Annotated in this window: 103 protein-coding genes, 5 tRNA genes and 1 other RNA gene (2 of these 109 only partly in view); 49 read left to right on the top strand and 60 right to left on the bottom strand. The window is 39.2% G+C overall.

Going from position 1 to position 115343, the window contains the following annotated elements; all coding sequences use genetic code 11:
* Nucleotides 1–823: the 3' portion of an AI-2E family transporter gene (locus tag I2F31_RS01345; RefSeq protein ID WP_195768109.1), read on the top strand. 203 nt of this gene lie to the left of the window's left edge; only the last 823 of its 1026 coding nucleotides appear in the window; its start codon lies beyond the left edge, outside the window; it ends in the stop codon at nt 821–823.
* A 58-nt stretch (nt 824–881) separates the two neighbouring features.
* Here I2F31_RS01345 and rapA read toward each other — a convergent pair whose 3' ends face one another.
* The 5 genes from rapA to I2F31_RS01320 all read right to left on the bottom strand — a co-directional run bounded on the left by rapA (nt 882) and on the right by I2F31_RS01320 (nt 7595).
* The gene (gene rapA, locus I2F31_RS01340; RefSeq protein ID WP_195768110.1) at nt 882–3719 is read right to left on the bottom strand and encodes an RNA polymerase-associated protein RapA; all 2838 of its coding nucleotides are present in this window, start codon (nt 3717–3719) and stop codon (nt 882–884) included.
* Between the two features lie 233 nt (nt 3720–3952).
* Nucleotides 3953–4597 carry an RluA family pseudouridine synthase gene (locus tag I2F31_RS01335; RefSeq protein WP_228285056.1) on the bottom strand — a complete coding sequence of 215 codons (645 nt, stop codon included), beginning with the start codon at nt 4595–4597 and terminating at the stop codon, nt 3953–3955.
* Nucleotides 4598–4728: 131 nt separating this feature from the next.
* The gene (hemL, locus tag I2F31_RS01330; protein WP_195768111.1) at nt 4729–6033 is read right to left on the bottom strand and encodes a glutamate-1-semialdehyde 2,1-aminomutase; all 1305 of its coding nucleotides are present in this window, start codon (nt 6031–6033) and stop codon (nt 4729–4731) included.
* An 8-nt stretch (nt 6034–6041) separates the two neighbouring features.
* Nucleotides 6042–6665 carry a thiamine phosphate synthase gene (gene thiE / locus I2F31_RS01325; protein WP_195768112.1) on the bottom strand — a complete coding sequence of 208 codons (624 nt, stop codon included), beginning with the start codon at nt 6663–6665 and terminating at the stop codon, nt 6042–6044.
* 171 nt (nt 6666–6836) lie between these two features.
* Nucleotides 6837–7595 (bottom strand): OmpW/AlkL family protein, encoded by a 759-nt coding sequence (locus I2F31_RS01320; protein WP_195768113.1) that lies wholly within the window; start codon nt 7593–7595, stop codon nt 6837–6839.
* 294 nt (nt 7596–7889) lie between these two features.
* On the opposite strand from I2F31_RS01320, the gene I2F31_RS01315 reads away from it, so the two are divergent.
* Nucleotides 7890–9266: a CYTH domain-containing protein gene (locus I2F31_RS01315; RefSeq protein WP_195773307.1), complete on the top strand. Its 1377-nt coding sequence runs from the start codon at nt 7890–7892 to the stop codon at nt 9264–9266.
* 48 nt (nt 9267–9314) lie between these two features.
* Here the strand turns inward: I2F31_RS01315 and I2F31_RS01310 are convergent, their stop codons facing one another.
* From I2F31_RS01310 to I2F31_RS01270, 9 genes are all read right to left on the bottom strand, one after another.
* Complete coding sequence (locus tag I2F31_RS01310) at nt 9315–9950, bottom strand: hypothetical protein (RefSeq protein ID WP_195768115.1); 636 nt, start codon at nt 9948–9950, stop codon at nt 9315–9317.
* Nucleotides 9951–10037: 87 nt separating this feature from the next.
* Entirely contained in the window at nt 10038–10727 is a 690-nt protein-coding gene (locus I2F31_RS01305; RefSeq protein WP_195768116.1) for a DUF421 domain-containing protein, read from the bottom strand.
* A 35-nt stretch (nt 10728–10762) separates the two neighbouring features.
* Entirely contained in the window at nt 10763–11353 is a 591-nt protein-coding gene (pnuC, locus tag I2F31_RS01300; protein WP_195768117.1) for a nicotinamide riboside transporter PnuC, read from the bottom strand.
* An 18-nt stretch (nt 11354–11371) separates the two neighbouring features.
* Complete coding sequence (locus tag I2F31_RS01295; protein WP_195768118.1) at nt 11372–12508, bottom strand: acyltransferase family protein; 1137 nt, start codon at nt 12506–12508, stop codon at nt 11372–11374.
* 97 nt (nt 12509–12605) lie between these two features.
* A complete protein-coding gene (gene pgaD / locus I2F31_RS01290) occupies nt 12606–13019 on the bottom strand; it encodes a poly-beta-1,6-N-acetyl-D-glucosamine biosynthesis protein PgaD (protein WP_195768119.1) in 414 nt (137 codons plus the stop codon).
* An 11-nt stretch (nt 13020–13030) separates the two neighbouring features.
* The gene (pgaC, locus tag I2F31_RS01285; protein WP_195768120.1) at nt 13031–14302 is read right to left on the bottom strand and encodes a poly-beta-1,6-N-acetyl-D-glucosamine synthase; all 1272 of its coding nucleotides are present in this window, start codon (nt 14300–14302) and stop codon (nt 13031–13033) included.
* Nucleotides 14303–14318: 16 nt separating this feature from the next.
* Nucleotides 14319–16319 carry a poly-beta-1,6-N-acetyl-D-glucosamine N-deacetylase PgaB gene (gene pgaB / locus I2F31_RS01280; RefSeq protein ID WP_195768121.1) on the bottom strand — a complete coding sequence of 667 codons (2001 nt, stop codon included), beginning with the start codon at nt 16317–16319 and terminating at the stop codon, nt 14319–14321.
* 414 nt (nt 16320–16733) lie between these two features.
* Entirely contained in the window at nt 16734–17252 is a 519-nt protein-coding gene (locus I2F31_RS01275) for an acyl-CoA thioesterase (protein WP_195768122.1), read from the bottom strand.
* A gap of 99 nt (nt 17253–17351) precedes the next feature.
* Nucleotides 17352–18296: a patatin-like phospholipase family protein gene (locus I2F31_RS01270; protein ID WP_407647853.1), complete on the bottom strand. Its 945-nt coding sequence runs from the start codon at nt 18294–18296 to the stop codon at nt 17352–17354.
* Nucleotides 18297–18580: 284 nt separating this feature from the next.
* Between I2F31_RS01270 and I2F31_RS01265 the strand changes: the two genes are divergently transcribed.
* Nucleotides 18581–19351: a DUF481 domain-containing protein gene (locus tag I2F31_RS01265; RefSeq protein WP_195768124.1), complete on the top strand. Its 771-nt coding sequence runs from the start codon at nt 18581–18583 to the stop codon at nt 19349–19351.
* A 48-nt stretch (nt 19352–19399) separates the two neighbouring features.
* Here I2F31_RS01265 and eat read toward each other — a convergent pair whose 3' ends face one another.
* Nucleotides 19400–20755, bottom strand: coding sequence for an ethanolamine permease (gene eat / locus I2F31_RS01260; RefSeq protein ID WP_195768125.1), 1356 nt, complete (start codon nt 20753–20755; stop codon nt 19400–19402).
* Nucleotides 20756–20950: 195 nt separating this feature from the next.
* Between eat and I2F31_RS01255 the strand changes: the two genes are divergently transcribed.
* Nucleotides 20951–21955, top strand: a complete 1005-nt coding sequence (locus tag I2F31_RS01255) for a phosphotransferase enzyme family protein (protein WP_195768126.1) — start codon at nt 20951–20953, stop codon at nt 21953–21955.
* 65 nt (nt 21956–22020) lie between these two features.
* The gene (gene qhpR / locus I2F31_RS01250) at nt 22021–23067 is read left to right on the top strand and encodes an AraC-like transcriptional regulator QhpR (protein ID WP_407647844.1); all 1047 of its coding nucleotides are present in this window, start codon (nt 22021–22023) and stop codon (nt 23065–23067) included.
* 131 nt (nt 23068–23198) lie between these two features.
* Here qhpR and I2F31_RS01245 read toward each other — a convergent pair whose 3' ends face one another.
* The 3 genes from I2F31_RS01245 to I2F31_RS01235 form a co-directional block, all read right to left on the bottom strand.
* On the bottom strand, nt 23199–23978 hold the full coding sequence (locus I2F31_RS01245; RefSeq protein WP_195768127.1) for an alpha/beta hydrolase: 780 nt from the start codon (nt 23976–23978) through the stop codon (nt 23199–23201).
* Nucleotides 23979–24054: 76 nt separating this feature from the next.
* Complete coding sequence (locus I2F31_RS01240; RefSeq protein ID WP_195768128.1) at nt 24055–24648, bottom strand: LysE family translocator; 594 nt, start codon at nt 24646–24648, stop codon at nt 24055–24057.
* Nucleotides 24649–24936: 288 nt separating this feature from the next.
* A complete protein-coding gene (locus I2F31_RS01235; protein WP_195768129.1) occupies nt 24937–26277 on the bottom strand; it encodes an aspartate aminotransferase family protein in 1341 nt (446 codons plus the stop codon).
* 147 nt (nt 26278–26424) lie between these two features.
* On the opposite strand from I2F31_RS01235, the gene I2F31_RS01230 reads away from it, so the two are divergent.
* Nucleotides 26425–27186: a DeoR/GlpR family DNA-binding transcription regulator gene (locus tag I2F31_RS01230; RefSeq protein WP_195768130.1), complete on the top strand. Its 762-nt coding sequence runs from the start codon at nt 26425–26427 to the stop codon at nt 27184–27186.
* A 52-nt stretch (nt 27187–27238) separates the two neighbouring features.
* Here the strand turns inward: I2F31_RS01230 and I2F31_RS01225 are convergent.
* The 4 genes from I2F31_RS01225 to coaD form a co-directional block, all read right to left on the bottom strand.
* Nucleotides 27239–27315, bottom strand: a tRNA-Met gene (locus I2F31_RS01225).
* A gap of 59 nt (nt 27316–27374) precedes the next feature.
* Nucleotides 27375–27732, bottom strand: an RNA gene (gene rnpB / locus I2F31_RS01220) — RNase P RNA component class A.
* 20 nt (nt 27733–27752) lie between these two features.
* Nucleotides 27753–28022, bottom strand: a complete 270-nt coding sequence (locus tag I2F31_RS01215) for a YfhL family 4Fe-4S dicluster ferredoxin (protein ID WP_195768131.1) — start codon at nt 28020–28022, stop codon at nt 27753–27755.
* A 1-nt stretch (nt 28023) separates the two neighbouring features.
* Entirely contained in the window at nt 28024–28515 is a 492-nt protein-coding gene (coaD, locus tag I2F31_RS01210) for a pantetheine-phosphate adenylyltransferase (protein ID WP_195768132.1), read from the bottom strand.
* A 153-nt stretch (nt 28516–28668) separates the two neighbouring features.
* On the opposite strand from coaD, the gene smpB reads away from it, so the two are divergent.
* The gene (smpB, locus tag I2F31_RS01205) at nt 28669–29145 is read left to right on the top strand and encodes an SsrA-binding protein SmpB (protein ID WP_195768133.1); all 477 of its coding nucleotides are present in this window, start codon (nt 28669–28671) and stop codon (nt 29143–29145) included.
* 53 nt (nt 29146–29198) lie between these two features.
* Here the strand turns inward: smpB and I2F31_RS01200 are convergent, their stop codons facing one another.
* The 4 genes from I2F31_RS01200 to rluD all read right to left on the bottom strand — a co-directional run bounded on the left by I2F31_RS01200 (nt 29199) and on the right by rluD (nt 35220).
* On the bottom strand, nt 29199–30548 hold the full coding sequence (locus I2F31_RS01200) for an McrC family protein (protein WP_195773306.1): 1350 nt from the start codon (nt 30546–30548) through the stop codon (nt 29199–29201).
* A gap of 91 nt (nt 30549–30639) precedes the next feature.
* A complete protein-coding gene (locus I2F31_RS13280) occupies nt 30640–33264 on the bottom strand; it encodes an AAA family ATPase (protein ID WP_228285883.1) in 2625 nt (874 codons plus the stop codon).
* Nucleotides 33265–33396: 132 nt separating this feature from the next.
* Nucleotides 33397–34134, bottom strand: coding sequence for a peptidoglycan editing factor PgeF (pgeF, locus tag I2F31_RS01190; protein WP_195768135.1), 738 nt, complete (start codon nt 34132–34134; stop codon nt 33397–33399).
* A gap of 33 nt (nt 34135–34167) precedes the next feature.
* Nucleotides 34168–35220, bottom strand: a complete 1053-nt coding sequence (gene rluD / locus I2F31_RS01185; RefSeq protein WP_195768136.1) for a 23S rRNA pseudouridine(1911/1915/1917) synthase RluD — start codon at nt 35218–35220, stop codon at nt 34168–34170.
* Between the two features lie 73 nt (nt 35221–35293).
* Here rluD and I2F31_RS01180 point away from each other — a divergent pair, with 73 nt between their 5' ends.
* Nucleotides 35294–36349 (top strand): outer membrane protein assembly factor BamD, encoded by a 1056-nt coding sequence (locus tag I2F31_RS01180; protein ID WP_195768137.1) that lies wholly within the window; start codon nt 35294–35296, stop codon nt 36347–36349.
* A gap of 100 nt (nt 36350–36449) precedes the next feature.
* A complete protein-coding gene (locus tag I2F31_RS01175) occupies nt 36450–38312 on the top strand; it encodes a DNA primase (protein WP_195768138.1) in 1863 nt (620 codons plus the stop codon).
* A 42-nt stretch (nt 38313–38354) separates the two neighbouring features.
* On the opposite strand, the gene I2F31_RS01170 is transcribed toward I2F31_RS01175, so the two are convergent.
* Both I2F31_RS01170 and hemA read right to left on the bottom strand, forming a co-directional pair.
* The gene (locus tag I2F31_RS01170) at nt 38355–38636 is read right to left on the bottom strand and encodes a hypothetical protein (RefSeq protein WP_195768139.1); all 282 of its coding nucleotides are present in this window, start codon (nt 38634–38636) and stop codon (nt 38355–38357) included.
* A 263-nt stretch (nt 38637–38899) separates the two neighbouring features.
* Nucleotides 38900–40189 (bottom strand): glutamyl-tRNA reductase, encoded by a 1290-nt coding sequence (gene hemA / locus I2F31_RS01165; protein WP_195768140.1) that lies wholly within the window; start codon nt 40187–40189, stop codon nt 38900–38902.
* A gap of 158 nt (nt 40190–40347) precedes the next feature.
* Here hemA and I2F31_RS01160 point away from each other — a divergent pair, with 158 nt between their 5' ends.
* The 10 genes from I2F31_RS01160 (at nt 40348) to pth (ending at nt 45852) form a co-directional block, all read left to right on the top strand.
* The gene (locus I2F31_RS01160) at nt 40348–41982 is read left to right on the top strand and encodes a tetratricopeptide repeat protein (protein ID WP_228285058.1); all 1635 of its coding nucleotides are present in this window, start codon (nt 40348–40350) and stop codon (nt 41980–41982) included.
* Nucleotides 41983–41993: 11 nt separating this feature from the next.
* Nucleotides 41994–42596, top strand: coding sequence for a lipoprotein insertase outer membrane protein LolB (gene lolB, locus I2F31_RS01155; protein ID WP_195768142.1), 603 nt, complete (start codon nt 41994–41996; stop codon nt 42594–42596).
* 2 nt (nt 42597–42598) lie between these two features.
* Nucleotides 42599–43432: a 4-(cytidine 5'-diphospho)-2-C-methyl-D-erythritol kinase gene (ispE, locus tag I2F31_RS01150; protein WP_195773305.1), complete on the top strand. Its 834-nt coding sequence runs from the start codon at nt 42599–42601 to the stop codon at nt 43430–43432.
* Nucleotides 43431–43505: transfer RNA gene (locus tag I2F31_RS01145), tRNA-Gln, on the top strand. The genes ispE and I2F31_RS01145 overlap by 2 nt, the downstream gene beginning before the upstream one ends.
* 25 nt (nt 43506–43530) lie before the next feature.
* Nucleotides 43531–43605: transfer RNA gene (locus I2F31_RS01140), tRNA-Gln, on the top strand.
* Nucleotides 43606–43625: 20 nt separating this feature from the next.
* A tRNA-Gln gene (locus I2F31_RS01135) sits at nt 43626–43700 on the top strand.
* A gap of 92 nt (nt 43701–43792) precedes the next feature.
* Nucleotides 43793–43867, top strand: a tRNA-Gln gene (locus I2F31_RS01130).
* A gap of 36 nt (nt 43868–43903) precedes the next feature.
* Complete coding sequence (locus I2F31_RS01125; protein ID WP_195773304.1) at nt 43904–44857, top strand: ribose-phosphate pyrophosphokinase; 954 nt, start codon at nt 43904–43906, stop codon at nt 44855–44857.
* A 99-nt stretch (nt 44858–44956) separates the two neighbouring features.
* A complete protein-coding gene (rplY, locus tag I2F31_RS01120; RefSeq protein WP_195769031.1) occupies nt 44957–45253 on the top strand; it encodes a 50S ribosomal protein L25 in 297 nt (98 codons plus the stop codon).
* 20 nt (nt 45254–45273) lie between these two features.
* Entirely contained in the window at nt 45274–45852 is a 579-nt protein-coding gene (gene pth, locus I2F31_RS01115; RefSeq protein WP_195769032.1) for an aminoacyl-tRNA hydrolase, read from the top strand.
* A gap of 1 nt (nt 45853) precedes the next feature.
* On the opposite strand, the gene I2F31_RS01110 is transcribed toward pth, so the two are convergent.
* Complete coding sequence (locus I2F31_RS01110) at nt 45854–46336, bottom strand: DUF1289 domain-containing protein (RefSeq protein ID WP_195769033.1); 483 nt, start codon at nt 46334–46336, stop codon at nt 45854–45856.
* A 118-nt stretch (nt 46337–46454) separates the two neighbouring features.
* Here I2F31_RS01110 and trhO point away from each other — a divergent pair, with 118 nt between their 5' ends.
* Complete coding sequence (trhO, locus tag I2F31_RS01105; RefSeq protein ID WP_195769034.1) at nt 46455–47387, top strand: oxygen-dependent tRNA uridine(34) hydroxylase TrhO; 933 nt, start codon at nt 46455–46457, stop codon at nt 47385–47387.
* Between the two features lie 207 nt (nt 47388–47594).
* Here the strand turns inward: trhO and I2F31_RS01100 are convergent, their stop codons facing one another.
* Both I2F31_RS01100 and I2F31_RS01095 read right to left on the bottom strand, forming a co-directional pair.
* Nucleotides 47595–48113: a YecA/YgfB family protein gene (locus I2F31_RS01100; protein WP_195769035.1), complete on the bottom strand. Its 519-nt coding sequence runs from the start codon at nt 48111–48113 to the stop codon at nt 47595–47597.
* Between the two features lie 59 nt (nt 48114–48172).
* Nucleotides 48173–48370 carry a PA3496 family putative envelope integrity protein gene (locus tag I2F31_RS01095; protein WP_195769036.1) on the bottom strand — a complete coding sequence of 66 codons (198 nt, stop codon included), beginning with the start codon at nt 48368–48370 and terminating at the stop codon, nt 48173–48175.
* Nucleotides 48371–48769: 399 nt separating this feature from the next.
* Between I2F31_RS01095 and rpoD the strand changes: the two genes are divergently transcribed.
* The 6 genes from rpoD (at nt 48770) to I2F31_RS01065 (ending at nt 55092) form a co-directional block, all read left to right on the top strand.
* Nucleotides 48770–50671, top strand: a complete 1902-nt coding sequence (rpoD, locus tag I2F31_RS01090) for an RNA polymerase sigma factor RpoD (protein WP_195769037.1) — start codon at nt 48770–48772, stop codon at nt 50669–50671.
* Nucleotides 50672–50748: 77 nt separating this feature from the next.
* On the top strand, nt 50749–51036 hold the full coding sequence (locus I2F31_RS01085; RefSeq protein ID WP_195769038.1) for a YbeD family protein: 288 nt from the start codon (nt 50749–50751) through the stop codon (nt 51034–51036).
* 42 nt (nt 51037–51078) lie between these two features.
* Nucleotides 51079–51741, top strand: a complete 663-nt coding sequence (gene lipB, locus I2F31_RS01080; RefSeq protein ID WP_323127543.1) for a lipoyl(octanoyl) transferase LipB — start codon at nt 51079–51081, stop codon at nt 51739–51741.
* An 18-nt stretch (nt 51742–51759) separates the two neighbouring features.
* Nucleotides 51760–52287 carry a hypothetical protein gene (locus I2F31_RS01075; RefSeq protein WP_195769040.1) on the top strand — a complete coding sequence of 176 codons (528 nt, stop codon included), beginning with the start codon at nt 51760–51762 and terminating at the stop codon, nt 52285–52287.
* A gap of 4 nt (nt 52288–52291) precedes the next feature.
* Nucleotides 52292–53473, top strand: coding sequence for an iron-containing alcohol dehydrogenase (locus I2F31_RS01070; protein ID WP_195769041.1), 1182 nt, complete (start codon nt 52292–52294; stop codon nt 53471–53473).
* A gap of 227 nt (nt 53474–53700) precedes the next feature.
* Nucleotides 53701–55092, top strand: coding sequence for an APC family permease (locus I2F31_RS01065; protein ID WP_323127542.1), 1392 nt, complete (start codon nt 53701–53703; stop codon nt 55090–55092).
* Between the two features lie 49 nt (nt 55093–55141).
* Here I2F31_RS01065 and I2F31_RS01060 read toward each other — a convergent pair whose 3' ends face one another.
* Nucleotides 55142–55696, bottom strand: a complete 555-nt coding sequence (locus tag I2F31_RS01060) for a flavodoxin family protein (RefSeq protein WP_195769043.1) — start codon at nt 55694–55696, stop codon at nt 55142–55144.
* Between the two features lie 89 nt (nt 55697–55785).
* On the opposite strand from I2F31_RS01060, the gene I2F31_RS01055 reads away from it, so the two are divergent.
* Nucleotides 55786–56160, top strand: a complete 375-nt coding sequence (locus I2F31_RS01055; RefSeq protein WP_195769044.1) for a winged helix-turn-helix transcriptional regulator — start codon at nt 55786–55788, stop codon at nt 56158–56160.
* On the opposite strand, the gene I2F31_RS01050 is transcribed toward I2F31_RS01055, so the two are convergent.
* The 7 genes from I2F31_RS01050 to rplU form a co-directional block, all read right to left on the bottom strand.
* A complete protein-coding gene (locus I2F31_RS01050; RefSeq protein WP_195769045.1) occupies nt 56152–56625 on the bottom strand; it encodes a tRNA (cytidine(34)-2'-O)-methyltransferase in 474 nt (157 codons plus the stop codon). The two genes, I2F31_RS01055 and I2F31_RS01050, sit on opposite strands and share 9 nt — an antisense overlap.
* Before the next feature lie 30 nt (nt 56626–56655).
* Nucleotides 56656–58029: a siroheme synthase CysG gene (cysG, locus tag I2F31_RS01045; RefSeq protein ID WP_195773303.1), complete on the bottom strand. Its 1374-nt coding sequence runs from the start codon at nt 58027–58029 to the stop codon at nt 56656–56658.
* A gap of 48 nt (nt 58030–58077) precedes the next feature.
* The gene (gene serS, locus I2F31_RS01040) at nt 58078–59349 is read right to left on the bottom strand and encodes a serine--tRNA ligase (RefSeq protein WP_195769047.1); all 1272 of its coding nucleotides are present in this window, start codon (nt 59347–59349) and stop codon (nt 58078–58080) included.
* 129 nt (nt 59350–59478) lie between these two features.
* The gene (locus I2F31_RS01035; protein WP_195769048.1) at nt 59479–60228 is read right to left on the bottom strand and encodes an RsiV family protein; all 750 of its coding nucleotides are present in this window, start codon (nt 60226–60228) and stop codon (nt 59479–59481) included.
* A 95-nt stretch (nt 60229–60323) separates the two neighbouring features.
* Complete coding sequence (gene lolA, locus I2F31_RS01030) at nt 60324–61010, bottom strand: outer membrane lipoprotein chaperone LolA (RefSeq protein WP_195769049.1); 687 nt, start codon at nt 61008–61010, stop codon at nt 60324–60326.
* 199 nt (nt 61011–61209) lie between these two features.
* Entirely contained in the window at nt 61210–61467 is a 258-nt protein-coding gene (gene rpmA / locus I2F31_RS01025) for a 50S ribosomal protein L27 (protein WP_195769050.1), read from the bottom strand.
* An 18-nt stretch (nt 61468–61485) separates the two neighbouring features.
* Nucleotides 61486–61797, bottom strand: a complete 312-nt coding sequence (gene rplU, locus I2F31_RS01020; RefSeq protein ID WP_195769051.1) for a 50S ribosomal protein L21 — start codon at nt 61795–61797, stop codon at nt 61486–61488.
* A gap of 468 nt (nt 61798–62265) precedes the next feature.
* Between rplU and sdsA the strand changes: the two genes are divergently transcribed.
* The 6 genes from sdsA (at nt 62266) to adeC (ending at nt 72004) form a co-directional block, all read left to right on the top strand.
* Nucleotides 62266–63243 (top strand): All-trans-nonaprenyl-diphosphate synthase, encoded by a 978-nt coding sequence (sdsA, locus tag I2F31_RS01015; protein ID WP_195769052.1) that lies wholly within the window; start codon nt 62266–62268, stop codon nt 63241–63243.
* A gap of 11 nt (nt 63244–63254) precedes the next feature.
* Complete coding sequence (locus I2F31_RS01010) at nt 63255–65318, top strand: site-specific recombinase (RefSeq protein WP_213014777.1); 2064 nt, start codon at nt 63255–63257, stop codon at nt 65316–65318.
* A gap of 303 nt (nt 65319–65621) precedes the next feature.
* Nucleotides 65622–66101 (top strand): phosphatase PAP2 family protein, encoded by a 480-nt coding sequence (locus I2F31_RS01005; RefSeq protein WP_195769053.1) that lies wholly within the window; start codon nt 65622–65624, stop codon nt 66099–66101.
* A complete protein-coding gene (locus I2F31_RS01000) occupies nt 66098–67357 on the top strand; it encodes an efflux RND transporter periplasmic adaptor subunit (protein ID WP_195769054.1) in 1260 nt (419 codons plus the stop codon). The genes I2F31_RS01005 and I2F31_RS01000 overlap by 4 nt, the downstream gene beginning before the upstream one ends.
* Before the next feature lie 13 nt (nt 67358–67370).
* Complete coding sequence (locus I2F31_RS00995) at nt 67371–70547, top strand: efflux RND transporter permease subunit (protein WP_195773302.1); 3177 nt, start codon at nt 67371–67373, stop codon at nt 70545–70547.
* Nucleotides 70547–72004, top strand: a complete 1458-nt coding sequence (gene adeC / locus I2F31_RS00990) for an AdeC/AdeK/OprM family multidrug efflux complex outer membrane factor (protein WP_195769056.1) — start codon at nt 70547–70549, stop codon at nt 72002–72004. The genes I2F31_RS00995 and adeC overlap by 1 nt, the downstream gene beginning before the upstream one ends.
* 119 nt (nt 72005–72123) lie before the next feature.
* Here the strand turns inward: adeC and I2F31_RS00985 are convergent, their stop codons facing one another.
* Nucleotides 72124–72669, bottom strand: a complete 546-nt coding sequence (locus tag I2F31_RS00985) for a hypothetical protein (RefSeq protein WP_195769057.1) — start codon at nt 72667–72669, stop codon at nt 72124–72126.
* A gap of 37 nt (nt 72670–72706) precedes the next feature.
* Nucleotides 72707–73387, bottom strand: a complete 681-nt coding sequence (locus tag I2F31_RS00980; protein WP_195769058.1) for a hypothetical protein — start codon at nt 73385–73387, stop codon at nt 72707–72709.
* 142 nt (nt 73388–73529) lie between these two features.
* On the opposite strand from I2F31_RS00980, the gene I2F31_RS00975 reads away from it, so the two are divergent.
* The gene (locus I2F31_RS00975; RefSeq protein WP_195773301.1) at nt 73530–76433 is read left to right on the top strand and encodes a valine--tRNA ligase; all 2904 of its coding nucleotides are present in this window, start codon (nt 73530–73532) and stop codon (nt 76431–76433) included.
* A gap of 53 nt (nt 76434–76486) precedes the next feature.
* Here the strand turns inward: I2F31_RS00975 and I2F31_RS00970 are convergent, their stop codons facing one another.
* The 3 genes from I2F31_RS00970 to I2F31_RS00960 form a co-directional block, all read right to left on the bottom strand.
* On the bottom strand, nt 76487–77839 hold the full coding sequence (locus I2F31_RS00970; protein WP_195773300.1) for an ATP-binding protein: 1353 nt from the start codon (nt 77837–77839) through the stop codon (nt 76487–76489).
* A 12-nt stretch (nt 77840–77851) separates the two neighbouring features.
* Nucleotides 77852–78535: a response regulator transcription factor gene (locus I2F31_RS00965; protein ID WP_195769061.1), complete on the bottom strand. Its 684-nt coding sequence runs from the start codon at nt 78533–78535 to the stop codon at nt 77852–77854.
* Nucleotides 78536–78936: 401 nt separating this feature from the next.
* Nucleotides 78937–80343, bottom strand: coding sequence for a DcaP family trimeric outer membrane transporter (locus tag I2F31_RS00960; RefSeq protein ID WP_407647852.1), 1407 nt, complete (start codon nt 80341–80343; stop codon nt 78937–78939).
* A gap of 830 nt (nt 80344–81173) precedes the next feature.
* Here I2F31_RS00960 and I2F31_RS00955 point away from each other — a divergent pair.
* The 3 genes from I2F31_RS00955 to I2F31_RS00945 all read left to right on the top strand — a co-directional run bounded on the left by I2F31_RS00955 (nt 81174) and on the right by I2F31_RS00945 (nt 83521).
* The gene (locus I2F31_RS00955; RefSeq protein ID WP_195769063.1) at nt 81174–82103 is read left to right on the top strand and encodes a patatin-like phospholipase family protein; all 930 of its coding nucleotides are present in this window, start codon (nt 81174–81176) and stop codon (nt 82101–82103) included.
* An 81-nt stretch (nt 82104–82184) separates the two neighbouring features.
* Nucleotides 82185–82649 carry an NfeD family protein gene (locus I2F31_RS00950; RefSeq protein ID WP_195769064.1) on the top strand — a complete coding sequence of 155 codons (465 nt, stop codon included), beginning with the start codon at nt 82185–82187 and terminating at the stop codon, nt 82647–82649.
* A gap of 17 nt (nt 82650–82666) precedes the next feature.
* Nucleotides 82667–83521 carry an SPFH domain-containing protein gene (locus tag I2F31_RS00945; RefSeq protein ID WP_195769065.1) on the top strand — a complete coding sequence of 285 codons (855 nt, stop codon included), beginning with the start codon at nt 82667–82669 and terminating at the stop codon, nt 83519–83521.
* Between the two features lies 1 nt (nt 83522).
* Here the strand turns inward: I2F31_RS00945 and I2F31_RS00940 are convergent, their stop codons facing one another.
* Both I2F31_RS00940 and I2F31_RS00935 read right to left on the bottom strand, forming a co-directional pair.
* Entirely contained in the window at nt 83523–84425 is a 903-nt protein-coding gene (locus I2F31_RS00940) for a polyprenyl synthetase family protein (protein ID WP_195769066.1), read from the bottom strand.
* 33 nt (nt 84426–84458) lie between these two features.
* Nucleotides 84459–84806 carry a zinc ribbon domain-containing protein YjdM gene (locus tag I2F31_RS00935; RefSeq protein WP_195769067.1) on the bottom strand — a complete coding sequence of 116 codons (348 nt, stop codon included), beginning with the start codon at nt 84804–84806 and terminating at the stop codon, nt 84459–84461.
* 168 nt (nt 84807–84974) lie between these two features.
* On the opposite strand from I2F31_RS00935, the gene I2F31_RS00930 reads away from it, so the two are divergent.
* Nucleotides 84975–86384, top strand: coding sequence for an amino acid permease (locus I2F31_RS00930; protein WP_195769068.1), 1410 nt, complete (start codon nt 84975–84977; stop codon nt 86382–86384).
* Nucleotides 86385–86427: 43 nt separating this feature from the next.
* On the opposite strand, the gene I2F31_RS00925 is transcribed toward I2F31_RS00930, so the two are convergent.
* Nucleotides 86428–87630 (bottom strand): sugar transporter, encoded by a 1203-nt coding sequence (locus tag I2F31_RS00925; RefSeq protein ID WP_195773299.1) that lies wholly within the window; start codon nt 87628–87630, stop codon nt 86428–86430.
* A gap of 377 nt (nt 87631–88007) precedes the next feature.
* Between I2F31_RS00925 and I2F31_RS00920 the strand changes: the two genes are divergently transcribed.
* The 3 genes from I2F31_RS00920 to I2F31_RS00910 all read left to right on the top strand — a co-directional run bounded on the left by I2F31_RS00920 (nt 88008) and on the right by I2F31_RS00910 (nt 91550).
* Nucleotides 88008–88745 (top strand): phosphoadenylyl-sulfate reductase, encoded by a 738-nt coding sequence (locus tag I2F31_RS00920; protein WP_195769070.1) that lies wholly within the window; start codon nt 88008–88010, stop codon nt 88743–88745.
* 101 nt (nt 88746–88846) lie between these two features.
* Entirely contained in the window at nt 88847–90196 is a 1350-nt protein-coding gene (locus I2F31_RS00915; RefSeq protein WP_195773298.1) for a WS/DGAT/MGAT family O-acyltransferase, read from the top strand.
* Nucleotides 90197–90230: 34 nt separating this feature from the next.
* Nucleotides 90231–91550, top strand: coding sequence for a flavin monoamine oxidase family protein (locus tag I2F31_RS00910; RefSeq protein WP_195769072.1), 1320 nt, complete (start codon nt 90231–90233; stop codon nt 91548–91550).
* 355 nt (nt 91551–91905) lie between these two features.
* Here the strand turns inward: I2F31_RS00910 and ftn are convergent, their stop codons facing one another.
* From ftn to smc, 4 genes are all read right to left on the bottom strand, one after another.
* Nucleotides 91906–92370 carry a heteropolymeric bacterioferritin subunit Ftn gene (gene ftn / locus I2F31_RS00905; protein WP_195769073.1) on the bottom strand — a complete coding sequence of 155 codons (465 nt, stop codon included), beginning with the start codon at nt 92368–92370 and terminating at the stop codon, nt 91906–91908.
* A 248-nt stretch (nt 92371–92618) separates the two neighbouring features.
* On the bottom strand, nt 92619–94664 hold the full coding sequence (gene ligA / locus I2F31_RS00900) for an NAD-dependent DNA ligase LigA (protein ID WP_195773297.1): 2046 nt from the start codon (nt 94662–94664) through the stop codon (nt 92619–92621).
* 75 nt (nt 94665–94739) lie between these two features.
* Nucleotides 94740–95630, bottom strand: a complete 891-nt coding sequence (locus tag I2F31_RS00895; protein WP_195769075.1) for a cell division protein ZipA C-terminal FtsZ-binding domain-containing protein — start codon at nt 95628–95630, stop codon at nt 94740–94742.
* Nucleotides 95631–95634: 4 nt separating this feature from the next.
* A complete protein-coding gene (smc, locus tag I2F31_RS00890; protein ID WP_195773296.1) occupies nt 95635–99072 on the bottom strand; it encodes a chromosome segregation protein SMC in 3438 nt (1145 codons plus the stop codon).
* A gap of 145 nt (nt 99073–99217) precedes the next feature.
* Here smc and I2F31_RS00885 point away from each other — a divergent pair, with 145 nt between their 5' ends.
* Nucleotides 99218–99835, top strand: coding sequence for an alpha/beta fold hydrolase (locus I2F31_RS00885; protein WP_195769077.1), 618 nt, complete (start codon nt 99218–99220; stop codon nt 99833–99835).
* Here the strand turns inward: I2F31_RS00885 and I2F31_RS00880 are convergent.
* On the bottom strand, nt 99804–100613 hold the full coding sequence (locus tag I2F31_RS00880; protein ID WP_195773295.1) for a sulfite exporter TauE/SafE family protein: 810 nt from the start codon (nt 100611–100613) through the stop codon (nt 99804–99806). The two genes, I2F31_RS00885 and I2F31_RS00880, sit on opposite strands and share 32 nt — an antisense overlap.
* Nucleotides 100614–100640: 27 nt before the next feature.
* Here I2F31_RS00880 and I2F31_RS00875 point away from each other — a divergent pair, with 27 nt between their 5' ends.
* The gene (locus I2F31_RS00875) at nt 100641–101402 is read left to right on the top strand and encodes a biotin--[acetyl-CoA-carboxylase] ligase (protein ID WP_195769079.1); all 762 of its coding nucleotides are present in this window, start codon (nt 100641–100643) and stop codon (nt 101400–101402) included.
* A 14-nt stretch (nt 101403–101416) separates the two neighbouring features.
* Entirely contained in the window at nt 101417–102166 is a 750-nt protein-coding gene (locus tag I2F31_RS00870; protein WP_195769080.1) for a type III pantothenate kinase, read from the top strand.
* On the opposite strand, the gene I2F31_RS13405 is transcribed toward I2F31_RS00870, so the two are convergent.
* Both I2F31_RS13405 and ffh read right to left on the bottom strand, forming a co-directional pair.
* Entirely contained in the window at nt 102145–103224 is a 1080-nt protein-coding gene (locus tag I2F31_RS13405) for a GGDEF domain-containing protein (protein WP_195773294.1), read from the bottom strand. The two genes, I2F31_RS00870 and I2F31_RS13405, sit on opposite strands and share 22 nt — an antisense overlap.
* A 312-nt stretch (nt 103225–103536) precedes the next feature.
* Nucleotides 103537–104943, bottom strand: coding sequence for a signal recognition particle protein (gene ffh / locus I2F31_RS00860; RefSeq protein WP_195769082.1), 1407 nt, complete (start codon nt 104941–104943; stop codon nt 103537–103539).
* Nucleotides 104944–105087: 144 nt separating this feature from the next.
* Between ffh and I2F31_RS00855 the strand changes: the two genes are divergently transcribed.
* Both I2F31_RS00855 and I2F31_RS00850 read left to right on the top strand, forming a co-directional pair.
* Nucleotides 105088–105894 (top strand): cytochrome C assembly family protein, encoded by an 807-nt coding sequence (locus I2F31_RS00855; RefSeq protein ID WP_195769083.1) that lies wholly within the window; start codon nt 105088–105090, stop codon nt 105892–105894.
* A gap of 68 nt (nt 105895–105962) precedes the next feature.
* Entirely contained in the window at nt 105963–106895 is a 933-nt protein-coding gene (locus I2F31_RS00850) for a tRNA dihydrouridine synthase (protein ID WP_195769084.1), read from the top strand.
* 11 nt (nt 106896–106906) lie between these two features.
* Here I2F31_RS00850 and I2F31_RS00845 read toward each other — a convergent pair whose 3' ends face one another.
* Together I2F31_RS00845 and I2F31_RS00840 are read right to left on the bottom strand one after the other, a co-directional pair.
* On the bottom strand, nt 106907–107602 hold the full coding sequence (locus I2F31_RS00845; RefSeq protein ID WP_195769085.1) for a M15 family metallopeptidase: 696 nt from the start codon (nt 107600–107602) through the stop codon (nt 106907–106909).
* Nucleotide 107603: 1 nt separating this feature from the next.
* Nucleotides 107604–108305, bottom strand: a complete 702-nt coding sequence (locus tag I2F31_RS00840) for an aspartate/glutamate racemase family protein (RefSeq protein WP_213014775.1) — start codon at nt 108303–108305, stop codon at nt 107604–107606.
* Between the two features lie 187 nt (nt 108306–108492).
* On the opposite strand from I2F31_RS00840, the gene I2F31_RS00835 reads away from it, so the two are divergent.
* Nucleotides 108493–109932, top strand: a complete 1440-nt coding sequence (locus I2F31_RS00835; protein ID WP_195769086.1) for an NCS1 family nucleobase:cation symporter-1 — start codon at nt 108493–108495, stop codon at nt 109930–109932.
* A gap of 88 nt (nt 109933–110020) precedes the next feature.
* On the opposite strand, the gene I2F31_RS00830 is transcribed toward I2F31_RS00835, so the two are convergent.
* Nucleotides 110021–110362 carry a YegP family protein gene (locus I2F31_RS00830; protein ID WP_195769087.1) on the bottom strand — a complete coding sequence of 114 codons (342 nt, stop codon included), beginning with the start codon at nt 110360–110362 and terminating at the stop codon, nt 110021–110023.
* Between the two features lie 237 nt (nt 110363–110599).
* Between I2F31_RS00830 and ygfZ the strand changes: the two genes are divergently transcribed.
* Both ygfZ and mdtD read left to right on the top strand, forming a co-directional pair.
* Nucleotides 110600–111328 carry a CAF17-like 4Fe-4S cluster assembly/insertion protein YgfZ gene (gene ygfZ / locus I2F31_RS00825; protein WP_195769088.1) on the top strand — a complete coding sequence of 243 codons (729 nt, stop codon included), beginning with the start codon at nt 110600–110602 and terminating at the stop codon, nt 111326–111328.
* A gap of 64 nt (nt 111329–111392) precedes the next feature.
* The gene (gene mdtD, locus I2F31_RS00820; RefSeq protein WP_195769089.1) at nt 111393–112787 is read left to right on the top strand and encodes a multidrug transporter subunit MdtD; all 1395 of its coding nucleotides are present in this window, start codon (nt 111393–111395) and stop codon (nt 112785–112787) included.
* Between the two features lie 154 nt (nt 112788–112941).
* Here mdtD and I2F31_RS00815 read toward each other — a convergent pair whose 3' ends face one another.
* The 3 genes from I2F31_RS00815 to I2F31_RS00805 all read right to left on the bottom strand — a co-directional run.
* A complete protein-coding gene (locus I2F31_RS00815; protein WP_195769090.1) occupies nt 112942–113505 on the bottom strand; it encodes a cupin domain-containing protein in 564 nt (187 codons plus the stop codon).
* A gap of 86 nt (nt 113506–113591) precedes the next feature.
* Nucleotides 113592–114296 (bottom strand): urea carboxylase-associated family protein, encoded by a 705-nt coding sequence (locus I2F31_RS00810; protein WP_323127540.1) that lies wholly within the window; start codon nt 114294–114296, stop codon nt 113592–113594.
* Nucleotides 114297–114307: 11 nt separating this feature from the next.
* Nucleotides 114308–115343, bottom strand: the 3' portion of a protein-coding gene (locus I2F31_RS00805) for a M20 family metallo-hydrolase (RefSeq protein WP_195769091.1). 206 nt of this gene lie beyond the right edge of the window; the window shows 1036 of its 1242 coding nt (coding positions 207–1242); its start codon lies beyond the right edge, outside the window; it ends in the stop codon at nt 114308–114310.

Raw genomic sequence — 115343 nt, 5'->3', positions numbered from 1 at the left:
CATTACCATTATTACTTTATTGGTGCTTGCGATTACCAGTTTAGTCAACTTCACCCTATCTGATTTACAAGGCCACCACGGACTAGATGGTTTCAATGCTCAAATTGATAAAACCCTCATGAGTGTACAACAAGAAATTGTCAAGTTTTTACCTAGCTATATTCCAAATAATATTAGTGACTTAAAAAGTAATTTTATGGAGATTATTAAGAACAATCTTCAAGCCTTACGAAGTGTAGGTACAGACTTCTTACATAATATTGCCACCACATTTATTGGCTTAATTATTGGTATTTTAGTGTCTGTTCAAACCACTAAAACAAAAAACACTGCACCACAGCCTGCGTTTAAAACAGCACTCACAGAGCGAATTACCCATTTAGGGGACGCTTTTAGAAATGTGGTATTTGCTCAAATTAAAATTTCTTTTATTAACACCGTCTTATTTATTATTTTCTCATTGGTCATATTGCCATTATTTCATGTGCATTTACCCTTTGAAAAAACGCTATGCCTCCTCACGTTTGTATTTGGTTTAATTCCAATTGCAGGAAACTTACTCTCTAACGCTTTAATTGTACTGGCAGGATTAACCATTTCCTTACCCGTTGCATCGGTATGTTTGGTGTATTTAATTCTGATACATAAGTTAGAATATTTTATTAATGCCCAAATTATTGGTACAAAAATTAAGGCCAAAGCATGGGAGGTTTTACTGGCTATGCTTATTTTTGAGGCAATTTTTGGTATTGGTGGTTTAATTGTTGCTCCTATTTTTTATGCCTACATTAAACAAGAACTAACCATACTCAAAATGATTTAATTTAGCAAAAGACCATTAAAAATGCCCGAATCACTTCGGGCATTTTTGATACTAGATATTAAGGTTTTACTGCCACCAATACTTGTATGGCTTCAGGAACAACAGACAAACGGCCTAGGCTTTGTAAGCCTTCTTGCTGTAGCTTTTTCAAACGCTCAATTTCATCTTCACGAATACTCGGGTTAAATTGCTTTAAATACACTAAACGATCAATTTCATACTGCCATTGCTTGCTGTAGTTGTCTTGACCTTGTGTTTGTAACTCAGGTAAATAACCTTTTGCTAACTCTAATGCTTGGTTATAGCGCTCTTCAATCACATTTCTACGTGCTTTGACAATTTGACGACTACTATTACCATCTAAATGATGCAGATGTGGTCTGAGTATGGTCGGGTCAATTTTCTTCGAGAGATCTTGACCATTTTCGCTCAACAACACTCGAATAAGCTGTGTCGGTAAACTCGCAAGTACATTCAAGGCTTTTGGTGCAATTGCCTCAACTTTAAACCACACTTCAACCAAAACAGTACCCGGTTTAATGGCATTTGATTTCAGCATCGCCACATTGGTACTACCAAATGATTGCGTGCGAATCATTTCCATCACACTTTCAATAAACGGATGCTCTAAAGTCAAATACTGAGCGTCTTCACGAATTTGTGCTTGATCACGATAATACGTTGCCGTCATGCCCTCTTCGTCAAGGCTTAGACCACTCACTTGCATTTGATCACTTGGCTTAATGATCACTGTACCATTACTTTGCTCATCAAAATCAATATTTGTTGAAGACATAAAACGCTTCATAAACATTGGCAATGTGGTGTTGTCATCATAGTCATCTAAAGCTTTCACAATATTTTGTGCAACCAACGGACGACATGAGTTGTATTCAAGCAAACGGTCACGGCCTTCTTGTAATTCACGCTCCAATGCTTGACGTTGCAAGGTCACTTCTTGCAGTAAGTCATCAAAATCTGAGCCTAAGTCAGTGAGCAAGTGTGACTTTAAGTCGGCAATAAAGTTTTCTTGTAAAGTTTGTGCTGTTGGTGATATTTGGTTAAAAATATTCAATGCTTCATTATACCAACGGAACATACGCTCTTGTGCAGTACCCATTAAATACGGCACATGAATTTGAATGCGATTTTCTTGCCCAATACGGTCAAGACGACCAATACGCTGTTCAAGCACATCTGGGTTAGATGGCAAGTCAAATAAAATCAGGTCACTGGCAAACTGGAAATTACGCCCTTCTGAACCAATTTCCGAACACAGTAAAATTTGAGCCCCGTTCACTTCTTCAGCAAAGTACGCCGCCGCCTGATCTCGCTCAAGCAAAGTCATGGCTTCATGGAACATCGCTGTGCGAATACCTGCATGCAGGCGTAAAACATTTTCTAACGCTTCAACGACAGGCCCGCTACGAGCAATCAACAATACTTTATTATGTTTCAGGTCTTTGCGTAAGATCTCCATTAACCACATCACACGTGGGTCAGTTTGCATCCAAGCCCCATCAATCTGTGCTTCTTCAGGCCACATTTGCTCACGCAATTTACCTGTCATAGACCATGTTTGTGGTGCAGGCAACGCAGCAGGGCGACAGTCACGACCAGGGAAACCTTGAATCGCTTCACGGGTGTTACGGAATAAAATACGCCCTGTACCATGACGGTCTAACAGCTCATGAATGGCTTGATAACGTTGTTCAGGTTGGTCTTCAATACTATGACCTAACAGCTTTTCTAGGGCATCACGGTGGGCTTGTGTCAAAGGCTCATCTGACATGAGGACTTCAGCAATTTTCGCCGTGTGATGATACTTTTCTTCTTCATCTAAAAAGCGATCTAAAGCACTAAAACGCTGTGGGTCTAGCAGGCGTAAGCGAGCAAAATGACTTTCTACGCCCAATTGCTCTGGTGTTGCTGTCAGTAAAAGCACACCCGCAATTTTTTCTGCTAACTCTTCAACGAGATCGTAACGGTCATTACCGCCTTCTTCATCATTCCACATTAAATGATGTGCTTCATCGACCACTAATAAATCAAAGCCTGCTTCGAGTGCTTGCTCGCGTAAGTCTTCATGGTCAACCATTAAGTCAACGCTCGCAATAATGCATTGCTCTGTACTAAATGGATTCAGCTCTGGGTCATGCTCACGAATCGCTGCAGTACGTGTGAGATCAAAAATTGCAAAATTCAAATTGAAACGGCGACGCATTTCAATCATCCACTGATACTGCAATGAATCAGGCACTAAAATTAAAATACGCTCGGCACGAGCAGTTTTAAGCTGCTGATGAATAATCAAGCCTGCTTCAATGGTTTTACCCAAGCCCACTTCATCGGCCAATAAAACACGCGGTGCAAAACGCTTACCCACTTCATGAGCAATATATAATTGGTGTGGAATTAAACCCACACGAGCACCAAGCACACCTTTTAGCGGATTGTTATTCATGTTAGCTTGCATTTGTAATGCTTCTACACGCAAGTCATACCATGCTTTAATGTCGACTTGACTGGCAAGTAAACGATCTAGTGGTTTAGACAGCTGAATTTGTGCCCCAATACGGGTTTCATTCAGTGTTTTTTGTTCTTTTTCACCATTACTTAAAGTGCGTACAACATGGTATTTGAGCACACCAAAACGCTCTTCAAATGACTCTACTGTCCAAGCAACACCTTCTTGGTCATGTAGTTCATCTTTCACGTTAAATACAATACGTGACAAAGGTGCATTGCTTTTGGCATAGACCCGTGTTTCATCGCTTTTAGGGAACAAAATGCTGACAGAACGCTCGTCTACATCAATGACTACCCCTAGACCAAGTTCCGTTTCTGTATCGGATAACCAACGTTGACCAATAGCAAACTGTTGCAATTTTTTCACCTTTCATTCATTTAAGTCTAGACTAAATCAATCTATGAAATAGACCATTTAGTTTAAGTTCAGTTTTAATATTCTCGCATAAAGCCCACATGAAGTGAGCAAAAAATATGCTTCAATATGTCAATCTATTGCATGTCTGTTAACAATTTTAATATGTTTAGACAATACAATTTTTTAAATAGCTTAGGCCTGCCACAATATTTGTCATGACACGAACAAAGTATTCTTTTAAATTAAAATGGTACAGGACATTCAAAATGTTCTGTTTGTGCTGTTTTGGGGTTAGTAAAAGAGATTTTGTATGCATGTAGGCATAAACGGTTTTTGAGCTGTTGCTGTGCAAGGCTTGCGTATAATGTGTCACCAACAATAGGATGACCCAAGTGCTGTAAATGCACCCGTAATTGGTGTGCACGCCCTGTAATAGGTACAAGTTCAACACGTGTTACTGCCTGACCATCGATTTCAAAATGCTCTAAAGCAGTCCAATGGGTAATGGCTGGTTTGTGGTGATTGGCATCTACAATATGTAATGGCGGACGACTTGGATCATAAATGACGGGGATATCAATACACCCATGCCCTTCTAAATGACCTGCAACAAGTGCTTGATAGACTTTATGCGTTTGGCGTTCTTGAAACTGTCTAGAAATGCTATTTTGACCAAGACGTGTCAAAGCAAAGATTAATAAACCTGAAGTATCTCGATCTAAACGATGAATGAGTAGAGTTTTCGGCTCTTCTTGTACCAAGCGAGTGAGTACACTATCATGCAGTGCTTCACCTTTTCCCGGCACACTAAGTAGACCTGCTGGCTTATGAATGACCATAAAATCTTCATCTTTATGAATGAGATGATTGGTTAAAAAATCAGGCAAAGCAATCTTCCATCTGTGTGATACAAATCAGGCGTGCCATAATAAAAACCTTATGCACGAAATACAATACATGAAAGATGGCAAAACAGCTTTATTTCTTATATTTTGCCATCTTTATCACAAAAATTAGCTTAGTGTTGCTGTGCTTTCATGTAGCGAAATACTGTTTTTGCCGCTTGTACAGTTTGTTCAATGTCTTCATCTGTATGAGCTGCTGAAATAAAACCTGCCTCAAACGCAGAGGGTGCTAAATTAACACCTTGCTCCAACATACCATGAAAGAATGCTTTAAACGCTTCTACATCACATTTCAAAATATCATCAAAACTTTCAATAGACGTTTGCGTAGTAAAATACAAACCAAACATCGCACCTGCTTGCTCAGTATGTAAAGCAATCCCCTCTTCACCAGCAACAGCTTTTAAACCTGCCAATAAAGTACTGAGTTTTTCAGTTAAGTTCTGATAAAAATTTGGGGCACGTAAATATTTAAACATGGTAATCCCTGCACGCATAGCCAGTGGATTCCCTGACAATGTACCTGCCTGATATACCCCACCAAGCGGTGCAATGCATGACATAATTTCTCGTTTACCACCAAACGCACCAACAGGTAAGCCCGCACCGATAATTTTACCCAATGTTGTAAGGTCAGGTATAACATTATAATGTGCTTGAGCTCCACCTAAAGCAACACGAAAACCTGTCATCACTTCATCAATAATAAATACAGATTTGTATTGGTCACATACTTCACGAATACGCTCTAAGAAACCTGCAATCGGTTTCACCAAATTCATGTTACCTGCCACAGGTTCAACAATTACCCCTGCAATCTCATGGCCGTACTTTTCAAAACAAGCATCTAGAGCAGCAATATCATTATATGGAATGGTTAACGTATGTTTAGCAAAATCGGCAGGTACCCCTTTAGAGGTTGGCTCACCAAGTGTTAACAGCCCCGACCCTGCTTTAACCAACAATGAATCTGAATGACCATGATAACACCCTTCGAATTTTAAAATTTTGTCACGCCCTGTATAACCACGTGCCAAACGAATCGCCGACATGGTCGCTTCAGTGCCTGAATTGGTCATACGTACCATTTCTATAGATGGCATGATTTCACAAATGAGATCTGCAAGTGTAGTTTCGTGTACTGTGGGTGCACCAAAGCTTAAACCATCTTGTGCTGCCTCTTGTACTGACTTTACAATATCTGGGTGTGCATGACCTAAAATCATCGGTCCCCATGAACCAATGTAGTCAATATAACGTTTTCCATCAACGTCCCACAAGTAAGCACCTTGTGCTTTTTCGATAAAAACAGGCGTACCACCCACACTATTAAATGCACGCACTGGCGAATTTACACCACCTGGAATATGTTTGTTTGCTTGTTCAAAAAGCTGTACTTGTTTTGCTGAAAGAGCCATGTGAAATCCTATTTTATTGCTGTCTTAAACTGGTCTGCCCACGCATTTACTCGTGTTGCAATCTGTTTTGTATCTAGTGCCAAAATATCAGTAATGACGGCACATAAGTCCGCACCTGCATCTATTACATCTTGACTATTTTCTACACTCAAGCCACCAATGGCACAAATAGGTAAGGTAAAACGTTGGCGCGCTTGTTTTAAAACATCTACACCAATACACCCTGCTTCAGGCTTAGTTAGCGTGGAGTAAATTGCACCAAATGCCACATAGCTTGCACCATCTTGTACTGCTTTCTCAGCAAAATCGAGTGAACTTGAACAGGTTTTGCCAATAATCACACCTTGTGGTAACAAAGCTTTCGCATCTTTAATTTCGCCATCACTTTGACCAAGGTGTACACCTAAACCAAACTGGGCTGCCAACTGAATATTGTCATTAATTACAAAGGGAACGACGTAGCGGTCGCATAATTCTTTGATACGGGCAACTTCTTGGGGTTGCTCAGTCAGTGGAGTGTGCTTTCTGCGATATTGTAAGATTTGAATATGACCTGTTGCCAATGCTGCATCGAGTTTCAAAAGTAATTCTTCGATCGGATCATTATTAGTAATAAGATATAATCCTCGCATGCCTAGCCTCAGTGTTTAATCAGTAGTTCATTGATTTTACGCTGTTCAAACAATAATGAATAGTCATTTAATGGCTGTAGGTTGATTGGTTTATCGCATATCAATCAGTGAAAATATAAATAAAAATGGCTTGTATCATCATACAAGCCATTTTTGCAACATCAAAGTCGTTTAGAAGCGGTAACCAAAACCAAGGTAAGTCACAATTGGGTCAACTTGAATACGTGTTGAACCTTTCACCACAGTTGCACCTGTTGCTTTGTTATTAATGTCTAAACTCGCACGTGTATTTAAGTGTACATAACTTACAGATGCTGTTAAGAACAAATCTTTAGTCAAATTGTAATCTGCACCAATAAATGCAACAGGTGCTACAGCATCTTTTACTTTAACATTGGTAATTGCCATGCCTTTTTTAGTTACATCATTTGAAACAGCACCATCAAGCTGGAAATCAGAAAAATGGGCATACATAACGCCTGCACCTGCATATGGACGGAACACATTACTTACCGAACCAAAGTGGTATTTACCTATCAGTACAGGGCTATACGCTTTAATCGTGCCTACTTTACTAAAGTTATCTAGATTTAGAGCACCTGCAAGTAACTTGCCTTCACCTTTAATATCAAACTTTGGTGGCACACCAACAACTAAACCAAGACTTACGTTGTCATTGACTAAATAATCTACTTTAAATTCAGCAGTATCTGTTTTTTCAAGATCAAATCCAGACGCAGCATTAAAGTTATTACGTTGATATTGCGTGTAAAACTCATTAACACCTTGTTTTTCACCTTGTGGCATGATGTGTGCCCAACCAGCGGATACTGCAATGGTTTTACCATCTGTTGTTTCTGCATGGGCAGCCATTGCACACAACGTAGTTAAAGCAACTGCTGGAACGAAATTTTGAACAAATTTTTTCATTTGCATACCTAAAAGAGATAATGAGGCGAAGTAAGCCATAAATTTTCATGAATTATTAGAATATTTACTTTAATTTTCAATATCTATTTTCTACTTTTTTTATACAAAAAACTATAAACAAGTAAAATAATATGCTTTATTAGTGCTTTAGCTCTAAAAAATATTTTCATCAAAAACGACCAAAAGGTTAAAAAACACACAAAGTTTTTATTTTATTTTGGCTGGGTCATTAAAACCTCTCCAATTCGGCATAAAATAAACCATCATCAAATATCATTTTATTGAGTAGTAGCTATGAGTGAAATTGAATTAAAACTACAAATTCCAAAGCAAAAAAAGTCGCAACTCGTGAAAGCCGTTCAAGCTTTAGAGCCTGAACTTATGCCACTACATGCACAATATTTTGATACAAACACGTTTGAACTGGCACAAAAACATACTGCGATTCGGCTGAGAAAAGAAGGAAAAAACTGGATACAAACGCTCAAGGGTTCAAGTGGCGATGCAATACAACGCTATGAACTTGAAATAAACCGTGGTGACACCGAAAAAGCACCTAAACTACTCCTCAAGCCCTATAAAAAAGACAAGCAAGCAAACGTTTTACTTGATGGTGTCATTGAAGACCCCGACCGCCTGTTGATGCAATTTGAAACTGTGGTTGAACGTCAATTTAAGGTCGTTACATATAATGCATCTGAAATTGAAATTTGTCTTGACCTTGGTCGTGTAGGCCAAAATGAACAATTTGAGGACATCTGTGAAATTGAGTTTGAGCTCAAATCGGGCCATATCGCAGACTTAATTATGTTTACCCAGCAATGGGTAGAGCAATATGGCATTTGGCTTGATGTACGCAGTAAGGCGGAACGAGGCAATTTAATTGCTCGCTCAGAAAAAGTAAGCCCTGCTCCTCGAGTGGGTCATCTACACCTGACTAAAAAAATGCTAAAGAAACCAATCTTAGCAAAAATGATTACACATTACACACAACCTCTTTTACCTTGTGTTGCTGCCATTGCCGACCAAGTTGCAGAGGTATCACACTATCAATGTGCAGAAGCCTCTTTAAGCCATTTAATACAAATGATTGGTTTACTTCAACCAACAACTGCATTACATGCGAAGCTTGAACAACTCATAGCCTTAAGACAACAATTAACAGATTACCTTGTATTATTCGAGCTAGAAGAAAATATACAACCATATACTCTAGATACATTTAAAGGGCTTTCACAGTCACTTTCACGAGCACGTGCAACACTCGCCCACAGCATGACGTCTAAAGAAACCACACTTGTATTACTTGATTTACTGAACATAGCACAACAAGAGCGCGAAATTTCAGACATCACGGCAACAGCATTTTTAGATCAACTACAGCAAAAATATAAAGCTACCGTTGAAACAAATGACGCTATGCTGACAGACAAAAAACAAATGCAACACCATGACTTTGAGTTTTACATCCATTATTTAGAAATAAAAAAAGATGCTATGAGTAAATATATTGATGCATGTATCGCTCTACAGCAAACCCAGCATGCACAGTCGTTAATCAGCACGCTAAAAATGTTAAAAACAGAACAGTCTTTTTTTATGGGTTGGCTCGCAAAACAACATACGTTACAACAACAGCGTTACCAAAAATGTATCGCTAAAATAAAATAACCCTCATGCTCTGAATTGTCATCTTGTCGTCGTGCAAGATGACATGCTTTATCTGTATTTACCAAAAACTTTCCAAGTACCATTGTCTGCCAAAGGATCTTGGTAACTGTCACTCCGTTGTTTTCTTGGCTTATCTCTTGCATCAACAAGTTTAAAATCTGGCTCTACCCCAAGTACAATACCATTCACATAAAAACGGGTACGGGTATATTCGCTTTGACCATGCTGAAAAATATAGGTTCTTAAATCAATAAACTCTCGATGAGCCACCAAAGCCGCAGTATCATCATGATCAATCCATGCTTTCATGGCATAAAATTCAGAATCATCAAACTGTCCACACTTATCAAGTAAAGTGATTGTATTACGAAAAGTCTTTGACTCTTTGGCACGTGTCTTATTAATGCGTATGCGATCTACTGAAAAGAAAAATAATGGTAAATTTAGATGACTCGGTAAGTGAATTGCATCAAGTACTTCATCTTGTAAAAATGGTTGGCACAAGGCTTGAGCTCGCTCAATAATCGGTCGCCATTGTTGGTAATATGCGTCAACCTCTGTTTGTTCAGCATAGTAAATGGGTAATCCTTCTACAGCAGCAAGTGTTTTCGGTGGCCAAGCTTCTTGTCTGAGTAGTTGAATTTCTTGTTTTAAGTTTTGTATTTGAATAGCGTCGGCGGTCATATTATTTTACCTTAAATTTACTTAGGCTATTTAATGTAAAAGTACCTACTCTGTCAACTTCATTTAATAGACCTTTATGTTGTATGGCTATGAGTCTTCTGCCTCAGACAAGTGTAGTCCAATCGTTTTTGTACTTTGATCATGACAAGTCACATATAGTTTTTCGCCATAATATTCAGCAAGAAATATATTTTTAAGCTCGACTTTATGGCTACCAAGCAGCTGTTCTAATTGCTCTTTATTTAAATTATAGTCTTCAATGACACGATCTAAAATAACCCCCCGATGAATAAAAATTTCTGAGGGTGCTGTAGCAGCATCTTTAATTGCAGCAATCAAACCATCTGTTTGAATTTCTGCATAATAGACATCTTTAAAAGAATGAAAACCCATGCAGTGCAACTGGGATAGAACACGAAAAATGTCTATTTTTCTTTTTTTTCGCTCTATTTCATTAAGCAAAAATCGGCCATTTCTAATAATAACGATAGGATCACCTACAGTCACTTTTCTAAAAAGAATAAAACGTCGTGATAAATAATTTAAAAACCACATAAACAAGACGCTGAGCAGCAACAATAAAACAAATTGGGTCAATGGCAACGTCATATTATAAATTGAACCACCAACCACAGCACCGAATACAAAGTTACCAATAAAATCTATCGCATTAAATTGTGTGATCTGTGTTTTACCAATAAAACTCATATAAGAAATGAGTATAGAAAAAGAGATGACCAACTTAATTAAAACAATGAGATATAAATCACTGAACATAGCCACCTCTAAATTTAGAATTGTATTTTTCTACATTATATTAACAAGCCATGGTCTTTTATCTGTTGTTGTCTTGTTTTGGCCTGTTGCCACATATACCAACCATATACTGCCATAGCAACAAAAGCACCGTACAAACCTGCGGTGAGAAATAGACCTTTATAAATAAACACTGCCACATAAATGGTATCAACTACAACCCATAATGGCCATGTTGCAATATGTTTTTTACTGGTCCAATACGTTGCCAACAAGCTAAAAGAAGCCAACTGAGCATCTAAAATAGGCAGTGCCGCATTGGTAAACTGATGCAATACCCAGCCAAAAACAATACCAAAAATTGCAGCAAAAATAAGCTGTAATAGTAGTCGCTTTAAAGGCAGTGGCTCAACTGTAATATCATGGTCATGTTGTTTTGTTTTCCACCAAACCCTTAAGCCATATACACTCATGAGTACAAAAATAACCTGCAACAGCACTTCACCGTATAAACGATACTCAAAGAACAAATCGCCATATAGTAAACTGGCCGCAATATTAAAGTACCAACACCACGTACTACGCAAAATGGTGAGTGCTACAGCAATAAGACTCACGATGACTGCAATTATTTCTAAATTAGACATATGATTAACCAGTGATTTTTAATCAGATCGCTCCTTTTTCATGAGCCAACCTGCAAGAGTATTACTACATTTTACCGCAAAGTCATCTACATAATGGCTATAAATATGAGCAACCCCGAGTAGGACCATTAGGCAAATCAGACTTGAAATTGCAACTGATGCATCATAAATCCAACCTAAATGCATTAATAGGTTAAATAAAGGAATGCATACCAAGTAGATCAGTACCATATGTAGTAAATAAATAGAAAAAGACAGTTTACCTAAAGCCACGAGTATTGGTCGGTCTAATACATCACTAATTTTAGTGGTCAGCAAAACACTATATACAATTAAAATACCCGCAATAAAATTGCCGTACTCATACGTACGCCAACCTAAAATTTTATATAGCCAATGATAAGCATGACTACTATTATGAGCTCCTGCAAGATACAAACCCAATACCAGCATGCCTACACCCACCACTGTCGGTAGTTGTTTGGCATATAAGTAAATATAACACCCAATCACAAAACTAAGCATGCCTAAAAAGAAGTTTTCTTCAGCAAAATATAAAAATGGCAAGAGTAACAGGACAGATGCCAATACAAACATTGGCGGTTTATAATGATAAATAAATAATAAAGCAAATAAAAACAATGAGCCTAAAAACTCAATTTGCATGGTCCATAGCACCCAATTGGTTGCACTTTGTGCAAATAAAAATGCACCAATGCTTCCCTCATAAATGGCTTGGGTAAACCCGATATCTTCTTGAGCATAAGCTTGCAGCCAACCACTAACAAGATGACTGTCGACATTTGTAAATAAGAATGCAAGCCATACAATCACGCAAGACAAAAAGGCTGGAATAGCCAATCTTGGATAACGCTTTAACGCCATTTCTATAATTTTTTTCGGCCGATTCGGATTCTTAAGCACCACATAACTTAAGATATAGCCACTTAACACAAAAAATACAAACACCGCAGCCGTACCCGAATACAAAAAGGCAAACGGTGAATGATGTAAAGTATAATTCCAAGTACCATGCATGCGTTCTTTCGATGCAAAATGGTGTAAATAAGGATAAAAACTTAAACTAAGGTGCGAAAGTACGACCGCCAAGCAGGCTAAGCCACGAATACTTTCTGCGGCATTGAGTTTTGCCATAACAGTATTTCATCAGGTCTAAAACGCTTGCAAGCATCTATCTGAGTCTGTGTGCTTGCAAGCAAAACCACAATTCAGCACAATTTAAATCAAGAAACTAATCAAGGCGAATAATTTGACCTTGTTCATTGTGGTGAACGGTTGTAATTTTTTGGCCACGGCATGTAACAATTTCTTGCTCAGGCAATGCAAAATGGCGTGCATAGTCTGTGGTTGTTTTACGCTTCAATTGTTTCACAGTGTGTGATGGAATCAGTTTGCACCATAGGCACAATACCGCTGCACATAGCAGTAGCAAGATCATGTCGATTTGCAAACCAAACCAAAAAGCATTCCAAAACTTATGTACGCCATAAGGTTTGCTATATAAAACAACCGTTAAAAGCAATACAATTGGACGCCACAACAAAAACCAAACACCCCACAGTAAAGCAGTCGTGGTCGTTGACGCATAACGTCTGTGCCAAGGTAATTGTTGATGCAAGTCAATAATTAGTGATTGTGTACTCATACGAAAAACCTTTAATCTTGTGATTTTGAGCGTATACCACGGTCTGGGCTTACCCACCGTGCTCGCTTACCACCTCGTCTTGCCAGTACTTTCGGAAAAGCTATAATACTTGCAGTGACGGTAATGAGCCAAAATATAAATGGATACCAAATCATCCAGTAGTAGTTCTTAAACAGCCTCGGCTCGTAACGGCTATCCATCCACTTACTAATGACAAACTGGAATAGGCATGTTGCACCAATTAAAATACCAATTCCGTCAGGGAAAAATGGAGATCCCATTGCTGGCAATACATGATTTGGCATAAATAGGTTAAATAGCCAAATCATAGACATAATAAGCAGTAAATATGACCAAATGAGTGTCAAACACAACTCAATCATTAAAGGCCATAAAAAATTTAAACTTGGCCTGAACATCACGTCAAAGTTTTTGATTAAGACCTGTGCTCCACCCATGGCCCAGCGTAGTCGCTGTTTGTATAAACCTTTGAGCGTTTCAGGCATTAAAATCCAAACTAATGCATTCGGTTCAAACTGCACATCCCAACCTGCTCTTTGCAATTTCCACGTAATATCAATATCTTCTGTGAGCATGTCTGGCGACCAATAACCTACCTCATGCACAGCACTTTTACGAAATGCTGTAATGACACCAGAAACTGTAAATAAACGACCAAATACTCGCTGTGCTCGCTTAATCATGCCAACAATTGATGAAAATTCACCAACCTGTATTCGACCTAACAGAGTAGATCGCGTACGAATTCTAGGATTACCCGTCACAGCGGCAACGGTTGGATCTGCGAGAAAGTGACGCATCATCCATGTTGCTGCATGTGGATCAAGTAGTGCATCACCATCTATACCTAGCAAAAACTCTGCATCGGTTACTAAACTACCTGCTTGTAGGGCCATGGCCTTACCTTGGTTTTGTGCAAGGTGTACAACTCTTAGTTTAGCGTATTTCAACGCCAGTGCATCTAATACTTCAGCAGTATTGTCTGAACTGCCATCGTTAATTGCAATCACCTCAAAGTCTGGATATTGCAAGCCAAGTGCGTGACTAATGGTTTCTTCAGCATTGTCACTTTCGTTAAAACACGGTACGAGTACCGCAACTTTAGGGTACTCAGCTAATGGTTTGGGCTGTGTATATGGTGGATCTTTTCGCTCTTTCAAGTAAAAAATGATCGCACCAATCATCCACAGGTAAGACATAAATAATGGATAGTAAAAAACAAACTGCAACGCAGACTGCCAAAAATGCTGTAATGCTGACATATATTGTCTACGCCTCCTAAGGCTCTCGGCTCACTTTAGTATCAAATGCTTTACGCATTAAAGTGGTGTCTGGAAGCCCTTTAATCGGATCATCTGGATAGTATCCCACATGCATGACACCTTGTTTGTACAAAGACTTTATCGTATTTGCTAATTCTTGTGATGGAATTGGCTTACTATTTTTTCTCCAGTCTACAGCTTGTAACTCAATCACTGTTTTATTCAAACCATTTGGATATTGTTTTACACGATTCACAATATCTGCATAAAATTTGTCCTTATCTTTGGCTTGTTCCATGTATGGCATGGCCATAATAGCAGTAAAATCATAACGGTTTAATGACTGCTCTAAAGATTGCGAGTACCAAGTTTCTGCATTTGGGTTCAGCACCACCTGTGCATACATATTACGTGCTGTATGTAATGCAGGTTGATACTGTCTTGCTTCTGCTGCTAATTGTAATGCAAAGTTGTCTATATATTTAGTTTTAAAGGCAGTCCACTTTTGTAAACTTTGCTCATTGTTTCTTACTGCTTCTAAGTCTGTTGAAAGTCCAGCTTTCGCATAGGCTTGCAACGCTTGTGGGCTTGCATCTTCATAATCCGACAACGTGGCATCATCATGGAATAAAATACCATCAAAGGTCGCTGACTTACCTAAATCTTGATAAATGCCTTCAATAACTTTACGTGCAGGTGCCGAAAACGGCGTTAAACGAATGTAACCCATATTTAAATGGTCACTTTTTTTAGGCTGTTGAGTTACCACTAAATCCTTAGATACTGGGTTACTTTTTGGCAATTCCCATGCCAATAGTGGCATCCATGCGTACACTCGCTGTACTTGTGTACGTGATGCGATTTGCCATGCAACACGGTTAAATAAATCTTGGCGTACAGGAATATAGCGGTTTGGGAAATACACCACATCTGCTGAACCATTCGCATCTGGATCAGAAAAAGCCTGTAAGTAAACCGTATTCACATTCATTTTTTGAATACGATCTAACAGATTACCCAAGTTACGCTCTTCTTGTGCTTCATCTTTGTCGTAGATATAGTCTAGGTCTACATGCATAATTTTTTGTGGATATGCATTATCTCCTAGATTTTTTTCTCGGTTTTCAATTTCTCGACCCAAGTCATCTAAACTCATGTCGTGTTCCACTAAAATACGATTTAAAGCACCCAAAGACTTTTTCAAATAGGCAGGGCCATCATCTAAAGTGATGGTAATTGGCATACCTAACTGTTTTGCAATACGCACAGTCTCTAAATTATAACGCCCATATGGCCAAACCATAACACGTGGCGAAGGTATACCATTGGCTTTAATCAGGTCGTTATTTTTTTTCAGGTCATCATAAATACGTTTATTGTATGCCCCATCACCTTCATACTTTTTGGTTTTTGGATCATATAGACGCGTGGTTGCTGCAGGCTCTGAGTTACCTTGCGGATTACCCAAAATACCATGGTGCAAATTAAAACTGTGGTTTGCAATTTCAACGTAGCCACTGTCACTCATTTCTTTGATTTGTGACCAAGTTAAAATTTTATTACGGGCAATTTTATCATCACCAAATTGTACTTCTTTAGTCGGTGGTACATTAACCCAAGACCCAACGATTGCCAGTACAATTGGAATTTTATTTTCTTTTACAAATGGATAGATATTGGTATAAAAAGACTCATAACCATCGTCTACCGTCAACAATACAGGTTTTTCAGGCAGAACTTCTTTGCCGTCATGCGCTCTTAAAAGCTGCGTAACAGAAATAAAATGAAAGCCGTTTTTTTGTAACCATTTGACTTGAGATTCAAAATTTTGTGTTGTCACTGCATAAAATGGAATCAGTGCATCGTTTGCTTGGTTAGTGACTTCATGGTACCCAATCACAGTTAAAGTTGTGGGTTTAATATGAGGCTTTCCTGCCGCATACACAGACGAGGTCATAGCAATACTTGTAAGACTCAGACAGCTTACAAGTACTGAACCTAGAAAACGATTAAACATATTTTTTCCGCTTATAAATTTTACATGATTGGCTGACAACACTCACAACTGACTTTTCACTGCTGATATAATCACTTGTATCGGTGTGATGCTTGACTCACTTTTGATAAATATATTCTCAAAAGTTAAACTGAATTTCAGCTTAAAAGATGCCTTAACCAGCCAAGCCATCATCTGATCAGTTGTAGGTTTAAGGTTAATTTTTGGTAAAAGTCACTTTAAATGTAAAATTAAAGCCTAATCAACCATTTAATTAAAATATAAATATATTATAAAAAGATTAACACCACCTTTCAGCATAGCGATATTTTCTCATAGTATTCTATAATATCAAAGACAACATTTGTATAAAATAAAGTGAACAATTAATCACGAATTCCTGCCGTTTTAGGCAAGTGATAGTGGCTTAAATGACTATTGTTTTTCTTTATATACACGACATGATAGCTTTTCGTGTTGTTGTAAACGGAACTTTTTTCTTTGCTCTGCCGCTTCAAAATGGCAACGTTTCCACTCGGTATCTAAGGTCAACTTTGGTACAGCTTGGGGTTTACCCTGCTCATCTACTGCGACCATAGTAAAATAACAACTATTGGTATGACGTTGTGTACGCTTACGAATGTCTTGTGCTTCTACCCTTACACCCACTTCCATTGAAGTACGCCCAACATGGTTAATTGATGCATAAAATGTCACCAGCTCACCCACATGTATAGGTTCTTTAAAGGTGACCTGATCAACTGACAACGTCACAACATAGCTACCCGAATAACGGCTTGCACATGCATATGCGACTTGGTCTAAAAGCTTTAAAATTGTACCGCCATGTACATTGCCTGAAAAATTAGCCATATCTGGGGTCATTAACACTGTCATCGTTAATTCAGACTGTTCGTCTGACGGTTTTACAGCAAGTTGATCTGAAGCAAGCATAGTAAAATCCAACACAAAACATTATTTACTACGAAATTATATACGATTTTACGCACAGAATTGATACTGCATTTGTAGATAATTGCTAATGCTGAATTATTATTGGGCAAATCCTGTAGGTATATTCTCTAGTATTAAATGTGACGGTGATAAAGGCTGATGCATTTTAGTCTCAATAACATGTTCAATAGTCGCCATTTGTGTTTGCGTAGCAATAAAACCCGCTTGTAACGTTGCCTCTCGTTCTTTGACATCAAAAATATGGGCTTTTTCTCTAATATCTGGCCGAATAACAACATCTGCAGATTTTAACTCTACTTGCGATAATCGCTGTTGCATAATATTAATATTTTGATTGAACAACCCCCACATATTGGTCGTTTGTGTATATTGTGGGGGCTGTAATATATCTACAGCAATGACAACATCTGCACCCAATTGTCGTGCGACATCTACAGGTACGGGGCTGACTAACCCACCATCCACATACTCATGGCCTGCTATTTTTACAGGGATAAACATACTTGGAATAGCCGTCGATGCCTGAATAGCCTGCCCTGTATTGCCATAATTAAAGACTTTCTTCTGTCCTGTTTGCAACTCTGTTGCCACCACAAAAAGTGGGATTTTCATGTCTTGCAATGTTCTGTTTTCAATATTTTTATTAACAAAATCTGCAACTTTCTCACCATCTAAAAACCCTTTACGCGTTAAGGTAATTTCACGTACATCATTCACTTTCATATTTAAAGCAATTTGAGTAATTTGCGTGGCTGTTTTACCGCTTGCATATAAAGCACCAACAACACTCCCTGCACTGGTACCCACAATGAGATCTGGTTTTAAACCTTGCTGTTCTAAAGCTTTCAAAACACCTATATGGGCATAGCCCCGAGCACCACCACTACCCAATACCAAAGCAACAATTGGCCGTTTCAGTTGTTGTTTTAATTGTTGGAACTGATTTAAATTTAATTTTTCTTGTGCATTTGCAACAACAAGTGGAACTTCTTGTGCCTGTACCTGTGAAAAATATGCGCACATAATTGGTATTAAAATTAAAAATAGTGTTTTCATAAACAGTAGCAAGTGCGTTGGTTACAATGTGCGTCATAGTGTACGTCTTTGTAAAATATTTTTACTGTTTTATTTCATAAAATATTCAGCAACATGATGATAAAAATACAACCAATCCATTAAAAAAACACTACACTATTAACAAAAATGTATTTCTTATGTGTACTTTTACACTTCTAAAGATAACAGCGTTATATCTTATGTGTGCTATGTAACATTATTAGATTTTCACAATCATAAGAGAGCACACCATGCATAAAATAATCACACTAGGCCTGCTAACCGCAATTACAGGAAGCACTTTTGCTGCTGACTTAGGCCCAACTCGAACAAGCTTAGGATCAATTAAAGTTGATGAAAATAAACCCTTTCGTTTAGAAGGTGATGTAGGCTATTTACTGAATAACACAAAATCTACAGATGGTACAAAATCAAAAAAATCTAACCTGACTGGCCGTATCTTATTTCAACGTCAATCAGGCATTTGGGGACAAGAAGTTTTAGCAACGGCTTTAAGCACCAATGATAATAACTCATCAAATAATATTGAGCGCTACCTTTTATCTGGAAAAGTATCTCATAGCAGTTCAAGCACGGTTTATCAGTTTGGTAAATTGACTGCTGAAAAAGACTTAAGCAGTGCTTTTGATTACCAACTCAGTGCAACTGGTGGTGTGGGTATTAATATTTTAAAAGATGAAAGACAATCTTTATCTGCTGAGGCAGGTTTAGGCTACCGCTTTAGTAAAGAGAAAGTCGCACCAAAGGATAGTACCAATGAACTGATTGGTACATTGGCTGCTTTTTATGAATACAAAATCACACCAACCGTACGTTTTAACCAAGACTTAGGTTATGACTATGGCCAAGACTCTAAAACATTCCGCTCTAGAACAGCCCTCACGACTGACCTAACGACCCATTTTTCGGCTTTTGCAAGCTACAACATTAAAGACATTCAAGCAGACCTCGGCAACAGCCGTGATTCACTTTTGTCTTTAGGTGTAACTTACAAATACTAAAAAAGATATAAAAAAAGCGGTGTAATTCATTTACACCGCTTTTTTGTTTTAGACGCTTGTACGCTCCAAGCTATTTGCACGTTGACGATGTGTCAACAAGAAATAAATATAGCCCAGTACCAAAAAGCCAATAAACACTGCCCCAATGGTCGGATTAAAATAAAACATAGAGACAAAACAAATCACCGCAATCGCTAAAGCAATCGCAGGTACAACAGGATACCCTGGTGCCATAAAAGAACGCTCTAAATCTGGTGCACTACGGCGTAATTTAAACAGGCTAAGCATGCTCATAATATACATCAGCAATGCACCAAAACACGCCATCGTCACAATAGCAGCCGTCAAACTCATGCCCTGAATTTCAATCACACTGTCACTAAAAATGGCAAGTATACCTACAACACCACCAGCAATAATAGCACGGTGTGGCGTTTGAAAGCGAGAGAGTTTAGCCAAACTTGCAGGTAAGAAACCCGCACGACCTAAAGCAAAGATTTGACGTGAGTAGCCTAAAATAATGCCATGAAAACTTGCAACCAAACCAAACAACCCAATCCAAACAAGCATGTGCATCCATGCTGAATTATGTCCAACGACTGTTTTCATCGCTTGTGGTAATGGGTCATTAATATTAGACAGTTTCGTCCAATCACCTACACCACCTGCAAACAACATCACTAAAAAGGCTAAAACCACCAAGGTTAAAATACCGCCAATATAAGCCCTTGGAATGGTTTTTTTCGGGTCTTTGGCTTCTTCTGCCGCCATTGCAGCTCCCTCAATGGCCAAGAAAAACCAAATTGCAAATGGTATAGCAGCAAAAATACCAGAAAATGCAGGTAAGCCGAAATGATCTGACCCAGCCCAGCCATTGAGTGCAAAGTTAGAAAAGCTAAAGCTTGGTTGTACTACACCAACAAATACTAACAGCTCTATGACTGCCAAAATTGTGACAACCAGCTCAAAAGTTGCTGCAATTTTTACCCCAACAATATTCAGTCCCATAAATATGATATATGCACCAACTGCTGCATACTTAGGGTTAAGGTCTGGAAACTGAACATTTAAATATGCACCAATGGCCATTGCAATAGCAGGCGGGGCAAAAACAAACTCAATGAGTGTTGCAATGCCTGCAATAAAACCACCTGTATCACCAAAGGCTTTACGACTATAAGAAAATGGCCCGCCTGCATGTGGTATGGCCGTGGTCAATTCAGTAAAACTAAAAATAAAACAGGTATACATGGTGGCAATAATTAAGGTCGTGATTAAAAAACCTAACGTACCTGCCACACCCCAACCATAACTCCAACCAAAATACTCACCCGAGATTACAAGACCAACCGCAATCCCCCATAAATGAAATACACCCAATGTAGGTTTTAATTTTTCTGTCATTGCACGCTCCTTTATTTAGCGGAAATACATGATTTTTTTAACATCAGATACTGTATAAAATTTATCATGCACTGCGTGCTGTAGAAAAACTTGACTTTAAAACGCAACATAAAGTGAGCTAGTGTCAAGTCAAGCAAATTTCATTTGGTATAGGCTTTATTTAAAGATTAATCTCATGCAGTCGAGAATACCAACATGTCACACGTCGAACAAAATGAATACCTCAGCATAGATGAACTGCAACGCATTGCCTTAGATGCATCAAAACACTATTCACAAACAAAAAATGCACAGGTAAAACTTTTATGCCAATCTGAAAATGCAACATTTATGGTCTCTACAGCGCAAGAAAAGTTTGCTCTGCGCATCCATCGCCCAAACTATCATAGTAAACAAGATATCCTTAGCGAGTTACATTGGCTACAAGCACTACAAGAAGATGGCATGTCTGTGCCTGAAGCTGTACGTAGTACCAACCATGAATATGTACTGACCCTACCAAGTACAGACGGGAGTGTACGCTATGCCGTATTGTTCAAATGGATTAATGGGGACATGCCAACCACAAGTGTTGACCCTATTGCCTTTAAGCAACTCGGAGAAATCACTGCAACCTTACATAAACACAGTAAAAAATGGCAAAAACCTGCAAATTTTCAAAGAATTATTTGGAATCATGACACGATGGTCTGTGCCAACAGCCATTGGGGAGATTGGCGTGATGCGCCTTATTTAAAAGACAGTGATCATCTCATTATTGATGAAGCCATGAGCCAAGTAAAACATTCAATGCAACAATTAGGGCAAAGTAAAGAATATTACGGCCTCATTCACGCAGACCTACGCTTAACCAATCTACTTTTGCAAGAGGGTAAAATTGGTGTGATTGATTTTGATGATTGCGGCATGGGGTGGTTCATGCATGATCTTGCAGCTGCCATTAGCTTTAATGAACACCACCAACCTGCCGAGCAATGGGTAGAACAATGGGTCAATGGCTACGAAAAAAATGCGCATATTAGCAATGAAGAGTATACCCTTATTCCAGCATTTATTATGCAACGGCGTATACAAATGCTCGCTTGGATTGGTTCACACGCCACCACAGAGATGGCTCAAAGCTTAGGAACAGATTGGACACACCACACAGTTAAACTGTGTAAAAAATATCTCAACAACCAACTCCCTGTAGGCATTTAAGTACAGATATTGCATTCAAATTGGTACACATCTTGCTTCATTTATAAAAAACAGATGAAGCATTGATGATGATGGATACACCACACCTTCGCCAAACCGCTCAGCTATTTCAACCTACGGGCAACCAAGGTGTTCTGTCTGCGGCAGCCACAGGTTTGAGTGACTTTATTTTGGAAAAAGGTGCAGATGTTGCACATGTATTTCACGTGAGTGGCATCAATACCCAACTCCTTGAAAGCCCCACATTAAGCTTACAACTCCCAAACTACTGCCAAGTTTTAGAACAAGCCGCAACACTATCTGGTTGTGATAACTTTGGGCTGTATTATGGGCAACAATTTAAGCCCAAAGCACTCGGCTTAATTGGCTATATTGCACTGTGCTCGCCAACACTTGAACATGCACTAAAAAACATGACCAGTCATTTTCACTTGCACCAAAAAGACACCCTGACTCGGTTAGTCAAACAACCTGATCACTGGCGTTTAGACTACCAAGTACAGCACGGTGCAATTTTGTCACGTCGCCAAGACGCCGAACTCACCATGGGTATGTTTATTAATGTGATTCGCAGTGTTTTAGGTCAACACTATGCCCCTAGAGCCATTCATTTTGAACATACTCGCCCCGCAGACTGCCAAGAGCACAGTAGATTATTCAATGCACCCGTGTATTTTGATCAACCTTACAATTCTATTTTAATCAGTAAAACAGATACACATATATGCATGCCGGAAAGTGATCCTATTTTACTCACGGTCATACAAGACACGCTTCGCCTGCTCAATAGCCAACCATCACAGCAGCATCTCACAGATCAAGTTCGCTCATTCATTCACCTATCCTTAAGCCAAGGCGAACCACAACTAGAGCGCACTGCACATGAGCTAAATATGTCAAGCACTTGCCTTACACGTAAACTTAAGAGCTATGGCACCACTTTTTCTGCATTGGTTGACCATGTTCGCTCTGAAGTGGCTGAACACTATATGAAACAAAACCACATGTCTATTTCTGAAATGGCATTTTTACTGGGCTACTCTGAAGTCAGTGCGTTTTCTAGAGCATTTAAGCGCTGGTTTGGTATTACACCTCGCCAATGGCGACATTAAGTTTTAAATAAACCAAAACAGTATAAATAAAATGCTTACCTTTAGCGTGAGTGATTTATAACGTCAAAAGCTTCACGCATCATGTAAACCATACACTCAAAATAAACCGTTAAAAAAAGGTATATACTAGTTCAAAACGAATGCTTTTTAATCCAGTCAAGCATATGTTGTACTGTTTGCGGTAAGTACCTTCCCATAGCATAACTGTGGTCTGCGCCTTGCATTAAAATATAACTTGAGTTCTTATAACGGTTAGCCGTTGCCTTTGCAATATTAGACACCACCACTTTATCTTCTGTACCACTGACCACCAAAACAGGGGCATCAAAATTTTGAGTATACACTTTAGATGTACGCCGAGGGTCTAAAAACCAAAAGACCATTTCTGCATATGCTCGCCCAGAATCTGCGACTAAACTTGCATAAACCTCATTTTGAATCTCTGTACTTTGTTCATTCATACAGTATTTTTTTAATACATTCTTATTGGGTAATACCGGTTTTTTCCAAAAACCCCATTGTAAAAAGTGTTTATAAAATGACAAAAACATGCTTGGGTATAATGAAAAAATCCCAGCCATAGGTGCAGGACCTAAAAGAATCAGACCTTTACAATAGCTCGGGTTTTGCGTTGCCACCAGCTGTGCAATTAAACCACCCAATGAGTGCCCCACAAGCCATACTGGTTGCTTAATTTCTACAAGTAACTGTTTAATATCTGCAACATAGTCTGCCAAACTTAAACGAGCAACAGCATTTAGCCCCTCTTGAAGGGGTAAATCATGATAACGTAAGTTTGGACAGTACACCTCAAAACCAGCATCTTTAAGTAAAGGTACACACGCCGACCAACTTTGGCTAGAAGCCCATGTACCATGAACCAATACAATGATGTCTTTATTTTCTATCATGCCCACCACCTAGTATCATTTTTTATTATTTTAAAACAAAAAACCATAAACACTAGATTTATGGTTTTAGAAACGCTTAGATTGATGTGATTGCAGAATAGCTCAGTGGTAATGAAAAGCTCATTAATACAATAGATGCCGTACGCTGTAAATTACACTGGTTTAACCAAGATACACGGTTAGACACGAGTACAGAACCAATAGAAATCCAAAAACATGCAATTGGTACAATTAAAGACAGAAATACCGAAATATGTAATGCATATGCAGATAAGCTACTCCACGCTTCATGTGGGAAAATTGCAGAAGCAAAAAGTAAACCTTTCGGGTTTAACAAGGTTGCAGCAAAAAGTGCTTTGGCTGTAATTGCAGGCTGATTTAAGTCAGTTGCAACATTTGATGTTCTCCATAGCTTAACAGCTAGGTAAAAAATATAGCTTGCACTCATGAGTTTTAATATTGCAGGTAACCAAGGTACACTGCTTGATACTGACTCAATGATCATGCCCCAAATAGAAATAGATAAAAAATAGCCAATCGCTTCAGCAGGAACAAGCTGTACCGATTTTCTAAAACCGCTATGAATACCTGCAGATGCCAACAGTGTATTGGTTGGGCCAGGTGTTAATAAAATGGTGATTACTAAACCAATAAATAACCATGTCATCATCATCACCTACTATATTAAGAATAGGCTTATTAATCACCGAGAGCCCAATGTTTGTCGAGTAAACAAATGTAAGCAAATATATATACAAACTCACACAAACCAGCAAATCAAAAAAAATATGATTTAAAAACAACATTTTAAACAAAACAAAATACAACGTTAAAAATCTTTAAAAATATTACTTCACACCTAAAACAAAGTACAAAAAACACACTAAAAATCAAACATTGCAGTGAAAATAAGTTCAAATAGAGAAACTTTGCAAGTATCTAAACAACGCCAAGACCATCACTTTAACTTTGTTAATGTTTGATCCAATGCACCAACCAACCAGTCTATATCTTGGTACTGAAATGCCAATGGTGGACGCAGTTTTAATACATTGCCATGAGGCCCTGCTACCGACGTTAAAACACGGTGTGTATTTCTCAACTCTTCAATCACATCGAGGGCAAGTGCTTGGTTTGGTGCTTTGCTCTCTCGGTCTTTGACCAACTCAAAGCCAATAAATAACCCTGCACCACGCACATCACCAATACATTCATGTTTGTGCATCAATTGAGTTAGTTCATGTTTTAGTGCAGCTCCAACTTTTTGGCTATGTAACTGTAACTCTTCTTCTTGAATCACTTTTAATACCGCTTGTGCTGCCGCCATAGATACAGGGTTACCACCAAAAGTATTAAAGTAAGGAATTTGGTCACTAAAAGCTGCTAATACATCATGCTTTGCCAACAAGCCCGATACAGGAATACCATTTCCCATCGGTTTACCTGTAGTCACAATATCAGGCACAACACCATGGCGAGCAAAGCCCCAAAATGCATCACCAGTTCGTGCAAAACCAGGCTGCACTTCATCTGCAATAAAAATACCACCATTTTTATGTACAACATCAACTGCTTTTTTCAAAAAGCCCACAGGGTTTGGCATCACACCATCAGATGAAAAAATAGAATCTGCTAAAAATCCGGCAAACTGAATACCATTGGCTTGCATATCATCAATTTGCTGTTGTATTTGAGTAGCAAACCAATCACCGACATCTTCACCACCTAAACGATAAGCGTCTGGTGCAGGCACAAGTCGAGTCGTGCTTGCCAACGGTTGGCCTGAACCTAAAGCAGGTGAACAACCTGAGGTCAGCTCACTTGTGCCATGGTATGCCTCTTGCGACACAATAATACCTGTTCCACCAGTGTACTCACGGGCAACACGTATGGCTAAATCATTCGCTTCAGAGCCTGTACACATGTACATGGCACGATTAACTTCAGAAGGCAGTGTTTTTAATAGCTCGTCGGTATAATTTAAAATATTTTCATGCAAGTAGCGGGTGTGTGTATTTAAACTTTGCATTTGCTCATGCACAGCTGCCACCACAGCAGGGTGGCAATGCCCAATACTCGCGACATTATTGTAAACATCTAAATACTTTTGCCCTGAAGCATCCCATAAGTACTGCCCTTGCCCTTTGACTAAATGCACAGGGTTTCGGTAAAACAAACGGTATGACTCACCCAAGACTTCACTACGCTTGTCAGTTAAACGACGTGTGTCTTGATCTAGTTGTGCAGCATGTTCTGCTCTAAAGCTGTTGGTGTCCATGATTGTAGATTTTGTCACCATAATATTCCCCTCAACACATGCGTTTTATGTTCATTTGATTAAAGCACAAATACAATAAAATACACAAATACTTTTTTATACACAAATCACTCGATAAAATGCGCAAACCAAACTATGCTTATGCATAGAGATTGAGGGATATTTAGAATGCTGCAACAAGAACGCTTACACCGCATACACACACTACTATTACAAGTACAACAGCTCAGCACTGAACGTATTATGCAAGAGCTTGCTATTTCTAGAGAAACTGCTCGACGCGACATGATTACGCTAGAACATACAGGTCATGCCAAACGTGTGCACGGTGGTATTATCTGTACTCAAGCTGTTGCGGAAGCACCGCTCAATGTACGTCACGGTCAAATGATTAAAGAAAAAAGAGCAATTGCCAAAGTTGCAGTACAACAACTCAGTGCAGGTCAAACTATTTTTATAGATGCTGGCAGTACCACCGCAATTTTAGCCGAAGAGTTACGAACACTTTCAGGCCTGACCATTATTACCAACGGACTACAAGTGGCCTTAAACTTAAATGCAGGCGAAGGCTCAAAGCACGAGTTAATTCTACTTGGTGGTGAAATAACAACCCAGCCACAAACACAAGGCGAACAAACCATCAGTGAAATTCAACGCTACCATGCAGATATTGCACTACTCTCACCTGCAGGTATTGACCCACATGCTGGAGCAACAAGCTACCAACCTGCTGAGGCAAATATTGCTAAGGCCATGATTCAAAATAGTCGACAGACCTTTATTTTGGCAGATGAACGAAAACTCAACCAAGTCAGCCGTATTCAGTATGCCAAAACATCTGATATAGACTTGCTTATTAGCAATCAAAATAAAGAATTTCAACTCACTGCAGAAATAGAACGCCAATTCAAACATGTGATTTGGGCTTAAAGCCAAATTTTAGACAAAAAAAGACCATGCAAAGGGTGCATGGTCTATAAAATGGTGGCTATGACGGGACTCGAACCTGTGACCCCAGCATTATGAGTGCTGTGCTCTAACCAACTGAGCTACATAGCCGAAAACGGTTTGCGCATATTATGCAATAAACCATAATCTGTCAATATTTTTTTTGAATCATTTGAAGTGAGCCTGTAAGCCGGGTTCTGTAAAAAACGATCATTCCTCTAGGCATACAATCACTCATATGCTCAAGCGACCTACCCGAGTCCAGTATGGGTCATACCTATGTGGACTCCTATTTGGTCTTGCTTCAGGTGGGGTTTACCTTGCCATGAACTGTTACCAGCCATGCGGTGCGCTCTTACCGCACCCTTTCACCCTTACCACTTTGCAGTGGCGGTCTTCTCTCTGCTGCACTTGCCGTCGGCTCACGCCGCCCAGGCGTTACCTGGCACCTTACCCGATGAAGCCCGGACTTTCCTCCCCTATTTCAGTCACGAAGACCTCCATAGCAGCGACCGTCCAGCTCACTTCGGCGCATATCCTAACAAATCTTATGCTGAATTGCTCGTGTTTTTTTCAGCAATTATTTTTTCGTACTTCGCATGCAGTTGATCATGCGTTTCTTCATGGTTTGGGTCTTTAGGAATGCAATCAACAGGACAAAATAGCTGGCATTGAGGCTGATCATAATGTCCGATACACTCTGTGCATAAATCGGGATCAATTTCATAGATCAACTCGCCCAAATAAATTGCTTCATTCGGACATACTGGCTCACACACATCGCAGTTAATACATTCATCTGTAATATAAAGTGACACGTTACCAACCCTGTTGATGTTTACGTTGAAAAGCATCGACAACCGCTTGCGGTACAAACTTAGAGACATCTCCATGTAAACGGGCAATCTCTCGTACCATAGTAGATGAAATAAATGAATATTGCTCTGACGGCGTTAAAAATACTGTTTCAAAATGTGGGTCAAGCGTTCTGTTCATATTGGCCAACTGAAACTCATACTCAAAGTCTGAAATTGCACGTAGTCCACGTAATACTGCTGTTGCATGTTGCTCTTTCACAAAATTGACCAACAGGCCATCGAATGTTACAAACTCAACCTGTGGTAAATGCGGTAAACATTGTTTTGCCAATTCAACACGCTCATCTAACGAAAAAATTGGCTTTTTATGATGCCCAGCAGCAATAGCGATCACCACCTCATCAAACATTTTAGATGCTCTGACCACTAAATCAATATGCCCATTGGTCATCGGATCAAATGTGCCTGGGTAAATAAGACGTGTTTTGGACATATTTGCCTGCTCATTGTCATTTTGTATTGGCTTATTCTAGCAAAAACTTGTTTTTTATAAAATCGGCACCATTTTTACCACATCGCACACGCAAAGACTTCACCTCACCTAAACTTTACGGCACAATAGGTGCAGATTTGGAATGAATAAATTATGGCGAAAGTAAACGTAGTTAAAAAAAATAATGGCGGCACGATTGCACAGAACAAACGTGCCCGTCATGATTATTTTATTGAAGAAAAATTTGAAGCAGGTCTTGCTTTACAGGGTTGGGAAGTCAAATCCTTACGTGCAGGTCGTATGAGCTTGGTTGAAAGCTACATCATCTTTAGAAATAATGAAGCGTTTTTATTTGGTGCTCAAATTCAGCAACTGCTTTCAGCATCTACCCATGTTGTGCCAGAAACGACTCGTACTCGCAAGCTATTACTTTCTCGCCGTCAAATTGAATTATTGATGGGTGCAGTCAATCAAAAAGGCTACTCTTGTGTACCACTTGCCTGCTACTGGAAGGGTCATTTAGTCAAACTTGAAATTGCCCTCGTAAAAGGTAAGCAATTACACGATAAGCGTAACAGCGAAAAAGACCGAGATTGGCAACGAGACAAAGCACGTTTGTTTCATAAGTAAGATTAAAAAGGGCTGATATATCAGTCCTTTTTAATATAAAGCCAATATTTACTTTAACTATTTATAAGGTATTTAAGCCCAGTTAGCGTAGTATCACAGTCTAGTAAAAGCATGCCTTTTTCTAAATCAAAAGGAATCACCCATACTTTAGGACATACCATCTTGCTAAAAGATTCATGCATATTATAGTGAAATGGTTTGAGAGCTTTATTGAAATTTAAATGTTTTGGGTAAATCAAAACAATATCTGACTGATGCCCTTGATACATATGATTATATGCAAACATCTGATAAAAATCACTCTGCGCTAAATCAAAACTCCCACCTTTCTCTTCATCAATCAGTTTCCACTTCGCATCTAGAATAAGACAATGCTGCGTAGCTTGACTATCAAAAGAATACGTCAAGGCAAGATCAGGTTTTAACTTAAAAATTTGATGTTTCACATCATTATGTGTGTAATGCGCTAAAGAGTATGTTTTAAGCTGTGAGCTAAGTATCGCTGTAGGCTCTTTATGCTGATAAATTTGTATTTCCACATATTTTTCAAACAACTTTTCCATAGGAAATAATAAACTTTTTCCGTATTGACCACCTTTTACAGCAAACGGAACTTGCTCACCTAAAATCAGCTGACACCAGTATTTTATTTTTTTGTAATGCGATGCAAGTCGATCCTCTCTCCAGTGTTTAAAATCTTGTATAACATTGGCTGAAGGTGGAATCTCTTTAAATAGTAAATGAAATCTATGAGCATCTTGCCAAACATGAGGCTGTTGAGCTTGTTTACAAATTAAATCAATGCAACGTCGAATCAATCGGTTTTCGGAACGATTTAAAGAAAAAATATCATGCCGAATACTAAACTCATGCTGTTTAGAAAGTGGCTTTCTCATTTGCACTACAGTATTAAGTTGACCTTTTAAAAAATACTGTTCCTCTTCAATACGTAGGTAATCTGAGCGTAGACCAATCCGATACAATTGATTTATTTCAAATAAGAATTGCTCAAAGATCCAGTCACTCAAAGAGACTTTAAATGTACTAATAGACGCTGTACCCACATCTCTTTGTGGTAATTTAAGTACCTGCGTCAGCATACGAATTAAAATTTTTCGAGCATCTTCTGCACGAGTAACACAATTTTCGTGTTTAGGTAAAATTTCAATTTCTGTACCACACTGTGTTTGAATAACACCTACAAAATTCTGAATACAAAGCTCTGTCGGTGTTTTTCCCAGCTGTAAAAATGACTGGCCCTGCATAGACAGTGAATTATTTAATTGGTACAAATATTCAAAAACATCTTTTGATATTTCTGCTTTATCTATCGTGTTATTAGATGCTGTTGGCTGATCAACAGCAATCAAGCGAGCATACTCGCGAACGGTAATACTTTTCATACTATAAATACTGCTTTAGCACATCAAATAGAAAATGAAAGTAGAAAAGACTGATTACTTTCGCAAAATCTTTATCAAATTTTTACAAACATTACATATCTTGGTATATCTCAATATATTGGTTTGCTTGCCCCAAGGCATCTTTATTAATTTGCCATACCTCACGTGCGACATCTATATCACGATGACGGAATAATTTTGAGACTTGATCAGCATCATATTTTTTTTCTACCATTTGATTATGATTTAAAACGACTACAATTTTTTGCCAATCATCAAAGAAATACTCCTGCAATAGAGGAAGAATTTTTTGTAGGAATATTTCTCCTAATACAGACATATATGGTTTTTCTTCCAACGGCATAAAATATGCCTGACCAATACAGTGCTGTAAATCGAGTAAAATTTCTATGCGCTGATTTAATCGCTCTAACAACGTTTTAATATTTATACCCTCAACATAGACACCCTCCAAAGGGGTCAAGTCAGGTTTCATTTCTATAAAGTTAAAGCGACGGCGTAATGCTAAATCTAAGCCTGTTAATGAATGATCTGAGCTATTCATTGTACCTAAAATATATAAGTTATTTGGCACACTCAAAGGCTCTTTTGAATAAGGTAAAATTGTACTGAGTGCTTCTGTATTATCTTGTCCTGAACGTTTTGATTCATCAATTAAAGTAATTAACTCACCAAAAATTCGAGAGATATTTCCACGGTTAATCTCATCAATGATCATGACATAGCGTGATGGTAGTACAATCTTTTTCTCTGGCTGTTGTATGTGAATGCCATATACATCTGGGCGTAAAAACTGTGCTATTGCCCACTGATAGCTTGTTCCATCATTAATTGTTTCAATATTTAATGATTTTAAATAATCTTTGATATATTTCTTTGATAAAGGTACAGATGTTTCCCTTGATGTCAATGCCTCTAAGTTGCCTTTTAAATTAGCACGTACACCAAATGATTTACCTGTCTTCGTCTTAAGCTCAATCTCTTGTTCTTGTGCTTTTTTGACAAAAGCATCAATCACCCGATCTATTTTTTTATCCAAATCAGACTCATCACTCAATGAAACTGCATGACCATCATCAATTGCATCACGTATATATTTTGCAATCGTCCATGTATACGTATCTTGATAAGTCATATGATCAGATGGATTATTGACATAGTTTTTTATGGCATTTTTTGTAATAATTTTTGTATTACCCTGTGAATTTCTCACTTCTAATTGATCATTTCCATCACCATTAATAAAAATAGCCACTCCAGTTTTGCTGTTCAGCTTAACCTCTTCAATCTGTGATTTTTCAATCAACTCATCAATCGCTTGATCTATTTTTTCATCCCTTGAAATAGACGAGCCTAAAGAGGATAAATGTTCAACTGCTCTACAATCATGATTTTCACTTGCTGTTTGACAAAGCCGTTTAAATACGCCTGACTCGACTTCATAGTGAATTTGACCATCTTTTGTTGATGCACGAATTCCTTCAATAAAGTCCTCATAACTAAAACTTTGGTGAAATGTAACAAATTTGATCTGACCATTGTCTACATAGCCATCAAATGCTTGCTTTAATGCAACACGATTATCTTGGTTTAACCTGTAAAATTCAGGGTCAACAATCTCTACAGCATGATTGACTGTATGATAGGTTTTTCCTGTTCCTGCAGGGCCAAATAAAATTTGATTTAATGGTGTTGTATTTGTCATGTATGTTTCTAAACCTGCAATATCGTCATAAGCCTGTAAAGGAGAGTCCAAATAATCTATTGGATATCTACCACTGCCCTCTAAATTCATTTCATACTGCAAGGCATATTGTTTTAATTTAGATAGCCAATCAGTAACTTCCTGTCCCGTAACAACACTCGGTATAAGCGTCAGAGAAAAATTGGCATCATAATGACCAATATATTCAGCTAGAGCAGAGATCACTCCTAATTTAAACGTTAACTTATTATTTTCATGATTTCCTAAATGACTAACCAATAAAAAATCTTGCACTCTACTCGTTATTGTTTTTTTTCGACCAAAGCCTAAATAACCATATTTACCACTACCTGCATGATAAATATCAATTTTAGGGAATACCGTACGTATACTTTGTATAACCTGATAAAAAGACTCTACTTGAGCATAATCTAAGTGTTTTAGAAAAAGTTGAATACGATCTATATTAAACTGGTTCTTTAAATCACTGTCTAGTTCTAATAAATGAGCCATATACTCATTAGTTAGGTGACCCTCTGTATTTAGATCAATACTAGCCTTGATGCAATCGGCTTCAATAATAGGCTTTAAGTAACCTAAACATACATCTATATTTTTTTCATCCAGAAATACATCGCCATCACCATTAAATGTAAATAAATGGTCAATATCGACTGTATCTTGGCTCAGGTAACCTAAAAGACGTTGTTTAGAAATATTTACTTTAATAAAATTTTCATCAGTATCATTATAAGTATCGAAAAAAAACTGCGTGGCTTGTTGATCTGTGAGCTTTTTTATACCTACTCGAATATACCTAATACTGCTTTGGCTATCTTTAGAAAAAAGCGATGTATAAATATCTAGATATGGAAAAGCTTTTTTTATTTTAAAAAGCATATTCCAATTACTTTCAGCATCACGCTCTAAACGTGTATATTTCCCATCAAAACTTGCTTTAAACCTTTCAAAATCTTGCGTATTTATCATAAGTATTATTCATCTGTTAATGGCTTGATATAAATATTATCGACGTTATAAATAAGATATCATAGTTAAAATGCAACTTCGATCTGATCTATTCCAATTATTTCAAATACTTACATATGTATGTCTTTATTTTTAGCCCAAAAAAGCAAACGTTGCCATACGCCCTGTCTTGGCATCACGGCGGTAAGAAAAGTAATCTTTAGACTGACTATAAGTACATGCATCACCACCCGAAACATGCAGCACACCATATTGTGCCAAAATAAATCGAGCAATCGCATATAAATCGGCCAAATACTTACCTGCTTTATCAGACGCTTGAAATGCAAACTCTACAGCATAGCGTTCACAAAAAGTGGCTTTAACTTCTGCCCCTACTTCAAAACACGGTTGGCTAATACATGCACCCAACCAAGCCCAACTTGGCTTGGTATGCATACTCGTAATGGTTTGCTCAATCATACCACTGGCTAGACCACGCCAACCTGCATGTAAAGTGGCCACTTCAGAGCCAAGCTCATCGCCCAATACAATCGGCAAACAATCGGCCGTCATCATCATCAGTGCATGGCCTTTTTGCTGAGTAACTAAACCATCACCATTCAAAGGTGAAAAATACACTTCATTTTCAATACGATGACAAATTGTACTATGCGTTTGCGCCAACCAACTGAGTTTATATACACCATAGTGTTTTAACTCATTGAGCAATGTCATACGGTGCGTATGTACACGCTGTGGATCATCGCCCACATGTAATGCTAGATTAAAACCATTTAAACTTGGTTGATCTGTTGCTAGAGTTGCCGAATGCATAACATTCGTCTGTCCAACATATACCCCTTTCGGTAATCCTGTGACAAAATGCATTCGGCAATCCTCTATATTATTCAACAACAACCATTAATAGGCTTTATTTTCTTCGCGTAAAACATCAACAAGTGTTTTAAAGTCATCCGCCCACGGTGCTTCAAACAACATTTCTTCTCGTGTTCTTGGGTGAATTAGACCCAATTTAGCCGCATGCAGTGCTTGACGGCGAAAACCTCGCAAAGTCTCTGCTAAACGCTCAGATGCACCTGCTGGCACACGCACACGATTCATATACACAGGGTCACCGAGCAGTCCAAAACCAATGTAGCTAAAGTGAACACGAATTTGGTGCGTACGTCCCGTTTCTAACTGTGCTTGTACACGTGTAAAATGTTGAAAACGCTCTTTCACATTATAATGCGTCACTGCATCACGCCCACCGGGCAACACAGTCATTTTAATACGGTCTACAGGGTGGCGTTTAATGGGTTCATCAATCGTACCACCTGCAATGACATTGCCATACACGATCAGATCATAGACACGATACACTGTCTTTTTAGCCAGCTGTTGTGACAATGAAAATTGTGCTTCAAGCGTTTTTGCAACCACCAACAGACCTGAAGTATCTTTATCAATACGGTGTACAAGCCCTGCACGAGATAACTCCACAGACTTAGGCACATGATGCAAAATTGCATTAACCAACGTGCCTGTTGGATTACCTGCACCTGGGTGAACCACCATACCTACAGGCTTATCAATCACTAAAATATCATCATCTTCATAAATAATATTTAAAGGAATATTTTCAGGCTGACAATAGGTTTGTGGCTCTAAATCAACCTCTAAGGTTAATTTTTCTGTACCTTCACAGCGGGTTTTAGGCTTTACTTTGTTGCCATTCAGTAACAGATAACCATCATTCATCCATTGTTTCAGCTTCTCTCGTGAGAAGTCTGCCCAAATGGTTGCTGCAACTTGGTCTACACGTAGACCTGCATACTGTTCGTCCAACTGAACCTGCAACGATAAATGTGTTGCAGTGGTCGCAGAAGTATGATTATCTGCTGCGTCAGTCTCTTCAAGTAAGTTAAAATCTGTTTCTGTCAGATTAGAATGAGAATATTTTGTCAAAGTCATTTGGCTCATTAGAACAATTAATGGTTTAATAGTGCCATTGTAGCTCATTGCCCGTATTAACTGAGGAATTTTTATGTCGCTACCACGTTATAAAGTTACGATGCTTGCGCTTTCTTTAGGCGTTGCTTGTACATTTGTGGGCTGTAGCAGTAATCCATCAAAAAAAGAAACTGCCGATCTTGGACCAAAAGCAACCGAAGAAACCTACTTCAGTGCTGCTCAAACTGCTTTAGATAAAGGTCAATACAACGAGGCGGCAAAAAATCTGCAATCGATTGATACTTACTATCCTACAGGCCAACGCATTGCACAAACTCAGCTTGAACTGATTTATGTCAAGTTTCAACAAAAAGATTTTCCTGCCGTCATTACTGCAGCAGATCGTTTTATTCGTTCAAACCCTGAAAGCCCTAACCTAGACTATGCATACTATGCAAAAGGTGTGGCTAACATGGAAGAGAACTACGACGGTATTATTCGCTATACCTCGTTAAAACAATCTCACCGTGATGTCGGTTACTTAAAAGTGGCTTACCAAAACTTCGTAGAGTTCATTCAACGCTACCCTTCAAGCCAATATGCAGTTGATGCAGCTGAGCGTATGAAGTTTATTGGGCAAGAAATTGCTGAACACGAAATGGAAGCTGCCCGCTTTAATATTAAACGTCAAGCATGGGTTGCAGCGATTGAACGTGGTCAGTGGGTCGTAGAACACTTCCCTGAAACACCACAAGTACCAGAAGCATTAGCCACAATTGCTTACGGCTATACAGCACTTGGCGATAAAGCGACTGCTCAACAATATATTGATGTGCTCAAGCTTAACTATCCAAACCTTGTACAAGCCAATGGTACTGTAAACTTAAAAGCAGCACGCCATGAAGGCAGTTTCTTCAACCGTGCCACACTTGGTATTTTTGGTCGTGGTGAGCAAAATACGCAAACCAAGTCACAGCAAAATACTGAATCACGTAGCTTAACCAATAAACTCAGCTTTGGTTTATTAGACCGTCCGCATGTTGAAGCACCAACGGTACAACCTCAACCAAAAGTACAAGATAAACCAGCAGAATCACGCAGTTGGTTAAACCGCTTGTCATTTGGTATGCTCGACAAAGACCACTCATAAAATTGTAAGATAAAATGAAGGCGGGCAATGCTCGCCTTTTTTTATTCTATTTACTTTTGCTACACTGTAACCACACATCCACCTTTTGAGTACATGATTCATGGCCATTCCACAACAGACCATCGACCATATTTTAGACAGAGTCGACCTTGTCGAGTTGATTGGCCAACGTGTGAAACTCAAAAAAACAGGGCGAACGTATTCAGGGTGTTGCCCTTTTCACCAAGAAAAAAGCCCCTCTTTTCACGTTTATCAAGACAAACAGTACTATCACTGCTTTGGTTGCCAAGCCAATGGTAATGCGATTCGTTTTTTAATGGACATCGACAGTCGTAACTTTATTGATGTCATGAAAGACTTATCCAACCAAACAGGCATAGAACTCCCCAAAGACAATACAGACCAGAAAAAACTCAGCTATAAGAAAACCAATACACCAGCACAGGTCGTACCAGACAGTACCAAACCCACAGAAGAACATGTTACTTTTCAGCCAGAGCATGACCCGTTTGCCATGTTCTCAGAACAATACGACTTTGACCACTCAGAGCCATTTATAGCACCAGATATTGTCGAAGAAGGTAACTTATACGACCTACTCGAAAATGTGGCACAGTTTTATCAACAACAACTCAAACACAGCACGACAGCACAGCAATACTTTAAGCAACGTGGTTTAAGCCAAAGTACGATAGATGATTGGCGTTTGGGCTATGCACCTGAAGACTGGCAACACCTAGACAAAGCCTTTGCAGCAGACATTGAAGGCTTAAAAAAAGTTGGGCTGATTCGTACCAGTGACAATGGTCGAGATTTCAACCTACTGCGTGAACGTGTCATTTTTCCTATTCGAGATGTCAAAGGCCGTATTGTCGGTTTTGGTGGTCGAGCACTCAACAATGACATCAAGCCTAAATATATCAACTCGCCAGACTCAGAGATTTTTCATAAGAACCAACTACTGTATGGCCTATACGAAGGCTCAAAAAACAAAGCCAAAGACTGGCTTATGGTCGAAGGCTATATGGATGTTATTTCACTGAGTCAAGCAGGCATTCATGGTGGCGTAGCAACACTCGGTACAGCAAGTAACACAGAACATTTAAATATTTTATTTAAGCGTAACCCTCGATTAACCATTGCCTTTGATGGTGACCAAGCAGGGCAAAAAGCCGCCCGTAGAACACTAGAAATTGCTTTACCACTTTTAGAAGATGGTAGAGAGTTAAAATTCTTTATTCTACCCAATGACCATGACCCAGACTCACTCATACAACGAGAAGGTGTAGAGCATTTTAAGTCGCTGTGGCAAACTGCCCCATTACTGTCAGATTTCTTATTTGTACTACTTACACAGGGTGAAAATATTACCCACCCAGAGGGGAAAAGCCATGTCATGGGAGAGCTTAAAAACCTCACCAACATGCTACCTCCCAAGGGCTCGTATCGTTACCTACTCGCTCAAGCTTTTCGAGAAAAGTTAGGCTTAGGACGACGCTTTACCCCAAATAACAATAACGATGCGTCTCTGTCTTTTAATATTCAGACCAAAGATAAAGACTTTGCCATTGCACTACTGATTAGTCAGCCATTTTTATATAAAGAGTTTGAGCAACTACGCGCCTATATACCGCAAGAAGACCTGCTCGGTTATATACTCAACACACTAGACAAGGTGTTTGACCACTTACCTGAAGATCCAGATGCCGCTGTATACTACTTACTCGGAGCAACCACAGCGGTATCACATGAAGTTACGACAATCTTAAAAACAACCAATATCTTTAATTTAATTGAATCACCTGAAAAGGCTTTAAACTTGGCTAAAGAATATTCGCTTAGCCTACAAGAAGACTACTTAAAGCAGAAAATGAAACGACCGAACTCACTTGCAGAGTCACAGCACTTACGCTTAAAGCTCAATGAGCTGACCAAACAAATTAGCCTCAAACTCATTCAATAAAAATGGGCAGCCTAAGCTGCCCATCACATACATCATTAAAACTTAGTGAAAGAAACGGTTACATTGACTACGTACAAACTGCTGTACGTGTACACGTTTCTCATGCAAAGACTCTTTTTGTTTTTGTTGTAACTCTTCGAACTCACCATCAAACACACCAATAGATGGAAGGTGAATCTTCATATTTTCAGGAAAATTTTGCTTAAATGTCCCCGCTTTTTCATTGAGCTTAATCAAAGCCAAACGCTGATAAGCACGGCCATGACGAACCCACGGTGCATGAGACACTTGTTGTAATAGCTGACTTAACTCTTTATTTTTCATTGTCATCACCTCAACTCAATCGCAACTTTAGTAGCCCTAAGCAGTTTCATTTACACCCATATGTAACCTGCTTATTGGCGAGTAATTCATCTACAAAGATATTACAACCAAATGTTGTTTTTCGCCAAGAGGATTAAGTCTAAAAAATTCTAAAAATAAACAACAAAACAATAAATATCAAAAACTTATATTCAAAACAATAAATGACCAATGAGTTCAAAATAAAATATTGACTTCTAAGAATGTTATATTTTGCCTAAAAGCTAATTTGAGTGCTTATTTGAACGACCATCACGCAATATTTGTTGCAAGTGTGTTTTTAACCACTCAAAGTATTCAGGCTCATCTTCTTTAACCGCTTCACGCAACAAAATAGACGTAGGGTGCATCAACTTATTGGTTAATCGATGTGCAAAGTTTTGCATTACCTCTGTCACATCCTCACCAGATTCAATCTGTTGTAATGCCAGTGCCAATTCTTTTTGTTGAATATGATGCCCCGCATCACGATATGCACCAATAACACCACCTGCATGTCTCAATTTTTGATGCGATACCAATTGCATCGCCAACTGATTGACCATGACTTCGGCTTCCACAGCAGCCTGACGACGCTGTGCTAAATTTTCATCAATGACTGTTTGTAAGTCATCAACACCATATAAATAAACACCATCTAACACATCGACTTTAGGGTCAATATCTCGTGGCACGGCCAAATCAACCAACAACATTTGCTGGTAACGGCGTCGTTTTAAAGCAGCTTTTACTGCATTAAACTCAATCACTTGATGCAAACTTCCTGTACAGCTTGAAATCACATCTGCACGGTGTAAATTTTTTTCTAAATCTGAAAACGGAATAATCTCTACATCTACTGATGACTCTAACTCTGCGGCTAACAGTTGTGCACGCTCAACACCTCGGTTACAAATCAAAATTTTTGCAACCCCCATATCTGCCATATGCTTTGCAACTAAGCTGTTCATTTCACCCGCAGCCATCATTAACACCACTAGCTTTTCAGGGTGACTAAATACTTGGTGTGCAAGCTGTGCCACAGCATAGCCCATAGACACTGCATGACTACCCACGGCTGTTTCAGAACGAACACGCTTGGCTGCATAAAACGCATAGTCAAAAATGCGATTTAAACTTGAAGACACTGTTCCTTGAGTTTTAGCCAACGATAACGCACTTTTTACTTGGCCTAAAATTTGTGGCTCACCCAACATTAAAGAATCCAAGCCACTGGCCACTCGCATTAAATGCGACACAGCCTGAATATCTTCATGACAATACACATGGTTAGACAGCTCAGACACCGCCACACCATTGGTATTTGCTAACCATTCAAGCAAAACCTGTGCTGAATCTGCATTGGCATACACTTCTGTACGATTACAGGTAGACACCACAACCAAGTCGCTTAATACATCTTGTTTTGATTGTACAAGCAATAGCTCAGACAAACGAGTTGCATTAAAAGCAATTCGCTCACGTAATTCAACAGTTGCTGTATGATGGTTGACACCAAGGGCAAAAAACGTCATCTAGTCACATCATCATTTAACAAAAATTATGCATGTGTTATTGTGCATCATATGTATGGTCATCAGAAAAATTGGATAACAACTTGCAATACCTCTCTCGCAAGCATTCAGGAATACTGATTCGGCGCTATTCTAACACAATCTTATTCGTAAGTAGCATGGCCTTGTTTACGTCAGGGAGAATATCTGCACAGAATCATACAACGACACATTACAACACACTCCCCCTCAAACAAAGCATGATTGCCGAATTTGCCTTACAGTACGGTGACACCAAACTTGCACTACAAAACTATACCAATTTAGCAATACACAGCGACTCAACCATTGCCAAACAACGGGCATTAGACATCGCACTTGATGAAAACGACTTAAACGCCGCACTGACAATTGCCATGCATTGGGTAAAACAAGACCCATCAGATGTGCCGGCACTGTTTTATCTCACGCACATCTCGCTTAAAGCACACAAATATGAGCTCACAGCCAATACACTCGATAAAATTTTAAGCATCGATTCAGATGCAGACCTCGCAGAAATACTCGCAGGGATCTCACCAGACAATGCATCTGACCGTAATGCTCTCTTAGAAACCTTACGAAAAAGTCGTGCAAGACACAACCCATCAATTATTGTACTGATTGCCAGCCTAGAAGCACAAAATAATGAGTTTGCTCAAGCCATTAAAGACGTCGAACATGCACTGCAAAAACGGCCACATATCACCAGCTTTATTTTGCTCAAAGCAAGCTTACTTGAACTCAATGACAATCAGCAAGCCACAGAAGCATGGTACCAGCATTCAAGCATGTACCATCGCCACAATTACGAAGTCAGACTTGCAGAAGTCAAATACCTCACGAGAATTGGTAAACCCAACACTGCACTGAAAAAGTTACAATCTATCATTCAAATGTGGCCTCAAGCAGATGAAGCACTTTTCATTGCAGGACTAACCAGCATTGACTTAAAGCAATATGACCTTGCAGAGCATTATTTACTTCAACTTGGCCACTCTAACCGCTATCAAAATGAAGCCAACTACTATCTTGCAATTAATGCAGAACGTAAACAGCATTACGAAACAGCGATTGTCTATTATAGACGTGTTGATGGAAGCTTATATACCGTTTCTCGCAGAGCTTTAATGAATATTTTTGATAAAACAGATCGGTTATCAGAAGGATTACGCTTTTTAACCCAAGAACGTGTCAACTATCCACAACACGCCAGTTTCTTGTACCAGCTACAAGCCAATATTCTAAAAAAACAAAATAATAAACAAGCAGCGATTGAACTACTTAATGAGGCCGTACAAAACTTACCAGATGACCCTGACCTCATTTACGCACAAGTTTTACTGCTTGACCCTTTTCAAGACCGAGCACTTTTAGAGCAAGACTTAAACCGCTTACTCACATTAGAACCCAATAGCCCAACATATCTCAATGCATACGCTTATACCCTTGCTGTACAAAACCGCAGATTAAACGATGCACGCACATATGTTGAAAAAGCCCTTGATCAAGCACCAGACCAAGCCTCTATTTTAGATACCTATGGCTATATCGCATTTTTACAAAATGATTTTAAAACAGCCATTCCAGTACTTGAAAAAGCTTATCTCGCCAACCACAATCCCAAAACAGGTGCTCGCCTTGCAACAGCACTTTATTTAACTGGTGATAGTAAACAATTTACTACGCTCACCAAACAACTACAGCAAGACTTCCCTAAACATGCTGAAGTCATGCAACTTAATACGCTATTACGTTCGCAACCATCGCTATAGAGTACAGCCGTATGTCACTTCAAACCAATACTTCCCAGACATTACTACTTAGTGTCGTCATTTTTCTGACAGGCTGTCAGCAGTATCAACGTACCGAAGTCACGCCAAAACCTATAATTACTGCTCCGACTGAAAACACAGTTCAGCCAAGCAACCAATTTTCTATTCAAGGAAAAATTGGTATAAAAACACCTGCTCAATCAGGTAGTGCATTTTTTACATGGCAACAAGACCAAGATACGTTCAACATTGAACTTGCAGGCGCTCTTGGCATTGGAAAAACCAATATTCAAGGCAATTCACATCACGCGACACTCATGAATGCTAAAACTGGCACCATAGAATCTGAATCACCAGAGCAATTACTCAAGCAAGCCACAGGTTGGAATGCACCGATTGGTCATTTAGTGGCATGGATACAAGGTCAAGCAGCAACACCTCAAGCACAAATACAACGTGACCCACAAAACCGTATTAGTAAGCTTGATGAAGACCAATGGCAAGTCGATTTTAGCTACAACACCACGCAGCCACTACCTTATAAAATTATTTTAAAACAGCCACTTGAAAACAATCAAGAAAATCGAATTACACTTGTTATAGAAAACAGATAACCATGCAAATCAAAGCACCAGCACCCGCCAAACTCAATCTATTTCTACACATTACAGGTCGTAGAGAAAATGGCTACCACGAGCTACAAACCATCTTTCAACTGATAGACCTCTATGACTGGCTCACGTTCACACCAATAGACACACCAGAAATCCAAATTGATGGTGTCTCAGACATACAGCCCACGGACAACTTAATCTATAAAGCAGCGCTTTGCCTAAAAGAAAGTGCCAAAAACACCTGCGGTATACACATCCAACTTGAAAAAAATATCCCTATAGGTGCAGGTTTAGGTGGGGGCTCTTCCGACGCCGCAACCACACTCATCGCCTTGAATAAATTATGGAATTGTGGAAAAAGCAACCAAGAGCTTGCAGATATGGCAAGCACACTTGGTGCTGACATTCCGCTATTTATACATGGCCAAAATGCATGGGCGGAAGGCATTGGAGACTTGATTACACCTATCCAATTGCCTAAAAAGCAATTTATTGTGCTAAAACCTGACTGTTTTATAAGCACTCAACTACTTTTTTCACAAAAAACATTGACAAGAGACGCTAAGCCCTCTAAATTTTGCGCCTATCAACAACGACCATCTATTTTTGGAAACTGTTTTGAGCCATTGGCAAAGAAACTTTACCCAAAAGTAAATGAAGCCTTGCTTTATTTAAGCCAATTTGGTGAAGCAAAGCTGACAGGAACAGGTGCTTGTGTTTTTGTTGAAGTGAACAATAACATGTCTACGCATGACATTTTAAACGGTTCACCATGTAAATCTTACTTGGTTAATAGTTTAGAGCAGTCACCCGTACATGCTATTTTTCAGGATTAGGGGTATCGCCAAGTGGTAAGGCAGCGGGTTTTGATCTCGCCATCCGTTGGTTCGAATCCAGCTACCCCTGCCATTAAAACATCTGAAAAACATATATTAGGGGTATCGCCAAGTGGTAAGGCAGCGGGTTTTGATCTCGCCATCCGTTGGTTCGAATCCAGCTACCCCTGCCATATATGTGTCAAACTTTTGTAGGGGTATCGCCAAGTGGTAAGGCAGCGGGTTTTGATCTCGCCATCCGTTGGTTCGAATCCAGCTACCCCTGCCATTTGACAAACCAAATACAGCATGTTTTTTTATCAAAAAATTGTCTTTTATTGACAATAGACACAAAAAACATTAAAGTGCTGTGCAAATACTAGGGGTATAGCCAAGTGGTAAGGCAGCGGGTTTTGATCTCGCCATCCGTTGGTTCGAATCCAGCTACCCCTGCCAAATTCTTATCATCCTGCCAACCGCCAAGGCTGCTTCATGCCCAATCTTGTCGTTTTTAGTGGAAATGCACATCCACAATTCGCTCAAAAAGTTGTAAGCCATTTACATGTTCCTCTAGGCTCAGCTTCCGTTACCCAATTTTCAGATGGTGAAATCGCTGTCGAAATCACTGAAAATGTTCGTGGTAAAGATGTATTCATTGTTCAGCCAACATGCGCACCGACCAATGATAATCTTATGGAAATCTTGGTGATGGCAGATGCCCTACGCCGAGCAAGTGCAGGACGTATTACTGCAGTTATTCCATACTTCGGATATGCTCGCCAAGATCGTCGTCCTCGCTCAGCACGTGTGCCTATTACTGCAAAAGTTGTTGCAGATATGCTCACCACTGTAGGAATTGACCGTGTAGTCATGATTGACTTACATGCGGACCAGATTCAAGGCTTCTTCGATATTCCTGTAGACAACATCTACGGTACCCCTGCACTACTTGCAGACTTGCGTCAACAACAACATGACAACCTCATGGTTGTATCACCAGATGTTGGTGGTGTTGTTCGTGCACGTGCTGTCGCGAAGTTGCTTGGTGACATTGATCTTGCAATCATTGATAAACGTCGTCAAAAAGCCAATGTATCTCAAGTCATGCATTTGATTGGTGATGTAAAAGATCGTGATTGTGTGATTGTCGATGATATGGTCGATACCGCAGGTACGCTATGTAAAGCAGCAGATGCTCTTAAGCAGTTTGGTGCACGCCATGTTGTTGCTTATGCAACACACCCTGTTTTATCTGGCAAAGCCATTGAAAATTTACGTAATTCTGTGATTGATGAGTTGGTTGTTACAGACACCATTCCATTATCACAAGAAGCACTAGAGCTTGGTAAAATTCGCCAAGTTTCTGTTTCAAGCATGGTTGCTGAAACGATTCGTCGTATTAATAACGAAGAATCTATCAGTGCTATGTTCGATAGCTACTTATAAGTATTTATCAAAAATAAAGACCTTAATGTATATTAGGGTCTTTTTTATCGCTAGATTGGTCGCAAATCTAGCACTCAACTCACTCAATGAGGACATCTCATGTCAAACTTTGTATTAAATGCTCAAGAACGCACAAATGACCAACAAGGGAAAGGTTCGAGCCGCCGCCTTCGTCATGCTGCACAAGTTCCAGCAATCATCTACGGTGGCGATGCTGCTCCTGTAACTGTTACTTTAGAACTTCGTCAATTAGTACGTTTTCTTCAAGAAGATGCGTTCTTTACTGAAGTCATCGAAATTCAAATTGGTGACAAAACTGAAAGCGTTAAAATCCAAGCTTTACAGCGTCACCCATCAAAAGAAACACCTATGCACGCTGACTTTAAACGTGCTTAAGCAAAGATAAGTATTCACTTGTGAATCATATTTCGCTTATTGTCGGTTTGGGCAACCCTGGTAGCCAGTATGCCCAAACTAGACATAATGCAGGCTTTTGGTTTGTTGAGCGCCTTGCTGAACAATACAACATTAGCTTAAAAAATGATGCAAAATTCTTTGCATTATCTGGTCGTGGGCAAATTGAAGGCCACGATGTCAGATTACTGCTACCAACAACATTTATGAACAAATCTGGTCAAAGTGTTGTGCCTTTCAGTAAGTTTTATCAAATCCCTCCTGAATCTATACTTATTGCACATGATGAACTAGACATGAACCCCGGTATCATTCGCCTAAAAACAGGTGGTGGGCATGGTGGTCATAACGGTTTAAGAGACATTGTGCCGCATATTGGTGCTAATTTTCATCGCCTACGCATCGGTATTGGACATCCTGGGAGTAAAGAGCGTGTTGCAGGTCATGTGCTGACTAAAGCACCACGTAGCGAACAAGATTTAATGGATGATGCCATTCATCATGCCTTATCATATACTCGCCCACTCATACAAGGTGACATTCAAAAAGCCATGAATGGCATTAATGCATATAAGCCTTAGTTTATTCCTCAACCATTTCTATTAAGTTTTTACCAAAGCTATTTGCTCTAACCCACGCAAACTCATAGCTCGCTTCAGCAAGTTGTAATACCCTCGCCTCAAAAGTATCCCATGTTTCACGTACAACCAATGATTTAAGGCCTAAGCCACTTTCATCAGCCAATCTATTATTTTTTTCACATAGCTTTAAAGCATGGTACAGCTTACGTCCCCAAGTCGCATTTGGCAGTAATCGTACTTTTTTTCGATCTAAAAACTGTTCAACTTGTAATACATTGGCGTGTACTAGCATGGGTACTAAAATACGATCAAGTTGCTCGTCTAAACGCTTCCATACAGCCAACTGTTGCTCAGGCGTATAATTATTCCAACGTATCACTTCATGGTTAAAACGCCTACAACCACGACAAACCTGATCACCAAATACTGTTGAGCAACGCCCCGCACATGGGGTTAATGCTTTTAACTGATGATCTTTACTCAAAACTTTCTCCAGACCGTTTATAAAAACCATAATTTTTTTATGGTTTTCTCGCTTATTTACTTATTTCACGCTAAAATACGCACTCAATTTTTTCAAGATTTTCACAATTGGAGTCTCCATGAACGCTACTGTAGAACAGCTTGCACCTGTAGAACAGCAAGCGAGCACAAGTTGGATTGTTGCCGCACTATATCAATTTAAAGAAGTAAACAATGCTGCTGATTTACAGCAACGTCTTCTAGATTTGGTGAAAACAATGAACTTGTGTGGAACTCTCATTGTTGCCGACGAGGGCATTAATGGTACTGTAGCAGGTGACCAAAATGCAATTGATCGCTTACAGCAATTCCTGCTGAGCGAGGGCTTTAATGACATGGAGTATAAAGAATCTTTCAGTCAAGACAAGCCTTTTAGAAAGATGAAAATTAAACTTAAAAAAGAAATCGTGACTTTAGGTGTAGAGGTTAAACCGCGTAACCTTGTTGGGCATTATCTTAATCCAAAAGAGTGGAATGAACTGATTGCACAAGATGATGTCATTTTGATTGATACGCGTAATGATTATGAATATAAAGCGGGTACATTTAAAAATGCCGTTGACCCACAAACGGAAAGTTTCCGTGAGTTCCCCGAATATGTAAAAACCCAATTGGCTGAACACAAAAACAAAAAAATTGCGATGTTCTGTACTGGTGGTATTCGCTGTGAAAAATCAACCTCTTTGCTCTTACAAGAAGGTTTTGAAGAAGTATATCACCTCAAAGGTGGCGTACTAAAATACCTAGAAGAAACACCTGCCGAAGAGAGTCTTTGGGAAGGTGAATGTTTTGTGTTTGATGGCCGCACTACGGTGAAACACGGCATGGAAGAAGGTTCTAACATTAAATGTCATGCATGTGGCTGGCCACTCAATGAAACCGAAGCAACTCTACCAAGTTATGAACATGGTGTTTCATGTGTATATTGTATTGACAAAACTTCTGAAAAACAAAAAGAAGGTTTTCGTATGCGTCAGTCACAAATTGTCGCAGCAAAACGTAAACGTCTATAAGATAGTGATTTAAAACAAAGGCAGGCACTTAAATGCCTGCCTTTGTTATTTGAGTTAAAATATCTCTTAAACCTTGCAATAAGCTTTAATACTCAAAATATGCACCTGTATAGCATAAGCTTACCAACATGATTTCACCCAAATTTTTAAATAATGTGCTTTGTTAATCGCATAAAAAAACACCTTAAAAAGGTGTTTTTAAAATACTTATGGCGTGTGATACATTAAATAAAGTTCATTTAAATTATCTGGAATTTCCTCCGCCAGCTCATCCATTAACTGCCCATTACGACGGAATGACTCCATTTGTGGATCTTCATCATCAATACCACTAAACACCATAATTGGTAAAGTGAGATCGACCAACTGCTCTTCAAACTCAGGAGCAAACCATGCCTCTTCATTCAAAAACATAGCATCTACAAAACCAACAGCCCAATCACCTAGACTTGACTCAGTATCAGCCTCTTCCACTTCAAATGGGAAACTTATGCCATCTTCATTGGCTAAATCTTGGCGAATATCATCTAACCACAATTTTACTTGGGTAACGACTTCTTTAGGCACTGTATTTTGTTTACCATCAAATAATTCAGCCAACCAACGGTCAAAACTTGGACCAACAGCAATCGCACTCAAAAAGCCATGTGTTGCTGCGAAATCTAGCCCGTGTTCATTGGTCTCACCATCTAAATATTCGGCAAGCAAGTCTAAATCTAAGCTCATTGTATTTCCTCTATGATAATGCTTAACAAGTTATTTAATATAGAACGACCATACAACTGTTATTCATCATCAAAATCATCGTCGTCAAAATCATAATCGAACTCTTTAAGCTCACGCTCTAAACGGCGTTGTGCCAATAGCTCATCAATTAAACGACGTTTTTCTAATGACTCTTTTGCAGTCACTTTACTCGATGAATCATCAAAACTTGAATCATCATCATAATTATCATCTAATTCAAAATCTGTAGAAGACACTCAACTACACCTCAATAAAAATTGATCTCTTTAGGCGGTGTATATCTTTATTAAAATATTTTGTCAAGGCTTATGTTTTTGGATTTGTTTTTCCAATCATAAAACCCAAGTTTACGACTCACTTGGATACACAATAAACAATATCAATACCATTTCAAGCATATAGCAAGACCTTGGATCAATATTATTGTATTGCAATATTAAAGCTTAGATATGAAGCTATTTTTACTTGAAAATAAAATACATGCCCCCATGATTATAAAAGTGACAATACACGAGCATGCGATATCAGTTGAACGCCTAGATGCAGTAAATAGGAAAATCTTCAAAACAATATGACAAAGCATGATATTATATATGGTTTTACTGCCACTGATCTAACTAAAGGGTAAGCATAAGATGAGCAATATCAATTCTCCTACTTCTCAAGTAGCGGCTCTGATTAGCCGAGGAAAAGAACAAGGCTATTTAACTTACGCTGAAGTTAATGATCACCTACCAGATTCAATTACTGAAAGCGAACAAATTGAAGACATTATTCAGATGCTGAATGATGTTGGTATCCCTGTACACGAACGTGCACCAGAAAATGACGACACCGTATTTGGTGAGTCAAATGACTCAGGCGATGAAGTTGCTGAAGAAGAAGCTGCAGCTGTACTTGCCTCTGTAGAAAGTGAACCTGGTCGTACGACTGACCCTGTACGTATGTATATGCGTGAGATGGGTACGGTTGAGCTATTAACACGTGAAGGCGAAATTAGCATTGCAAAACGTATTGAAGAAGGTATTCGTGACGTTTTACATTCTATCGCATACTGGCCCAATGCTGTTGAAGTTGTATTGAAAGAATATGAAGAATACAACCAAGGCGAACGCCGTTTAGCCGATATTCTATCAGGTTACCTAGACCCTGAAACAGATGAAGACATTCCTGAAGTGATTGAAGATGATTCATCTTTAGATGACGAAGAAACCAGTAGCTCAAAATCAAGTGATAAGAAAACAAAAGACGTTAAACTTGATGACGATGACGAAGATGAAGATGAATCAAGCGATGCTGATGACTCTGAAGGTGAATCAGGACCTGATCCTGAAATTGCCAAAGTACGTTTTGATGAGCTATCTCAAGCATGGGAAGTGACTAAAGCAACCATTAAGAAACATGGTCGTAATTCAAGTGAGATAGATGCTGCACTGCAACATCTTGCCACTGTATTTATGATGTTTAAGTTTACGCCTCGACTGTTTGATCTGATTTCAAATATGATCCGTGGTACACATGAGCAAATTCGTCAATCTGAACGTGAAATTATGCGTTATGCCCTACGCCGTGGCCGTATGGATCGTAACTTGTTTAGAACGACGTTCCCAGGTCAAGAATCTAACCCAGCATGGATAGATCAACAGCTTGAGAAAACGCCCGCAGAAACCAAGGGACACCTTGAAAAAGTACGCCCTGACGTTTTAGCATTCCAACAAAAAATTGCAGACATTGAAACTGAGCTTGGCTTACGTGTAGTAGAAATTAAAGATATTTCTAAGCGTATGGCCGTGGGCGAAGCAAAAGCCCGTCGTGCGAAAAAGGAAATGGTAGAAGCCAACTTACGTTTGGTGATTTCTATTGCGAAAAAATATACCAACCGTGGTTTGCAATTCCTTGACCTCATTCAAGAAGGTAACATTGGCCTGATGAAAGCGGTAGACAAGTTTGAATACCGCCGTGGTTATAAATTCTCGACCTATGCAACATGGTGGATCCGTCAGGCCATTACTCGTTCAATTGCCGACCAAGCACGTACTATTCGTATTCCGGTACATATGATTGAAACGATTAACAAAATTAATCGTGTATCACGTCAGTTACTGCAAGAAATGGGCCGTGAGCCAACACCTGAAGAACTCGGTGAACGCTTAGAAATGGATGAAGTGAAGGTTCGTAAGGTACTTAAAATTGCCAAAGAGCCAATTTCAATGGAAACACCAATTGGTGATGATGAAGATTCTCACCTAGGTGATTTCATTGAGGACTCAAACATTACTTCGCCTGTAGATGCAGCAACTTCTGAAGGACTAAAAGAAGCAACACGCGATGTACTAGAGAACCTTACAGAACGTGAAGCAAAAGTACTGAAAATGCGCTTTGGTATTGATATGCCAACTGACCATACATTAGAAGAAGTGGGCAAACAATTTGATGTCACACGTGAACGTATTCGTCAGATTGAAGCCAAAGCGTTACGTAAGTTACGCCACCCTTCTCGCTCAGAGCATTTACGTTCGTTCTTAGAAAACGACTAATCTACACACCAAGTCTCCCATAATCTACATTTAAAACGCCTGCTTCTTGCAGGCGTTCATTACTAAAAGAGGTCAATATGTTAGATCGCACGCCTTCAAGAGAATTACGTGAAGACCTTTGGGTCTTTCCGATGGACTACCCCATTAAACTGATTGGTGAAGCAGGCCAGCCACTCAAAACCGCAGTGGTTGATATTCTTGTCAAACACTTTCCTGAATTTGATGAGCAAACATTAGCCATTCAGCCTTCACGCACAGGGAAATACCACTCGATTACAGCACAGCTTCGTTTTGATGAACTAGAGCAAGTCCATGCACTCTATGCAGATCTAGCCGCTTGCCCTTTAATTAAAACAGCACTATAAGCACGTACTCTTTTCGTCAACTTCTCTACACTACGGCCTGAGATGATGTCTAGCTCTGAACATAAACCCACCTTAATTATTCGTTGCTTTCAAACATTACAAGATTATCGTGTGATGTTTGAAGCCATGAAGAAATTCACCCATGAGCGTGATGACACCATGGCCGATGAGATTTGGTTACTCCAACATCATGCTGTGCTTACACAAGGGCAAGCAGGAAAGCCTGAGCATATTTTAATAGATCGTGGCATACCCGTTGTACAAAGTGATCGTGGTGGTCAAGTGACTTGGCATGGGCCAGGTCAGTTGGTGGGTTATTTACTTTTTGACTTAAATCGCTTAGCTTGGAATGTCAGAACATTGGTCAGTTTTACAGAACAACTGATGATTGATCTACTCAAACCACATCAAATTACTGCGTACGCAAAGCCAGATGCACCTGGTGTTTATGTTGAACAGCAAAAAATTGGCTCTTTAGGCTTCAAAATTAGACGTGGGCGTAGTTATCACGGCTTTGCCTTAAATATTGATTGTGATTTTGATGGCTTTGAAAGCATAAACCCTTGTGGATATGCCAATTTACACATGACCAAGATGAATCAACTCAGTACAACACCAACAAACATTCAAACTGTGCAACATGAGCTTGTACAGTACATGCACAATGCACAGCTTTATAGACATATTGATGTTGTGTTTCAATAACGAAGGTGAAATATTGCGATGCCTCTACATCATCTAAAACCCACTATGCAAACTGCATATGTCAAAACAATGATGCAAATCGTTGGGCGTGGTTTAGTCACTGCAAATGAAGTGGATACAGAAATTCGAAGTGAATTTTCGACTTTACCTATTGGTTTTATATTCACAATGAATGTGTTTTCACAAGGCCCTTCGTTTACCATTCAAATTCAAGACAACCATCGCCTTAAACTCCTCTCTAAAGTTGAACAAAAGCCTGACTTAACCATTACTTTCAAACATTTAAGCTATGCTTATATGGTACTGTCGTTTCAAGAAAGTACAGCTCAAGCATTTGCCAATGACCGTATGATTGCAGATGGTGACCTTTCATATGCGGTACGTTTAGTCAGATGCTTAAATAAAATGGAAGCCATTATTTTGCCTAAAGCTGTGGCAAGTTTGGCAGTAAAGGAATATCCAACTCATTTGGTATTAAAAGAAAAAGTAAATCATGCCAGTAAAATCTACCTCAAAATTGCTCAGTCCTTTTTAAAGCGGAGTTAGTTAAATGAACGCCTACTACGAGTTTTTCTGCCCTGTAAAAATTATTGCAGGCCATGCCGCACTTGAAAATATTCCGTTTGAGCTCAGCGTACTTGGCGTAAAACGCCCAATGGTGATTACAGATCAAGGCGTACGTCACAACAAACTACTACAACCCATCGAAAGTGTGTTTAGTGTTGCCAACACCGAAATTACAGCTATTTTTGACAATGTACCGCCTGACTCTAGCCTAGATACGGTCAAACAAGCCGCTCAACTGTATCGCAACAACCAATGTGATGCCATTTTAGCTGTTGGTGGAGGCTCAGTCATAGACACCGCCAAAGCGGTGAATATTTTAGTCAGTGAAGGTGGTGATGATTTATTACAATATGCAGGTGCACACCATCTCAAAAAACCACTCAAACCCTTATTTGTGATTCCAACCACTTCAGGTACTGGCTCAGAAGCGACGATGGTCGCAGTGATTTCAGACCATAAAAGCCAAACAAAAGTGGCTTTTGCATCGCATTATCTACTGCCAAATGCAGCAGTTTTAGACCCTCGCATGACCTTTACTTTACCAACCAATATTACTGCTATGACCGCCATGGATGCACTGACACATGCCATTGAAGCCTATACAGGTTTGGGAGCAAATCCAATCAGTGATGCCTATGCCACGGCGGCCATGCAAAAAATCACCCAAAATTTAATTGGTGTTTTAGAGTCGCCATTAGACCCACAAAAAAGATTGGAAATTGCCCAAGCGTCTACCATGGCTGGCATTGCTTTTTCTAACTCTATGGTTGGATTGGTACACTCACTTGGTCATGCTCTTGGTGCAGTTGCAAAATTACCGCATGGTATTTGCATGAACCTCTTTTTACCTTATGTTTTAGAATACAACCTGTCAGTCAACCATAACAAAGTGGCAGAGTTACTCTTGCATATTGCAGGTGCTGAAACCTATGCACTCACCCCTCCTGAACAACGTGCAGAAAAAACCATTCGTACTCTGTTAGATTTACGAGATCAGCTGTTTGAACTGACCCACTTGCCACGTACACTCAGAGAAACACGCCAAGTGTCAGAGTCACAATTCGATGAAATTGTAGAAAAAGCCATTAATGATGGTTCTATTATTTACAACCCGAAAGAATCAAGCCGACAAGATCTAAAAAATATTTTAGAAAAAGCGTGGTAAAGATTTTAAAATGACTAAAGCCTGATATATTAATGATCGGGCTTTTTTATGCGCTATGGCATCACGCAGATTCATAAAATTGTTAACAACAGGCGTTTTTCCTTACATAAGTAAACAAGTTGCTATAAAATTGCCCGCTTAAATTAAAAGGGGGGATCGTTCGTCCTACACGATCCTTAAAATATTGAACTGGTCTGTTATTTGATCACACTATGAGGATACCGCCGTTGACTAATACATCTGGGACTCAACCGGCAGCGTCACTGCAAAAAACTCTTCTGCTTGGGCATATTATTATTATTGGGTTAGCATACATCCAACCCATGACCTTGTTTGACACCTTTGGTATGGTGTCTGAAGCAAGTTTTCAGCATGTGCCTACATCTTACTTCTTTGCACTTTTGGCAGTACTCTTTACCGCTTTAAGTTATGGCAACATGATTAGACGCTATCCGTCATCAGGTTCTGCATATACTTACGTGCAACGCTCAATCCACCCCAATGCTGGCTTTATGGTCGGTTGGTCATCATTGCTAGACTATATTTTAAGCCCTATGGTCAATATTTTATTGGCTGTCATCTACCTAACCGATATGTTCCCAAGTGTGAACCATTGGGTTTGGGTGATTGGTCTCACAGGCTTTATGACTTGGGTGAACCTAAAAGGCATTAAATTTGTTGCAAACTTTAATGGGTTAATTGTATTTTTCCAACTGATTGTTATTACCGTATTTACGATTTTAATTATCAAACACTTATCTATTGGTGATACAGCACTTAACGCGTTAGGCATGAGCCAAACTCACGATGCAACGTTGTGGTCAACCAAGCCATTGTTTAGTGATGAAGTCAAAGTTGGAGCACTCATTACTGGTGCAACCATTTTATGTTTCTCATTTACAGGTTTTGATGCACTCAGCTCTTTGGCAGAAGAAACCAAAGACACAGACAAAGTATTACCACGTGCAATCTTTTTAACAGCACTAATTTCTGGGATCATCTTTATTGTTGCCACTTACTTCATGCAACTCTATTTCCCTGGAAACCCAAGCAAGTATTTTTCTGATGTGAATGCAACACAACCAGATATCTTAAAAATTGTCGGTGGTGAGCTGTTTAAATCTATTGTGCTCGGCTTTGCAATTATTACAGTGATGGCCTCTGGTATTTCTGCACATGCAGGGGTATCTCGCCTAATGTACGTGATGGGTCGTGACGGCGTATTTAATAAAAAATACTTTGGCCATATTAGTGAAAAAAATGCTGTACCTAGGTTTAATATTATCTTAGTCGGTATTATTGCACTTTCAGCAGGTTTCACTGACTTAGATCATGTAGTATCACTCATTAGCTTTGGTGCACTCACAGCCTTTAGTTTTGTCAACCTATCTGTGATTTCACAATATGCATTACGTGAAGGCCGTACAAAAACACCAAAAGATGTTTTCAATTTTGTTGTGATTCCTATGCTTGGCTTTATTGCCGTAGGTGCATTGTGGTTGCAAATCGACCATGTTGCCTTAAAATGGGGAATCGTATGGGCTAGTGCTGGTGTTCTATTCTTAGGTTATAAAACCAAAGGCTTCAAAATTCCACCACCGCAATACAAAAACGACTAAACAAAAAAAAACCAGCGATTTATCGCTGGTTTTTTTACTGATTTACTCTTTATCCAACGATCTTCTGAGTAATCTCTTTTACTCTTTTAGCAAATACTTTCGTCGTATCTAGGTCTCCTTGCGGGATCTCACTAGTATTTGCATCTGATGGCGTTTGTACAAGTAACCCAATAGAACCACCTAGATTATTAATATCTTCACGTGTTGAATTTTTTGTATTTGCAGGTGGTAATCCTAAACTCACCCAGATTCCACCGTGCTGTGATGCTAGTGTTTGAAACTGAAGGAGGGTATTTTGTTTGTCACCATTTAAACTTGCACTATTGGTAAAGCCAGCAAAAACTTTATCTTGCCATCCACGTACAAACCAAACTTTAGACGATGCATCTGCAAATTTTTTGAACTGCCAAGGCGCCGCACCCATATATGTTGGTGCACCAAAAACGATAGCATTGGCTTGGTCTAGAACACTCCAGTGCTCTTGACTAATTTCTCCCTCTTGATTAATTTCAACCAATACCGCATCTGATGATTGAGCAAATGTTTCTGCTATAACTTTTGTATGCCCATATCCTGAAAAATATACAACAGCAATTTTAGTCATCACTTAATCTCTATATTTTATGTCATACTAATAATATACTTTAGATACTAGCTGTCAATAAGTTACCTAGATGTAACTAGAGGAGAAAAATGGATTCATTAAAACGTTATAATGTTCACAGCTTAGAGTGTCCTGCCCGATTATTTTTTGAAACCTTAGCAGATAAATGGGTTTTGCTCATTATTACAACGCTTGAAAAGCATACTCAACATTTTAATTTATTAAAGAAAAATATAGAGGGAATCTCACCTAAAGTACTCTCTCAAAAGCTAAAACATCTCGAAAGAGACGGTTTTATAAAACGAACCGTTTTAGATACATCTCCTGTACGAGTCGAGTATGCACTAACAGCATTTGGAAAGGAATTTGCACATACAGCCTATCAAATGAAGCACTGGGCAGAAAACAATATCCACAAAGTGATCACTGCACAACAAGAATATGATACAAACCTATTAAATTAAAGCTTTAAACCCTTGTTGTCGCCATGCTTCATACACAATCACCGCAGTTGCATTAGATAAGTTTAAACTGCGAGAGTTTTCTGCCATAGGCAGTTTGATCCACTGCTCGGCTGGAAACATCAAGCGTACCTGCTCAGGTAAACCTCTCGTTTCAGGTCCCATCAATAATGCTACAGGTCGATTTAAATCAACCGTATGTGGCGTTGCACTGCCTTTGGTTGTGAGTGGAAAGACATGCTCAACACCCTGTTGTTTTAAAAATGTCAAACACTCATCAATATGATCCCACAACTTCATACGTGCATATTCATGATAGTCTAGGCCTGCTCGTTTGAGCTTTTTATCATCTAATTCAAACCCTAATGGTCGAATTAAATGGAGTTGTGCACCTGTATTGGCACACAAACGAATAATATTTCCTGTATTACTTGGAATTTCAGGCTCAAATAAAACAACATGTATCACGTAAAATTCCTTCGCTGATTTTTAATCATATTATTGCCACTGAAGTTGCTCTCTTAATTGAACAACATCACCAATAATGGTTAAAGTCGGTGCTTGAATGTCGTGTTCTTGTACCTTAGATACAATACTACTGAGCGTACCAACCACCACTTTTTGCTCTGGCGTTGTGCCTTTAGACACCAGTGCAACAGGCATATCTTCACGCTGACCGTGAGACATGAGTTTATTACAAATGGTTTCAAGCCCAACCAGCCCCATATAAATGACAAGCGTCTGCTTTTCATAGACCAACTCTTGCCAAGGTAGCTCAGGCGAGCCTTCTTTTAAATGACCCGTTAAAAAACGTACGCTTTGTGCATAATCTCTATGAGTTAATGGAATACCCGCGTAAGCTGCACAACCTGAAGCTGCCGTAATACCTGGTACCACTTGGAACGAAATATTTTCTCTAAACAGCTCTTGAATTTCTTCACCACCACGACCAAAAATAAACGGATCGCCACCTTTTAAACGGCATACACGCTTACCTTCTTTAGCATACTGTACCAAAAGATCATTAATGCCATGTTGTGGTACGCTATGGTTTGAACGTGACTTGCCCACATAAATTTTATCGGCATCACGGCGACACAACTCTAAAATCGGCTCAGACACTAAACGGTCGTAAATGACTACATCAGATTGCTGCATCAAACGCAGGGCTTTTAGGGTCAGTAATTCAGGGTCACCGGGCCCTGCCCCCACCAAATACACTTCCCCTTTTGGCGTCTGCCACGTATCTAAAGCATCATGCATAATGGCTTGTGCTTTTTCTAGCTGATCGTTAAACACATGCTCTTTGAGTGAACCTGCGTATAGGTTTTCCCAAAAGATACGACGTTCTTCAGGGCTGGAAATTTTGGCTTTCACACGGGCACGCCAGTCGCCAGAAAATTCAGCCAACTTGCCCATACCATGTGGAATCATGGTTTCAAGTTGTGTTCTAATTTGTCTGGATAACACAGGCGATGTACCGTTTGATGCAATTGAAATCACTAACGGTGAGCGGTCTACAATTGCAGGCACCATAAAGCGACAGTGTGGAATATCATCTACACTGTTCACCAATAAATTACGGGCTTCGCAATACTCAAATACAGATTGGTTCACCGCAGCATTGTCGGTTGCTGCAATGACCAGTTTATAAGGAAAATCGAGATCTGTTTCAGCAAAGTAACGCTTAAAAATTTGCCCTTTGCCGTCTAGCACCATTGCCTCTAAGTCTGCGGATATTTCAGGTGCAACAATATGTATAATCGCACCTGCTTTATTCAATAAAAATGCTTTTCGGTAAGCAATACTACCACCGCCAACAATCAAACAAATTTGTTGTTTCAGCTTTAATGAAATGGGAAAAATATCCACATCAACCTCTTAGATCTGGCAACTGGCTAGACAATAACACACGACAAATTAGTCAATGAAAGACGTACCGCCCATATACGGACGCAATACTTCAGGCACTTCAATTGAGCCATCTGCACGTTGATAATTTTCCATAATTGCCAATAACGTACGACCGACTGCAAGCCCTGAGCCATTGAGCGTATGTACAAACTCAGTTTTTTTCTGTTCGGTACGGTATCGTGCTTTCATACGACGTGCTTGGAAATCACCGGTATTTGAACAGCTTGAAATTTCACGATACGTATTTTGGCTTGGTACCCATACTTCTAGGTCATAGGTTTTCAGTGCGCTAAAGCCAATATCACCACCACAAAGTAAGACCTTACGGTATGGTAAACCTAGGGCTTGTAAAATACCTTCTGCATGTGAAGTTAAATCTTCTAAAGCTTGCATAGAATCTTCAGCTTTTACAATCTGAATCATTTCTACTTTGTCAAACTGATGCTGACGAATAAGACCACGGGTATCACGACCATAAGACCCTGCTTCACTACGGAAACACGGCGTATGTGCTGCATATTTTAACGGTAAACGCTGTGCATCTATAATTTCATCACGCACAAAGTTAGTAATTGGTACTTCTGCGGTAGGAATCAAATAATATTCTTTATCGCCTTGTAGTTTAAATAAGTCTTCTTCAAACTTAGGCAATTGACCTGTACCACGCAAACTGTCTGCATTGACCATATATGGTACATACGCTTCAGTGTAACCATTTTTTAAGGTATGCGTGTCTAACATGAACTGTGTAAGCGCACGTTGTAATCTTGCCAATGGTCCTTTAAGCACACTAAAACGTGAACCTGTCAGTTTGGTTGCAGTTTCAAACTCCAAACCACCCATCATCTCACCAAGGTCAGTATGGTCTTTTACTTCAAAGTCAAAATGACGTGGTGTACCCCAACGAGCAATCTCTAAATTATCCGCTTCATCTTTACCTTCAGGCACAGATGCATCTGGTAAATTTGGAATTGCCAACAGCTTCTGCTCTAAAGTGGTCTGTAACTCAGACAACTGAACTTCAGCGGCCTTAATTTCATCAGCAATGGCTTGCATACGAGTCATAATTTCAGACGCATCGCCACCAGACTTTTTAATTTGCCCAACTTGTTTGGCACCACTATTACGCTCAGCTTGTAGACTTTCAGTCTTTGACTGCAATTCTTTGCGCTGAGACTCTAGCTCCGCCCACTCGTCTACATTCAGTTGAATACCACGTTTTGCGAGTGCTAAATTTACAGCCTCAATATTATTTCTAAGTTGCTTTGGGTCAATCATAATTAGTCTGATTACATGAAAAAAACTTCTTATAGTGTAAGCGTTTCCCTGCCAAAAATACAATCAGATTATACAACTTCATAAATCAGTCACTGTATTTCGCTTAATCATCACCCCAAAGCAAAAAAATTACGGTAAATATTGAGAATGTAGCAACGTTTTAGCATCTGTATATGGCAAGGTCAGCTCGGTCATCCCTTCTGCATAAGAAGCCAGCTCGTATAACGGATAAACAAACACAATACCATTTTGGCCATAATAGAAGTTATCAGTTGGCTCTAACTTTCCTGCTTCAATACCATGCTCTTTTAACCAAGGCTCATTGGCCTGATACAACGCTGCATACACTTTACTTTGTTGCTCAGGCGCATATAAATCCGCCATAGTGACACGCTTTTTGGTGTTAAGATCAAACACTACATATTCTCTATGATACATACCATGTGCTGCACCTGCCGCATAGCTGTCGCTTTCAAGCACAAACGTGAGCAAATGATAGTTTTGAGATAAAAAACTTACACTATAATTGCTCTTACTTACATCACGTTCATCTAAGTCTTTTGCTGCCACATGTGGAGATTGAGCAAATGCTAGTGGCGCATCTTTTTTAAGACGCTGCAAGAAATACTCATCTATCCACGGCTGATTGGTTTGTACAGTCTGTATGGTATATGCAGTGCATTCATCAGATTCGCAATATATTTTTTGTGGTAACTGAACATCCACAGTTTTTGCAGATACTGCTGGCAATACTGTAGTAGCCACCGATGCTGTTTTACTGCTCTCTTGTTCTGAATTTTGTTTTTGACAACCTGACATGAATACAAGGCCACACACTAAGCCTGCGACCACACTACGTTTATAGTTAGAAAGTTGCATATAAAATCACCTAAATACATTTCTAAATACTATACAAAGGGATGCTCCCATCTGCACATAGTAAAAATGTATCTTGGTGACATATTTAAGCGCACTTATTGGTCGATAATATCTGTACCTTTTGGAGGCACAAAATTAAAGGTAGATGCCGTTATTTTTGCATTTTTCACTACACGGCTAAAATTAATCGTCGTTGTTTGACCAAGTGAATCATTCAATACCATCATGTTCGGTGTACCATCTTTTGCAAAGCCGATACTTAAATCTTGAAAGCTACCTTCGCTATTTTTAGGAACCAAGGTGTAATAGTTTTTACTTAAATCAGGCTGAGATACCGTGTAAGACTGCATGATTTGTGCAGTATTACCCGACAGTAACAATGCTGGTGTATTTGCCACCTGATCACTCACTGCCTGACGTACCACTTGTTGCAAATCTGGGTCATAAATCCAAATGGTTTTACCACTGGTTACAATCACCTGCTTAGACGGAGCAGTTGTTTCCCAATAAAATTTCCCTGGACGCTCAACCTTCATTACCCCATTAAATTTTTGGTTCAAATGCTGTGCAACCACTGTTTTTTTCGGGGCATTGTTTTTAATATTGGCTTTCGTAGTCTGTTCAAAGTCAGCAGTGAAACTGCGTAAGCCTGTTAACTGACGGACCAACGATTGTGTTGCTTGCTGACTATTTACACTCGGTGTCGCTGCCATAAGTAGTGGGCTGGCCACTGTAGATAATGCAACTGCTACACTCATTACAATTGTTTTAACGCTCATCATGACATCTCATTTTTGTATAAAGCTATTGTAAGGATAATCTATACAATCCTGTAGTTTAAAATGTATTGAAAATACAATATTTTGTGTTGTTATATATTTAAATTGTGCTTTTTAGCACATTTATGAATATTGCATGAAAAGAAAAATTTATACATAAAAAAAGCACGCATAAGCGTGCTTTTTCGTGTCAGAGAAGCAATTAAGCAACTTCAACTTTCACATAACGGCGTCCGAACTGACCTTTCACTTCAAACTTCACTACACCATCAGTTGTAGCAAATAAAGTGTGATCACGGCCCATGCCTACGTTTGCACCAGCGTGGAATTCTGTACCACGTTGACGAACGATAATTGTACCTGCAGTGATTGTTTGACCACCGTAAGCTTTAACACCTAACATTTTTGGGTTTGAATCACGACCATTTCGTGTCGAACCACCAGCTTTTTTATGAGCCATGTCTATTACTCCTCGTAATTAGCCTGAAATAGCAGTAATTTTCAACTCAGTGAACCATTGACGGTGACCTTGTTGTTTACGATAGTGCTTACGACGACGCATTTTTACAATACGGATTTTGTCGTGACGACCATGGCCAACCACTTCTGCAGTTACTTTAGCGCCAGCTACAACTGGAGCACCAATTTGAATGTTGTCGCCATTTACAAGCATTAACACATCGTCAAATGCAATTGTAGAACCAGTTTCAACTTTTAAAAGCTCAACTTTAAGTGTTTCGCCTTCAACCACACGGTGCTGTTTACCACCGCTTTGGATTACTGCGTACATAGTGTACTCCAACTTGCCCGTGTCGTCGTGCCGATAAAGGAATATATCGAACTTAAAACGCCCGCCACTGGGGATACATAAAGGTTGGCTATTGTATGAAAAATTCCCCAAAACAACAAGAGCCGATGTCTCTTTTTTCAGCTATTTTAACTGCAATACTGATGATATATTACAAAAGCACAATCTCACGTGATTTATACAGAGATGACTGCACATCATTAAAATCTTTCTGCGGTATTGCATTCTTTTGCCAAGTAGATCTCACAATATAGCTTTTGCTGTTGCTTACATTTAGGTAAAATTATTTTGGTAGTTACCTTAATGCAAGTATTCGCATATCGGTGACACATTTTTATGGTATAACATGCCTAAAATGACACATCACCGAATATGTTTGGGTTTTCATTGGGTACTTTGTCCAATAGAACATCCATCATCGTCATCAACACACAAAGGTTTTTTATTAGTATGACCATCGACTTCCAGCAAGATATTCTCTCGCCAGTTGCCACAGATTTTGCTGCAATGGATCAGTTTATTAATGAGGGAATCAGCTCAAAAGTAGCCCTCGTGATGTCCGTCAGCAAGCATGTTGTCGAAGCCGGTGGTAAACGCATGCGTCCAATCATGTGTTTACTGGCTGCTCAAGCATGTGGTCAAACCGATTTAAGCCAGACACAAAAACTCGCAGCCGTCATTGAAATGCTACATACAGCAACACTGGTACATGATGATGTGGTTGATGAATCTAACTTACGCCGTGGAAGACCTACAGCCAATGCGACATGGAACAATCAAACTGCGGTTTTAGTCGGTGACTTTCTGATTGCACGCTCATTTGATTTATTGGTTGATTTAAATGACATGCAACTTTTGAAAGAGTTTTCAACAGGCACATGTGAAATTGCAGAAGGTGAAGTTTTACAATTACAAGCACAGCATCAGCCTGAAACAACAGAAGAGATTTATTTAGATATTATTTACGGAAAAACCTCACGTTTATTTCAATTGGCAACAGAAGGCGCTGCCATGTTGGCAGGTAAACCTGAATACCGTCATGCCCTAAAACAATATGCAGGCCACTTTGGCAATGCTTTTCAAATTATTGATGATATTTTGGACTACACCTCAGACAAAGAAACGCTAGGTAAAAATATTGGTGATGACCTCATGGAAGGAAAACCAACCCTTCCACTCATTACTGCCTTAAAGAATACGCAAGGCACAGCACATGAGATGATCTATAAAAGTATTGCTACAGGTGGTTTAGATGACCTAGAACAAGTCATTCAAGTCGTACAAGATAGCGGTGCTTTAGATTATTGTCGTAAGCGTGCCCATGAAGAAACACAAGCAGCAATTGATGCATTAAATATCTTACCAGACACCCCAGCACGCCAAGCACTGTTTAACTTAGCTCATCTTGCTTTAAACCGTATTCAATAAGAAATGTGCCTATGAAAAAGATTAAAAAGTCATTAAACCAAGTTTTTAGTAGCATAAGACTACAACTTGAGCAACCCAACACACTGAATGAACAAGCACTCATTCAGCTCATTGATATTGTTCGTCCTAAAGCACCTAAAAACACTCAAGAAGTGAAAAAAAATATTCTAGGTTTAATTCACTTTTTATCTACAGATGCGCAGCGTCCTCTTCTTTTTCGTAGCTATTTACTGAAACTGATCTCTAAATATAAGCAAACCAATTTATATGCAGACAGTGGCATTTTGTCTTTAGATGGCTTTTGGGATCAGCTTGGGCAACGCATGATGTCACATGTATTGCCCCCTGTGTCTGACCCAAGCGAGCTCAAATATTTAATTGGTCAGGTTTTTTATCTTAAAACAGATGTCTATTGGCTTGAACTCATCGAACTCAGTGATTGGCAAACGCTCTTGCACATGCTGGATGCACACGAAGAGCCAACGACAACGACCAGCACACACATTGAAGAAAGCATTTTAAAAGCCATGAATGTTCTGAGTTACCGTGTGAGTGGCATTGGCTTATTCCCTGAACTGATTTATGCCGACCCAAAACTCAATGAACATGAGTCGCCTTTTTTAGCACAAAATCGAGAAATTATTGATTTTATTGAACAATTTAGATGTTGCATTGAGCATAGGGATCACGTAGGTGTTTGCACACCGCTTGACTCTGCACAAGTATTTGTCATGCTTGAACAGTGCCAAGGGGTTGTCAGTAATATTCGTCGTGCCACCAAGCGTATTGGTGTCAGTCTAAATCTGACTTACCTATTGACCGTTCTTGAGCAAAGTTTAGAACGTATTGAGTATCTCATTCGTATTCTAGATGAAAAAGCAAATGTTCGGCATATTGCTATTCGTGATTTACTGTATGATTTGGTCAAAGCCAACCATAACGAAAAACGTGTCGGCGCATTACTTTCAGCAAATAGCGAACTACTTGCTCTACAGGTCACTGAAAATGCCAGTAAAACAGGTGAAAACTATGTAAGTACAGACAAAAAAGGCTTTTTTTCGATGTACCGTGCGGCGGCAGGTGCAGGTTCGATTATTGCAATCATGTCTGTGATTAAAATTTTAACCGCAAGACTCACCCTTGCCCCTTTATTTCATGCCATTTCGTATAGCTTAAATTATAGCTTGGGTTTTGTACTGATTCATGTACTCCATTTTACCGTTGCAACCAAACAACCTGCCATGACAGCAGCGGCACTGGCCTCTACTGTACAACAAAGAAAACGTTCTAAAACCGCACAGTTGGCTGAGCTTGCGAACCTGATTGTAAATATTATTCGTACGCAGTTTATTGCTATTTTAGGCAATATTTCGATTGCTATGCCTGTGGCGGGCTTAATTACTTACCTTTGGCCAATGATATTTGATGAAAAACTATTAAGTAATACCAAAGCCACTTACCTATTACATGCATTAGATCCATTTACCTCTTTGGCTGTACCTCATGCTGCCATTGCAGGTGTTTGTTTGTTTCTATCTGGGTTAATTGCGGGTTACTTTGACAACATGGCCATTTATAGACGAATTGGGCCACGTTTAAAACATCACAAAGGACTCAATAAGCTTTTAGGTCAAGACCGCCAAGACCGTTTTGCCAATTATATTGAGCGTAATTTAGGAGCAATTTCAGGTAACTTTATTTTTGGTTTTATGCTCGGCAGCATGGGGACCATTGGCTTTATTTTAGGACTTCCTTTAGATATTCGCCATATTGCTTTTGCTTCAGCAAACCTCATTCAAGGGCTCATGAGTATTGATGGTACACCTGATATTGGTTTAATTTTGGTATCGATTTTAGGCGTGATCCTGATTGGTATGACCAACTTATTTGTCAGTTTCACACTCACAATTATTGTTGCACTGAGATCTAGACGTGTACGCTTTGAACAATGGAAACCACTGGCCAAATTAGTCATTACCCACTTTATTAACCGACCGAGTGATTTTTTCTGGCCACCCAAAGATCAAAATATGGCTAAAAATGACGTAAATCAAACACAAAACAAAGAACATTGATTTTATTTTGGGTTATATTTTAACAGGTAAGACTTTTAACAATAAATGCAACAATCTTACAACTTGAAAAAAAGTGTACTCACGAGTACACTTTAAAACAATCATATTACAAACAACAGATAATAGGTGTAATACATGGTGTATTACGTATTACTTTTAGGGTGCTTATGTTTATTTTGTGGCATATATATGCTCCACAATATAAACCTACATGCCCTAGATAATCATATACTTATCCTTGTATCACAATATCGCTCCCTATCATTAGATCATTTCAGTATTTTATTATCTAAGCTCGGTGGCATGCCCGCCTTTATTGTTGTATTGTTCATCTATTGTATTTTTTTTGCACGTCAGAAGAAAAATACCGAAACCATATTTTTACTCCTCAGCAGTCTTGGTTCTATCGGTATTGGGTGGTCACTAAAGTACATTGTAGATCGTGATCGGCCTCAAGTTGTAGAACATCTTGTTCAAAGCTACGGTGCATCTTTTCCAAGTGCACACAGTTTATATGCTGCTGTCCTTGCAAGCTTTACAGCATTATTTGTCTGTCAGAACTTATCGTATAAATACAGAAATGTATTGTTTTGTTTCATTTTCTCTTGGCCACTGGCTATGGGAATTTCACGCGTTTACTTAGGGGTACATTATTTATCAGATGTACTTGCAGGTTTGGGTATCGGTTTTATTTGGGTAGGTTTGCTTTACTTATGTTATCAAAAAAAGTTTATGCCCTATTGTCACGAAAAATCAAAGTTAAAAATAGAGGTGAAATCATGAGGTCAGCTAAAGTTTTAGCACCAACACTCAGCATGTGTGCTTTAGCACTCAGCCTAACACTTGTGGGTTGTAGTAAAAATGAATCTGCTCAAGGGACAGCTACAGGTGGTGGTGAGCAACATGCACCAACACCTGAAGTTGGTGTAATTACAGCACAAGCTCAAGGTGTTGCACAATCTATTGAGCTTTCAGGCCGTACAACAGCATATCAAGTTGCTGATATTATACCGCAGACCAGTGGTATCATTTTACGTCGCTTGTTTACCGAAGGTAGTTTTGTCCGCCAAGGCCAAGCCATGTATGAGCTTGACTCACGTAGTAACCGTGCCACAGTAGAAAGTGCCAAAGCCTCTTTACTACAACAAAAAGCCAATTTGAGTGCTTTAGAAACAAAATTACGTCGTTACCAACAACTTCTTGCAAGCAATGCTGTTGCAAAACAAGATTTTGACGACCTTACAGGTCAGGTCAATGTTGCCAAAGCACAAGTAGCCGCTTCTCAAGCTCAAGTCAGCAATAGTGAAATTGCTTTAGGCTATTCAACCATTCGCGCCCCAATCTCTGGTCAATCTAGTCAGTCAAATGTCACTGTTGGTGCTTTAGTTGTCGCCAATCAGTCCACCGCATTGACCACCATTCGTCAACTTGACCCCATTTATGTAGACATTAACCAGTCAAGTACTGATCTATTACGTTTACGTCAAAACTTAAGTCAAGGCACAATTGATCGTAGCAACAATACCAAAGTTCGCCTAAAACTTGAAGATGGTACCTATTACCAAACGGAAGGCAATCTTGCCTTTTCAGATGCTAGCGTAAATGAACAAACAGGTACTGTCACTTTACGTGCAGTTTTCCCAAACCCTAAACATCTATTACTGCCGGGCATGTACGCTCAAGCAGAAATTGTGCAGGGTGTTGTACCAAACGCTTTCCTTATTCCTCAAATCGCTGTCTCTCGCCTACCTTCAGGTCAAGCAGCCGCTTTAGTGGTCAATCAAAAAGGCGTGGTTGAATCACGTATTGTACAAACGAGTGGTACACAAGGGCAAAACTGGATTATCACTAAAGGTTTAAATAATGGTGATCGAGTTATTGTCGATGGTGTTGCGAAAGTTAAAGAGGGCATGCAAGTCAATACCAAGCCGTATCAAAGTAATGCTCAAGCACCTACAACAACGGCTAAACCAGATACTGCAGCAAAAACCAGTACAGCGAGCGAGCCAAGTACTCAACAAAAACATTCAACAGTTTAAAGGATAGGATACAATGGCTCGATTCTTTATTCATCGCCCCATTTTTGCATGGGTGATTGCACTAGTCATTATGCTTGCAGGGATTATTTCTTTGCTCAAAATGCCTATCTCGCAATATCCAACCATTGCACCACCAAAGATTTCCATTAGTGCAGTCTATCCTGGTGCATCTGCAGAAACCATTGAAAATACGGTCACCCAAGTCATTGAGCAACAAATGAATGGCTTAGATGGTCTACGCTATATTAGCTCAACCAGTTCTGCCACAGGTGCTGTGAGCATTGAAGTGAACTTTAAACAAGGTATTGACCCAGATATTGCCCAAGTTCAAGTACAGAACAAACTGCAAACGGCAACATCTTCACTACCTGATGTGGTACAAAGACAAGGCATTACCGTTAAAAAATCTGGTGCTAGCTTTTTACAAGTCCTATCTTTTTACTCTCCAGACAACTCACTTGATGGACCATTTATTAAAGACTATGTCAACAGTCATATCTTTGATACTCTAAGCCGTGTGAGTGGTGTGGGTGAAGTACAAGTCTTCGGTGGCTCTTATGCCATGCGTATTTGGTTAGACCCTGCAAAACTCAACAGTTATCAACTGACACCAAGTGATGTATCTGCTGCGATTCAAGCACAAAACTCACAAGTGGGTGTTGGTCAAATTGGTGGTGCACCTTCTGTTCCTGGCCAAGTCATTAATGCAACAGTGAACTCACAAAGCTTATTACAAACCCCGGAGCAATTTAGAAATATTATTTTAAAAAATAATGCAGGTGCCATTGTTCATTTAAGTGATGTGGCTAAAGTTGAGTTAGGCTCATCTGATTACGCATTTGATTCGAAGTTTAATGGCAAGCCTGCAGCAGGTATAGCGATTCGCTTATCTACAGGTGCGAATGCGTTAGATACTTCAAAAAATATTGAAAAAGCACTCGAACAATTACGCCCGAACTACCCTGCTGGGCTAAAAGACGATATTGCTTTTGACAGTACACCATTTATTAAAATCTCGATTGAAAACGTGGCACACACACTCATTGAAGCTGTTGTTTTAGTGTTTATTGTCATGTTTTTATTCTTACAAAACTGGCGTGCAACCATCATTCCAACACTTGCTGTACCCGTCGTTGTACTCGGTACATTTGCGGTGATTGGTGCATTCGGCTTCTCAATTAACACCCTGACCATGTTTGCAATGGTACTCGCGATTGGTCTATTGGTCGATGATGCGATTGTGGTAGTAGAGAACGTAGAACGGATTATGGCTGAAGAGCATGTTGATCCTGTCACTGCAACCGAAAACTCTATGGGCCAAATTTCAGGGGCATTGGTCGGTATTACCACCGTGTTAACTGCTGTATTTGTACCGATGGCATTTTTTACAGGCACAACAGGGGTTATTTACCGCCAGTTTTCCATTACGCTTGTGACTGCCATGATTTTATCATTAACAGTTGCACTCACATTTACCCCTGCTTTATGTGCCACCATTTTAAAGCAGCATGAAAAAGATAAACCTGAAAGCCAATCTATTGTTGCGAAGTTTTTCAGATGGTTTAATCATAGCTTTGAACGTGTTGCAGGAAAATACCAAAACGGTGTAAACCGCATGACACACAACCGTGTGATCTCAGGTATCTTCTATATTGCGATTATTGTTGTTTTAGGTCTACTCATCAAAATGTTGCCAAGCTCATTCTTACCCGATGAAGATCAAGGCGTAATTATGACATTGGTGCAACTACCACCAAATGCCAGCTTAGAACGTACAGATAAAGCCTTAGACCAAATTGAAAAGTACTTTACACAACAGGAAAAAGCTGCTGTTCAATCTGTATTTACAGTATCTGGCTTTTCATTTACAGGGCAAGGTCAAAACCAAGGTTTAGCTTTTGTAAAATTAAAAGACTGGAAAGACCGTACCACACCACAAACTCAAATTGGTGCGATTACAGGTCGTGCAATGGCTTTAAATGGTATGGTGAAAGATGCATCTTTAATTTTCCCATTACAACTGCCTGCAATGCCTGAACTGGGTACAAGTGCTGGTTTTGACTTTATGCTTAAAGATGTTGGTGGTAATGGTCATGCCAAACTACTTGCAGCTCGTAATACCATTTTGGGTCTTGCATCACAAGACAAACGTATTGCTAATGTTCGACCAAATGGCATGGAAGACACCGCACAGTATCAAGTCAATATTGATCAAGCCAAAGCAGGAAGCCTAGGTGTAAGCATTGCAGACATTAACAGTGCCATGAGCGTTGCTTGGGGTGGTAGTTATGTAAATGACTTCCTAGACCAAGGGCGTATCAAAAAAGTTTATTTACAAGGTGAAGCATCTTCTCGTATGCAACCTGAAGATTTAAACAAGTGGTATGTACGTAATAGTGCAGGTAACATGGTACCCTTCTCTGCCTTTACTACAGGTTATTGGACATATGGTTCACCAAGTTTAATTCGCTATAACAGCTCACCTGCAATGGGTCTACAAGGTGCTCCTGCACCAGGTGTCAGCTCTGGTGAAGCAATGCAAGCGATGCAAGAAATCATGCAAAAACTGCCATCTATGGGCATGACAGGTTTTTCTTATGAGTGGACAGGTCTATCTTTAGAAGAAAAAGATTCAAGTGGTCAGGGCGTTTATGTCTATGCTTTATCACTGCTCATCATCTTCTTATGCTTAGCTGCACTGTACGAAAGCTGGTCTATTCCATTTTCTGTATTACTGGTGATTCCAATTGGTATTATTGGTGCAGTCTCTTTAACCTTCTTTGGATTCTATGTATTAAAGAACCCGAACTTAGTAAATAACATTTACTTCCAAGTCGGTATTATTTCGGTGATTGGTCTATCTGCCAAAAATGCCATCTTAATTGTAGAATTTGCCAAAGAACTACAAGAGAAAGGTGAAGAACTATTTGATGCAACACTACATGCTGCTAAAATGCGTTTACGTCCGATTATTATGACTACCTTAGCATTTGGTTTCGGTATTTTACCTTTAGCCATCTCTAACGGTGCAGGTGCAGGAAGTCAACATTCTGTTGGTTACGGCGTACTTGGTGGTGTGATTAGTTCATGCTTACTTGGTATTTTCTTTATTCCTGTATTCTTTGTCTGGATTCGCAGTATTTTTAAATATAAACCAAAAACAATATCTAATCAGGAGCATAATTCGTAATGCAAAATATATGGTCTATCACAGGTCGTAGTCTTGCAGTATCTACGCTCGCAATTGCTTTGGCAGCCTGCCAAAGCATGCGTGGGCCAGAGCCTGCTGTAAAAGCGGACATTCCTGTAAACTATGCTTCTACACAGCCAACACAAGGTAAATCTATTGCAGAACAAGGCTATAAAGACTTCTTTTCAGATGCTCGTCTTGTTCAAGTCATTGACCTTGCACTCAACAATAACCGTGACTTGCGTACAGCTGTGCTCAATATTGAAAAAGCTCAAGCGCAATATAAAATCACAGAAAACAACCGTCTCCCTAGCCTAGATGGTAGTACAAGCTTCAACCGCTTAAAAAGCTCAGATACAGGCTACAAAGCTATCAGTGTTTACTCTGTAGGTTTGGCTGTAACCTCTTACGAGTTAGATTTTTGGGGCCGTCTCAAAAACCTGAAAGATGCTGCTTTAGACAACTACTTAGCACTGCAAAGTACCAAAGATGCCACGCAAATTAGTTTAATTAGTAGTGTATCTGAAGCATGGTTAAGCTATGGCTATGCCAATGCTAATTTAAAGCTGGCAGAAGACACCCTCAAAACCCAGCTTGAAGCATATCAGCTGAATAAAAAACGTTTTGATGTGGGTATTGATAGCGAAGTACCTTTACGCCAAGCAGAAATTTCGGTAGAAACTGCACGTGCAGATGTGGGTAGTTACAAAACTCAAGTAATGCAAGCCCAAAATGCACTCAACCTATTGATTGGTCAAAGCGTACCTGAACAGCTGTTACCAACAATGAATATTAAGCAAGTGACTAAAGAAGGAGTTTTTGCGACGGGTTTAAGCAGTGACTTACTGACAAACCGCCCAGACATTCAACAAGCCGCTTACAATTTAAGTGCAATGGGTGCAAACATTGGGGCAGCTAAAGCACAGCTTTATCCGACAATTAGTTTAACCAGTACAGCAGGGCTTGCTTCAACCGACCTATCAAATTTATTTAAATCTGGCTCATTTATTTGGTCAGTTGCTCCATCACTCAACATTCCAATTTTTGATTGGGGTACACGCAAAGCCAATGTCAAAGTTGCTCAGGTCAACCAAGAGATTGCTCTAGCAAGCTATGAAAAAAGCATTCAAACTGCTTTTAGAGAAGTGAGTGATGCATTAGCAACCAAACAAAATATTGGTGAACGCTTACAAGCACAAACCAATTTAGTCAATGCAACCGATCGTACTTATGCCCTCTCTAATGCACGTTATCGTGCTGGTATTGATGGCTACTTAACTGTGCTTAGTGCCCAAAAAGATGCTTATAGTGCGCAAAAAGCACTGTTAGCATTACAGCAAGCTGCACTAAATAATCAGATTGAGCTGTATAAAACACTCGGCGGTGGTGTAAAGGTCTACAATACCGACCAAGTTACGCATACGCCATCAAGTGCAGATGCTCAAAAAACCCAATAACACTCATCAAACCGCATTAAAAAACGCCCAATTTATTTGGGCGTTTTTACACTTTTTACTTCTATTTGGCCTTTTAGAACCTAACAAATGACGACTTTTCCAATGCACAGTAAATATCTTTAAATATGATTTTGAATGTTTTTCTGAATTTGCAACAAAATTCGTCGTCTAATCCAACCACTCACAGGACGTATTAAATACCAATAAGGCCTAAATTTAAGCAAAGCCTTTTTATCTATACAGAGGATACGAGTTTCAGTGGTAAGACATGTATATACTTCATCTATTTTTTGAATAGAAAAATATAAAGTGAGCTTAGCGTGATTTTCGTGCTGAAATTCTAAAAATGACGCACCATCTGGAATATTCACCAACCCATAATCAGCTTTCCAAAACTGTCCCACTAAACCCCAAACAACCTGTTGATGATTAAGTTGCTCTAATAAGGTAAAATGATCAAGACCAAAAGGTTCTTCAGATCTCTTTTCTTTGTAAAATAACTTTTTAGGAAACTCTCTTAGAGCAATAGCATATCTAAAAAGAGAGTCATCATGGGTGCTGTAATTAAGCACTGCTTTCATGATCTGCTCGGGAGATGCCTTTATATTTAAGTGATGCTCTTCTTTATACGTATATACAGGTAAATATTTTATATTTAATGACATACGACAACCCTCGTGACCAATTAAAAGTAAAACTAGATCACTTTGAATGTAAAAAACTTAAAAAATGATCTATATAATATGGTGCAGATGCCAGTTCAACTTCTTGGCCCAAAGAAGCCAAGCGTTTATAAGCCATTGTTGTTGCCACTTGAATCACACCATTTAAAGTTTTATCTACCACAAAATTAAACTTAAGTAATGTTTTCGGCTCACGAATTAACTGCGTTACGCCCGCATCAATAATCTCATTTAAACAGATAAATGCTTGCGCAATAGCAGGCCTATGCCCTTCTTTAATCTCTGCAATTTTTTGCAATGTTTTTTCAACTAATGCTTTATCTACTTCATAGCGTACATACACCTGTTGCCCTTCATGCTTAATCATTTGGGTAAAATAATTAACCAATGGCAACAACCGCTCATTACTTAACAGTGCTATAGACCACGGCAAATATTTTCGTAGTGCCGTTAACACATGCTCAATCACTTTTTCAGAATCTTGTGCTACAGCATGACCTTCTGGTTTAGTTAAACGCTTTTTTTGTTGCTCTAACAAATCAATAAAGACCTGTTGCATAATCTGAATAGACACCTCAGCCAATACATCACCCAAATCATGGGCAAGCTTTCGTTTTTCACCTTCATTCAGTTGTTGCTGAAGCGTAATAAAACGCTGGTAAGTTTCTATTTCTACCTTCAAATATACCGCATACGACATAAATTAAAAAACCAACAAATCTTTTAGATACACTAGCATGTTATTTCATGTGTTGTTACTGATATTGTCAATACACATCATCTGCCAAGCATTATTTTTTTTGCTACAATAGACACAAATTTACTTTTGATCTGTTAACCCTATGACCGATACACAAGCTACTTCAGCTCAAAATATTGCAACAACCTATGACCCCACCGAAATTGAAAAAAAATGGTACCAAACGTGGGAAGAACGAGGCTACTTTAAACCATCGGGTCAAGGTGATTCTTTTTGTATTATGATCCCGCCACCCAATGTTACAGGTAGCTTGCACATGGGGCATGGTTTCAACAATGCCATTATGGATGCCCTCACCCGCTACAACCGTATGATGGGCAAAAACACCCTATGGCAACCAGGTACAGACCATGCAGGGATCGCCACGCAAATGGTGGTTGAGCGTCAATTGGCTGCACAAAACATTAGCCGTCATGACCTTGGTCGTGAGCAATTTATTGAAAAAATTTGGGATTGGAAAGAACAATCTGGTGGCAATATTACCCGCCAAATTCGCCGTTTGGGTTCATCTGTAGACTGGTCACGTGAACGCTTCACCATGGACGAAGGTCTTTCAAATGCAGTCAAAGAAGTCTTTGTTCAACTGCATGAACAAGGGCTGATTTACCGTGGTAAACGTTTGGTTAACTGGGATCCAAAACTACAAACAGCCCTATCTGACTTAGAAGTAGAAAACCACGAAGAAAAAGGGTCTTTATGGCACTTTAAATACTTCTTCGCAGACAAAAACTTAAACACAACCGAAGGCAAAGACCACCTTGTGGTTGCGACAACGCGTCCGGAAACACTGTTTGGTGATACAGCCGTTGCAGTCCACCCAGAAGACGAACGCTACAAACACCTTGTTGGCCAACATATTGTACTGCCAATTACAGGACGTTTAGTACCAATTGTTGCAGATGAATATGTTGAAAAAGACTTTGGTACAGGCTGTGTGAAAATTACGCCTGCACATGACTTTAATGACTATGACGTGGGTAAACGTTGTGGTCTTGCAATTATCAATATCTTAAACAAAAATGCTGAAATTTTGGCTGAGTTTGAGTATATTGCCAAAGCAGGCGAAGCGATTTCAAAAACAATTCCTGCACCAAGCGATTATGTTGGCTTAGAACGTTTTGAAGCACGTAAAAAATTAGTTGCCCAAGCTGAAGCTGAAGAGTGGCTTGAAAAAATTGAACCTTACGACCTTAAAGCACCTCGCGGTGACCGTTCAGGCGTAATTGTTGAACCACTACTCACAGACCAGTGGTATGTAAAAATTGCACCACTTGCAGCGCCTGCAGTTGAAGCAGTCCAAGATGGTCGTATTAAATTTGTGCCTGAGCAATACACTAATATGTATATGGCATGGATGAATAACATTCAAGACTGGTGTATTTCACGTCAGCTTTGGTGGGGACACCGCATTCCTGCATGGTACGATGCCAATGGTGGTATTTACGTAGGTCGTACTGAAGCTGAAGTACGTGAAAAACATAACCTAGATAACAGCGTACAGTTGAATCAAGATGAAGATGTTTTAGACACTTGGTTCTCATCTGCCCTATGGACATTCTCTACACTCGGCTGGACAGGCGATGCTGCCAAAGATGCTCAAAATGACTTCTTAAACACCTTCCACCCAACCAATGTATTGGTGACTGGCTTTGACATTATTTTCTTCTGGGTTGCTCGGATGATTATGATGACAATGCATTTCATGAAAAATGAAGATGGTTCTGCACAAATACCATTTAAAACAGTTTATGTACATGGTCTTGTACGTGATGGCGAAGGACAAAAAATGTCTAAGTCTAAAGGCAATGTGCTCGACCCACTTGACCTCATTGATGGGATTGACCTAGAAACCCTCGTACAAAAACGTACTTCAGGGCTCATGAACCCGAAACAAGCAGGGAAAATTGAAAAAGCAACTCGTAAAGAGTTTCCAGAAGGCATCAATGCCTATGGTACAGATGCCGTACGCTTCACGTTCTGTGCACTTGCTAATACAGGGCGTGACATTAAATTCGATTTAAAACGTGTTGAAGGCTACCGTAATTTTTGTAATAAAATTTGGAATGCGACCCGCTTTGTACTCATGAATGTTGAAGGGCAAGAGATTGCTCAACATGCACAACCTGAGCTTTGGGAACTTCCTGAACAATGGATTGTGAGCCGTTTACAAAAAGCTGAAGCCAACGTTCACCAAGCATTCAGCTCATACCGTTTAGATATTGCTGCTCAAACCATTTATGACTTTATTTGGAATGAATATTGCGACTGGTATGTAGAGCTAACAAAGCCTGTTTTAAACGATGAAAATGTCTCTACTGCACGTAAAGCAGAAGTACGCCGTGTACTGTTAAGTGTTATGGAAGTGGCACTACGTCTTGCTCACCCACTCATGCCGTATCTAACCGAAGAAATTTGGCAAACCCTTGCACCAATGATTGGTCAACAAGGCGATACCATCATGACTGCGACATATCCTACGCCAGATCAAAGTAAAATGAATGATCAGGCAGAAACAGACATGCAGTGGTTACAAGGCTTAATTGGTGCTGTACGTAATATTCGTGGTGAAATGGGCTTAGGTAATGCACGCTTACTGCCTGTACTACTCAAAAATATCTCAGATATTGAGCGTACTCGCATCGAACGTATTGAACCCCTGTTTAAAGCACTCGCCAAAGTGGAAAGCATTGAATACCTAACTGCTGACCAAGAGCCACCACTGTCATCTTCAAGTGTTGTTGGTCACGCGTCTGTATTTGTACCAATGAAAGGCTTAATTGATCCAAAAGCTGAACTTGCTCGCTTGCAAAAAGACTTGGATAAAATTCAAAAACAGCATGACCAAATTGCCAACAAATTAGGGAATGAAGGCTTTGTGAAAAAAGCACCGCCTGCAGTAGTGGAAGGTGAAAAAGCAAAGCTTGCTGAATTTGTAGAGCAAATTGAGAAAGTAAAACACAATATGCAACAAATTGCTGATTTATAACATGGCATAAAAAATGGGCTAAATCATTTAGCCCATTTTTTCACCGCATTCGATTAGATCTCTGTCATGTTTTTAATTTCTGAATGATGTAATAGCAATGGCATCGTCACAAGTACTTTTAATCCACCTAGCTCTTCACTGCGTGTGAACTCAAACTCACCGCCCACTCGCTGAATGGCTTTTTGTACAATAGACAACCCCAAACCACTACCCACTTCTAAATGATGGTGCACTCTATAAAAACGCTTGAGTACTTCTTCATATTGCTCTTTTGGAATACCTGGACCACTGTCTTCAATACACACCGTACAGCGGTTTTTATAGATTGGATATACCGAGATATTAATGACCCCAGATGCTGGCGTATACTTAATCGCATTATCAATTAGATTATAAATAATCGAATGTACTGTAGGCTCAAAGCTTTGTATTCTGACTTCTTCATTACGAACAAAACCCAAGTCAATGTCTTTTTCCATAGCCAAATTCATTAACTGCTCAACACAGCTCAAAGCAACGTCATTTAATATAAAGCGTTTTGGCTGCTCTAAAGCGTGTAAAGACGTATCTTGTTTCGCTAAAGACAATAATTGGCTGACCAAATGCTGAATACGAGCCAAACCTTTACTTAAATTAATTAAAGCGACATTGTTTGGAAAATCTCTTAACAAAATTTTAGTCTGCAAATTCAATGCTGTAATTGGGGTTCGTAACTCATGGGCGGCATCGGCAACAAATTGCTTTTGCTCCTGTTGCGTTTTAGAAATACGATCAAACAAGTCATTGATTTCATGAATTGCAGGCAACAACTCTACAGGATACTGCTCATCCGTCACATGGCTAAGTTCATTTGAATCTCGTTGAGCAAGCTCAATTTTTAATACATCAAAAGGCTTTAAACTACGCTTAATAATATAAACTATCACTAACATGACCAATGGCATAATCAGCAAAAATGGGAGTACCATACTGCCTGCAAGCTCTAATGCCAGTACCTCTCGTACACTTTGATGTTGGCTAATTTGGACTTGATGGTCTTGTGAAGGCAAAACATAGGTATACCATGTGCCTGTATCGGTATCATGCTGATAAAAACCAGCAGTTTTCACTTTCGGGACGAGTAGCTGGTTTTTATTTAAAGCCTCTGTATCATCATATGCCCAAATATCAATAAACAACTCTTCTTGATCTTGATCTGGGCTTAAATTGAGCTGGCTATGAGTATCTTTTAGCTTAAGCGTTGTTGCCCGACTGGCAAGAAATTGCATTTGTGCATCTAAAATATGCGTAAGCTCTTTTAATGCAATTTGATACGTTGAAAACATCAGTACACATGCCATGACCACGCTTAACAACGAGGTCATTACAATCAGCCGTGTATTGAGTGAGCTACGGCCTTTTTTCATATCATACTCAAATTATGGTTGCTGTTGACTATGGCCTAAACGATAGCCTAAACCACGTATGGTACGAATAAAGTCTTTCCCTAGCTTTGTTCTGAGATGATGTATATATACTTCAATCGTGTTGCTCGACACTTCACTATCAAAGTCATATAGCTTATCTTCTAAGTTAGATTTAGAAAATATTTTATTCGGATGTGTCATTAGAGGAGTTAAGATTGCCCACTCTCGATTAGACAACTCAATCGTTTGCCCTTTATATTTGGCAATATGTTGCTCTACATCTAAAATCAGCTCATTATTACTTAAGATTTTTTCAGTTGCAGACTGTGCTTCTAAACCTGCTCTACGTAATAATGCGTGTATACGTGCAAGTAACTCTTCAAACTCATACGGTTTGACTAAATAGTCATCTGCACCCTGATTTAAACCATCTACACGGTTCTCTAATTGATCTCGTGCAGAAATAATAAGTACTGGTGTTTGTGTTTTTTGACGAATTTGCTTTAGAACTTGCATACCGTCCATCATCGGAAGACCAAGATCTAATAAAATAATATCAAATGATTCTTTATTTAGTGAAGCTAGACCATCTAAACCATTATTAAACCAATCGACATCAAAGCCGTGGTATTTTAATAGTGTAATTGTCGACTCAGCAATCATGAAGTCGTCTTCAATGATTAGTATTTTTGTCATGGGGTCTATATGCTCACGAAAATGTTTAACTTTAGATACGATATTTTAAATATGATTCATTCAATTCAAGGTATTAATCCATCATAGAACAAGGCATATCTCGCATTCAATAGTTTTTGTGATAAAAAATATCTACTTACTTGCAAAGTCGATTATATTTATACCTTACTGTATATTTTAAAGACCACTTCAATCACATCATATCTATTGTGAAAATGATTTCATGTGTCTTACAACAAATATAATCTATCAATATAATGAATATATGATTGATTTCTGATAATGCTTATACAATGTAGTTTTGACAACTTAAACAGGGCTTAAATTTTTATTTTTATAAAAAATACCCTGTAAAAAATTACAGGGTATTTTTATGTTTAACTTAATGTTTTTACAACAAATTAGAAGCTGTATTTAGCCATTAAGTTCAAACGAGAGTAATCACCTTTTTGTGAAAGGAATGTTTCACGTTGACCGTAAGTGTATTCAACACCCAAATCTACACTTTTCACAGGTGTATAAATTGCATTCACAATCACGTTATAAACGCTTTTGTTTAAACTAGTAGATTTAGACGCAACAGCTGCTTTCGCATATGCATTATCATCGTTATACAACATACCACCTAAGATAAGGTTAGAACGCCATTCGTTATTCCATTTACGGCCATAACCAATGTTTACTGCATCTAACTCAGATGGCAAAATGTTAAACGACGTGCCATTAGCTATAGCAGTATACGAAGCATTGGTATACAACATGTTGCCTTGACCAGCACCTTTTACGTGCGTGTAGTTTGCAAAAATGCTGTCATTTGAAGTCAGGCGGTATGTTGCACCAACACCTGCACCCCAACCAATGCTTTCTTTGTCATTGCTATCGTTAGTTGAAACACGGTTTTCACGTACTAAACCATGTACCTGCACAAGACCTTTCTTGTCTGCAGTTGCAATATCGTAACGTGCAGTTAACTGTGGTAAACGACTACCACCACGTGTTTGTGCTGTACCAGTGAATGCATCTACGTCACCGCCTTCTAAAGCAACTAACACTTTTTGTGTTTTGCTAATTGGCTGTGTGTAACGTACTTGTACTGCACGTGCAGAACCTTGACCAATTGGACCATTACCATCTACAGTTTCAGGCGTTGTGTCGTTGTTTGCAAATGGTGAAGTTGTTTGACCAACAGTCCACTTACCTAGCTCAACAAATGCATGACGTACACGGAAGCCACCATTACCATTGGTATAGGTGCTACTCATGAAGTCAGCTTCAATTTTCGCTTTTAAGTCACCGTAGCTTGTTGGACGTAATAAATCGACACCTAAACGAGAGTTTGCCGCACTCACATTTAATGCATTTTTAGTTGCATTCGCTGAGTTTAAAGGTACTTTGTTCGTTGGGTTGTATACATCAGCAGTAGACGCTGTAGACCCTTCAAAGTCATACATTGCATCCACACGCACATTACCAGAAATTTTGAGCTGTGTTTGACCATCTGCAAGCGTCATCCAACCTGGCTTGCTGCTAGATTCTTTTGGCGCAAGATTTGGTTTTTCAAGTGCAAGAATTGCAGTTTGCTGTAGCTGTACAGATTGCTCTTGTTGCTGTTGAGCAATTTGTTGCTGTTGAGCCACTTGCTGCTGCTGTTGAGCAGAAAGTTGTAGTACTAATTGTTGTAATTGAGCCACTTGTGACTCTAATTCAACCACTTTTTTCTGTGTATGTGTTGTCGTCGTTGCAGCTTGAGTTGAACCCACAGCCCCCATTACCAAAGCCGCACCAATTGAAAGTGCTAATTTATTCACTTTAACCACAGATTTTTCCACCCTTAAACAAAAAAAGTTAGTTACCGTCTTAACTTTTTATACTATTACAAAGAAAAGTAACAAAATTATGACAGTAGATATGCATGTTTTTATAAATGCTTATTTATTTCACGTATTATCAAATTAAACGCCCAATTCAATAATACATTTAATATATAAATCAAACATTTATTAAAATCAACTCTCAAGACAATTTAAAAAAACAATTAAAATCAAAATAATGTCGAAAAAAGAGATGATCAAGTGACTTAAATTTATTTCAAAATTGCAACCAAATAAAGATAAATATTTGAAAATAATCAAATTTTTAGTTGAAATACAACTTTAAAATGTAAAGCCTATATTACTACAGTACTCGATTACACAAAGAATATAATTAAAAACTTTGTTTATCAGTAACAGCACCACACTACATAAAGCAACAATTATACCAACAAACAAAAAATCATATTAAAACAAACAAATAATACAAATCACTATAAATAAGCAACGAAACTCAGCACAAATAAGCACCATTAAAGTGCAAAAAAAAGTTCATTACCAATAAAGTGGTTCAAGCACACCAAATTTGTGCAAAAAGTTAATCCTTCTATGCCTGTAGTCTATGTAAAATAGTACTATGGACTACAACTCATATTTATAGTTTTTAAATATAAGTTAATCTATATTGATACTGTACATCCAAAAACATGATGAAAAACCACTCTTTCACTTACAGTATGGTCAATAATTTTTTGTAAGCAATATAGTAAATTTAAGCTAAATCTGATCATATATGTCACCTTTTTCTAGCACGCATATCTGCTCTCATGCCTATTCGCCGCCACGTTATTGTCGTTTTTTTATTAAGTCTGTTTTTATTTGGCTGTAGTACTACTCAGCATAATACCAATACTGCAACATCAACGCTTAAACCAAGAGAACCTGTGATTGCTCTAGCACTCGGTGGTGGTGGTGCGAAAGGTTTTGCACATATTGGAGTGATTAAAGTCCTTGAAGCTCATGGCATTAAGCCACAGATTGTCACTGGAACAAGTGCTGGTAGCTTTGTGGGTAGTATTTATGCCAGTGGCAAAACAGCTGCACAAATGCAAGCCTTAGCCTATCAACTGAAAGAGTCAGACATTAGAGATTTAACAATTAGTCGACAGGGTTTTCTTGTTGGTCAAAAATTACAGGACTATGTAAACAGTCATGTTGGCAATAAGCCCATTGAGCAATTTCCAATACGTTTTGCTGCTGTTGCCACACAGCTAAATAATGGACAAAAAACTGAGTTTATTCGTGGTAATGCAGGACAAGCTGTGCGAGCATCATGTAGTATTCCAAATGTTTTTATTCCTGCCACGATTAATAAAGTACAGTATGTCGATGGTGGGTTAGTCAGCCCTATTCCTGTAAAAACAGCAAAAAGTATGGGGGCAGATATTGTTATTGCTGTTGATATTTCAGCACGCCCAGACACCAATAGTAAAAGTACCAGTAGCTTGTGGGGACTCCTCGACCAAACCATTAATATTATGGGACAGCAAAGCATTCAAGAAGAATTAAAGTATGCTAATGTTGTCATTGCACCTAAAGTTAATGAGTTAGGTGTAATGGACTTGGGCTCTGCACGTACTGCAATTAATGCAGGTGAAAAAGCCACACAACAACAAATTGAAATGATAGAAACAGCCATTCAACAGTTTAAAAAGTCACCTGCAACATTTTCTCCAGCCCCTAAAGCAAAGTTTTAATAATATATAATTTAGTCATATCTCATGCCCATATGATCAGTTATGATGTATGATATATGACTAAAAATAAGGCGATTTAGCATGAGTATGATTGAACCATGGCACTGGTTTGTTTTTGGTATTATTCTGATCTTGCTTGAACTGGTAATAACAACCTTTGCACTCCTTTGGTTTGGTATCGCTGCATTAACTGTAAGCCTATTTTATTGGTTATTACCTAATTTAAGTACTGCAACGCAAGTATTTATGTGGGCTATTTTAGCCAGTCTGTGTACGTTCTTATGGTTTAAATATATTAAACCCAAACCTAAACAACAGCTTGTCCATACTAAAGCACAGCAAATTATGATTGGGCAAGTTGGTATGGTGACCCAAAACCAAGTTAACACCCAACTCAACATACGTTTTCCAATGCCTATTTTAGGTTCAGATGAATGGCCTGCGGTCTGTACCGATGAAGTCTTAATTGGTGACAGAGTTCAGGTAGTAGAGATTACAGACCAAATATTAGTGGTAAAAAAACACATTACACACAGTTATTCTTAATTTTATAGGACCATACTATGTCTATTACAACAATTATTAGCATCGCATTTTTGGTTTTTGTTGCTGTAACCATTTTAAAAGGAGTGCGTATTGTACCGCAAGGCTATAAATGGATTGTGCAACGCCTCGGAAAATATCACACCACATTAAACCCAGGTTTAAGCATTATTATTCCGTATATTGATGAAGTCGCATATAAAATCACTACCAAAGATATTGTGCTTGATATTCCATCACAAGAAGTAATTACCAAAGACAATGCTGTACTTTTGATGAATGCAGTGGCTTATATCAATTTATCTGTACCTGAAAAAGCAGTGTACGGTATTGAAAACTTTAACTGGGCCATTCAGAACTTAGTACAAACAACGCTACGCTCTATTGTAGGTGAAATGGACTTAGATGATGCACTTTCATCAAGAGACCACATTAAAGCTAAACTTAAAGCAGCCGTTGCAGATGATATTTCTGATTGGGGTATTACCCTAAAAACTGTAGAAATTCAAGATATTCAACCCTCACCAACCATGCAAGCTGCCATGGAAGCCCAAGCGGCAGCTGAACGCCAAAGACGTGCAACCGTGACAAAAGCAGATGGTGAAAAGCAAGCTGCTATTTTAGAAGCAGATGGTCGTTTAGAAGCATCTAGACGAGATGCAGAAGCACAAATTGTACTTGCTGAATCCTCTCAAAAAGCCATTAGTTTGGTAACGAGTGCCGTGGGAGATAAAGAAATTCCTGTTGCCTACTTATTGGGTGAGCAATATGTAAAAGCCATGCAAGACATGGCTAAATCAAATAATGCCAAAACTGTGGTCTTACCTGCCGATGTACTCAGCACCATTCGTGGCATTATGGGGCGTAAACTGTAAATTAGTTTTGGCGTTGCCATAAAAACTGGGTAATAGCGTGCAAGTCTTGTACGCTGTTACCAAAAATTTCAAGTGCACTCAACGCCTGCTCATGTAACTGGGTTGCATACTGTTGTGCTGGCTCTAAACCCATCAATGCAGGATAAGTCGACTTATCAACCTGTACATCTTTACCTGCAGTTTTACCCAATACCGCCGTTTCTGCAGTAATGTCTAAAATATCATCTTGGACTTGGAATGCTAGGCCAATCGCTTGAGCAAATGTTTTTAAAGCCTGCATTTGTTGACTTGATGATTCAAGCTGAGTCACAGCACTCATTTCTACAGCAGCTTGTATTAATGCCCCTGTTTTATTTTTATGTATTTTTTCTAACATCTGTTGATCTATACACATACCCTCTGCTTGTAAATCAAGTACCTGACCTGACACCATTGCAGAACTGGCCTGCGCCAATAGACGTACTTGTTTTAAAGCAATTGTTTCACTTAAAGCACTTGCATCTTCATCAAAAATTTGACTGGTCAATACCTCATAGGCCATAGACTGTAATACATCACCTGCAAGTAAGGCAGTATCTTCACCAAAAGCAATGTGGCATGTGGGTTGCCCACGTCTTAACGCATCATTGTCCATGCAAGGTAAATCATCATGTACCAATGAGTAGCAATGGATCAACTCTACAGCGACTGCAGCACGTCGCACCGCAGACCAATGCATATTAGGCGTGGTTATTTTTGCAACTGCATAACACAAGGCAGGACGAATACGTTTACCACCGAGCATCACACTATGGTGTACCGCACGTTGTAGCGGTTCAGGGAGCTCAAATATTTGCAGTACTTCGGCTAAGTCATTTTGAATTTGTTTTTGTGTCGTATGTAAGACATCGAAAACACTTGGCATGGGTATTGACACAATCGCCTCGAATAATTGAGATTAAGCTTTTTTAACAAACTCTGATTTGAGCTTCATTGCTCCAATCGTTGGAATTTTACAGTCAATATTATGTCCATCTGATGAACCATGTACTAAGCGAACTTTGACTTTTGTACCGACTTTGACTACAGAAGATGACCCTTTAATTTTAAGGTCTTTAATCACTGTTACAAAGTCACCATCTTCTAATACTTGCCCATTACTATCAACAATCACTTCAGCTTGTTCATCAGATGCTTCCTTTTGCTCGCCCTCTTTCCACTCAAACGCACACTCAGGGCATACAATTAAATCGCCATCATTGTAGGTATATTCAGATTTACATTGGATACATGCAGGTAAGGTCATGGTGTGATAGCTCTATCATAAAATTGCATTATCACGCTTATTGTTATTTTTTTCAAAAAAATATGACGTATTGTGTCTAAAACCCTCTAAATTTGTTATAAGGTGCATATTTTATAGACTTAAAACAATTCATTTATAGCTAAAACAATATAGCACTATATTTGGTCTATGATTTTGTATCGCTTACAATGGCTTTCTTTATCGCAAGTAAGTTGTATTCTCGTGAGTCATAATAGTAACAGTAAACTACAACGTGGTTTAAAAAACAGGCACATTCAGCTCATTGCAATGGGCGGTGCAATTGGTACAGGGCTTTTTCTAGGCTCGGCGTCAGTCATTCAATCTGCAGGGCCTTCTATTATTTTAGGCTATGCTATTGGTGGTTTTATTGCCTTTTTAATTTTACGCCACTTAGGGGAAATGATTACCCATGAGCCTGTTGCTGGCTCTTTTAGTCACTTTGCATACCAATATTGGGGACGTTTTGCAGGCTTTCTCACCGGTTGGAATTATTGGATTCTATATGTCTTAGTAGCCATGAGTGAGCTCACCGCGATTGCAACCTATGTGAACTATTGGTGGCCTCACATACCTGCCTGGGGCTCAGCACTGTTTTTCTTTATTATTGTCACCATCATCAACACATTTAATGTGAAGTTTTATGGTGAAGCTGAGTTTTGGCTGTCTTTAATTAAAGTGATCGCTGTCATTTCTATGATTGGATTTGGTACCTATTTGCTCATTACCGCACCATCAAACTCAATCTCTCAGTTTTCCAATCTATGGACTCACGGTGGATTTTTCCCAAATGGTTTTGATGGCTTATTTTATATGCTTGCCATCATTATGTTCGCTTTTGGTGGTATAGAACTGGTGGGTATGGCTGCAGCTGAAACAGACCACCCCGAAAAAACCATTCCAAAAGCAATTAACCAAGTCGTTCTTCGCATTCTCATTTTTTATGTTGGTGCATTGGTAGTTTTACTGTCGTTAATGCCATGGAATCAGTTGAAATTTGGTAGTTTAGAACAAAGTCCTTTTGTCATGATTTTTAGTCAGTTAGGTATTGGTTGGGCTGCCCACTTATTAAACTTTATTATTTTAACGGCTGCACTGTCTGTGTATAACAGTGGCATGTATGCCAATAGCCGTATGCTATTTAGCCTCGCAAAACAAGGCAATGCACCCAAAATATTTGCAAAAGTAAATACGCAAGGTGTACCCATTGCTGCAACATTATTTTCAGCCATACTTATTTTTGGTTGTGTAATTTTGAATTACGTTATGCCAGAAGGTGCACTAAGTCATTTAATTTATATTGTAGTCGGTGCATTGGTACTCAATTGGGCGATGATTAGTTTAACCCATTTAAAGTTTAGACAGCATTTGAAGAAGCAGGGCATTAAAACCAGCTATCCTGCCTGCTTTTACCCACTGAGCAATTATATCGTATTAGCATTTATTGCCATTATTCTATTTATTATGTGGTCAAAAGGTTTTAAAGAATCTGTACTTATTTTACCTATGTGGATTGCTATGATGTTTATTGTTTATAAGCTGTTGGCACGAAAAAAATAATTAAAAAAGCGACTCTCTTTTAGAGTCGCTTTTTTATGACAGGTTAGTGAAGTGTCACCATAAAATCTCTACGGCGTACCATCAATATTGCTAATATCAGACCAAAAACCCCCAATACGCCACCCACTATACCAACGTACTCAATTCCCATATTTAGCCCAACAATACTCCCCAACAATGCACCTCCACCAATGCCTACGTTATATAAACCTGAATATACAGACATAGCCACATCGGTTGCATCAGATGCCAGTTGTAGCACTTTAGATTGCATCACTAAACCAAAAATCATAATTGCAATGCCCCAAAAAACAGACATTGCCATAATTCCCCATACACTAAAAGCCAGTGGTAAGAGTATGAACATACTTACAGTAATGCCCAAAATTGCAATAATTGGGAATGCTCTTGGCAATTTACGGCTTAAGCGACTAAATAAAATTGAACCCAAAATCCCTGAGCCACCATACACCAACAATAATGTTGTGGTTTGATCAGAAGTAAAGTGAGCAATCTCTGTTGTGAATGGTTCGATATAACTGTATGCGGTAAATTGTGCAACAACAATCACAATGGTGGTCACAAATAGTAATACCAATGCAGGGCGTTTAAATAACACAGGCAAGCTCTCTATAGAACCTGTATTTTGGCTTGGTAACTCAGGCAGTGTTTTCCATAAAACAATCGCTGTTGCAACCGCAATTCCCCCGACCAAACCAAAAGTAATACGCCAACCAAATAGCTCACCGACAATACGGCCAAAAGGAATACCCAGTACCAAGGCCAATACCGTACCCGTAGACAACATACCCAGTGCTTGAATTTCTTTCCCAACTGGAGCAACACGTATAGCAAGAGATGCCGTAATGGACCAAAAAATTGCATGTGCAAAGGCAATACCTACACGGCTAATCAGCAAAATAATAAAATTAGATGCAATACTCGACACCAAATGGCTAAATACAAACAGCACAAATAATGACAAAAGTAGGCGTTTACGTTCCATATGCCGTGTTACCAACATCATAGGTAGCGAAGCCAATGCCACCACCCAAGCATAAATGGTAATCATAATACCCACATGTGCGGCTTGCATATCAAAAGTTTTTGCAATATCTGTAAGCAATGCAACCGGTACAAACTCAGTGGTATTAAAAATAAAGGCTGCAAGTGCTAAAGCAATTACACTCACCCAACTACCGTCAGAGTCTGTTCTAGGTGCAATCGTTTGAGGGGATATATTCATAATTTTGGCTTTATTGATTAAAGTATAGAGAGTGGATAAATGTAAAACAGCGTATTTTTCTACGGCTTATACTGTCGCAATCAAAACAACATGAAAAACAAATCGTATAACACAGGCCTCTGACCCATTTCACATTATGTTATTTTTCAATTCACTTATTAGCTATAATTTTACAGACATCATATATATTGGCAAGATTTACTCACACATTTTGCAACATGATCACGCTATAATCACAACATAAAAGCCACTAAATCAAGTTTAAGTATAAGTATCTATTTTAAAATGCTAATTTGCATCAAGAAATTACTTTAATATAGCAATGCTTGTAATTACTGTCTTTTACATCGCTCCAAGCCGACAGCCAGGAACAACGCATGACCACCACGATTCCCTCAATTGACTTAATTGATGCACTTTCACAAGAATATACAGACAAATACCCAAGTGAAATTATTGAACTTGCTTTAAACCAAGCAGGTGAAATTGCAATTTCATTTTCAGGTGCTGAAGATGTTGTACTCATTGACATGGCATATCGCTTACGTAAGCCATTTCGTGTATTTAGTTTAGATACAGGACGCTTACACCCTGAAACCTATCAATTTTTAGATACCGTACGCAAATTTTATAACATAGATATTGAAGTCTGCTTCCCCGAAGCAAGCGATGTACATGAGTTAGTCACAAAAAAAGGCTTCTTTAGTTTTTTTGAAGACGGGCACAAAGAATGCTGTGGCATACGTAAAGTATCACCGCTTCGAAAAAAGTTGGCAACATTAGATGGTTGGATTACAGGACAACGAAAAGATCAAAGCCCAGGTACACGTACCGAAATTCCAGTGATACAAGTAGATGAAGGATTCTCAGGGCCCAATAAATCGCTGATCAAATATAATCCTCTTGCCAATTGGAGTAGCCAAGAGGTGTGGAGTTATATTCGTATGATGGAGATTCCATATAACCCATTACATGAAAAAGGCTTTATTTCCATTGGCTGTGAACCCTGTACCCGTGCCGTGCTACCAAACCAACATGAGCGAGAAGGACGTTGGTGGTGGGAAGAAGCGACTCAAAAAGAATGTGGTTTGCACATCGGCAATGTAAAAAAATAAAGCAATTCATCATGCTTTACACATCTATCATACGTTGAACACTTGGACAATTTGTCATTTGGCTTTACTATCAGCACTGAAATGATATAGAGATTGACCATATGCGTTTACTCCACCCCATTGATCTGATTTTTCTATCTTTAGAAAAAAGACAACAGCCCATGCATGTGGGTGGATTACTGCTATTTAAAATTCCAGATAACGCACCCAATGATTTTGTACAGTCTTTGGTTGAAGACATTAAACAGTCTAAATGTCAGCCTGTTGCACCATTTAATCAAGTGCTCAGTGGTGTGTCATGGCGTAGCGATGAAGATTTTGACCTAGACCATCATTTTAGACATATTTCTCTACCGCACCCAGCACGCATAAAAGAACTCTTGGTATATATATCACAAGAACACAGTGCACTACTTGACCGAGCCAAACCATTATGGACATGCACGCTCATTGAAGGCATTGAAGACAACCGCTTTGCTCTATACTTTAAAATGCATCACGCTATTGCTGATGGTGTAGCAGGTATGCGTCTGATGGAAAAGGCCTTTGCCAAAGATCAATATACCCATAGTATCATTCCACCATGGTGTCTTGAACACAAAAAAGAAAAAGAAAAAACATCTAAAATCAAAAAACTATGGCATACGGTAACAGACCTAAAACAGCAGGTTGAAACGTCACCACAAGTGATTTATCAAGAGCTCAAACAAACTTTACATGACCGTAAAGTAGACCCACACTATGTCACAAGCTTTCAAGCCCCAAAATCGCTCTTCAATCAAAAAGTATCAGCCTCTAGACGTTTTGTGGCCCAATCTTTTGAACTATCTCGTATTCGAAGCATTTCTCAAGGCTTAGGAGTCACAGTCAACGATGTGATTTTATCTATTTGCTCAGGGGCATTACGTCGTTATTTAATTGAGTTTAATCAATTACCTAAAAAGCCACTGATTGCGATGGTACCCGCTTCTGTACGTGGCGACAGTACCGACAGTAGCAACCGTATCACCATGATCTTGGCCAATTTAGCAACAGATTGTAGCGACCGTAAACAACGTACAGGGATTATTTCTAATAGTGTAAATACTGCCAAAACTCGCTTTAAACGGATGACACAAAACCAAATTTTAGGTTACAGTGCTTTTGTATATGCAGCAGCGGGATTAAATGTGATTTCAGGTTTAAGACCAAAGAAACAACCGTTTAATATTGTCATTTCTAATGTAGCAGGGCCAAGAGAAGCTTTGTATTGGAATGGTGCAAAACTTGAAGAAATATACCCTGCATCTGTTATTTTTGATGGCCAAGCTTTAAATATTACACTGACCAGTTATTTAGACCAACTTGAGGTTGGCCTAGTGGCCTGTAGAAATACTGTGCCTAAAATGCAAAGTCTACTACTATACTTAGAAGAAGAAATTCAACAGTATGAGCAACTAATGTTATCTTAAAGGTGATAATTAAAGCATAAACGGTACTTTTGCTATGTATTCTAAAAATAGAACCCACTTACCTATTTTAGTGATTGGTGCAGGTATAGCAGGGCTTTCATGTGCAAAAACACTTCAAGAAGCTGGAAAAACAGTAATTGTACTTGAGGCACAAAGCCGTTTAGGTGGACGTATTTTTTCAAAATACATTAATAAAGATGATTGTTTTGACTTAGGTGCATCATGGATACATGGTATTCACCATAATCCTATTTGGGAGATTGTAGAGAAACACAGTATAAATACACATGTTTTAAACTATGATCTATCCAACTATATTCATGACAATAGGCGACCTTTTTCAGATATAGAACAAAAAGAGTTTCTATATTATGTGCAAAAAGTCCAAAATTGTATTACTCAAATGCCACAGGGTTCAGCGCTTGATGCTGTACAGACTTGTCTTGCTAAACTTGATTATAAAGGTAATCTATTTACACAAAGTAAGCTAAAAGCTTTATTACTTTCATTATTTGAATACACAGCTAATGATCCCTTTGCTACTGAACTTGAGTCATTGGCTTCTAACTACAGTTCACATGAAGGCTATTTCGAGGGAGATGAAGTTATTTTTCCAGAAGGATATCATCAAATTATTGATATTCTGTCTCAGTCATTAAATATTAAAACTGCATGTCACATTAAAAAAATCACACTAAACACCGACTGTGTTGAAGTTACCGACACACAAAATATAACCTATACTGGCTCGCAGGTCATAGTGACTGTTCCTTTAGGTGTATTAAAGAAAAGACCTTATTTATTTCAGCCACCGTTACCTAAAAGCTATTTAAATGCGATTACACAGATTGGTTTTGGATCATTTAATAAGGTGTTTTTTGAACTAGAATACCCTCTTCCTTTTCTTTCACATAGCTCCACCAAATCCATTAGTACTTTTTATTGGTTTGAAAAAAAGTTATTTAATATTCTAGACTTGTCATCTGTATATAATAAACCTATTTATCTTATGTTATTCGGTGGTAAGTGTGCCGAGTTTATAGACAATGCAACAGATGATGATGTGTGGACATTTATTTCAAAAAGCTTACCTCATGGTGAAGATCTACAACCACACAAAAAATTAATCACACGCTGGGGCATAGATCCTTTTAGCTATGGTTCTTTTAGTTTCCCCACATTCAATCACAAGGCCAAATATATCAAGATACTAAATACCCCTATACAAGATAGACTCTTCTTTGCAGGGGAACATTGCAGTATGAACTATGCAGGAACAGTACACGGGAGTTATTTGAGTGGCAAGAAAACTGCACAGAATGTATTACAAAGTCTAAGCTCTATAAAAAAATAGATATAAATCATTAAAGTATATTAGAACTATTTTTAACAACTTACATTACCAACTTATTTTTCTTCTAGTTTTTACAATAAATTTATTAGAAACTAAGCAAAATGATTCATACAAGTTTTTACTCAAGAACACAGCCTATTTTTATCAAATAAAAAAGACTTTTTAGTATGAAAATGCATTACATTGGAATATGAAATACGAGTCGTTATAAAGAATAAGTAATATTTCAAAATAGCTTTGCTTTATTATTGTCTTAAGCGAACTACACTAAATTCAGAGATTAGTGTAGGTCATTTAAGAACATTTACAGAGCGACTTTTCTTCTATCACTTCACTCAACAGCATTTAAGCCATCTTACATCAAAGACTGAATATAGTTTTGCAGACCAATCAATTCAATTAAGCGAATTTGTTTTTCTAACCAGTAGGTGTGGTCTTCTTCTGTGTCTGCAAGTTGCTGTCTAAGCATATCACGTGAAATATAGTCACCTTTTTCTTCACACAGTTTAATGCCTTGTGCAAGCTTTTCACGTACATGGTACTCAAGTGCCAAGTCAGCTTTTAAACAAGACACCACATCATGGCCAATATCTAAACCATCACGTGCCATATTTGGCGTACCACCTAAAAATAAAACACGGCGAATAATAGCGTCAGCATGGGTCGCTTCTTCTTCCATTTCATGGTTAATACGCTCGTAAATTGTATTTAGACCCCAATCTTCATACATACGTGAATGTATAAGATACTGGTCACGTGCCGCTAGCTCACCGCCAATCAGCATATTCAGATAATCTATAACTTCTGGGTTACCACGCATGCTAAATTCTCCTCATTTAATAATGAGCATTATGGAGGCATTTACACTAGATTGCAAAAGCAAAAATCCACTAAATCACTGATTTATATAAAATTAAAATGAGAAGCATACGCATTTACAAAGATAAAAAATAATTTTGTATTAAAAAATAACTGCTTAAACAAAACACAACACTTATTTAAGCAGTGAAAGTATAAAAATATGCGATATATTTTTTTGTAACTAAAAAGAATGGCTATTATTTCGCATTATAAACTTGGTGATTGGCCATAACTTTGCATTAACGCTAAGAACTGTTGCTCCGTTAAAACATCCAAACCTAGCTTTTGTGCTTTCTCGAGTTTTGAACCTGCTTTCTCACCTGCAACCAAACACTTGGTTTTACTCGATACACTGCCACTCACACGTGCACCAAGTGCCTGTAGCATCTGTGTTGCTTGCTCACGAGTTAATTCTGACAATGTACCTGTAAGTACCCAACTTTGACCATTGAGTGGCTGTGTAGTCGATGCTGTAGGTACATCCCAAACTAAGCCCACAGCCATCAGTCGCTCAATCACTTCAATATTATGTTGTGCTTGAAAAAAGTCGATGACCCACTGTGCAGTAATTTCACCAACATCAGGCACTTTTTGTAGTTCATCTAAGGTGGCATTACGTATTGCTTCTAAACTTTGAAAGTGGCTTGCTAACATACGTGCAGTCGTTTCACCCACACCACGAATACCTAGTGCATAAATAAACCGTGCAAGTGTGGTTTTTTTACTTTTATCAATCGCATCAATCAGGTTTTGCACTGATTTTTCGCCCATTTTTTCAATACTGAGTAGCTGTTCACGGTGTAAATGCAACTGATAAATATCGGAAACATCTTTAAGTAGCTCTAAATGCAGTAAAGATTCAACCCAACGATCGCCTAGACCTTCAATATCCATGGCTTTGCGAGAAACAAAATGCCGTATGGCTTCAATACGCTGAGCAGCACAAAATAGACCACCTGAACAACGTGCCAAGGCTTCACCCTCAGGCATCACCACAGGTGAATCACACACGGGGCATTGCTCTGGTAAATGCACAATCTCTAAACTGTCAACACGTAGGTCATGCCATACACGCTCTACTTTAGGAATCACATCACCTGCACGGTATACACTCACCGTATCGCCTACACGAACATCTAGTTTTTGAATTTCACCAATATTGTGTAAGGTCACATTAGATACATCTACACCACCCACGTTCACAGGTTGCAAACGGGCAACTGGTGTAAGTGCTCCTGTACGCCCCACTTGCCAATCAATTTGCTCTACTTTCGTGAGTGCAGCAACCGCAGGAAACTTATATGCGGTTGCCCAACGTGGCTCTCGACTTAAAAAGCCCAGTTGCTTTTGTTGTTTTAGGCTATCTACTTTAATGACCATACCATCAATTTCAACAGAAAGCTGGTCACGTTCTTGCTGAATTTGTTCATATTTTTCTTGTACTTCAGCAATAGAGTCACACAAGAATTGTCGTTCTGCAATTTCAAAACCAAATGTAGTCAGCCAATGTAAACTCTCATGCATACTATCTAGCTCATGCATAGGTTCACATTGTGCAATGCCATACGCATAAAATGCCAATGGTCTAGAGGCTGCAATATTCGGGTCTAACTGCCTTAAACTACCAGCCGCCGCATTTCGAGGATTAGCAAAGGTTTTTTCGCCCATACTTTCGTTGTAAGCATTTAACTTTTCAAAACCTGATTTTGGCATGAGTACTTCGCCACGCACTTCTAACAGCTCAGGTACAGCTGTTTTTGCAGAGAGAATTTTAGGTAAATTACGAATCGTCTTCACATTTTGGGTAATATCTTCGCCTGTTTCACCATCACCACGCGCTACACCTTTCACCAATACACCGTGCTCATACCATAAAGAAATGGCTAAACCATCAAGTTTAAGCTCTACATCGTATTGAATTTTTTGCTGTGGTAAGCGTTCCTCTACACGGCGAGCAAAAGCAAATAAATCTTCTTGTTTAAAGACATTACCCAAAGAAAGCATGGGCACAGCATGTTGCACTGTAACAAATTTACTCAGTGCCTTACCACCCACTTTTTGTGTCGGTGTATCTGCTTGCACATACGCAGGGTATTGCTGTTCTAAATCTTTAAGTTGATGAAAAAGCTGGTCGTATTCATGGTCAGAAATGCTGGGTTGATCCATCACATAGTAAGCATGATTATGCTGTGCAAGTAGCTGTATGAGTTGACGCATACGTGCAATTAACTTATTTTTTTCATGATCCAACATAAATTACTCACCATGTAAAAAGGTGGAATATCTTCCACCTTAAACAATAAAACTCAACACTTCATCAAATAAAACTTATTTAAAGTCAATTACTTGATGGCGTAAATACTCTTTCATCTGTGGCGACAGTTCAACATTATTTTCATCAAACACTTTACCACCAACATCACGAGCAATCAGCCCTGCAATACTGACCATCATATCAAAACCTTGCTGTGCATGGGGGTGTGGCAAGGCCAAAAAGAATGCTAAACCATGTATTTGTTCAGTAGATAGGCTTTCTAAGTCAAAACCAACAGGGCCTTCTTCGGTAATACGCAGCACCGAAAACATGAGCGAGCTTGGTGTATCTGTTTCTTCATGACGATGAAAACATGATAGTTCACCAAAACGGAGTCCATATTTGAGTAATGCTTTTAATGCTTTTTCACCTGACAGTACATGCTGATACGTTGGATACACATTTAAAGCAATAATTTCTTTAGCAGTGGCTAAGGCACTTTCATCATCAACACGTTGTTGCTCATGTAAATGCTGATCTAAAATGGCACTGTCATCTTCAAATGACTGAATTTGGGCTTTTTCCATGTGTGGATTCAGCTTATATTCAACATCTTGCGTTTGCTTAGATGCTTTATCGTCCAACACAGGTTCTTTGGTTTCAGATGTAACCTCAGTTTCAGCTTCTTTTGTGTTTTCAGTGTGCTCTTGTACAAGCGGTGCTTCTTTTTCAGCTTGTACTGGATCTAAAACTTTTTCATCTGTATCTGTTTTTTGTTCACTTGGTTCAGCATCTAACTTTTGACGAACAAATCTAGGCAATACAGGTTGGTTACTTTCAGCATTAATTTGTAGCTCACCATCAAGTGATGGTTCATCTGCCTTTGGTTTTCTTAAAATCAAATATAAGGCAAAAATAATAATTAAAACGGCAATCACAATGCCAATCAGTGTATTTTGTTCCATGTTTTTAGGACTCCGCAACCAAACCGTGTTCTTTTGCTTGCTCTAAATTGACCGTAACAAGTGCTGATGTCCCTGGTTCTGGCATAGTTACACCAAGTAAATCGGTTGCCATGGTCATGGCTAGTTTATTATGTGTAATGTAAACGAATTGCACCTGTTCGGAAAGCTCTTTTACCAGATTACAAAAACGTTGCACATTTGCGTCATCTAATGGTGCATCAACTTCATCTAAAACGCAAAACGGCGCAGGGTTTAATCTGAAAATTGCAAAAACCAAGGCCAAAGCGGTCAGTGCCTTTTCACCACCTGACAATAATGCCAGTGAGCTGTTTCGTTTACCTGGCGGTCGTGCCATCAGTTTAACCCCAGACTGCCAGTCTTCTTCAAGGCTTAAACTGGCTTCACCACCATGAAATACTTTTGGAAACAGTTGTTTTAATTCAGCATTGACTTGGTCAAACGTGCTCATAAAGCGTTTTTTGGTCTCTTGATCTATGCTTTTCATGGCTTGTTTTAACTGCTCACCACTTTGCTCTAGGTCATCTATTTGGTGCTTTAAAACCTCATAACGCTCTTGGACTTCAAGATACTCTTCTGAAGCTGCCAAATTGACAGGCCCTAATTTCTCAAAACGCTGTTGTAACTGTTTTAAGTTGGCCTGATGCTGTGCTAAATCAATATTCGCTTCGGGTAATGCTGTTGGATCAAGTGTACTGAGTTGTTCCGAAAAATGCTCATAGTCGGACTTGGCCTGATGCCATGCCAAACGCTGTGCTTCTAGCTTTTCTCGGAGCTGTTGTTCTTGTTGCTCTTGCACATGGCGTTGCTCGGTCAGTGCATTTTGCTCAGACTGTGCTGTATTGAGTTCAAGTTGCCAAGCGTCCCATTTCTTTTGTAAGGTCTGCACGTATTGGTGTTGTGCGTCATAGTCCTCTTGCTGTTGTGGTAGCTGTTGCTCACATACATTAAGCTGTGGCTGTATGCTATCGATTTGGCTTTTTAATTGCACCTGTTGCATTTTGGCAAAAGCTAAATCTTTTTCTAAGAGTTCAACCTGACGCTGATGATCTGTCATTTGCTGATGCAACTGTAAATACTGTTGTTGAGTCACCCGTTGTTGCTCACGAGATTGCTCTTGCTGTTGCTCTAAGTCGTTATATTGCTGTTGTAAAGTTTGATACTGCGGTGCTAAACGCTCAATTTTCAGCCCCAATGCATGACAATCTATTTCTAGATCATCTTTTTGCATACGATCTTCTTCAATTTGTACATTCAACTGTGCAACCTGCTCTGCAAGTTGTTGTTTCTGCTGTTTCTGTGCCTGCTCTGTGCTTTGTGCTTTTGCTACAGAAATACCCAATGTCTGTGCCTGAGCTTGTTGCTGTTTTAACTGCAACTGCTGTGCCTGGATAACTTGCTTGTGTTGCTGCAATGTTTCTTGTTTGCCTTTGAGTACATCAGCATGTTGTTGTACTTGCTGTTTTAAGCCAATTATCTGTTCTTCAATCTGCTCGAAACGTACTCGATCACTCAAAATACCTGCATGCTGTGCTTGATTATCATAAGATAACGCAATCAACCAATCTACCCCCACATGATAACCATCTAGCGTGAGTATACTTTGACCTGTTTGTAGTTGTGCCTGTTGAGTCAGTGCTGTATTTAAGTCATCGGCAAGCCATATATTGTCTAACCATGACCACTGCGGTTCTTGAACCCATGTTGCCAGTGTTTTTTGCGTATTTGGCATGGTCTGTATGGTTTGATGTACTTTGATTTGTCTTGCAATATTAGATTGATAGGCCTGCTCTGTCGTTAAAACATCTGCGCCCAACCAATTTGCCAGACATTGCTCAATCAAATTGGCATACGGTTTCGCCTGTGGCTGTAACTGTAAAGCTTGCAATAAAGTGTGCTCAGATGACGCACCTGCACGTTTTTGCATGCGTTTACTTAAATGGCTTTGTTCAACCGTAAGTGCTTTGAGTTGTATATTTAACTCATCATGCTGGTGTTTAGCATCATCTGTTTGCTTTTGAATCTGCTCTAACTTACTTGCGTCATCTTGTAAAATTTTCTCTGTCAGAGCCACGTGCGACAACGCATCTTGATGTTGCTGCTGTAAAGACTGACAGCTTTCTTGCTCTGAGCACTGCATACGCTGTGTTTGTGACAACATGGTTTCTTGCTGATGTTGCATTCTGAGCAGGTTTTTATCTAACTGCTCAAGCTGGTTTTGCAACTGTTGTTGCTGTTGCTGATACTGCACATATTGCTGTTTGATGTTTTGATAGTCTTCTGCCACTTGTTTATAGTCTTGCTCTGTGGTTTTTCCATCTTGCTCTAATTGTTGCTGTTGTTGTTTCAACTGTTGGCACTGTTGCTGTAATGGCTCTTGGTTGGCATATGCATCATCTAGCTGAATATCTAAGTGCTTAATCTGTTGTTTTACATCTGCATATTGTTGTTGTAAGGCCGTTAACTGTGTGGTGTATTGTTGCCATTCTTTTTGCTGTTGTTCGAGTTGCAATGACATGTGTAAACGCTTTTGGTCTGCTGTCTGCCACTGTTGCTGTAAAGGGGACGACTGCTCAAGCAACTTTTGAAATAACTGACTACGTTGTGATAATTGCTCTTCTGTCTCTTTGAGGTTTATACGTGCTTGTTTAAACTGTGCACTTAAAATATCCATTTCAGCAATATGCTGTTGTTGCTGTTGTTGGCTTTGCTGACATTGAAAAGACAGTATATCTACTTTGTGCTGATGAATCGCTTGGCTCAGCTCACTGTGTTTTAGGGCTGACTCTGACTGTCTTTTCAGTGTTTTTAGCTGATGATTTAACTCTGATGCAATATCTTCTAAACGGGCTAGGTTTTGCGAGGTATGCTCTAAATGCTGTAAGGTTTCTTTTCGTCTGGCTTGGTATTTAGAAATACCTGCGGCTTCTTCAATAAACACCCGCATGTCATCGGGCTTGGCATCAACCAATCGGTTAATCATGCCTTGTTCAATAATGGCATACGAACGAGGGCCAAGCCCTGTGCCTAAAAAAATATCGGTAATATCACGGCGTCTACAACGTGTGCCATTTAAAAAGTACTCAGACTTACCTTCTCGTGTAACTTGTCTACGCACCGCCAGTTCAGTGTATGCTCCGTACTGACCACCCAGTTTGCCTTCGGTATTATCAAACTTTAACTCAACACTGGCCATACCCACAGGTTTACGCTTTGCTGTGCCTGTAAAAATCACATCTTGCATGTTGCCACCACGCAACTGGCGTGCACTTGACTCACCCATCACCCAACGTATTGCATCAATCACATTTGACTTACCACAGCCATTTGGGCCAACAATCGCACTACGATTGGCTTTAAAGTGCAATGTGGTTTTATCAGCAAATGATTTAAAGCCTGAAATTTTTAAACTGCTTAAACGCATGGGTTCTCGGTGTTCGCATAAATTTTGCGGTATTTTAAGCCATATCTATAGGTCTGTGTCAGTACCTCGTGCTAGAGTAATCAAAGATTTATACAATAAAGCATAACTCAAACCACTTTTCGATTAAAAATACAGCAAAGATAATATGAATCACACTCTCTATTTTTTACCTGGTGCATTGGGGAATACTACTTTTTGGCAACCTGTAATTAAGCATTTACCCATGCATGATTGCCAAGTGGTGGCTTATCCTGCGTTTCACAATACACCGCCCTTACCGCATATTCAAAATTTTGAACAGTTGAGTGACCATGTCATTCAACACATGCCTAAAAAAGGCATTGTTGTTGCACAATCTATGGGTGGACTATTTGCCATTCGTCATGCCCTTGAAAACCCACAATTGGTACAGGCATTGGTCTTGGTCGCTACATCTGGTGGGATCAACCTTCATGGTCTAGACATCACAGACTGGCGGGCACACTACAAAAAAGACAACCCGACCATACCGCACTGGTTCACTGAAAACACAACAAATTATCAAACACTGCTAAAGCACATTCAACAGCCCGTTTTACTTATTTGGGCCAATCAAGACCCCATTAGCCCACTCACTGTTGCCACACGCTTAAAACAGTATTTACCACAGGCCAAACTGCATATTATAGAAGCATCAGACCATCATTTTGCTGCCCAGCATGCCATTGAGGTCGCAACAACAATTGCCACTTTTATCGCATCTGCTGTAATGCCTGAACAATAAAGTAACAGCCCACCACACACAACATGGCAGCAAAACAACACTGTAAGCCACGGGGTGATAAACGGTGTGCGAGTTTTGCACCTAGCTTTGCAGTGATAAAACTCATACAACTAATACCAATAAAAGCATATACATGCACATAGCCAATGGCATGTGGCAAATTCACACTACCATGATGACCAAACCACATAAAACCGATTGCACCAGCCACAGCAATTGGAAAACCACAAGCGGCTGATGTCGCAACGGCTTGTTGCATAACCACACCATGCCGATTTAAATATGGCACAGTCAAAGAACCACCGCCAATACCAAAAATCGCTGAAGCAATACCAATACCGACCCCTGCACCACCTTGCCACAAAGCCGAAGGTAGCGTGCGTGATTGGTCAACCTCTGCCTTTTTATTAAAATACATTTTTGATGCCAGACTCATGGCAAATAAACCTATCACGGCCTGCAATATATAATTCGGCAGTAAATCGGCAACGCCTGCCCCTAAAAATGAGCCTAAACACAATCCTATCGCAAGATTTTTCACCACAGGCCATAGCACCGCTTTTTTCTTATGATGTGCCATAATTGAGCTAATGGACGTGACCATAATCGTGGCTAAAGATGTCCCTAAGGCCAAATGCATCAGTACATCACTCGGATACCCCTGATGACGAAACACAATATATAAAATGGGTACAATAATTAAACCACCGCCCACACCAAATAGCCCCGCGGTGAATCCTGCAATTGCACCAATAGCCAAATATATGATTAACTCCACAACTATCCCCTGCAATGTATTGTTTAAATGATCTCAGATACCGCCACCTTAAAAGCCCATCTTGAGTCGAGTGCCTATGCACCTGATGTTGTTTTATTAAAGCAAAGCACAACATCAACCAACGATGATGTGAAAATGTTTGCTAAACAAGGGTTTCAGCGTATTTTAGTCTGTAGTGAATCTCAAACACAAGGACGAGGCCAACACCAACGTGATTGGGTCTCTCCTAAGGGTAATATTTATTTAAGCACTCTACTCTCAACCACACGCCCTTTAGATGGACGACTCGCACTTGAAGTGGCTTTAAATGTGCTACACATGCCTTGTTTAGACGGGTTTGATCTTTCTGTGAAATGGCCAAACGACCTATACAGCGCACAAGGTAAATGGGGGGGAATTTTAGTTGAACCCATTTCAACCACACAGGCGATTGTCGGCATTGGCATAAATCTTTTTTCACACCCAACGCTTCAAAATCTTGATCAAAAAACCACAGCCCTCACTCAAATTGGACACTTGGCCTATAGCCGACTAGAAGTGATTGCAGATCTATATTTAGCCATACAACATGCAGGACAATGGTTTAACCACAATAGTCAAAACCTTGCCCACCGCTTTAACCAGTCTGCACACTTTAAAGATCAAAAAGTCGACTTTGAACACCAACACGGCGTACAAAATGGTATTTTTTTAGGCATACAACAAGATGGGGCTGTACGCATTCAAACACCAGATCAAATACATTGTTTTTACCAAGGCCGTTTACGCCCAAGCAAAACAACACCATAAGATAGGCACAGTTTATGAAAAGTCTTTGGCTAGATATTGGCAACACACGGCTTAAATATTGGATTACAGAGCATGACCAGATCATAGATCATTTGGCTGAATTACATTTACAATCACCTGCCGATCTACTGTTAGGTTTATTACGTTATTTTAAAAAACAACAGATCGACCACATTGGCATCTCTTCAGTTCTAGACACCCGTAATAACAACCAGATTGCCAAAACATTACAACAACTCAATTGTCCAATCATCTTTGCTCAAGTAGACAAAACCTGTGCAGGCCTACGTTGTGGTTATCATGTACCCACACAACTTGGCATTGACCGTTGGCTACAAATGCTTGCTATTGCTAAACCACAACAGAACTATTGCGTGGTTGGTTGTGGCACCGCCCTCACCATTGATTTAATAGAAGATATGCAACACTTGGGAGGCTATATTTTACCGAATTTGTATTTACAGCGAGATGCCCTCATTCAAAATACCAAAGGCATTAAAATTCCAGATTCAGCCTTTCAAATACTTACCCCTGGGGAAAACACCATTGACTGTGTTCATCATGGCATTTTATTAGGGCTGGTGAGTAGTATTGAAAAAGTCATGCAACATAGGCCTAATCAAACACTCATTTTAACGGGGGGAGATGCACCATTATTTGCACAACATCTAGCAGCTTTTAACCCACTGGTCATACCAGACTTATTATTACAAGGCTTACAGTGTTATGTAAAACAGCAACATCAAACAAGGCCAACCACTTGATTTCGGCCACTTTGTTTAGCAACTGCAAGTTTTGAGTCCACATCTTTATAGGCATCTTGGAAAGATGAACTAGCATCATATTCACCAATGCCTATACTGACTGTAATTGTTAAATCATCAGCAAGATGTAAAAAGTCATATTTTTCAATATATTCACGTAGATTCTCAGCAATTTCAACCAGTTGAGGCACCACTATGGTAGGTAAGATAATGAGAAACTCCTCCCCACCCAGTCGTATCGTTTGATGCTCAACATTCGACAAATGCTTGTTGATCAATAGCACTACTTCTTTAATCACAGCATCGCCAATCGGATGACCATAACGTGTATTAACTGCCTTAAAAAAATCAATATCTAGCATAATTAAACTGAATGATTGCAGTTTGGGTAATTTGAATTCTATAAAATAATGCAGGCCTAAACGATTATAGGCTCCTGTTAAACCATCTAAGCGACTTTTACGATTAATATCAAAAACCAAGCGCTTAATCGCAACCAGTAAAGTTAGAATGCTAAACAGTAAAATAAGACCATAAAACACGTGCTGTAATTCTATGAAATCCCCATAAAAAGTATTGCTATTCCCTAAAAAAAGAATTTTCAACATATCTGGAGAGTAGGAAAAGTAAGCTAAACGTATAAGAGTAGATAAAAACCAAACACTTATTACTAAAAGCCAAATCTTTTCTAAAATATTGCCAAAAAATAAATGTCTCACCTTCCACAGCGCCAAACCAATAAAAATAATCAATGGAATATAAACACTTAAGATCATCACTGAATAACAAAATTCAACCTGATCTGCATCACGAGCAGAAAAAAACCTCAGTGCTAAAGCCAAGATAAGAATGCTACAACTCAACCAAACATTTAGTTTTTTATGGTCAAGGGACACTATACCTCTTGCAAAAAAATAACTAAAAATTAAAAAACAAACACCACTCAAACCCATGTTTAATGACAAAACAGATGGATAATGTAGCTGTTGAATCGCTATCCCCAAACTCATCATCGCAAAAGCGACACTTAACTCTATTAAATAAACTGCTTTACCCACAAAAAAATAGGTTAAAAAAAGCAAAATAGACATTGAGAAAATGGACAGTGGGTAACTCAGTAATAAAGATCGTGTGATATCCATGTAAACACTCAACTATGTATTATTCAAACGCAAACTGAAAACCTTTTCTTAATAGTTATCTTTTTATCTTTGAGTAAGAATGACCTAACTCCCCTATTAGGCTATATATCCCCATAACAATATAGCACAAAAAACAAACAATTAATTTATATTAATTAGAACAATTAAATAAACAATATAAAAAAGGCCTCAATCACTCGCATGATCAGGCCTCCTTAAGCTATTTACCTATTTTTTACTTTTATCACTAAATAATGGCCCTGCACCACCGCCACCACCAAACTGTTTTTGCATACCACTTAATGAACGCATCATTTTGCTAATACCACTTGGGTTAGCAAATTTTTTCATCATTTTAGCCATTTGTGTATGTTGCTTAATCAGTTTATTCACTTCAGCAACATCTGTACCACAACCTGCCGCAATACGCTTTTTACGACTTGGGTTCATTAAATCAGGGTTACGGCGCTCTTTCACCGTCATTGACTGAATAATCGCCTGCATCTTTTTCACTTGCTTTTCTGGGTTTGCTTGCTCAAGTGCTTGCTGCATACCTGCATTACTCATGCCTGGCAATTTGTCTAAGAAGCCCATCATGCCGCCCATTTTATTCATCTGCTCAAACTGCATGAGCATATCTTCAAAGTTGAAGCTCCCCCCCTTTTGCAGTTTTTTCGCCATTTTTTCGGCTTTGTCTTTGTCGATTTTACGTTCAACTTCTTCGACCAAAGACAGTACATCACCCATACCTAAAATACGTTGAGCAATACGTTCTGGATGAAATGGCTCTAATGCATCAAGCTTTTCACCAATCCCCAAGAATTTAATCGGCTTACCCGTAATGGCACGTACAGACAATGCAGCACCACCTCGTGCATCACCATCTGTTTTAGTAAGAATCACGCCCGTTAACGGCAAAGCATCATTAAAAGCTTTGGCTGTATTGGCCGCATCTTGCCCCGTCATGGCATCAACCACAAACAATGTTTCTGTCGGGTTCACGGCTTGATGTAATGACTTAATTTCGTCCATCATGTCATCATCAACGTGTAAACGACCTGCCGTATCAACAATCAGTACATCGGCAAATTGAATCTTCGCCTGCTCAATGGCGCGGTTTACAATATCAATCGGTTTTTCTGACGGATCTGATGGAATAAAGGTTGCACCTACTTCATTCGATACCATTTCTAACTGTTTAATCGCCGCAGGGCGGTAAACATCGGCAGATACCGTCATGACTTTTTTCTTTTGACGCTCTTTTAAGTAGCGTGACAATTTAGCAGCAGTCGTGGTTTTACCCGCACCTTGTAAGCCTGCAAGTAGCACGACCACAGGTGGCTTGGCTGCAAGGTCTAGACTTTTATTTTCTTCACCCATCATCTGGGTTAACTCATCGTGTACAATTTTGACAAACGCTTGACCCGGTGACAGTTGCGTCATAACCTCTTGGCCGAGTGCTTGCTCTTTGACTTTTGCAATAAACTCACGAGTCACAGGCAAAGCGACGTCTGCTTCTAAAAGTGCCATACGTACTTCACGTAAGGTATCTTTAATGTTGTCTTCAGTCAGTTGGCCAGAACCAGTGACATTTTTTAGACTCTGCGTGAGTCGTTCTGTTAAGGTATCAAACATTGCAAATTCCGCTTTAAATGGTCTGTTGCAAAAAAATCTTTTTCAAAATAGAAAATTTATGCATTAATTGCTATAGGATACTTGAGTTCTCTCAAAATTTATATCGTATAGCATGAATATTCATCATTGTAACAAAGGTTTGACATGATCAGTCTTCCATTGGTGTACACAATACTCGCTCTTGTGGCTTATACCACAGGATTTTGGTATGCCTTTATGCATCTTGTGGCAAAACGCAAAGCCAATACATTGTTCATGGCAATTATTTTGCTGATTGGACTGGTGTTGCATGCGTATGTGTTGCGTAACGACATGGTCACGGCAAATGGCATTAACTATGATGTGTTTAATTTATTGTCATTTACCTCTGGACTCATGCTTGTATTGAGTGTGTTGTATAGTAGTTACCGACCTGTTTCTGCCCTTAATTTACTCGGCATTCCTGTTGCTGCCAGTGGCTTAATTGCAGGCTTTGTGTTTAGTCAGCCTAATCAATATGCCAGTGAACATGCCTTTGGTTTAGATTTACACATTATATTGTCGCTTTCTTCATATGCCGTATTACTCATGGCCACCATTCAAGCCATCATGATGTGGTTGCAAAACCAAGAACTAAAAAAGAAACAAAAACGGCTTTGGGTCAATCTACTCCCCCCTTTACAAGTCATGGAGTCACTGCTTTTTGACATGCTCATTACAGGGTTTATTACCCTCACGGCAGCTTTATTGTTTGGCTTTTTCATGGTCGACAACTTCATACAACAACACCTTGCCCACAAAACGATTTTTAGTATTATTTCTTGGTTTGTCTACGCCACATTGCTGATTGGACATTTTAAGTTTGGCTGGCGTGGTCAAAAAGCCATTCGCTTTACCATTAGTGGTTTTTTATTACTCGCTCTGGGCTTTATTGGCAGTAAATTTATTCTAGAAGTTATTTTAGGGCGTTAATAAGACGACTTTTTAGTTACTCACACGATATAATTGATTTTTGCTTTTTGTGTATTTATGGAGTCACTTTGAAACTCATTTTAGCCCCAATGGAGGGACTAACAGACCCAGTCATGCGAGATGTACTGACACGGGTTGGACATTTTGATTGGTGTGTGACCGAGTTTATTCGAGTGACCAATAGTATTTTACCAGACCATGTGTATTACAACTATTGCCCTGAACTCAAAAACGATGGCAAGACCGCAGCAGGTACGCCTGTACATGTACAGTTTTTAGGAAACGATGCAACCATGTTAGCTACTAATGCGCAACGTGCTGTGGCACTCGGTGCACCTGCCATTGACCTCAACTTTGGTTGCCCAGCCAAAACCGTCAATAAACACAAAGGCGGTGCAGTTCTGCTTGATGAGCCCGAGGTGATACACACTCTGGTTAAAGCTGTACGAGATGCTGTACCCACACATATTCCTGTATCTGCAAAAATGCGTTTAGGTTATTTAGATGAAAATCATACCCTAGAAAATGCCCATGCCATTGAAGATGCAGGAGCAGATTGGCTCACTGTACACGCACGTACTAAAGCTGATGGCTACACGCCACCTGCATATTGGGAGAAAATACACCCCATTCAAGAGGCATTAAAAATTAATGTCATTGCCAATGGTGAAATTTGGAATTACCAACATGCTGTTGCCTGCCATGAACAGTCAGGTTGTGCTGACCTCATGCTCGGTCGTGGTGCTGTAACCACGCCAGACTTAACCCAATGCATTCGACAGCAATCACATGTAAGGTTACTCACATGGTCTGAACTGATTGAACTGCAAGTCCAATTTTTAACAGGGCCAAGTAAAACTGAACTTGCTATGGTCGGACGCTACAAACAATGGCTTGGCATGATGAGTAAGGCCTACCCTGAAGCCCAAGATTTATGGCAAGTGGTGAAACGAATTAAATCAGTTGATGAGATGATCAGTCACTTACAGCAACAGATCTAAATCATGCAAAGCTATACACCGACCATGCCGTAATGTGCTGCAGGCATATTATAATGATGTGCCCAAAGCTGATTACCATAGTCAAAATGCCACCACTCTGAAGGCAAATTACTAAATCCTGCTTGGATCATGCTCCAATACAACATACGCCGATGCTGTTGTACTTGTATACACTGGCTACCCTCAAAAGCATGGCTATAACTCTGGGCAGAGATTTCATCAAATGCTGTACCTAAATCAAGTGCATTTCCCATAGCATCACATAACGTAACATCAACCGAGCCACCCGTTAAATGTGGGCTCGGTTGAGTTACATCTGTACTTGGCTGTGCAACAAACTGATTGAGCATATGCTGTTGATCTTGGGTACTTAAGTCTGAATATTGTTGCTGGATATGCGTGGCAAACGATTGCCGTAATGCCATTTGAACCGCATACGGTCGCCAACCATCTAACACCAATAAATGCACACCTTCAGGTAAACAAGATGCCGCATGTTGTAAGCGATGTATTAAACCCTCACGGACATAACAAACATCTAAAGCACCTTTTATGCCTTGCAAATAATATTCCGCTGAAGTAAAAACACCGTGTTCAGTTAACACACTGGTGTTTTCTAATGGTTCATTTGAGGCAACTATAGGCACAGTGTAAACTTCTGACCAATCTACATCATGTGCTATTGGAATCGGCTGATCGCATAGCATATTATGATTTCACTGTTGGATACGCATAATCACCCCATTTACTGGTTTTTATCCCCAGACCGACCAAGGCTTCTGCGAGCTTCACAGCAGCACCCACTCCATCAATCACAGGTATACCAATCTCTTGACTCAGTTGGTCAACCATTTTAGACATACCACCACAGCCCAAAACAATCGCACCAATATCATCATCTGCTTTTGCAAGTAAACAGCTTTCTTTTAAACGTTGATAAGTTGCATTCGAATCTTGCTCTAATGCCAAGACAGGTAAATCAATACAACGAATCTTGGCACACTTATGAGCAAAACCATATTCATGCAATAAATGCTCTGCAATAATTTTGGTTCTACTAAGTGTTGTTACAATGCTAAATTTAGTGGCAACAAGCGAAGCTACATGAAAAGCAGCCTCGGCAATACCAATCACAGGGGCATCAGCAATTTCACGAGCAGCATGCAAAGCAGGGTCACCAAAACACGCAATAATATGCCCATCTACACCATCAGAACAACCTTGTTGCACCAAATCAAGCACACCTATGGCTGAAATCGCCTCATCATAGTGTCCTTCTATAGACTCAACACCTTGTTCTGGGCATACCGTCACAATTTCTGTCAAAACTGATGCAATGCTCTTGGCACTTGCATCAATAGAGTGCGTCATTTCTTTAGATGTATTCGGGTTAATCACTTGTATTTTCATCAGGTTTATTATTTCAATGCATAATCTTTTCTATTTATATACTCAATTTTGGCATAAATATCGTAAAGAATTGTTTATTTAAGCTATTTAGACTTAAGTCGTAGTTTTATATTTATATAAATACTAGTTTTGGTCTGATTCCTGCTTAGCTTAATCACAATGATGAATAAGTTTTAGGAATTATAATATGACGGACCCACAGTATAGTGCCAACCTCACCAATGAGGATTTAAAGCCTGCCAAACAAAATTGGTCTTGGTACAATATTTTTTCTTTTTGGATGTCAGATGTACACAGTATCGGTGGTTACGTTGTAGCTGCGAGTTTATTTACTTTAGGACTGGCAAGTTGGCAAGTTTTTGTCGCACTCCTGCTAGGCATTGTGATTGTTCAACTGTGTGCAAATTTAGTGGCTAAACCAAGCCAAGTGAGTGGCGTACCTTATGCTGTGATTAGTCGTCAGGCATTTGGCGTGTACGGTGCTAATATTCCGGCCCTTATTCGAGGCGTTATTGCTGTGTCTTGGTATGGTATTCAAACATGGTTAGCATCTAATGCACTTATGCTTGTGTTACTCAAATTTTTCCCAAGCTTAGCTGCTCTTACAAGCAGTAGTTTTGTTGGACTTACCACACTTGGTTGGATCTGTTTTGGCTTTATGTGGGTACTACAAGTATTTGTGTTTTGGAAAGGCATGAATGCAATTAAAGTATTTATTGATTGGGCAGGCCCAATGGTTTATGTAGTCATGCTTGCACTTGTGGCATGGTTAATCAGCAAAGTCGGTTGGTCAAATATTTCACTCAATCTTACCGATAAAGTACTGTCTACTTCTGAACAGTGGATGCAGTTTACAGTCGCAGTGGCATTGGTAGTGTCTTATTTTTCTGGCCCTTTACTTAACTTTGGTGACTTTTCTCGTTATGGCAAAGACATGGGCAGCATTAAAAAAGGCAACTTCTGGGGTTTACCATTTAACTTTTTATTCTTCTCATTCATTACCGTCGTGACCGTCTCAGCAACATATAGCATGACAGGTAAAATGATTACCGACCCACTTGAAACAGTAGCATTGGTCGACAGTACATTTGCCGTTGTACTTGGTTTGGTGACAGTGCTTACTGCAACCATTGGTATTAACATTGTGGCAAACTTTGTATCAGCAGGCTTTGACTTCTCTAACGTTTTTCCAAAGAAAATTAACTTTAGAACAGGTGGTATGATTGCTGCTGTCGGTTCAGTACTCATTACACCTTGGAACTTATTTCACTCGCCAGAGCTCATTCACTACACCCTAGATACATTGGCAGCCTTTATTGGGCCGTTGTTTGGTATTTTGATTGCAGACTTCTACTTTGTAAATAAACAAAAAGTGTCTACAGATGAGCTATTTACCGAGAGCAAAACAGGCCGTTATTGGTATAGCAACGGTTTTAACCCAAAAGCAATCTTAACGCTCGTGCCGTCTGTATTGGTCGGTCTATTTATTACCTTTGTACCAACATTTCATCCATTTGCACCATTTAACTGGTTTATTGGCGCATTCTTAGGTCTGACTGTATATAGCTTTTTGTGTAAAGATAAAATCTCAGCACCCGCTGCAGATTTCACACCATCAAAAGATTAAACCTCTAAAGTACCACTACTAAAATGCAACCCAATAAAAAACCTCGCTTTATAAAGCGAGGTTTTTTTATCGCAATCTCATCTGTCAATTACTCTGCAACCGTTAGGTCTTTAATTTTCTCAGTTGGGCCATTTTTCTTTACGGACTCAATGCCATGATCACGAGATGCCACAGTTGCATACATTTGACTTGTACCAATAATCTGGTGATTGGCTGCTTTTAGGTTAAAGTATGCCTTACCATTTTTTGCTTCTAGACGATCATATTTTGTATCATCACCTGAGTTTTTTTGGATTGAACTAATGCCCGTATGTGCCGAAGCTTTCGCTTTATATAGCTCACTCGTTAAAATGACTTCCCCATTACCCGCTTTGAGTACAAAACGGAATTGACCATCTTTTGCTTTTGAAATCTCATAACAACCTGACATATGCCCACCTCATTATTTAATTTAATTCAATTCTTTATATGATCTGCTTACACAACTTGTTGTGCTAGTTTTTAATATAAAGCCTGATGCAACTTTTTAAAAGTGATTATATTGTAACCATTTTATTTTTAATTTTTATTTCAGCTACATTAAAGGATCATCATTCACAATAAACGGCTGATTTTTTTTGTAGAATCCGACAAAATAAGGCAAATAACGCATGAATAGAGATTTAAAATGAGCACACTTTCATTTACTCAATACAGTTTCATTGGTGCAGATGCCACCAAATTTTTACAAGGACAAGTCACCATACATGTAGAGCGTTTAGAAGAAAGTTTTACACAATATACTGTGATTTGTGACCTTAAAGGACGTATTCAATTTGGTCTTTGGCTCAAAAAAATATCTTCAGAACATTTTGAAATAACAGTAAGTTCAGATCAAGCTACTGACTTTGAACAACACATTCGAAAATATGGTGCATTCGCCAAAATTACCCTCAGTGCAGTTGGCGAAGTTTTTCCAACACTAAAACAACACAGCACTGTATTTTCAGCAGAAAAAACTGATATTGTGGCATGGCAACATGAAGCCATTACAGATGGCCAAGCATGGATTACCCAAGCCACTGCACATGCTTTTCAGCCTCAAGAGCTTCGTTTACATCAACGACACGGCATTCAATACGATAAAGGCTGTTATTTAGGGCAAGAAGTCATTGCACGCTTATGGTTTAAAGCACAACCGAAACAATGGCTACACCTAATTGAAGGCGTAGGTACAGCACCTGAACCATTAACAAAATTGGCTACGGGCATTCAAGTGGTGAACAGTCTTGCAGTTGATGAAAATACATACCAAGCGTTAGTCATTGCCAGACCTCAAAGTTTAGAAGAAGAGCAAACATTATCTGTACTTGAGTTACCAACACATTTACAAGGTGATGTTGCAAGACCTAAATAACAACATATTTAGATACGGTCATTTATAAATAAGTAAATGGCTTATTACACACAAGAGAATAACCATGAAAACAAATCAACACCAACCTATAGAAAAGCAATATCGTGCAATTTTATGGTTGGTTGCGATTGGATTTTTCATGCAACAACTCGACAGTACAATTATTAATACTGCCCTACCACAAATTGCCCTCAATTTGCATGAAGACCCGCTCAACATGCATGCCATTGTGGTGGCTTATGTTTTAGCCATGGCCGTGACCATTCCAATCAGTGGCTGGGTAACAGACAAATATGGCTTAAAAAAAACATATTTTGTGGCCATTATTCTATTTAGCACCGCATCGATTGCCTGTGCTTTATCGCATAATTTAACCCAACTGATCATTGCACGTGTCTTTCAAGGCATTGGTGGTGCATTATTGCAACCTGTAGGGCGTTTAACTCTGCTTAAAGTCATGCCCAAAACACAACTGCTGGCAGCATTAAGTTTTGTCACCATTCCAGGACTTATTGGGCCTTTAATTGGGCCGAGTTTAGGTGGACTATTGGTTGAATGGACAAGTTGGCATTGGATATTTTTAATGAATGTTCCTATAGGACTTGTTGGAGCACTTTTCACCCTCAAAATCTTTCCAGATCTGGTTGAGACTCAACTGAAGCCTTTTGACTATATTGGCTTTGTTTTAATCGCAACCACCATGCTTAGTCTGTCTTTCTTACTCGAGCATTTGACTGAGTCTCATGCCAATATGAACAGTATTTTTATATTACTTGGTCTGGCTATTGTTTCTGCTGTGATTTATCGCTTTCATGCCATGAAGAACTCAAATGCTATTTTTGCTGCAGATATTTTTAATGTACGTAGTTTTCGAGTGGGTATTCTAGGTAATTTTTTTGCTCGTTTAGGCAATGGTGCAATTCCATTTTTATTACCACTCATGCTTCAAATCGTACTCAATTTAAATCCGACCATTGCGGGTTTAATGATGATTCCTTTAGCACTGGGTTCAATGCTGATTAAAAAGTACATCACCCGCTTAGTTGGCCGTTTTGGTTATCGTAATATCCTCACAGTCAACACCCTATTGGTTGGGTTAGGCATGATGAGTTTTGCCCTCCTTTCTGCCAACACCCCAATATGGTGGCAAGTGATTCACTTTTTTCTATTTGGCATTGTAAATTCAATACAATTTACCACCATGAATACAGTCACCATTAAAGACCTCTCGCATGAAAAAGCAGGTCAAGGCAACAGCATACTGTCTGTGATACAACAACTCTCTATGAGCATGGGCATTGCTTTGGCCAGTGTTGCACTCAACACCTTTACCCAGATGTACGGAAAAATGCATATCTTACAGTCTTTTCAATATACTTTCGTGTGTTTAGGATTTATGACCTGCATTGCAAGTTTTATCTTTTTTAGATTAAAACAAAAATCACAGCCAATCATTTAAATCATCAACTTGGTACAAAAAAGCAGTAATATCTGTCATAAGAATGAGAAAGATGAGTCATTTATAGTTCCTCAACTTATGGTGCTAATCCTTTGTTTTTAAATAATACAATTATCCACGATCAGGGTTATCTAATATTTTTTAAGCTCACTTACTAAAATGTTACAGGTGTATTTACCCATAATATTTTCGCAATTGTTATACCTATATTTTTATAACCATGTGGTATATTACTTGGAAAATAGAATGAGTCGCCTATCGTAAGTGCATAGGTTTGATCCGCAAGATAAATTTCAATCTCTCCCGCTAATACATACCCCATTTCTTCACCTTGATGTTCAATTTGTCCATCGCTAGCAACGCCAGGCTCAATAATATGTATATTTCCTTGTAATAAACTACTTTTATGATGCGGTGTTAAGTTTTCAAGTTCTATACCACCTTTTTTATTTCTGTGTACAAACCGTTTACGCAAACGCTGGTCTGCTTTCATCACTGGAGAGTCAACAATCCAGTTTTCTGCCATTAAATCTGAAATATTGGTATTTAGTGCTGTAGCGAGGCGGTGTAGCATGGCTAGAGAGGGGGTTGCTACTTCATTTTCGATTTTTGAGAGTAAACTTTCCGAACAACCTACATTTTGTGCTAATTTTTTTAATGTCATTTCTTGCGTTAAGCGTGCATGACGAATTCTTAGACCTAGATTTGACAGTTCCATTCCACTAACGTTTCCTTTTTTATATGCTGTACCTAAACAGCAATGTGTCCAAAAATCACGATTGGACACATTAAGCTTAAAGCGAATTATTCATTCATAACCTGAAAATGTACCGGTTGTGGTGTACAGTTGTTGATTGGAATAATATCTTGTGGACAAGCAGACATCACTACAACACAATTGAGCTCAGCCCTAATTTCAATATAATCTCCAGCTTTACTCACTGTCGGCAACCACGAAATCGTGTTATCTGGATTCACAGGAATATTCATCCACAAGTTTAATGGTTGTGGGACTTCTTTTGCACGTAAACCAATGGCTTTTAGTGCTAATCGCATATTATCTGCACAGCTGTCATGATACCCTGAAACCCCTAAATTGGTATAACGATGTAGATCACAGGCGGCAATTAAAGTGTCGTGAATGCCTGGTGATGTATCTGTGAGCAAAGTACCAATAGGACGGCGTTGATTAGTGACTAAAGCATCTCCCTCTTTAGGTATAATTTTATCAATATATGCACGGGTATGCTCCATTGATGAAAACTCACTAAGATCATCACTATTAAACAACCAAGTATCACAGACCTGTGTTCCAAAGGTATTGACTATACGAATAATTTGCCCTTTTTTCAAACGCACTGCACAACCACAACGGGCAGGAACAGTATATACATGCTCAAGGGTTGGGTTGCCATCATTAGAAATCGCTGAAGATAAACTTTGGTTAAGACCTAATGCATCACCATTATCTTTACTACAACACATAGGATAGGTTGTTGGGATATTCACAATATAACTCCTTAATCTTGATTGGCTAACTCAGCTAGACAATAAGCCAAAGCTTGAGCACCCAAATGTAGGTGGTCGGGGTGGGTATATTCAGCAGGGTTGTGGCTAATACCACGATGACTCGGAACAAAAAACATGCTGGTTGGGCAATGTTCTGCCAAATGCATCGCATCATGGAAAGCACCAGACATCAGGCTCAGGTGATCAATATGCAGTGCTTTGGCAGTTGCGCATTGCCTTGATAAAAGTGCTGTATCAAAAGCCACAGGCTCATGGTCAAATATGGCTTTGATTTGAATGTTATCGCCCATGCATTGCTGTATTATCAAATCAAATTCAGCCAATACATCGGGGTTGGCATGGCGAAAATCCAATGTGAATGTCACACGAGATGCAATGGTATTAATTGCATTTGGTTTGATGTCCCAACGACCAAAAGTAAGACGCAACTCATCTACCGGTAGATGGGACACAGATTGCTCAATTTGATCTACCGTGAAACGTGCCAACGTCATGGCATCTTGGCGAATGGGCATTGGTGTTGTACCTGCATGGGCAGACTCACCTAAACAGGTGACTTCGTACCAACGTACACCTTGAATCCCATTCACGACAGCAAGTGGTCGGTTCTCAGTTTCTAAAACAGGTCCTTGCTCTATATGTAACTCAATAAAAGAAAAAAATGGCACACGACTTCGCCGAGGTAGATCTGAAAAATGCTGATGACATTGTTGAAGTGCTTGCTTCAGTGTGATGTTATTTATATCTTTATGCGTTAAATAGCTTTGTAAAAGTTCAGGCTTCACATAGCAACTCGACCCCATAGCACCTGGTGAAAAGCGACTCCCTTCTTCATTTGTCCAGACCACCACTTCAATAGGCCTACAGGTAGTGATTTTCATTTCATTCAAAATAGCAAGACATTCCATACCAGCAATCACGCCATAACAGCCATCTAGATTACCACCACAAGGCTGAGTATCAATATGACTGCCAGTAACCACAGGAGGTAAGTCCTGCTGTCCTTCACGACGAATAAATAAATTG

This window comes from Acinetobacter rathckeae, assembly GCF_015627125.1.
Classification (GTDB): Bacteria; Pseudomonadota; Gammaproteobacteria; order Pseudomonadales; family Moraxellaceae; genus Acinetobacter; species Acinetobacter rathckeae.
This window is presented reverse-complemented; position numbering and strand designations above follow the sequence as displayed.

Bases quoted from the DNA above. Each gene is read 5' to 3' on its own strand.
- sdsA (WP_195769052.1), top strand. From the start codon at position 62,266: ATGACCATCGACTTCCAGCAAGATATTCTCTCGCCAGTTGCCACAGAT.
- adeC (WP_195769056.1), top strand. From the start codon at position 70,547: ATGCAAAATATATGGTCTATCACAGGTCGTAGTCTTGCAGTATCTACG.
- I2F31_RS00935 (WP_195769067.1), bottom strand. From the start codon at position 84,806: ATGACCTTACCTGCATGTATCCAATGTAAATCTGAATATACCTACAAT.
- I2F31_RS01035 (WP_195769048.1), bottom strand. From the start codon at position 60,228: ATGCAACTTTCTAACTATAAACGTAGTGTGGTCGCAGGCTTAGTGTGT.
- I2F31_RS00870 (WP_195769080.1), top strand. From the start codon at position 101,417: ATGAAAAGTCTTTGGCTAGATATTGGCAACACACGGCTTAAATATTGG.
- ygfZ (WP_195769088.1), top strand. From the start codon at position 110,600: ATGAGCACACTTTCATTTACTCAATACAGTTTCATTGGTGCAGATGCC.
- rplY (WP_195769031.1), top strand. From the start codon at position 44,957: ATGTCAAACTTTGTATTAAATGCTCAAGAACGCACAAATGACCAACAA.
- I2F31_RS00910 (WP_195769072.1), top strand. From the start codon at position 90,231: ATGTATTCTAAAAATAGAACCCACTTACCTATTTTAGTGATTGGTGCA.
- pgaC (WP_195768120.1), bottom strand. From the start codon at position 14,302: ATGTCAGCATTACAGCATTTTTGGCAGTCTGCGTTGCAGTTTGTTTTT.
- rpmA (WP_195769050.1), bottom strand. From the start codon at position 61,467: ATGGCTCATAAAAAAGCTGGTGGTTCGACACGAAATGGTCGTGATTCA.
- I2F31_RS01060 (WP_195769043.1), bottom strand. From the start codon at position 55,696: ATGACTAAAATTGCTGTTGTATATTTTTCAGGATATGGGCATACAAAA.
- I2F31_RS00830 (WP_195769087.1), bottom strand. From the start codon at position 110,362: ATGTCAGGTTGTTATGAGATTTCAAAAGCAAAAGATGGTCAATTCCGT.
- I2F31_RS01255 (WP_195768126.1), top strand. From the start codon at position 20,951: ATGTCACACGTCGAACAAAATGAATACCTCAGCATAGATGAACTGCAA.
- ffh (WP_195769082.1), bottom strand. From the start codon at position 104,943: ATGTTTGATACCTTAACAGAACGACTCACGCAGAGTCTAAAAAATGTC.
- I2F31_RS00975 (WP_195773301.1), top strand. From the start codon at position 73,530: ATGACCGATACACAAGCTACTTCAGCTCAAAATATTGCAACAACCTAT.
- I2F31_RS01270 (WP_407647853.1), bottom strand. From the start codon at position 18,296: ATGTGCGCATATTTTTCACAGGTACAGGCACAAGAAGTTCCACTTGTT.
- I2F31_RS00815 (WP_195769090.1), bottom strand. From the start codon at position 113,505: ATGGAACTGTCAAATCTAGGTCTAAGAATTCGTCATGCACGCTTAACG.
- qhpR (WP_407647844.1), top strand. From the start codon at position 22,021: ATGATGATGGATACACCACACCTTCGCCAAACCGCTCAGCTATTTCAA.
- I2F31_RS00970 (WP_195773300.1), bottom strand. From the start codon at position 77,839: ATGAAAAAAGGCCGTAGCTCACTCAATACACGGCTGATTGTAATGACC.
- I2F31_RS01320 (WP_195768113.1), bottom strand. From the start codon at position 7,595: ATGAAAAAATTTGTTCAAAATTTCGTTCCAGCAGTTGCTTTAACTACG.
- rplU (WP_195769051.1), bottom strand. From the start codon at position 61,797: ATGTACGCAGTAATCCAAAGCGGTGGTAAACAGCACCGTGTGGTTGAA.
- I2F31_RS01240 (WP_195768128.1), bottom strand. From the start codon at position 24,648: ATGATGACATGGTTATTTATTGGTTTAGTAATCACCATTTTATTAACA.
- I2F31_RS00995 (WP_195773302.1), top strand. From the start codon at position 67,371: ATGGCTCGATTCTTTATTCATCGCCCCATTTTTGCATGGGTGATTGCA.
- I2F31_RS00840 (WP_213014775.1), bottom strand. From the start codon at position 108,305: ATGAAAATACAAGTGATTAACCCGAATACATCTAAAGAAATGACGCAC.
- serS (WP_195769047.1), bottom strand. From the start codon at position 59,349: ATGATTGACCCAAAGCAACTTAGAAATAATATTGAGGCTGTAAATTTA.
- I2F31_RS01295 (WP_195768118.1), bottom strand. From the start codon at position 12,508: ATGGCAAAACTCAATGCCGCAGAAAGTATTCGTGGCTTAGCCTGCTTG.
- I2F31_RS00875 (WP_195769079.1), top strand. From the start codon at position 100,641: ATGATCTCAGATACCGCCACCTTAAAAGCCCATCTTGAGTCGAGTGCC.
- I2F31_RS01085 (WP_195769038.1), top strand. From the start codon at position 50,749: ATGTTAGATCGCACGCCTTCAAGAGAATTACGTGAAGACCTTTGGGTC.
- I2F31_RS01245 (WP_195768127.1), bottom strand. From the start codon at position 23,978: ATGATAGAAAATAAAGACATCATTGTATTGGTTCATGGTACATGGGCT.
- trhO (WP_195769034.1), top strand. From the start codon at position 46,455: ATGAACGCTACTGTAGAACAGCTTGCACCTGTAGAACAGCAAGCGAGC.
- I2F31_RS01275 (WP_195768122.1), bottom strand. From the start codon at position 17,252: ATGCTTGCTTCAGATCAACTTGCTGTAAAACCGTCAGACGAACAGTCT.
- mdtD (WP_195769089.1), top strand. From the start codon at position 111,393: ATGAAAACAAATCAACACCAACCTATAGAAAAGCAATATCGTGCAATT.
- I2F31_RS00930 (WP_195769068.1), top strand. From the start codon at position 84,975: ATGATTTTGTATCGCTTACAATGGCTTTCTTTATCGCAAGTAAGTTGT.
- I2F31_RS00855 (WP_195769083.1), top strand. From the start codon at position 105,088: ATGATCAGTCTTCCATTGGTGTACACAATACTCGCTCTTGTGGCTTAT.
- I2F31_RS00920 (WP_195769070.1), top strand. From the start codon at position 88,008: ATGACCACCACGATTCCCTCAATTGACTTAATTGATGCACTTTCACAA.
- lolA (WP_195769049.1), bottom strand. From the start codon at position 61,010: ATGATGAGCGTTAAAACAATTGTAATGAGTGTAGCAGTTGCATTATCT.
- lolB (WP_195768142.1), top strand. From the start codon at position 41,994: ATGTCACTTCAAACCAATACTTCCCAGACATTACTACTTAGTGTCGTC.
- I2F31_RS01160 (WP_228285058.1), top strand. From the start codon at position 40,348: ATGGCCTTGTTTACGTCAGGGAGAATATCTGCACAGAATCATACAACG.
- I2F31_RS00965 (WP_195769061.1), bottom strand. From the start codon at position 78,535: ATGACAAAAATACTAATCATTGAAGACGACTTCATGATTGCTGAGTCG.
- I2F31_RS01175 (WP_195768138.1), top strand. From the start codon at position 36,450: ATGGCCATTCCACAACAGACCATCGACCATATTTTAGACAGAGTCGAC.
- ftn (WP_195769073.1), bottom strand. From the start codon at position 92,370: ATGCGTGGTAACCCAGAAGTTATAGATTATCTGAATATGCTGATTGGC.
- I2F31_RS01125 (WP_195773304.1), top strand. From the start codon at position 43,904: ATGCCCAATCTTGTCGTTTTTAGTGGAAATGCACATCCACAATTCGCT.
- I2F31_RS00925 (WP_195773299.1), bottom strand. From the start codon at position 87,630: ATGAATATATCCCCTCAAACGATTGCACCTAGAACAGACTCTGACGGT.
- I2F31_RS01305 (WP_195768116.1), bottom strand. From the start codon at position 10,727: ATGTTCAGTGATTTATATCTCATTGTTTTAATTAAGTTGGTCATCTCT.
- I2F31_RS01200 (WP_195773306.1), bottom strand. From the start codon at position 30,548: ATGAAAAGTATTACCGTTCGCGAGTATGCTCGCTTGATTGCTGTTGAT.
- I2F31_RS00945 (WP_195769065.1), top strand. From the start codon at position 82,667: ATGTCTATTACAACAATTATTAGCATCGCATTTTTGGTTTTTGTTGCT.
- coaD (WP_195768132.1), bottom strand. From the start codon at position 28,515: ATGTCCAAAACACGTCTTATTTACCCAGGCACATTTGATCCGATGACC.
- I2F31_RS00895 (WP_195769075.1), bottom strand. From the start codon at position 95,630: ATGGAACAAAATACACTGATTGGCATTGTGATTGCCGTTTTAATTATT.
- I2F31_RS01100 (WP_195769035.1), bottom strand. From the start codon at position 48,113: ATGAGCTTAGATTTAGACTTGCTTGCCGAATATTTAGATGGTGAGACC.
- I2F31_RS01265 (WP_195768124.1), top strand. From the start codon at position 18,581: ATGCATAAAATAATCACACTAGGCCTGCTAACCGCAATTACAGGAAGC.
- smpB (WP_195768133.1), top strand. From the start codon at position 28,669: ATGGCGAAAGTAAACGTAGTTAAAAAAAATAATGGCGGCACGATTGCA.
- I2F31_RS00915 (WP_195773298.1), top strand. From the start codon at position 88,847: ATGCGTTTACTCCACCCCATTGATCTGATTTTTCTATCTTTAGAAAAA.
- I2F31_RS01055 (WP_195769044.1), top strand. From the start codon at position 55,786: ATGGATTCATTAAAACGTTATAATGTTCACAGCTTAGAGTGTCCTGCC.
- I2F31_RS13280 (WP_228285883.1), bottom strand. From the start codon at position 33,264: ATGATAAATACGCAAGATTTTGAAAGGTTTAAAGCAAGTTTTGATGGG.
- smc (WP_195773296.1), bottom strand. From the start codon at position 99,072: ATGCGTTTAAGCAGTTTAAAAATTTCAGGCTTTAAATCATTTGCTGAT.
- hemA (WP_195768140.1), bottom strand. From the start codon at position 40,189: ATGACGTTTTTTGCCCTTGGTGTCAACCATCATACAGCAACTGTTGAA.
- I2F31_RS01010 (WP_213014777.1), top strand. From the start codon at position 63,255: ATGAAAAAGATTAAAAAGTCATTAAACCAAGTTTTTAGTAGCATAAGA.
- pgaD (WP_195768119.1), bottom strand. From the start codon at position 13,019: ATGAGTACACAATCACTAATTATTGACTTGCATCAACAATTACCTTGG.
- thiE (WP_195768112.1), bottom strand. From the start codon at position 6,665: ATGCGAGGATTATATCTTATTACTAATAATGATCCGATCGAAGAATTA.
- I2F31_RS00835 (WP_195769086.1), top strand. From the start codon at position 108,493: ATGACGGACCCACAGTATAGTGCCAACCTCACCAATGAGGATTTAAAG.
- I2F31_RS01235 (WP_195768129.1), bottom strand. From the start codon at position 26,277: ATGGTGACAAAATCTACAATCATGGACACCAACAGCTTTAGAGCAGAA.
- eat (WP_195768125.1), bottom strand. From the start codon at position 20,755: ATGACAGAAAAATTAAAACCTACATTGGGTGTATTTCATTTATGGGGG.
- rluD (WP_195768136.1), bottom strand. From the start codon at position 35,220: ATGACTTTGACAAAATATTCTCATTCTAATCTGACAGAAACAGATTTT.
- I2F31_RS00980 (WP_195769058.1), bottom strand. From the start codon at position 73,387: ATGTCGTATGCGGTATATTTGAAGGTAGAAATAGAAACTTACCAGCGT.
- I2F31_RS01000 (WP_195769054.1), top strand. From the start codon at position 66,098: ATGAGGTCAGCTAAAGTTTTAGCACCAACACTCAGCATGTGTGCTTTA.
- pgeF (WP_195768135.1), bottom strand. From the start codon at position 34,134: ATGCATTTTGTCACAGGATTACCGAAAGGGGTATATGTTGGACAGACG.
- I2F31_RS00940 (WP_195769066.1), bottom strand. From the start codon at position 84,425: ATGCCAAGTGTTTTCGATGTCTTACATACGACACAAAAACAAATTCAA.
- I2F31_RS01310 (WP_195768115.1), bottom strand. From the start codon at position 9,950: ATGACCGCCGACGCTATTCAAATACAAAACTTAAAACAAGAAATTCAA.
- I2F31_RS00985 (WP_195769057.1), bottom strand. From the start codon at position 72,669: ATGTCATTAAATATAAAATATTTACCTGTATATACGTATAAAGAAGAG.
- lipB (WP_323127543.1), top strand. From the start codon at position 51,079: ATGATGTCTAGCTCTGAACATAAACCCACCTTAATTATTCGTTGCTTT.
- ligA (WP_195773297.1), bottom strand. From the start codon at position 94,664: ATGTTGGATCATGAAAAAAATAAGTTAATTGCACGTATGCGTCAACTC.
- I2F31_RS01315 (WP_195773307.1), top strand. From the start codon at position 7,890: ATGAGTGAAATTGAATTAAAACTACAAATTCCAAAGCAAAAAAAGTCG.
- I2F31_RS01170 (WP_195768139.1), bottom strand. From the start codon at position 38,636: ATGAAAAATAAAGAGTTAAGTCAGCTATTACAACAAGTGTCTCATGCA.
- pgaB (WP_195768121.1), bottom strand. From the start codon at position 16,319: ATGTTTAATCGTTTTCTAGGTTCAGTACTTGTAAGCTGTCTGAGTCTT.
- I2F31_RS00845 (WP_195769085.1), bottom strand. From the start codon at position 107,602: ATGCTATGCGATCAGCCGATTCCAATAGCACATGATGTAGATTGGTCA.
- hemL (WP_195768111.1), bottom strand. From the start codon at position 6,033: ATGGCTCTTTCAGCAAAACAAGTACAGCTTTTTGAACAAGCAAACAAA.
- rpoD (WP_195769037.1), top strand. From the start codon at position 48,770: ATGAGCAATATCAATTCTCCTACTTCTCAAGTAGCGGCTCTGATTAGC.
- I2F31_RS01075 (WP_195769040.1), top strand. From the start codon at position 51,760: ATGCCTCTACATCATCTAAAACCCACTATGCAAACTGCATATGTCAAA.
- I2F31_RS00950 (WP_195769064.1), top strand. From the start codon at position 82,185: ATGAGTATGATTGAACCATGGCACTGGTTTGTTTTTGGTATTATTCTG.
- I2F31_RS01070 (WP_195769041.1), top strand. From the start codon at position 52,292: ATGAACGCCTACTACGAGTTTTTCTGCCCTGTAAAAATTATTGCAGGC.
- I2F31_RS00885 (WP_195769077.1), top strand. From the start codon at position 99,218: ATGAATCACACTCTCTATTTTTTACCTGGTGCATTGGGGAATACTACT.
- pnuC (WP_195768117.1), bottom strand. From the start codon at position 11,353: ATGTCTAATTTAGAAATAATTGCAGTCATCGTGAGTCTTATTGCTGTA.
- I2F31_RS00955 (WP_195769063.1), top strand. From the start codon at position 81,174: ATGCCTATTCGCCGCCACGTTATTGTCGTTTTTTTATTAAGTCTGTTT.
- I2F31_RS01230 (WP_195768130.1), top strand. From the start codon at position 26,425: ATGCTGCAACAAGAACGCTTACACCGCATACACACACTACTATTACAA.
- I2F31_RS01180 (WP_195768137.1), top strand. From the start codon at position 35,294: ATGTCGCTACCACGTTATAAAGTTACGATGCTTGCGCTTTCTTTAGGC.
- I2F31_RS01005 (WP_195769053.1), top strand. From the start codon at position 65,622: ATGCCCGCCTTTATTGTTGTATTGTTCATCTATTGTATTTTTTTTGCA.
- ispE (WP_195773305.1), top strand. From the start codon at position 42,599: ATGCAAATCAAAGCACCAGCACCCGCCAAACTCAATCTATTTCTACAC.